The following is a 111,052-nucleotide window of genomic DNA, read 5'->3' on the forward strand; positions in this document are numbered from 1 at the left end:
CTAGCGTCGGCTACCGGTCCCGGTCGCGCACGCGGCCGCGGAGGGCCTTGGTCGAGGCCCGCTCCTTCTTCGCCTTGAGCCGTCGCTCCTTCGACCCACGCGAGGGTCGCGTCGGTCGACGCGGTGGGGGAGGAGGGGCGAGCGCTTCCCGCAGCAGGTCCGCAAGCCGCTCGCGTGCGGCCACGCGGTTGCGGTGCTGCGAGCGGTGCTCGGAGGCGGCGATCGACACCCGCCCGTCGGGCCACCGTCGCAGGGCACGGGCGCGCTGGGTGTCGGTGAGCGCCCCCGAGGCGGCGACGTCGTACTCCAGCTCCACGCGCGAGTCGGTCGTGTTGACGGACTGACCGCCCGGGCCCGCGGACTTCGAGAACCGCTCGACCAGCTCGGCCGCAGGCACCACCAGACCCTCGGGCAGGCCGGGTCCGGCCGGGACATGGAGGTCGCGCACGCCTCCATTGTGGACGTCTAGGGTTCGTGGCATGACCACACGCTGGGGAATCGCCGCGACGGGCGGGATGGCCGCCGCCTTCGCCTCCGACCTGGCCCACCTTCCGGACGCCGAGGTCGCCTTCGTCGGCAGCCGCTCGGCGGAGGCCGCCCGTGGCTTCGCCACGCGCTTCGGCGGCGCGGACTGCGGCGCGGGGACGTACGCCGACCTGGTCGAGGCGGGTCGCCGGGGGGAGGTCGACGTGGTCTACGTCGCGACCCCCCACCCGCAGCACCACGCGCTCGCCCTCGCCGCGATCGGGGCCGGGACGCCGCTGCTCGTCGAGAAGGCTTTCACTGCGACCCTGGCAGGAGCCGAGGAGGTGGTCGCCGCCGCCCGCGACGCCGGCGTCTTCTGCATGGAGGCGATGTGGACCCGCTTCCAGCCCGCGGTCGCGCACGCCCGTGCCCTGGTCGACGCGGGCGAGATCGGGGAGCTCCTGCTCGTCCAGGCCGACTTCGGCGCGCAGCGCGACTACGACCCGACCAGCCGGCTCTTCGACCTCGCGCTCGGCGGCGGGTCGGTGCTCGACCTCGGCGTCTACACCGTCTCGCTCGCGCAGCACCTCCTCGGGCGCCCCGACCGGGTCACGGCCACCGGCACGACCTACCCCAACGGCGCCGACCGGTCGGCGGCGATCCAGTTCGCGTACGCCGACGGGCGGGCCGCGTCGCTGACCTGCACCCTCGCGAGCCAGACACCCGGCCGCGCGATCCTGGTGGGCACCCAGGGATCGCTCGAGCTCGTGCCGCCCTTCTACCACCCCACCCGGGTGGTCGTGCGCCGCAACGGGCAGGAGCCGCAGGAGGTCGAGCTGCCACCCACCGGTCGCGGGTACGCCCACCAGGCCGAGGAGGTCCAGCGCTGCCTGGCCGCCGGCCTCACCGAGAGCCCGGTGATGCCGCTGTCCGACACCCTCGACGTGATGTGGGTGCTGGAGGAGGCGCTCGGGCAGCTCGGCATCACCATGGCCGAGGCCCCGCTGCACGGCTGACGCAGGTGCGTTCCTAGCGCCCGCGCCTACGCCACTCGATGGCCGGACAGGTGTCCATCACCATCGGCACCCCGGCCGCCGTCGTACGGGCGAAGGCGTCCTGGTCGACGACGCCGAGCTGGAACCAGACGCCCTTGGCGCCGATCGCGACCGCCTGGTCGGCGAACTCCCCGGCGGCCTCGGAGCGGCGGAACACGTCGACGACGTCCACGGGGAACGGCACCTCGGCGAGTGAGGCGTACCCCTGCTCGCCGAGCACCGCGGGTGCGCCCGGGTCGGCGAAGACCGGGTGGATCGGCACGATCCGCTTGCCGCGGGACTGGAGCAGGGACGCGATCGAGTACGCCGTACGGCCGGGGTCGCCGGACAGGCCCACCACGGCCCAGGTCCCGAGGTCGTCCAGCATCCGCTCGACGGTGCCGGGGTCCTGCCAGTCGTTGCTCACGGTCGTCATGCGGCCCACGGTAGTCAGGGGAGGGGAGCGAGCCCGGCACGGGAATACCCCATGGGGTATTGGTGCTGTACTCGGTGAGGCGGCCGCCGACCGGTCGCCCGAGCCAACCGGGAGGAGCCACCCATGAGCACCGTCGACCTGACCACTGCCGACTTCGAGACCACCATCGCCGACAACGAGATCGTGATCGTCGACTTCTGGGCGTCCTGGTGCGGCCCGTGCCGCCAGTTCGCCCCCGTCTTCGCAGCCGCCTCGGAACAGCACTCCGACATCGTGTTCGCCAAGGTGGACACCGAGGCCGAGCAGGCGCTCGCCGCGGCCGCCCGGATCACCTCGATCCCGACCCTGATGGCCTTCAAGGACGGCGTGCTCGTCTTCTCGCAGCCGGGCGCGCTGCCGGCCGCGGCCCTCGAGGAGCTGATCACGGCGGTCCGCGGTCTCGACGTCGAGGCCGCGCTCCGCGAAGCGGCGGTCAGCGAGCGCCAGGGCGCCTGACGCCACGGCTGCGCCTCGCGGGGTGGCCAGCGCCACACGGCTGGCCACTCCTCCGAGAAGCTTGGACGTCCTAGAATCCGGGCCATGAGCGAGTTCCCCCTCTACGCCCTGTCCGAGGAGCACCAGGCCATCCGCGAGGCGGTCCGCGCGGTCGCCGACGCCAAGATCGCGCCGTTCGCCGCGGCCGTCGACGAGGAGGCGCGCTACCCGCACGAGGCTGCCGAGGCGCTGCTCGCGTCCGACTTCCACGCCCCGCACGTGCCGGAGGCGTACGGCGGTGCCGGCGCGGACGCGCTCGCCACCGTCCTCGTGATCGAGGAGGTCGCCCGCGCGTGCGTGTCGTCCTCGCTGATCCCCGCGGTCAACAAGCTCGGCTCGCTGCCGGTGCAGATCGCGGGCTCCGAGGAGCTCAAGCAGACCTACCTGACCAAGCTCGCCAAGGGCGAGGGCGGTTTCTCCTACTGCCTCTCCGAGCCGGACGCCGGCTCCGACGCGGGTGGCATGAAGACCCGGGCGGTCCGCGACGGTGACGAGTGGGTGCTCGACGGCGTGAAGCGCTGGATCACCAACGCCGGCGAGTCGGAGTTCTACACGGTCATGGCCGTCACCGACGCCGAGAAGAAGACCCGCGGCGGCATCTCCGCCTTCGTGGTCGAGAAGTCCGACGAGGGTGTCTCCTTCGGCGCCCCGGAGAAGAAGCTCGGCATCAAGGGCTCGCCGACCCGCGAGGTCTACCTCGACAAGGTCCGCATCCCCGCCTCCCGCATGATCGGCGAGGAGGGCAGCGGCTTCACCACCGCGATGAAGACCCTCGACCACACCCGCGTCACCATCGCCGCACAGGCCGTGGGCGTCGCGCAGGGAGCGCTCGACTACGCCCTGGAGTACGCCAAGGAGCGCCAGCAGTTCGGGAAGTCGATCGCGGACTTCCAGGGCATGCAGTTCATGCTCGCCGACATGGGCATGAAGGTCGAGGCCGCCCGCCAGATGACGTACGCCGCCGCAGGTCGCTCCGAGCGCGGCGACGACGACCTCACCTTCTTCGGTGCGGCTGCCAAGTGCTTCGCCTCCGATGTCGCGATGGAGGTCACCGTCAACGCCGTGCAGGTGCTCGGCGGCTACGGCTTCACCCGCGACTACCCGGTCGAGCGGATGATGCGCGACGCCAAGATCACCCAGATCTACGAGGGCACCAACCAGGTCCAGCGCATCGTGATGGCGCGCCAGCTCCTTGCAGGGGTTCAGTCACAGCTCTGACCTGCGGGTTTGCGGTCCAAAGCGGCGAATCCTGTGGCCATGGTGCCAGACAGGCGCGACGTGACAATGGCCGAGTTCGGCATCTTCAAGCACCGAGACGCACCCGTCCGCACGGTCTGTGTGTCGCTTGTGTGACACGTCCGCGACCGTGATCCTGCTCGACGACGAGCACGAGCGCCGGCCGGCCGCCGTTCCGGCGGATCGGCATGTGAGGACGGCAACTGGGTACGGTGTTGCTGATGCGCACGCACGCGACGTTGCTCTTGAAGCCAGCCCACGGATGGCTGGTTGCCTGCGTGATGGCCTCGCTCTTCGTCCTGATGGGAGCCTCCGGCGATGACGTGTTCGCGCGCCATGTCGGCATGTCGGTCTCCGCGTCCCCGACGTCCGGCGCCGCCCCTGGAGCCGACAGCCTGACCGTGCCGACGGACCCCTGGCTGGCCGCCGGCGAGGTTCTGACCGTCCGGCCTGACCACAGCAGCGACGACCGCGGCACTGCCGCTCACACGCTTCACCTGCTCGGCGCCTGCTTGGCGATCTTGTGCGCCGCTGCGGTGCTTCTGCATCGCCGCGGATGGTGGCCCGGGTCAACACACGCGACTGCAGCACTGTCACCGCGGCTGACGTTTCCCGCCTCCTGGCTCGCGCGCGTGCTCAGGGGCCCTCCGCCCCGAGATCCGCCTCGCTTCTCTCCGGTGATCCGGACCTGAGGGCTGGTGCGTTCGCCTGCGCCACGGCTTGGCCGTGACGCGACTACGCACACCCGTACAGCAGGTCCACACCAACGAGAGACGGAGAGAAGACAATGTCCAGCACGATCACCGAGATGATGAAGACCTACCCCGCCGAGATCAACGCCGACCGCGAGCTCCTGGCACAGTGCGTGGCCGCGTGCGTGGAGTGCGCCCAGACGTGCACTGCGTGCGCCGATGCGTGCCTGAGCGAGGAGATGGTCGCCGAGCTGACCAAGTGCATCCGCACGAACGCCGACTGCGCCGACATCTGCGAGACCACCGGACGGGTGCTGTCACGCCACACCGGCTACGACGCGAACATCACCCGGGCGGTGCTCCAGGCGTGCGCGCAGGCGTGCAAGTCCTGCGCCGAGGAGTGCGAGCAGCACGCCGAGATGCACGAGCACTGCCGCATCTGCGCCGAGGCGTGCCGCCGCTGCGAGGACGCCTGCAACCGCGTCCTGGCCGCCATCGGCTGAGAACCGACCGCACCGGCGGATGACCGGCCCCGCGGGGCCGGTCATCCGTGCCGCCGCGCACGCAAGCGCGGACCACAGACTGGAAGGACCGACGACCACCATGACTCAGCACGAGCAGAACGACCAGCGCCAGGACCAGCACGAGGACAACAGCTCCAGCGGCAACAGCCCAGACCACGACGGCCGGCACGAGGCGAAGATGTACCTGCGTTTCGGCCTGATGATCGCGACGTCGACCCTCGTGATGTTCGCCCTCACCTACACCAACGCCTTCAGCGCCGACCATGTCCGCTTCAGCGAGGAGCGCCTCTACATGGCGCTGCTCATGGGCGCGGCGATGGCGCTCATCATGCTGGCCTTCATGTGGGGGATGATGTATCGCAACCGCACGGTGAACGTCGCCATCGTCGTGGGAGCGCTCGTCCTCGGTGGCACGGCGCTCTACCTGTCCCGCTCCCAGGCGCTCGTCGACGACGAGAGCTACATGAAGGCGATGATCCCGCACCACTCCATCGCCATCCTGACCAGCGAGAGGGCCGGAATCGAGGACGTCCGGGTGCGCGAGCTGGCCGACGGCATCACGGCCGCGCAGCGCAAGGAGATCAAGGAGATGGACTGGCTGGTCCAGGACATCGAGGAGAACGGCCCGGCCACGACGTCGGAGGAGGCCGAGCAGCGACCGGTCCCGAACTTCGAGGGCACGGCCACGGGTCAGCGGGACGCTTGGCGCGCCGCGCAGACACTTCTGCGTGCGCTTCTCGCTCTCCCGTTGGTCGGCAACGTGGCCCGCTGATCTCTCGGCGTCTGGAGGCCTGACCGGGGGCCACAACTCTTCGGTCAGGCCTCCACCACCCGGCGCGGGCGCATGTCTGTTACGAACGGACCAGCCTGGTGATGGCGCTCATCGCCTCATCCACCCCCGGCTGACTGTCGTCACGAGGGTTCAAGGTCGCGTGCGCGACGCAGCGGCGCATGTGCTCGTCGAGCAGAGTCAACGCGACGCTCTGCAACGCCCGGGTCGCAGCAGCCACCTGGGTGAGGACGTCGATGCAGGACGCGTCGGAGTCGACCATGCGCTCCAGCCCCCGGACCTGGCCCTCGATCTTGTGCAACCGGATGAGCACGGCCCGCTCGTCGGTGATGCACCGTGGCTCGGCGTTCATCGCGTTCATCGCGTTCATCGCCTACTTCTTCGCCGTTGATGGACTGCCGGGCCGTGGCCCGCACCCCATTCCTGATGGTCGTCGCGGTGGGCGCTGCGACCGCAGCGACCTGCACCTCCACCGTGCGACACGTCACCCATCGGAAAGGGCGAGGAACTGTGAAGATCCGTTGAAGACTGCGGCGTGGGCCGTAGGGCGCTCGGCTAGACGCCGGCGGGAAGACGAACGGTGAACGTAGCGCCCTGTCCGTTTCCGGCGCTGGTGGCGGAGATGCCGCCGCCGTGCGCCTCGACGAGTGCCTTCGCGATGGCCAGGCCGATGCCGGAACCTCCCTGGCGCCGGTCCCGGCCGGTGTCGGCGCGGTAGAAGCGGTCGAACAGGTGCGCCAGGTGTTCGGTCGCGACGCCCTCGCCCGTGTCGGCGACCCGGTACTCGACCCACTCTCCAACGCGACGGCACGTCAACATGACTGTCCCGCTCGCGGGCGTGTGGCGCAGCGCGTTGTCGAGCAGATTGCCGAGCACCTGGCCGAGGCGGTCGGCGTCCACGCTCACCTGGCCCGCGTCGTCCAGGTCGGCGACCAGGCGCACACCCTTGGCGGTGAACCGATCACGGGCGGCTTCGGCGGCCGTGCGTGCCAGCGCAGCGGCGTCCACTGGGGCTGGGCTGACGTGCGTGGCTTCCTCGGCGCGGGACAGGGCGGTCATGTCCTCGGCGAGTCGTCGGAGCCGGCCGGTGGAGCCGCGGACCACAGCCAACGTGTTCTCGTCGAGCGGCCGGATGCCGTCCTCGACGGCCTCGAGGTGCGCGTCGATGGTGGCCAGCGGGGTGCGCATCTCGTGTGCCAGGTCGGCCAGCATCTGTCGTCTGGTCTGCTCAGTGGCCGCCAGCCTCTCCGCCAGCCGGTTGTAGCTGAGCGCCAGCGTCGTGAACTCCTCACCCAGGCCCGGGTCGGCGACCCGGGCGCCGTAGGTACCGGTCGCGATCTGCGACGCGGCGGCGGCGACGGCGTCGATCGATCGCTGCACCCGACGGCTGAAGTACCACGACACGGCCAGCGCGGCGAGCACCGAGGCCACCAGCGCCAACCCGATGGACACCAGCAGCGCCGACGCGAACGCCTCCTCCAGGTGGCCGGTCTCCTCGACCGTGTGGTCGTCCCCGGCCCGCTCGAGGTGGTTGGCGAAGATCGTGGGTCCGACCAGGGAGGCCACCAGCCACGTGGTGAGCGCACCGGCCACCAGGACGAGCGCCTGCGCGACCAGCAGCCGGGCCGCAAACCGAGCCCGCGTGCGGCGCGGGTGCGACGGTGGGGTGATCGGAGCGTCGTTCACTGCCCCGCGCCCATCCGGTAGCCGACACCGCGAACCGTGCGCACGAACCGGCCCTCGACGGGGCCGTCGCCGAGCTTGCGGCGCAGGTGCCCGACATGCACGTCGACCAGGTGCTCGTCACCCACCCACGACGGCCCCCAGACGGCCTCGATGAGCTGATGGCGGCTGAACGCCATCCGAGGGTGTTCGGACAAGGTGGCGAGCAGGTCGAACTCGGTGCGCGTCAACGCCACCGTCTCGCCGTCCAGCCACACGTCGCGACCGACCGGGTCCACCGCCAGCGTCCCGAACCGTCGCGCCCCTTCCAGCGCGCCCAGCCCAGGGGGCCCGGCGGGCGCGGCGGACGGCTTCCCGGTTGCTCGCGGACGGCGGAACATCGTCTGGACTCGAGCCATCAACTCGCGCGGACTGAACGGCTTGGTCATGTAGTCGTCGGCGCCGACCGACAGGCCGATGAGGGTGTCCACCTCGTCGCTGCGGGCGGTGAGCATCACGACGTAGGCGTCTGAGAACGTACGGAGCTGCCGGCAGACCTCGACTCCGTCCAGGCCGGGCAGGCCCAGGTCGAGGACGACCACGTCCGGGTCGACTCCGCGGGCGGTTGCGACCGCGTCCAGGCCGTCGTGGACGACTGAGACCTCGAAACCGTCGTGCTCGAGGTAGCTGCCCAGCAGCTCGGCCAGCTTCTGCTCGTCCTCGACGACCATCGCCCGGAGCCCCGACGGCGGCCGCCGGCTGGCGACGGGCGCAGCCGGGGAGGCGCCGTCCTCACCGCCGTGTTCTGCCATACCGCCCATCGTGGCAGCCCGGCGTCCGCGAGGTGGGGGGTAGCGGACGTGGCGGACGCATCTTCAGCGAACCTTCACACGATCGCGACCGGGGCGCGGTGGTCTTCCGTGCACAGTGGGAGTCAGGAACGAGCCGAGGAGCTGAGGACGATGATGGGTTGGTACCACGACGGCACCGGGTGGGGCGGGTGGCTGGTGATGGCCCTCGCGATGGTCGCGTTCTGGGCGCTCGTCGTCCTGGCAGTCGTCGCGTTGTTCCGAGGAGCCACGCAGGGACGGCAGCCGGCCTCGCTCCAGGACCCGATGGACATTCTCGACCAGCGGTTCGCGCGCGGGGAGATCGACGAGGACGAGTACCACGCCCGGGCCGCGGTCCTGCGTACGTCGGTGCGTTGACCGGTCGAACGCCGGAGAGCCTGCAGACGATGAAGACCGGCGACCGCGCGGGCCCCGACCCCACGTCGACCTCCGAGCGCCGGCCGCGGCCCCGCATCCAGCGTGTACTGGGGAGCGCCTGGAACGCCGTGACGGCCGCCATCGGGGCCGTGATGGGGCTGCTGCCCCACGTGCTCCATCACGCGGGGCTGCTGGGCGGTGCGGTGTTGGTGAGCGGCGCGACCGGAAACGTGCTGTTCGCCGTGCTTGGCATCGTGTTCTCTCTTCCGCTCCTATGTCGGCTGTATCGACGCTTCGGCACCTGGAAGGCACCAGCGGTGGCGCTGGGCGTCTTCGCGCTCATGTTCTCCCTCTCCGCGTTCGTCGTCGGCCCCGCCATCAGCGGCGACGAGCCCGACCCCGGCCCGGTCCCGGTGCAGACGCCCACACCGTCCGACCACGGCAGTCATCACGAGTGAGCCGGGCGCCCAGCGGCGGCTAAGTGGGGTCCGGCGCAGCGCAGCCTCCCGCGTCCACGGCGGTCCTGTGGCCGTCAGGCGGTGGCGCGTCAGGCCAGCGCGCCCGCGCGCAGGGCCTCGCGAAGGTCGTCGCGTGCTGGCACTCCGGCCAGAGCCGTGTCGGACCGGTACATCCGGCACGCCACCGACGCGACGGCGCCAGGTTCACTGAACGGGTCCTGACCGTTGAAGAGGAATGTCGGCGACCCGATGAACCCACGCGTCTGCGCTTGCTCCTCGGACTGGATGACCGTCGTCCTCACCGAAGCCACTACGCCCAGGTCGGTGAGCGCAGCGCAGATCAGGTCGTAGGCCACGGCCTCGTTCGGGCAGTTCGGTACAACCAGCAGCTCCACGTCCATGGCCACCACCATGCCAGCCGGACGGTGGCACGCAGTCAACCGGCACACACGCGAGCACCCACCGCTGGGTCCGCCCGACCGTTCTCGGGATGGAGATCTTCAACGAACCTTCACACCAGCCCGGCGCTCACCTTCACTCGCCCGCATCACGCTGGAAGGGAGCCTGAGGACGCGGCTCAGAAGAGCGTTGGAGGACATCATGAGCACCCGTCGGAGCATCAACATCACCCCCGCCGAGCGGGCGGCCCGCATCGTCCTGGGCGGCGCGGCCACCGCGGCCGGCCTGCTGCTGCTGGCCGGAGCCGGCTCGGTCCTGGCGGTCGCCCTCGAGCTGCTGCTGGTGGTTGCCGGGCTCGACCTGGTCATCACCGGCGCGCTCGGGCACTGCCCGCTGTACGCACGCCTGGGCCACGTGCCCGCATCGGTGAAAGGACGGACGTCATGACAACGCCCCGCTGGATGGACCACCACCCTCACCACGACCCACAGCCGTGGCCGTACGAAGCCCCGTACTCACCATTCGCCAACCAGAAGGCCTCCGAGCCCGTCACGGACGCTCAGCTCCCGGCACAAGAGCCCAACGCCGGCCACAGCGGGCACGGCGGGCACGGGCTGATGATGCTCGTCTGCTGCATCCCCATGATCCTGCTAGCCGTTGCGCTCGTCGCGACCGGTGTCGCGGGTTCCGGCGCCATCGTCGGCGCCCTGCTGTGCACCGCCATGATGGCCGTGATGATGCTCGCCATGCCCGGCGGCCACGACCACAAGTAGCCGCGACGGCCACCGCAGTCGCAGGGCGAGGACGTGAGCTGAGATGAGCACCCGCACCCGCAGCAGCGGTTCCGTGCCGGTCACCCGGCGGCTGCTCGCCGCCCGGCCGGTGCGCACGGGCGCCGGCGCGGTCGGAATCGGGATGGCGCTGATGCTGATGCTGCTGCTCTCCGGGCTCTGGGCCGGTGTGCAGGACCGGGTCACGACCTACGACGACCACCTCGGCGCCGACCTGGTCGTCGTACCGCCCGACACCGCCAACCTGTTCGCCGACCCCGGGGTCCTGCCCGGACCCACCGTCGAGGCGGTCGCGGACGTCACCGGAGTCGACCAGGCCGCCTCGCTGCGCACCATGTACCTCATCCTCGAGCTGCCCCACGGCAAGGCCGCCGTCGCGGCCGTCGCCAGCGACCCCTCCAGCACGCTCGGCGGCCCGTGGTCGTTCACCCGCGGCGCAGCCCCCCGAGCGATCGACGAGGTCGCCGTGGATGCGCTCTTCGCTGACCAGCACGACCTGGACCTCGGTTCCCGGCTGCCCATGCTCGGCCACCCGATGCGTGTCGTCGGGCTCACCGACGACACCGCCCTGTTCATGACACCCCTGGTCTTCACCACCACCGAGGCGATGAACCAGATGCTGCGCAGCCCGGACACGACCGGGTCCGTCCTCGTCACGACCTCCGACCCGGCCGCCACCTCGCAGGCACTGGGTCAGGCTGGCTACACCGTCCGCACACCCGCCCAGCTGCACGCTGCGTCACTGACGCAGGCCACCAAGATCTACGGGTCCCCGGTCCGGCTGATGGTCGGCGTCGCGTTCATCGCCGGCACCCTCATCGTGGCCTTGGTCGCCTACACGCGTGTCGTCGAGCAGCAACGAGACCTCGGGGTCCTCAAGGCGCTCGGCGCGACCCCCGCGCGGATCCGACGCATCGCGGTGACCCAGACCGTCACCCTGACCGGCCTCGGTGCCATCGCTGCCGTCGCCTTGTTCCTGCTCGCCCGCACCGTCCTGGCCTGGTGGCGTCCCGCGTTCCCCGTCGAGCTCACCCCCGCAACGCTCGCCCAAGCCGCTCTCGCGGCCGCGGCGATGAGCGTGCTCGCCGCCTGGTTACCCGCACACCGCCTCGCCCGCATGGACGCCGCCTCCGCGTTCCGGAGCCAGCCATGACCATTCGCCCGCGCTACCTCCCCGCGCCGGCGCCCGGCGTGCCGGTGGGACGCCGGCTGCTGTTCGTCGAACGGCGCCGGGCCACTCTCACTGTCCTCGGTGTCGCCACGTCGCTGCTGCTGGTCCTGGTCCTCGGTGGCATCTTCGCTGGAGCGGTCGAACAGGTCACCCGCTACATCCGCACGTCGCCGGCCGACATCTTCATCTCCCAGGCAGGGGTGCGCACCATGCACATGAGCGCATCCGCCCTGCCGCCCGAGACCGTCTCGGCTGCTGCGGCCGTGCCCGGCATTGCCTGGGCCGCCCCCATCGGGTTCGCGTCCGGCTCGATCGCCGGACCCAAGGGACGACAGCTCACCTACCTCATCGGCTACGACACCGACACCGGCCGCGGAGGCGCCCGCCTCGTCGACGGCCGCACACCAGGTCCCGGTGAGGCGATTCTCGACGAGGAGGCGGCCGAGCAGCTGGGAGTCAGCCTCGGCGGTCGCGTGACCGTGATGGGCACCCCTCTGCGAGTGGTCGGGCTCTCCGCCGGCGGCACCAGCATCACCAACACCACCACCTTCGTGGACAGGGCCGAGTTCGCGCGCATCCACTCCGACCAGACGTCCTACGTCCTGGTCCGCGCTGACGACGACCGCGTCCCGGCGGCCGTCGCCGCGCGGCTGCGGACGGCGCTGCCGGAGGCGACCGTGCAGACCCGCGAGGAGTTCGCTGCCTCCGAGGCGCGCGTCGTGACCGACATGAGCGCCGACCTGCTCCGCCTCATGTCGACCATCGGGCTGCTCATCGCGTTGGCCGTCATCGCGCTCGGCCTCATGGGGGCCACGTTGTCCAGGGTGCGGGACTTCGCCGTCCTGAAGGCGCTGGGCTCGACCACCCGCCGACTCTTCGGCGCCGTGGTCGTGCAGGTGCTGTGGACCATCACCCTGGCCGTGGGGGTCGCCGTCGCGGCAGCGCTCGTCCTGGCCTGGCTCATCCCGCTCGCCGCTCCCACCGTCCAGATCGTCGTGACCGTTCCCGCCGCCGCTCGCACCACCGCCCTGGCCCTCCTCGTCGGCCTGGCCGCCGCAGTGTGGCCGCTGCGCCGGATCGCCTCGGTCGATGCCGCTACCGCGTTCAGGGAGACCCGATGAACACCGCCCGCACTCATCGCCCCGCGCCGACCGACGCCACCCGCCCAGCGGCGACGCCCGGCACCGAGGCGGCGAACATCGCGCCCCTGCGAGTGCGGGGGCTCACCAAGACGTACGGCGCCGGGGCCACCGAGGTCCGCGCGGTCGACGCCGTGGACCTCGACGTCCGCGCCGGCGAGGTCCTGCTCGTGATGGGGCCCAGCGGGTCCGGCAAGACGACGCTGCTGCTGATGCTGGGCGCACTGCTGCGACCCACCACCGGCTCGATACTGGTCACCGACCGGGCCGGCGTGAGCATCGACATCGCCACCGCTGCCGAACGAGCCCTGCCCGCCCTGCGCGCCCACTCCTTCGGGTTCATCTTCCAGGACTACGCCTTGCTCGACGCGCTCACCGCCACCGAGAACATCGCCGTCGCCGCCAACATCGCCGGCCTCACCGGGGCGCCCGCCCACGCCCGCGCCGCCGAGCTGCTCGAACGAGTCGGGCTCACCCACCGCGCCACCGCCCGACCCTCACAGATGTCAGGAGGCGAGCAGCAGCGCGTCGCCCTGGCCCGCGCGCTGGCCAACGACCCGCCCGTCCTGCTCGCTGACGAACCCACTGCGAACCTCGACGCGTCCCGCGGCCGCGACCTCGCACGGCTGCTGCGCACCCTCGCCGACGAGGACCACCGCTCGGTCGTCATCGTCAGCCACGACGAACGCCTGCGCGAAGTCGCCGACCGCGTCCTGTGGATGGAGGACGGCGCGTTCCGCGAGGTCGCCGCCATGGTCATCGACCCCGTCTGCGGGATGGCCGTCGAGCCGACCGGGCCCAGCCTCGAACGGCTCGGACGCACCGTGTGGTTCTGCTCCGACGGGTGCCGACGCGAGTACGCCGACGACCCCGACCACTTCGCCCCACCTCGCCCAGCCGTCGTCGAACCAGGGGTTGCGGACATACCCCCAGGGGGTATCATCTAGTCATGAGCAGCCACCAGCACCACGTCACCGCTCAGAGCGGAGCGGTCAAGGACCCCGTGTGCGGCATGGACGTCGACCCCGCCACGACCGAGCACCTCGTCGAGCACGAAGGCGTCACCCACCACTTCTGCTCCGAGCACTGCCGGTCCCGGTTCCTCGCGGACCCGGAGGCGTTCATCCACGCGTCCAGCAGCGCCCCCGGCAGCGCACCCAGCCAGCCGGCTCCGGCCGCATCCGGTGCCGAGGTGGTCGAGTACACGTGCCCGATGCACCCCGAGATCCGGCAGGACGGGCCGGGCACCTGCCCGATCTGCGGCATGGCCCTCGAACCCGTGATGGTCACCGCTGACGCGGGGCCCTCCGAGGAGCTGCGCGACATGACTCGCCGGTTCTGGATCGGCGTGGCCCTGTCCATCCCGGTCCTCATCCTCGGCATGGGCCGAGACCTCGTCCCGTGGCTGCACGACAACGTCTCCGCGACCGCGTCGACGTGGATTCAGCTTGCCCTCGCCACCCCGGTGGTGCTGTGGGCCGGCTGGCCGTTCTTCGTCCGCGGCTGGGCATCGGTGCGAACCCGGAACCTGAACATGTTCACGCTCATCGCGATGGGCACCGGCGTCGCCTGGCTGTTCAGCGTCGTCGCCACCGTCGCGCCCGGCATCTTCCCCGACGCCTTCCGCACTGACGGCGCCGTCGACGTGTACTTCGAGGCAGCCGCCGTCATCACCACCCTCGTACTGCTCGGCCAGGTCCTCGAGCTCCGCGCCCGCGAGGCGACCTCGGGTGCCATCAAGGCGCTCCTCGACCTCTCCCCGAAGACCGCCCGCCGCATCCGCGACGACGGCACCGACGAGGAGGTCACCCTTGACCAGGTCCAGCTCGGCGACCTCCTGCGCGTGCGCCCCGGCGAGAAGGTCCCCGTCGACGGTCTCGTCGAGGACGGGAACTCCGCCGTCGACGAGTCGCTGGTCACCGGCGAGTCGATGCCGGTGACGAAGCATGCCGGCGACAACGCCATCGGCGGCACCCTCAACCAGACCGGCGCGTTGCTGGTGCGCGCCACCGCGGTGGGCCGCGACACGATGCTGGCCCGCATCGTCAACATGGTCGCCGAGGCGCAACGCTCCCGAGCCCCCATCCAGCGCACCGTCGACCGGGTCTCCGCGGTGTTCGTGCCCACCGTCATCGGCATCGCCGTGCTCGCGTTCGTCGTCTGGGCCCTCGTCGGACCCGACCCGCAGCTGGCGCACGCCCTCGTGGTCGCGGTGAGCGTCCTGATCATCGCCTGCCCGTGTGCCCTCGGCCTGGCCACACCCATGTCCATCATGGTCGGCGTCGGCCGCGGCGCCCAGATGGGTGTCCTCATCAAGAACGCCGAAGCGCTCGAGCGGATGGAGAAGGTCAACACCGTCGTCGTCGACAAGACCGGTACCCTCACCGAAGGCAAGCCCGCCGTCACCGCCATCCACCCCGCCACCGGCCACGACGCCCACGAGCTGCTGCGGCTCGCAGCCGCCGTGGAGAACGCCTCCGAGCACCCCCTGGCCCGCGCCATCGTCGAGAAGGCCCAGGCCCAGTCGAGCGGCAGGCTGCCTGAGGTGGCTGACTTCGACGCGCCCGCCGGCAAGGGCGTCCTCGGCACCGTCGAAGGCCGCCGGGTGCTCATCGGCACGACCGGGTTCCTCACCAGCCAGGGCGTTGACCCGGCAGAGCTGGCTGGGCCGGCGGACGAGCTGCGCCGCAGCGGCGCCACGGCCGTCCTCGTCGCCATCGACGGGCAGCCGGCGGGCGTCATCGGCATCGCCGACCAGGTCAAGGACACCACCCCCGCCGCCTTGGCTGCGCTCCGCAAGGAGGGCATCGAGGTCATCATGCTCACCGGCGACAACCAGGTCACCGCGCAGGCCGTCGCCGCCGACCTCGGCATCGACCGCGTCGAGGCTGAGGTGCTGCCCGACCACAAGGCAGACGTCGTCAACCGCCTGCGCGCCGAAGGCCGCGTCGTCGCGTTCGCCGGCGACGGAGTCAACGACGCCCCCGCCCTCGCGGCCGCCGACGTGGGCCTGGCCATGGGGACCGGCACCGACGTCGCCATCGAGTCCGCCGGTGTCACCCTCCTCCGCGGCGACCTCAACGGCATCGCCCACGCCCGCCAGCTCTCCCACGCCGTCATGTCGAACGTCCGCAGGGGCCTCTTCCTCGCCTTCGCGTACAACACCGCGGGCATCCCCATCGCGGCCGGCGTCCTCTACCCCGTGTTCGGGTGGCTGCTGTCCCCGGTCATCGCCGCGGCCGCCATGGCGCTGTCGTCGGTCAGCGTCATCATCAACGCCCTGCGGCTCCGCACCCAGCGGCTCGGCTGACCGCGCCGTCCGTAGCATCGAACCCGATGAGCCCCGCGCCCACGACCACCGCCGCCGACACCCGCAGACCCGTGCGGGTGCCGGCAGCTGCGCGCGTCAGCGGCCCTGCTGCGCTGGCAGCAATCGTCGTGGCCCTCGTTGTCGGCATCCTCGGCATGCACGCCCTCACCAGCCACGGCACCACCGTCGCGCCAGGGGCTGCCACCGGCACGGCGGCGCCGGGCCACGCCACGGAGATGATGGCCAGCACCTCCCACGACGCCCACGCCCACGCCGCGGAACACGCCACAGGGACCACAGCCGTCCCCACCGGGGCCGACGGGGGCTCGGGTCCGGGACACGACATGGCGGGCATGGCCATGCTGTGCGCCGTCATGCTCGCCGGCGCGGCGCTCACCCTGCTCGTCCTGCTGGCCGTCGGCGTACGGCGGCCGCTGCTGCCGGCTTCGTTCGCACCCGCCGCCGTACGCGCCCGGGTCCTGACGTGGGTGTGCGGCACTGGCCCACCGCCCGTGTGGCAGTTCTCCGTCATCAGGTGCTGACAGGCAGGTAGCCCGCCGACCCAGCACGGTCCCTGCTGCGCCTGAACCTTGTCGCGCCTGGATCACGTCTGCCCCAGCGGTGCGCACCCGACCTGCCTGACCCTTGATGACCTCGAACAGGAGAACCACCTCATGCGCTACCCCCGACCCGCCGCGCTCGTGCGCCGTCCCACCGTGCTGCTCGGCAGCCTGACCCTCGGCCTCGTCCTCACGCTGACTGCGTGTGGCAACGATGACGAACCGGTCGGCGACGCGTCCTCGCAGGTGTCCGAGACCGAGCACAACGACGCCGACGTCGCGTTCGCGACCGACATGATCCAGCACCACGCCCAGGCACTCTCGATGGTGGACCTGACCGTCGACCGCACCCTCGACCCCGAGGTGCAGCAGCTCGCCGACGACATCCGCGCGGCACAGGGCCCCGAGATCGAGACGATGAGCGACTGGCTCCAGGACTGGGACGAAGAGGTCCCCGAGACGATGCGCGACCACGCGAGCGCCGGCCACGACATGGAGGGGATGGGTGACTCCATGGAGGGCATGGACTCCGACATGCCCGGCATGATGTCGGGCGAGGACTTCGACGAGCTCGAGAACACCTCCGACGCCGAGTTCCAGGACATGTGGCTCGAGATGATGGTCGAGCACCACGAAGGTGCCGTCGAGATGGCCCAGGAGCAGCAGGAGAACGGGCAGTACAAGCCCGCGGTCGACCTCGCCGGTGACGTGGTGGCCACCCAGACGGCCGAGATCGAGACGATGAAGTCTTTGCTCGGCTCCTGACGAACCGAGCCGCATCGACCTCACCCCGCCCGACCGCCCCCGCCGCAACCGGAGTGTCATGTTCGACCACCTGCAACGCCGAATGACCGCAACCGTCCTCGCCGTAGGAGCCGCCGCTCTCGTCCTGGCCGGCTGCGGCAGCGACGACAGTCCGTCCCCGGTGGGGGCGCCGAACGCGGCCGAGGACACGGCCCTGGGCCACGTGCACGGCCTCGGCGTCGACCCAGGCGACGGCACGCTCTACGTGGCCTCCCACTTCGGCGTCTTCCGCATCGGCGAGGACGGGACGCGCGAACGGGTCGCCGACCGGTGGCAGGACACCATGGGTTTCGCGGTGGTAGGTCCTGGTCACTTCCTCGGGTCCGGCCATCCCGACCTGCGTGAACGACTCCCGGCCAGTCTCGGCCTGATCGAGTCCACCGACGGCGCCGAGACGTGGAAGCCCGTGTCGTTGCTGGGAAAGGCGGACCTCCACGCCATCGAGGCGGTCGGGGACCGGATCTACGCCTATGACTCGGTCAGCGGGTCACTCCTGACGACCACCGACCGCAAGAACTGGACCACTCTCAGCACGCAACCGCTCCACGACCTCGCCGCCAACCCCGACGACCCCGACGCCGTCTACGCCACCACCGACCGAGGCGTCCTCGTCCGGTCCACCGACGGGCAGGAGCCCCGCCCAGTAGCCGGGGCGCCGACGCTCACGGCCATCGACTGGCAGCCCGACGGACCGCTCGTCGGGATCGCCGCCGACGGTACCGTCATGACCAGCCAGGACAGCGAGCAGTGGCAGGAGGCAGGACGCCTCGACGGACTGGTCGAGGCGCTCGACGCCGTCGACGGCCGATGGCACGCGGCCACCGCGACGGGCGTGTACGAGTCCACTGACGACGGTGAGACCTGGCAGCGGGTGGTCGGCCAGTGACCGTCCGCCCAGACCCACCCATCCGGAAGAAGAACCCATGAGCGCACTGCCCGAACCGAACGACTCCTCCTCGCACGAGAGGTCGGCGCCGTCCTACACCGGCATGCCGCGTTGGGTTAAGTGGTTCGTCGTCCTCGCCGTGGTGCTGGGGATCGTCCTGATCGTCGGCGCCGCCCTGGCGGGCGGAGAGCACGGCCCCGGCCGACACACCTCCCAGGTGCTGCCGAGCGATCCGGCGCAGGCCGCAGCCGGCGTGCGATGACGGCGTCTGCCCGAGTACGCAAGGCAGGGCTGACCCTCCACGTCGCGTCGTCGGTCGGCTGGCTCGGCGCCGTGCTCGTCTACCTGGGGCTCGGCGCGGCGGCGGTGACCAGTGACGACACGGTGCTGGTCGCCGCGGTGTACCTGGCCATGGACCGGACCGCCTGGACCGTGCTGGTGCCGCTCGCCGTGGCCGCGCTCGTCACGGGCGTCGCCCAGGCACTCATCTCCTCGTGGGGGCTCTGGCGGCACTACTGGGTCATCGTGAAGCTCGTCATCACCACCGTCGCCACAGCCGTGCTGCTGCTCTACACCCGAACTCTGTCGGGGTTCGCCGAGGTCGCGGGGGACACCCCGCTCAGCGCCGCAGACGTGGCCCTGCTTCGCAGTCCGTCGGTGATCGTGCACTCGGCCGGCGCGCTCGTGCTCCTCGCCACTGCGACCGTGCTGGCCACCTACAAGCCGGTGGGGCTCACCCGGCACGGCCAGCGGCACCGACACACCGCCCGGGGCGCCCGAGCGACCGGGTGACGCCTCGGCACCGGCGCCACCCGTCATCGAGGTCGACCCGCGTAGGGCGCTCAGCCGGTGTACTCGAAGATCCAGAGCCCGTAGTCGCGGTCACTCGCGGCGACGTACTCCGTGCCGTCCTGCTCGAAGACCTGCACGCCCCAGAAGTTGCTGCCCGCGTCGGCGATGTAGTGCCCCTTCTCGACGATCTTGTCGTCCTTGATCTCCGCCACGCGGAACCCGCCCGAGTAGTAGGAGAAGTAGAGACGTTCGGGATGCGCCTGCGAGGTGGCCACCTCGTGCACCGAGAGGTCACCGAAGCCCCGTGCGTACGCCGGGTCGTGCGCCTCGGGGATCGCGTAGGTGTCCAGCTCGGTCATCTTCCCGCCCTGGTTGCGGAACAAGTGGACGTAGCCCCAACCGTCGAAGTAGGACGAGAAGGTGAGCGTGTCGCCGACGGCGCCCACGGGGATGGGCGCCAGCTGCGAGCCGTCCCCGGCGAGGCACGCGGCGTCGTCGTACTGGCCCTCGACGCCGAAGATGGCGTAGCCCTGCTGCCGTGGGGCGACGCCGAATGTCGGGATGTCACCGTCGACGCTCATGCCGAGCGTCTGGTTGCAGGCGTCCGAGGCCGTCCGGTTGAAGATCAGCACGGCGGCGTATCCGCCTGCCGCGATCACGTTGGCGACCTTCTCGGTGAAGGCGCACACGCCTCGCTCGACGACCGCGATCTGGGTTCCGTCCCCGGCCGGGACGGCTGGGTCACCGGCACAGGCCCGGCCGGCGAACTTCGCCTGCCCGGTGATGGTCTGACCCTCGGCGAGCGGCGTGGTGTCGCTGCCCTGGCCGGCGACCAGGTCGGTGCCGTCGGTGACGTTGCGCGCCAGGAGGGCGTAGGGAGCGAAGTCCTCGTCGGCGCCGATGACGTAGTCGTTGTCGGCGGTGAGCTCGGCCTGGTGCCCGTTGCCCTCGGGCGGCACGGTGAACCCGCTCTCGAGTGCCTCGGGGTCGGGGTTGGTGAAGTCGGTGTCACCCAGGTAGACCGGGTCGTGGACGTCGGTCACGTCCACCTTCACGTAGCCGGCGTCCCAGTAGGACAGCAGCATGACCTGGCGGCCCCCGATCCTCTTCACGACCATGTCGTGGAGGAAGACCTCGACCAGGTTGCTGGGCGCGGCCTGCTTGATCTGCGGGAACTCCTCATCGAGGTCGTACTCCGCGGTGAGGAACGGCTTCTTCGGGTTGGTGATGTCGACGATGTCGACGTCCTTGCCCTCCTCGTTGTCGACCATGACGGCGTAGGCGCGGTCGCCGGCGTCCCATGCGAAGACACTGTGGATCTCGTTGGCCGCCTTCTTGCCCTGGCCGTTGACCGTGAAGTCGCCGATGCCCTCGGCCAGCGGTGTCGGGGCCTTCGGGTTGGTCACGTCGTAGATGTTCATGCCGCCGAAGCCGGCGTTCTCGTCGCACTTCTCGTTGTTGGACACGAGGAGGTCACCGGTGAAGGCGCGGGTGTCGACCGACAGGGCCTGGATCCCCTCGCCGGGATAGCTGCCGTGCTTGGCGCCGATGAAGGCGACCTCCTTCGGCTTGTCCACGTCCGAGATGTCCACGACGTGCACGCCGTTGTACTTGCACGTCACGACGCCCCAGGCCGCGAGGTAGGCGTGGTCCTCGTGGACGCCGACGTCGGCGATCTTCTCCGGGACGACGTTCTTGAGCCGAAGCTTGCTGACGACGTCGATGTTGCCGGTGGAGCTCGCTGGCAGGTGTCCTCTGGTGTCCCCGTGCTGGTGTGCGTCGCGTGGTCCGTCGGAGTGGGGGAGGCCCCCGTCCGACTCCGGCTCCGGGTGCGCGGACGCGATGCCGCTGACCGCGGTGACGAGAGCCGCTGCCAGCATGATCCGGGTCAGGTTGCGTCGAAGATGTGCTCGCATGGGGTCCTCCGGTGCCAGCCGGGGCGGCGCGGGTCGCCGGCGCGATGCGGCTGCTCAGCTCTCGACGTTAGGACTCCGTCCGCGTGCACACCTAGACCCCAATTGGGGTACGTCCCTCCAGGGGCGTCCATCCGCCAGAACCGTCCCCGCGAGCGGCCGAGCTGCTCAGTCAGGGATGATGTGCTGCCACGGGCGTGACAGCTCGAACCGGCGACCGCTGATCTCGGTCACGTCGACCTCGACGACGTTCCACTTCTCGGTCGCGACCCACGGCCTGAGCGGGAGGTTCTCGGCGCGGTGCTCCTCGTCCTCCTCGAGCTGGCGGGCGCGGCCGCGCATGACCACGCTCGTCGCGTGCTCGTCGACGATCTCGTCGACCTCGAACGCCACGTCGGGGTTCATCACGACGCCGAGCAGCTTGGACCCTTCGGCGGTGCGGAACAGCAGCGAGCGCCGGCCGGTGGCCGGGTCGTGGTCGACGGCGTAGTTGACCGGGGCGATGTGCACCTCGTCGGCGAGGTGGTGTGCCAGCCTGCCGAACTCGCGGCGGCGCAGGAACTCCCAGCACTCCTCGGTGCTCATGCGGGTGATCGGCTCGTCCATGCACAGAACGTACGGCGGCCCGCTGGTCGTCGGCAGGGCCGTTGGACCCCTCCGGGACGGGCCCTCCTCACCTGCCGCCCGCACGCGGGAGGGCAGACGCTGGGGTCATGGACACCGTGCACCCCATCCTGGTCGCCTACGACGGGTCGCCCGACGCCGAGCTCGCGCTCCGCTGGGCCGGCGAGGAGGCCCGCGCCACGGGAGCGGGGCTCCGCGTCGTGGTCGTCGACGACGTCGTCACCTCGCCCTGGGGCCTGGCCGTCGCCCACCACGGCGAGGAGGTCCTCGCCGGCGCCGGGGCAGCCCTCTCCGACGTGGTGCCCGACGCGGTCCTCGAGACCCGGGTGGGCCACGTCATGGAGGAGCTGCTGCGCGCGTCGGAGTCCGCCTCGATGGTGGTCGTCGGGAGTCGCGGCCACGGGCGCACGGAGGATCTCCTCATCGGGTCGGTGAGCCAGCACCTCGCCCGCCACGCCACCTGCCCGGTGGCTGTCGTACGTCCCGCGCACACCGCCGGCTCGAGGCGCATCGTGGTCGGCATCGACGGCTCGAAGGCCAGCTCGAAGGCCCTGGAGTACGCCTGCATGCGGGCCGAGCGGACGGGCGAGTCGGTTACCGCGATCCACGCGTGGCACGACCACGTCCCGTCCACCGACGTGTGGAGCAGCGAGCCGCGCGTGATCGACTCGCTGCCGCACCGGCAGGTCCTGCTCGCCGAGAGCGTCGCAGGCGTACGCACGGACCACCCCGACCTCGTGCTCGAGCAGGAGGCCGTCCCGGTCGCGCCGGTGCGCTGCCTGGCCGACGCGTCGCGCAGCGCCTCGCTGCTGGTGGTGGGCTCGCACGGGCTCGGCTTCTTCGGGGGCCTCCTGCTGGGCTCGGTCAGCCAGGGCGTGCTGCAGCGCGCGGAGTGCCCGGTCGTCGTGGTGCGCTGAGACCGACCGCGGACCGGCTACCAGCCGTGCGAGCGGCGGCGGTAGTCGGTGTGGCCGGCGGACGGGTGGTGGGCCCTGTGGTGCGTCCCACCGTGACGTCGCATCCGGAACCACATCAGCGGGAACACCAGCAGCCAGAACGGCGCCTCGGTGAGGATGCTGAGGACGACGAGGACCGCGATGACCGGCAGGAGCGGCAGGCGGAAGCGCGAGCCGGCCGGTCGCGGCGTACGCGCCGGGGTGCGACTCGGCTGCGGTGCCTGGATCCGGGGCAGGTCGTTGAAGAGCAGCGCGAGGTCGGCGCGGGTGCGGGCGGTCCAGATGGCGTCGAGCCGCTCGTCGTACTCCTCGTGCTCGAGGCGCCCGTCGGCGTAGTGCATCGCGAGGTCGGCCATCGCACGCTCACGGTCGCTGTCCGCGATCCGCATGCGTGGGTCCGGCAGGCTCATCGCTCGCCGTCCCGTCCGTCCGCGAGGATGCCGTAGAGCCGGCGGCGGGTGTCGACCAGCGCGTCGAGGGCGGCCTTCTTCTGCTGGTCCGAGCCCTGCGTCGCGAGCTGCCACACGGCGCTGACGACCTGGCCGATCTCGCTCTTGATGTCGGCCTGCCCGGACGGCTGGTCGGCCACCGGCTGCTCGGTGCGGGCGAAGGGCGCCCACACGGCGGCGAGGTCATCGGTGTTGTCCTCGGCCCAGGCGACGCCGGTGTCCGTCAGCCGGATCGTGCGGCGGCCGCGCTCGTCGTCGGACTCCACGAGGCCCTCGTCCTGGAGCTGCTGGATCGTCGGGTAGACCGACCCGGGGGAGGGGCGCCACTCCCCGTGGCTGAGCTCGGCGATCTCCTGGATCACCTGGTAGCCGTTGATCGGCTCGTCGGCCTGACGGGCGCGGTGCAGCACGTCGATGATCGCGGTGCGCACGTCGCCGCGACGCACCCGCGGCCCGCGCTGCTGGGGCCGCTGCGGGGAGGTGGCGAAGCCGAAGATCTCACCGAGCCACGGCGGCGGGCCGCTCGCCCGGCGGCCGCGGACGCCGCCGCTCGAGAACGCCTGGCTCCAGCCGCTCCAGTCGGGGTTGCCGCTCGGGCGGCGGTAGTCGCGTTCGCCGCGCTCGTTGCTCTCGTCGTCGTTGCCGGGCCAGTCGGCGCCGGGCCAGTGGTGTCCCATGGTGGTGCTCCCTCGGATCGTGCGGTGATGGCTGAACGCTCGTGATGTATCGCAGACCTATCGGTGACCTATCGCGATATATCGTGAGCGTACGCCGACGAAACCCGACGGACAAGGGACTTCTCCCCGGTCCGTCGGGCTGGTCCGTCGGGCTGGTCCGGTCAGCCGCGGGCGCGGCCGGTGGGCGTGCAGGCCCGCTTGGGGACGGTCTCGTCGTCGATGATCGCCCGGAACAGTGCCGGCGCCCGGTCGGGGTCGGCGATGATCCGGTTGGGGTCGCTGGGGGCGGGCAGGTTGGGCATGGTGCACGTCTGGCTGTCGCCGGTCATCGCGAGGGCGAAGCGACCCATGTCGACCGGGTTCATCTCCTCGTCGACGCGGATCGCGCCCGACGCGGCGTCGTTGATCCGCCAGTAGCGCACCGGGTTGAGGAAGGTCCACGGCGAGAGCGCCTCGTCGCCGACCGCGCTGATCACCTCGCGCTGGCGCGCGACCCGGTCGAGGTCGCTGAGCGCGGTGACGTAGCGCGATCGGGAGTAGCCCAGGGCGGTGAGGCCGTCGACCTCCTGGCAGCCCTTCTTGATGTCGAGGCGTGCCCGCGGGTCCTTCATGTCCTGCTTGGGGCAGATCTCCACCCCGCCGAAGGCGTCGACGGTGTTGATCACGCTGCCGAAGCCGAGCTCGACGTAGTGGTCGATGTGGATGCCGGTCAGCGCCTCCACCCGCTGGACCAGCAGGGGCGCTCCGCCGCCCGCGAAGGCGGCGTTGATCATCTGCGTGCCGCCGTCCGGGACCTCGACGAGGGTGTCGCGGGGGATCGACATCATGGTGCGGCCACCGGAGCCGGTGTGCAGGACGATGATCGTGTCGGTGTTGGTGCCGCCGCGCTCGGGCGTGTCGAGCACCTTGCGCTGCTCGTCGGTGAGGTCGTCGGCCTTGTCGGAGCCGACGATGAGGTAGTTGGTGCCGGGCTGGTCGTCGGGCCTGTCGCCCGACGGCGCCGCGTCGACCTTGTCGACCTTCGCCCAGTGGTAGAGCGGCACGCCGGCGAGGTAGACGAGGACCAGGATGAGCAGCAGAGGGATGAGCCCGAGCCGGAACCGAGGGCGCCAGCGCCGCTTCTTCGGCCGCGGCGGCGGGGCGGCAGGGGCCGTACGCCCGGTGCCGGGCGGCTGCCCGCCGGACCCGCGCGCCTCGCGACGGGCCACCGGCATCACCCGGGTCTCGTCGGGTCGCCCGGCTCCCTGCGCCTGCTGCGCCTCGACCCTCTGGGTGGCGTCGCTCGGCGGCGTCTGCGACTTGCTCCCGTAGAGCCAGTCGTACTCCGGCGTTCCCTTCTCGGGCATCCCGGAGCCCTGCGGACGATCAGTCATGACCGATGACGCTACCGTGCCGCGCATGACCGAGCGCAGCGAGGGAATCACGGCGCGTCCCACGTCCTACAGCCGCGTGAGCCTGGGGATCATGGCGCACGCGAGCGAGGCGAACCTGCTGGGCAACGTCCACGGCGGCGAGATCATGAAGCTCGCCGACTCCACGGCGGGGGCGGTCGCGCACCGGCACAGCGGCGGCCCGGCGGTCACCGCCGCGATGGACGAGATGACCTTCCTCGCGCCCGTCCACGTCGGCGACATCATCAAGACCTACGCCCAGGTCAACTGGGCCGGCACGTCCTCGATGGAGATCGGCGTACGGGTCGAGGCACAGCCCTGGGGCAACGCCGGCGACGAGCCGGTCCACGTCGCCAGCGCCTACTTCGTCTTCGTGGCCATCGACGACGAGGGCCACCCGCGGCCGGTGCCGCCGCTGGAGACCGAGACGGCGGGAGACGTACGCCGCCGGCGCGAGGCGGAGATCCGGCGGGCGCACCGGTTGGCGCGCAAGGCCGAGATCGACCAGGGCCGCGAGGGGTAGCCCACCCGCATGCCTCGGCGCGTCGCGCCCGGGTGTGACGGGTGTGACTGGTGATACTGGGCGGGCTGACTTCCCCCAGCAAGAAAGGCCCCTGATGCCGCCCGTCCCGCCCCCCGGGTCGCCCCAGACGCGGTTCTCCGCGCTCGACCGCGCCCAGCGCGTCCGGTTCCGCCGCGCGGTGACGCTCATGCTGATGACGCTCGTCCTCCCAGGGTCCGCCCAGCTCGTCTCGGGTCGTCGCCGGGTGGGCCGCATCGCGCTGTGGACCTGGCTCACGCTGGTCGTCGTCGGCGTGCTCGCCGTCGCGGTGTCGTACGTCTGGAACGGCGTGGCCTTCTGGGCCGGGACCAACACCGCCCTCCTCCAGGCGCTGCGCTTGGGCCTGATGGCGCTCGCCGTCGGGTGGGCGTACCTCTTCGTCGACGCCTGGCGCCTCGGCCAGCCGCTGACCCTGCAGCGACAGCACCGCCTGGCCGTCGTCGGCGTCAACGGCTTCCTGTGCTTCAGCGTCGCCGGTGCGCTGCTCTTCGGCGCGCACCTCGTCGGTGTGCAGCGCGACTTCATGATCACGATGTTCGGCAACGGCTCGGCGGTCGACGCCAGCCAGGGGCGCTACAACGTGCTGCTGATGGGTGGCGACTCCGGAGCCGGACGCTGGGGCCTGCGCCCGGACTCGATGACGGTGGCCAGCATCGACGCCGAGACCGGCAGGACCGTGCTCATCTCGCTGCCGCGCAACATGCAGAACTTCCCCTTCGCCGAGGGATCGGTGATGGACGAGCAGTTCCCCGACGGGTTCGACGAGGAGGGGATGTACCTCAACGGCCTCGCCACGTGGGCGCTCGACCACGCCGAGCTCTTCAAGGGCTCGAAGAACCCCGGTGTGGACGCGACCGTCCAGGGCGTCGAGGGCATCACCGGCCTCGACATCAACTACTGGGCGATGGTCAACCTCGAGGGGTTCAAGGACCTCGTCGACGCCGTCGGCGGCGTGGAGCTCAACGTGCGCCAGCCGATCCCCGTCGGCCTCCCGCACGAGAAGACCTTCCACTACATCGAGCCCGGCGTCCGTACGTTGGGCGGGCACGACACCCTCTGGTTCGCCCGTGCCCGTGAGGGCTCCGACGACTACTCGCGCATGGCGCGGCAGAAGTGCGTGATGAGCGCGATGCTCCAGCAGGTCAGCCCGCAGGTCGCGCTGCGCAACTTCGAGGAGATCGCCGGCGCCAGCTCGGCCATGGTCTCCACCGACGTCCCGCGCGGCGAGGTCGACCGCTTCGTCGACCTCGCGCTGAAGGCCAGGAGCCAGAAGATCGCGACCCTGTCGCTCGTGCCGCCGATGATCAACACGGCGAACCCCGACATCGAGCTCGTCCACGCCAAGGTCGCGGCCGCGATCGCCAAGGCCGAGGGCCGCAAGCCCGAGGCGCCAGCGGGCACCGTCGAGGCTGCGCCCGAGCCGGCCGCCGAGGCCCCCGCGGGCGGCGACGCCGACGGCAGCGGCGAGAGCGCCGCCCCGCAGGACGGCGGCACCTCCACGCCGGCCGCCCCGACCACGCCCGAGGCGCCTCCCGCCGTCACCGGCGGCTCGCTGGGCTCGCTGTCCACCGGCTATGCCGCCAACCAGTCGGAGGACCTGGGCGCGGTTTGCTGAGCGTCGACCGCTCGCCCCTAGTGTGTACGCCGTGACCACCGGACCCCTGCCTCGCATCGTCGCGGTCGTGGTCACCTTCAACCGCCTCCCGCTGCTGCAGAAGCTGGTCGCGCGGCTCGGCGAGATCGACGGTCTCGCCGAGGTGCTCGTGGTCGACAACGCATCGTCCGACGGCACGGGGGAGTGGCTCGCCGCTCGCCCGACCACCGGTGAGATCCCCCTGTCCGGTCGCACGCTGACCACCAACCGCGGCGGCGCCGGCGGCTTCCACGACGGCCTCGCCTGGGCCATCGACCGCGAGGCCGACCTGGTCTGGCTGATGGACGACGACGGCCTGCCCGACGTCGACTGCCTCGACCGGCTGCTCCTCGAGACCGACAACCTCGACTTCTGGGGCCCGCTCGTCGTCGACGAGGCCGACCCCGACCGGCTGGTCTTCCCGATCCGCCTGCCCGGCGGTACCCGGGTCGTGCACGCGGTCGACGACGTGCGCCGCGCCGCCCGCCGGGACCGGATCGACGGGATCGTCATCCCCTTCAACGGCGTGCTCGTCACCAAGGAGCTGGTCGACCGCATCGGGCTGCCCCGCGAGGAGTTCTTCATCTGGGGCGACGACCACGAGTACCGCCTCCGCGCCGAGGAGGCGGGCGCCCGCGTCGCGACCGTCGTCACCGCGACTGTGCGGCACCCCAGCGTGGGCAACCTCGGGACGCCGATGATGTTCGGCCGCACCACCTACAACGACTCGCCCAGCGACCTCAAGCACTACTGCATGGCCCGCAACAACCTGGTCAACCTCCGCGACTACCGCGGCCCGCTCCACGCCCTCGCCTTCGTGGTGAAGACCGCCTGGTTCTACACCTTCACCCGGCCCAGCCTGTCGCGGCTGCGGCTCAGCGTGGGCGCCATGCGCGCGGGCATCGCCGGCGACTTCGACGGCCACCGGAGGTTCCTGTCGTGAGGCACGAGACGGTCGCCATCGTCGTCGTGACCCACGACCGCGCCGACCTGCTGGCGGGCATGCTCGACGGCATCGCCGCCCAGACCCGCCGCCCCGACGCGGTGATCGTCGTCGACAACGCCAGCACCGACCACACCGGCGAGGTGCTGGCCGCGCGCACCGACCTGCCCCTCCACGTGATCACGCAGGACAACCTCGGGGGTGCCGGCGGCTTCCACCGCGGCGTGCGGGCGGCGTACGACGCGGGCTGGGACCGCGTGTGGCTGATGGACGACGACGTGGTGCCCGCCCCCGACTGCCTCGCCACCCTCATGGCCGTCGACGAGGACTGCCTCATCGCGGTCCGCGAGGACCGCTCCGGCGCCCTCGTCGAGAAGGCCGCCATCGACTTCGACCTGCGCAACCCGCTCGCGATCCGCCCCAAGCGGTCGACGGTCGACACGGTGTACGCCGACCGCGCGTCGATGCCGGAGCTCGTCGAGGTGCACAACGTCGCCTTCGAGGGCTTCATGGCCCGCCGCAGCGTGGTCGAGGAGATCGGCTTCCCCGACCCGGCCTTCTTCATCTTCTACGACGACGCCGAGTACGCCGTGCGCGCCCGCCGCGCCGGTCGCCGCATCCTCGCCGTGCGCGACGCGGTCCTGGTGCGCCAGCTCGACTTCAACCAGCAGCACGACCTGTCCGGCTGGAAGGGCTTCTACATGTACCGCAACCTCTTCGTGGTGCACCTGCGCCACGGGGAGAACCTGCTGGTGCGGCTCAAGCCCTGGCTGATCACGCTCGTCGTCGTCCTCCTCAGCCCCCTGCGCGGCGGCCGTGCCGAGGCGCGCAACGTGATCCGCGCCATGGCCTCGGCGCGGGGCATGCGCCGCCTGACCGACGCAGCCCGCCCCCCTCGATAGACTCACCCAGCGTTTCTCACCCAAGGAGTTCATCCCTTGTCCCAGGGCCACACCCACGACACCGGCCAGCTTCCCGACCTCGTCATCGTCGGCGCCGGCCTCTTCGGCCTCACCATCGCCGAGCGGTGCGCCGAGGAGCTCGGTCTCCGCGTGCTCATCCTCGAGCGTCGCCACCACCTCGGTGGCAACGCCTACAGCGAGCGCGACCCCGAGACCAACGTGGAGGTGCACAAGTACGGCGCGCACCTCTTCCACACCTCCAACGAGCGCGTCTGGGAGTACGCCAACCGGTTCACGTCGTTCACCGACTACAAGCACCGGGTCTTCGGCAAGTACCAGGGGCAGGTCTACTCGCTGCCGATGAACCTCGCGCTCATCAACCAGTTCTTCGGCAAGTCGCACACCCCCGACGAGGCTCGCGCGCTGATCGCCGAGCAGTCGAGCGAGATCGCCACCGAGGACGCCTCCAACCTCGAGGAGAAGGCGATCAGCCTGATCGGCCGGCCGCTCTACGAGGCGTTCATCAAGGGCTACACCGCCAAGCAGTGGCAGACCGACCCCACCGAGCTGAGCGCGGACATCATCACCCGCCTCCCCGTGCGCTACACCTTCCAGAACGGCTGGTTCAGCGACACCTACGAGGGACTGCCGGTCGACGGCTACACCGCGTGGCTGACCAAGATGGCCGACCACCCCAACATCGAGGTCCGCCTCGAGACCGACTTCTTCGCCGTGGCGGACGACTACAAGGGCAAGGTCCCGATCGTCTACACCGGTCCCGTCGACGAGTACTTCGGCAACTCCGAGGGCCGCCTGTCGTGGCGCACCGTCGACCTCGAGGAGAGCGTCGTCGACACCGACGACTTCCAGGGCACCGGCGTGGTCAACTACAACGACCAGGACGTGCCCTACACCCGGATCATCGAGTTCAAGCACTTCCACCCCGAGCGGGAGAAGACCCACCTGCCCGGCAAGAGCGTCATCGTCCACGAGTACAGCCGGTTCGCCGAGGAGGGCGACGAGCCCTACTACCCGGTCAACACCGCCGACGACCGCGCCAAGCTGCTGAAGTACCGCGAGCTGGCCAAGTCCGAGCCGATGGTGCTCTTCGGCGGGCGCCTGGGCACCTACAAGTACCTCGACATGCACATGGCCATCGGGTCGGCACTGTCGATGTACGACAACAAGCTCAAGCCGCACTTCACCGAGGGCGCCGAGCTCACCAGCGGAGGCATCGAGGCATGACCGAGACCACCCAGACCACCGTGACCCGGCTGCTCCAGCGGCAGATCCTGCCGATCGACCGCGACACCGACGTCTTCCCCCTCTACGTCGACCTGGAGGAGGCCCGGCTCGACACCGACCGGCACGACGTCGGTGGCGACAAGGCCGCCAAGGACCTCAACAACGCGGCGATCCGCCAGTCGACCTCCACGGGCAAGAAGCTGCACCCCGACCAGATCGAGTCCCGCACCGCGCTGCGGCTCCAGCCCTCGCAGCTGCTGTCGTTCGGCACCTACTTCAACGCCTTCCCGGCCTCCTACTGGCGTCGCCACACCATCGTCACCGACGTCGAGCTGACCGTGCGGATCTCGGGTGCCGGCTCGATGGTCACGGTCTACAAGTCGATGGCCCGCGGCCACTCCCAGCGCGTCGACGCCGCCACGGTCGAGGGCGACGCGGGGGAGTTCACCTTCTCGCTCCCGCTCAAGCCGTTCGTCGACGGCGGGTGGTACTGGTACGACGTCGTCGCCGGCGACCACGGCGCGACGGTCGAGGGCGCGGAGTGGACCGCCCAGGTGCCCGCCGACCGGGCCGAGCACGGCACCGTCGACGTCTGCATCACCACGATGCTGCCCGACATGAGCGCCCAGCTCCTCGGCCAGCTCGGTGCCGCCGAGGAGCTCCAGCCCTACCTCGACACCGTCATGGTGATGGACCAGGGCAAGGACAAGGTCACCGACAGCGACTACTTCCCGGCTGCGAAGGCCGGCCTCGGCGACAAGCTGCGGGTCATCGTGCAGGGCAACCTCGGCGGCTCCGGTGGCTATGCCCGCGGCCAGCTCGAGAGCGTGCGCAAGGGCACCGCGACGTACGCCATGATGATGGACGACGACGTCGTCTGCGAGCCCGAGGGCATCATCCGCGCCGTCACCTTCGGCGACCTGGCCAAGCGCCCGACCATCGTCGGCGGCCACATGTTCAACCTCTACAGCCGCGCCCAGCTGCACTCCTTCGGCGAGATCGTCCAGCCGTGGCGCTTCTGGTGGCAGACCCGGCTGGACGGCTACAGCCAGTGGGACTTCGCCGCGCGCAACCTGCGCTCGTCGCGCTGGCTGCACAAGCGGGCCGACGTCGACTTCAACGGCTGGTTCATGTGCCTGATCCCGCGGGTCGTCCTCGAGGAGGTCGGACTGTCCCTGCCCGTCTTCATCAAGTGGGACGACTCCGAGTTCGGCCTGCGCGCCAAGCAGGCGGGCTACCCGACGGTGTCCTTCCCGGGCGCCGCGGTGTGGCACGTGCCGTGGACCGACAAGAACGACGGCGTCGACTGGCAGTCCTACTTCCACCACCGCAACCGCATCATCGCGGCCCTGCTGCACTCGCCCTACGAGCGCGGCGGCCGGATGGTGCGCGAGAGCCTCAACCACCAGGTCAAGCACCTCGCGTCGCTCCAGTACTCCACCGCGGAGCTGCGCCACCTCGCGATGGAGGACGTGCTGCGCGGGCCGCACGCCCTGCACGGCGAGCTCGCCACGAAGCTCGCGGAGATCAACTCCTTCCGCAAGCAGTTCTCCGACGCCCAGCTGCACCCCGACCGCGACGAGCTCCCGCCCGTACGTCGCAAGAAGCCGCCCAAGAAGGGCAAGTCCGACATCGAGATCCCCGGACGGAAGGCGACCCTCGTGGCCGCTGCCCTGGCGCCGCTGCGCCAGCTGCGCCCGGTCCGCCCGATGTCCCAGGAGTTCCCCGAGGCTGAGCTCCCTGCGATGGACGCGGGCTGGTACAACCTCGTGAAGTACGACTCGGCCGTCGTGTCCATGAACGACGGCTCCTCGGTGGCGCTCTACAAGCGCGACCCCGCGCTCTACCGCGACCTGCTCAAGCGCACCGTCGACATCCACCGACGCTTCCACCGCGAGTGGCCGCAGCTCGCGCAGCAGTACCGCGACGCGCTGGGGGAGATCACCTCGCCCGAGGCGTGGGAAAAGACCTTCGCGCCGTGGATGGACGCGCCGGACAGTGCCGCCGACGAGCGGGAGGACGGGTGAGCCAGACCGGCGACGCCCGCCCGGTCGAGGTGCGCCACGACCTGGCGCACGTCCCGCTGGCGCCCCCCTCGCGCACGTCCGGCGTGCTCGAGGTGTTCCGGCGCCGCTACCTGCTGCGGCTCATGGTGCGGCGCGAGATCCAGGCCCGCTACGCCGGCACGGCGTTCGGCCTGCTCTGGTCCTACATCAACCCGTTGACGCGGTTCCTGACCTTCTACTTCGTCTTCGGCCTGCTGCTGGGGCGAGGCCTGGGCCTGGAGAACTTCGCGATCCACCTGTTCGCCGGGATGGTGCTGGTCAACTACTTCACCGAGACGGTCACCTCCGGGACCCGCTCCCTGCTCTCCAACAAGGGAGTCATCGGCAAGATGGCCCTGCCTCGGGAGATGTTCCCCGTGGCGTCCATGCTCGTCTCGCTGTGGCACGCGGTGCCGCAGTTCATCATCCTGGTCATCGCCTGCCTGGTCACCGGCTGGTGGGGCGACGGCCCCCTGTGGGTGCCCGACGCCGTCGGCATGGGGGCGGCGCTGCTCGGCCTGATGCTGATGATGGTCTACGGCACGGCGTTCGGCCTGATGTTCTCGTGCGTCAACGTGATCTTCCGCGACTTCCAGCGCATCGTTCAGACGTTCATCAACATGGTGCCGTTCACGGCGCCGATGATGTACCCCTTCCACATCGTCGCCGACGGGACGCGCATCCCGAGCTCGTGGCTCAGCGTCTACCTCGCCAACCCCGTCGCCGAGGCGGTGATGCTCATCCAGCGCGGCTTCTGGTACCCCACGTGTGCGCCCGACTGCGCGGTGGACCCGGCGACCGGTGCAGCGCTGCCCGAGTTCGCCAGCGACCTCTACCCGCGCGGCTTCGTCATGCTCGGCATCGGGCTGGTGCTGCTGGTCCTGGGCCAGTGGGTCTTCGCCCGCCTCGAGAAGACCGTCCCGGAGCGCCTCTGATGGCCGCCTCGACCACCACCGCCTCGGCCACGACCTCGATCGTCGTCGACAACGTCTCCAAGACGTTCCGCTACCAGGCGCACCCGACGCTCAAGAAGGTGCTGCAGAACCGCCTGCGCGGCCAGAGCACTAGTGAGACCTTCAAGGCGCTCGACGGCGTCTCCTTCCAGGTCGAGCAGGGCGAGTCCATCGGCCTGATGGGCCTCAACGGCTCGGGCAAGTCCACCCTCCTCAAGCTCGTGAGCGGCGTGATGCGGCCCGACCAGGGCCAGGTGCTCACCCGCGGGCGGATCTCCGGCCTGATCGCGACGGGTGCCGGGTTCCACAACGAGCTCACCGGCCGCGACAACATCTACATGAACGCCGCGATGCTCGGGATGTCCAAGGAGGAGACGGACGCCAAGTTCGACGACATCGCCGCCTTCGCCGACGTCGGGCGCTTCCTCGACACCCCGGTCGGCAACTACTCCTCGGGCATGTTCGCGCGCCTCGGCTTCTCCGTGGCCGTGCACGTCGACTGCGACATCTTCATCGCCGACGAGGTCCTGGCGGTGGGAGACCGGCCCTTCAAGCGCAAGTGCCTCAAGCGCATGAAGCAGATCCGCGAGTCCGGGATCACGATGTTCTACGTCAGCCACTCGGCCGGCTCGGTCAAGCGCATGTGCGACCGGGCGATCGTCCTCGAGAAGGGTCGCGTCGGCTTCGACGGCGACGTCGACGAGGCCATCAAGTTCCTCCACTACGACGGCGACGACGAGGAGCCGGACGGCGAGGAGCTCGAGGAGGACGAGCGCGACGACGCGCTCGCCAACGACATCTAGCGCCCCACCGCACCTGCCCCCGAGCGGTGCGTGAGACATGTTCTGGCTGCTCAGAACGTGTCTCACGCACCGCTCGACCGCATTTCGTGCCAGAATCAGTCAAAATTACACCGATGTAACGGCGTGTCGAGTGGAAATTACAACGTTGTAGTTACTCAGAACCTCTTCCGTGACTGGTGTGACTGGTGTGAACTTCTGCCTTGTGTGACCTTCCCCCACACAGGAACAGAGATTTCTCATGCGACCTCTCCAGGCCCGTCTCGTCACCCTCTGCCAGCAGGTGCTGGCCCTGGGTGTCGTCCTCGTCGTCCTCACCCCGGCCTCCGGCGTGGTGTCCCTCGACATCGTCCGCGAGACGCCCGGTCAGGGCTCCGGGACCGGCGCTGCCCCCGCCGAGCTGATGTCGGCCACCGTGCCCACCGCCCCCGTGACGCCCACCGTGACCGAGGTGCCCCTGACCGGTGCCGCCGGCGGCTTCGCCGGGCTCCGGGGCCGTACGGTCGCCGACGGCGCCACCTCCGCGCGTGTGGTGAGCAAGCCGCAGGAGGTCACCGACTTCTCCGCCGTGGGTGTCACCTGGCAGGGCGGCGAGGAGCTAGAGGAGGACCAGATCTCGCTGCGCGTCCGCACCCGCACGGGCGAGGAGTGGAGCGCGTGGGAGGACCTCGAGTACCACGACGAGCACGCCCCGGACCCCGACAGCGTCGAGGGCGCGAACGCCCGACCCGGCACCGAGCCGACCTTCGTCGGTGAGGTCGACGAGGTCCAGGTCGAGGCCAGCACCGACGGCGTCGTGCTGCCCGACGACCTCTCCCTCGCCCTCGTCGACCCCGGCTCGGCGAAGCAGAGCGAGACCGAGGCCCCGGCCGACCAGTCCTCGGGCCAGTCCACCGGCCAGTCCACCGGCGACCCCAGCGCGTCGTACGACGACGACTTCGCCCAGCAGGACGGCACGGACGCCGCGGAGGAGGGCATCACGCTCCAGTCCGCCACGGTCGCCACGAGCCAGAAAACCGCCGCCCAGCCCACGATCTTCTCCCGGGCCCAGTGGGGCGCCGACGAGAGCATCCGCAACAAGGGCGCCCTGCGCTACGGCTCGATCAGCGGCGGCTTCGTCCACCACACGGTCAACGCCAACGACTACTCCGAGGCCCAGGTGCCGGCGATCCTGCGCAGCATCTACGCCTACCACGTGAAGTCCCGCGGCTGGAGCGACATCGGCTACAACTTCCTCGTCGACCGGTTCGGCCGGATCTGGGAGGGCCGCTACGGCGGCATCGACCGCCCCGTCGTCGGCGCGCACACGCTCAACTACAACGACTACTCGTTCGCGATGTCGGCCATCGGCAACTTCGACGTGGTGCAGCCGACGGACGTGATGCTGCGCGCCTACGGCTCGCTGTTCGCGTGGAAGCTCTCGCTGCATGGGGTCAACCCGGCCTCCACCTCGCAGAAGATCGGCAGCCGCACCTTCGCGGCCATCAACGGCCACCGTGACGCCGGTTCCACGGCCTGCCCGGGCAAGTACCTCTACGCCCAGCTGCCGACGATCCGGACGTACGCCTCGACGGCTGCCCCGACCGTCCCTACCGGGCCGACGCCGATCGCGGTGTCCGCGCCCAACCCGCAGAACAACCTCGACGCCTCGCCCTACCCGGACCTCGTCGTCCGGCGGGCCGCCGACGGGCGAGGCCTGGTCCTGCCGACCGGCGGCCTCACCTCGTTCCAGAAGCGCCTCGTCGTCGGCAAGAGCGGCTGGGACAAGCGTGCGGACGTGCTGGTCTCGCCCGACCTCACCGGCGACGGCCTGGCGGACCTGGTGACCGCCGACAAGTCCGGTGTGGTCAGGGTCCGGGCCGGCAAGGGCAACGGCAAGTTCGGGGCCACGGCCCGCAAGATGTCGCTGCGCGGCTACTCGCTCATCACCGCGGCCGGCGACGTCGACGGCGACGGGCGCAACGACCTCGTCGCCCGCTTCAAGGGCCGGCTCACCGTCCTGCTCGCGACCGGCAAGGGTGGGTTCTCCCGCAAGGTCACCCGCAAGGGCTACAGCGGCTACCGCCAGATCGTCGGGGCCGGGGACGTCAACGGCGACGGCCGGGCCGACCTGCTGCTGCGCACCAAGAACCGCGCGTTCCTCCAGACCGGCTACGGCACGGGCCGCTTCGCCCCGCCCCAGCGCCTGGCGGGCAGGTGGAGCACGTTCAACCGGATGGTCGCGGGCGACTTCAACGGCGACGCCCGCTCCGACATCGTGGTCCGCAACTCCGCCGGCAAGATGATGCTGCTGCCCGGTCGCGGCGACGGGACGTACGGCGCGGCGCTCGGGCCGGCCACGAACCTCAAGTCGATGCGGTGGATCACCGGCGCCAACCTGGTCGGTGGCGCGGGTGCGGACCTCATCGGCGTCGCGGGCAAGCAGCTCGTCGTCGTCGCGAACCGTGACACCTTCGAGCTCGGCTCGCCGATCGACACCGGCGTCTCCTTCGGCGGCATGGACCGCATCCTCAACGCCGGTGACGTCGACCGCGACGGCTTCGGGGACGTCCTGACCCGCGACACCGCTGGCAAGCTGTGGCTCTTCTCCGGCAACGGCACCGGCGCCCTCGCGCCCGGCCGGGTGATCGGCAGCGGCTGGAGCGCCGTCTCGGGCCTCACCGCGGTGGGGGACGTGACCGCTGACGGCCTGCCGGACCTGATCGGCACGACCGCGGGCCGGCTGACCGTCTGGACGGGCAACGGCACCGGCTTCGCCGACCCGGTCCCGGTCAAGGGCGGGGTGTCCTCGCCGGCCGGGCTCCCCTCGGACCTGTCGGGCTTCGACTGGGTCCTCGGGGTGCAGGACATGACGCTCAAGGGCAAGGGCGACTACATCGTGCGCGACCGCGCCAGCGGGGTGGCGTACGTCTACACCGGCCGCAAGAAGGGCGTGTCGAGCCCGCGGGTGCTCGGCGAGGGACTGGGGGCGTTCGACCTGGCCGGGTGACCGGCGAGGACAAGCTCGCGATCAGGCCCGGGCAGTCGCCCGCTCGGCGTCGTAGACGCCGTCGAGGCGAGCCGGGTCGGGATTGCGGACAAGGACCAGCGAGCCGCCTCGTCCGAGGGGTTCGGTGAAGGTGGCCATTCCTGGTGGGGAAGCCGGGTCGGCCACCGACAGAAGACGGCCGCCGTCGGTGAGAGAGCTCCCGACGGCGGCCGTCAGGTCGTTGCTCCACAACCGGGCCTGGGTCAGGTCATCGGTGGCGAGGTCGTCGTCGGTGGGCGGGTCCCAGGCCGTGAAGCCGTCGGGCTGGGACCAGATCTCGACGCCGACGTCGAGCACGCCGGCCGGCAGCGGCTCGGCGAACCGCACGCCCAGCGGGCGCAGGCTGCAGGCGAGCACGGGGACCGTCGCGGCGCGCGGCGCCCACCGGTCCAGGCCGTCGGGGCCGCACACCACGGCGTCCGGCTCGTCCGACGTGGTGACGCGCAGGCCGACGGTCCAGGCGGCGCCGAGGAACACGGGCGAGAGCCAGTGCGGGGGCAGGTCGACGCGCAGCGACATGCCGCGTTCGAGGTCGACGACGTCGGTGAGCAGCCCGGACGCCTTGGCCACCCAGTTGGCGTAGGTCGTCACCGACAGCTCGACCCGCTCGTCGGTGGCGTGGTCGTAGAACGTGAGCAGCGGCCGACCGGGGTCCCGCCGCAGCTGGGCGGCGAGCACCTGGGAGAAGGTGCTCATCGGCGGGCTCCCAAGGACTCGGGCTGCCGGATCAGACGGCGTTGGGCTCGGGGGAGTCCATGTAGGGGTAGTCCTCCATGAACTGCTCCAGGGCCGCGCCGCTGATGTCGGAGCAGTACTGCCAGACGCCGACCTGCTTGGACGGGTCGGTCTCGCCCACGCCGCCGAGCGACCAGTGGGTCAAGGCGACGTGCTGGCCGTCGGGGAAGGCCTTGCCGTCCTCGGAGGTCCACGGCACGGCCTTGAACTTGTCGCGCAGGTTGTCGGTGCCCTGGAGCTTGGAGGCGATGCCGCGCAGCACGTCCATCTTGTCGGCGTCGTCGGCGATGGTCTCGTCGTACCAGAGGATCGTGAAGCCGTGCTCGAGGTTGTGCACGAGCTCGCCGAGCTCGGGACGGTCGGACTCGCTGTAGAGCTTGCGGTCCATGCTGTCCCACATATTCCAGTGCTGGCCGAAGGCCGGCGGGGCTTCGGGATAGCTCAGCGGGGTGCCGACCTCGACGTGGTCCTGGCTGCCCTCGGCGGACTTGGTGGTGACGTCCTGGCAGGCCGATGCCTTCGCGCCGATGTCGCTGAGCGAGTCGGAGGCGTAGGCCCGCAGGTCCCACCAGTCCTTGATCGGCTGGAACGCAGCCGCTCCCACGATGAGCACGGCGACGAGGACGCTCGCGCCCACGATCGCCATGCCGCGCCGGTTCTCGCGCTTGGACTGCTGGGAGCGGATGGAGTCGATGACCGCCTGACGGTCGGTCTTTGCCTGCTTGGCCACGGTGCTCGGTGTCTCTCGGTCGAGTGCTGGGAGGTCTGCGCTGGCAGAGTCTACGTAGTCGCGGGTGACACGACCCACACGACGTCGTCCTTCACGCCTGCGGCCGGTCCCGCTCCCAGTCCTCGAGCCGCCAGCCGTGCGCGAAGCAGACGGCCGCCGCCGCGGTCCGGTCCGCGGCGTCGGGCAGTCGGCGCAGCGCCGCGGACAGCTCCTCGGCGTCCGCCTTCTCGCCGAACGGCGCCCGGTCCGCCTCGTCCCCGACCAGGGCGCGTACGACGGCCTCCCGGGCGCCCCAGCCGAACAGGTCGCCACCCTCGGCGCGTACGAGGGACGCTGCGCCGGGCCCGTCGTCGCCCGGCGGCAGCACCAGGTCGGCGCGCCCGCGCACGACCGCGACCGGGCGTCCGCCGAGCTTGCCCTGGACGAGCTCGGCGGCCCCGGCGATCTCGTCGGCGACCGCGGGGAGGGTCACGACGAGGGGGTTGCCGTGCGGGTCGGAGCGACCGGCGAAGTCCTCGGCCACCATCAGGCCGGCCGCGCCGATCGCGATGTCGGTCTGGCCCTCGCGCCAGGCACGTCCGGAGGTGTCGGTGACGACCACGGCCACGTTGGTGCCGGTGCGGTCGTGGACCGCGCGGCGCAGACCCCGGGCCGAGGCGTCCGGGTCGAGGGGGAGCAGCACGACCGACCCGGCCGCGACGTTGGAGGCATCGACCCCGGCGGCGGCCATGGTGAGGCCGAGGCGGTTGCGCACGATGCGGGTCGCGCCGCGGCGCGCGACGACGCGCTCGGTCTCCTCGTCGATCGCGGCCTCGCGGTCGCCGACCCGGGTGCGGCCCTCGGCCTTGCTGACCACCTTGCTGGTCACGCACACCACGTCGCCGTCGGCGAGGTCGGCCCCGCGGCCGAGCGCGGTGATCACCAGGGCGGCGAGGTCGTCGCCCGCCGCCACCTCGGGGATCCCGTCGGGCGCCCACGCCTCGAGCCGCGTCACGCGGAGGCGCCCGCTGCGAGGGAGACCGCCGCAGCGGCCATCGCCGCGGTGGCGTCGGGCCCGTCCATCATCAGCGGGACGGCAGCGGCGCGCAGGCCGGCCGCCTCCAGCGCCGGCACCTGGTCGGCGTCGCGCTCGTCGACGAGCCAGGCGTCGAGCACCCCGCCGGACGAACGCGCGCCGTAGTGGGTCCCGACCGCGCCGGCGCCGACCTCGACGCCGATGCTGGCCAGCACCTGGGCCGCCATGCCGTGGACGTGCGAGCCGCCGACGATGGGGGAGAGGCCGACGACGGGTGCCGGCGTGGACCGCACGGCGTCACGGACGCCGGGCACGCCGAGGATGGTGCCGACGGAGACGACAGGGTTCGACGGCGGCACGACCACGAGGTCCGCGTCGGTGATCGCCTCCAGCACCCCCGGCGCAGGCACGGCGGCGTCCTGCCCGACGACGACCACGGCCTCCGCGGGCACCGCGGCCCGCAGCCGCACCCAGTACTCCTGGAAGTGCACGACCCGGCGCCCGCTCGGGCTGTCGGGGTCCGCGATGGCGACGTGAGTCTCGACCCGGTCGTCGGTCATCGGGAGCAGCCGTACGCCGGGCTGCCACCGGCGGCACAGCGCCTCGGTGACCTGGGAGAGGGTGAAGCCGGCCTCGAGCATCTGGGTGCGCACGAGGTGGGTGGCGATGTCGCGGTCGCCGAGCCCGAACCACGTCGGCTCCACGCCGTACGCCTCGAGCTCGGTCTTGGCGCTCCACGTCTCGTCGCGGCGCCCCCACCCCCGCTCGACGTCGATGCCGTCGCCGAGGGTGTACATCACGGTGTCGAGGTCGGGGCAGACCTTCAACCCGTGGATCCACCAGTCGTCGGCGGTGTTGGCCACCACGGTGACCTCGGTGTCGGCGGAGGCGCCCGGCACCGCGCCTGTGCGCAGGCCGTGGAGAAGGCCCTGGATGAAGCGGGCCCCGCCCACCCCTCCGGAGAGGACGGTGATACGGCGGAGCGTGAGCGTCGATGATGGCATAGGAACAGCCTGCCGGAAGCGGAACGGCCATATCAGATCCGGGCTTGACTTCGTGGGTACGACAGGCATGTAATTCCCACAGTGTCGTTAGGTTGAACGCGTGTCGTTCAGTTCTGAAAAACCAGGGTCGAAAGGGCGTCAGCCATGAGAGCAGAACTGTTTCTCCTCGAGCCTGAGGGCGAGGAATTCGGTTGGCAGGACCGCGCCCTGTGCGCGCAGACGGACCCGGAGGCGTTCTTCCCCGAGAAGGGCGGCTCCACCAGGGAGGCCAAGAAGGTCTGCCTGACGTGCGAGGTCCGCGACGACTGCCTCGAGTACGCACTGATGAACGACGAGCGCTTCGGCATCTGGGGCGGTCTCTCCGAGCGGGAGCGCCGCAAGCTCAAGAAGCGCGCGGTCTGAGGTTTCCCGCAGTCCTCCAGCTCCGATTCGGCGGTTTCACGGAGCGCGGAGCCCCTCGCTAGGGTGCTCCGGTGACCGTCACAGCGCTTCTCGTCAGTCATGACGGGGCGCGATGGCTCCCAGCCGTCCTGACCGGTCTGATCGGGCAGACCCTCCCGGTGGACCGCGTCGTGGCCGTCGACACCACGAGCCGCGACGACAGTGTCGAGCTGATCCGCGACGCGCTCGCCGGCCCTCTGGGCGACCGGCTCGAGCTGGCCGTGGTGTCGGGCTCGACCAATTATCCGGCGGCCGTCCGCCACGGCCTCGGGCTCGCGCCCACCCCGGCGGGTGAGGCCGGCGACGACGAGTGGATCTGGCTGCTGCACGACGACAGCAACCCCGATCCCACGGCCCTCGCCGAGCTGCTCGCCGCGGCCGAGGACGACCCCGGCGTCGCCATCCTCGGACCCAAGCTGCGCGAGTGGCCCTCGCTGCGCCGGCTGCTGGAGGTCGGCCTGACGATCACCGGCACCGGGCACCGCGAGACCGGTCTGGAGCGCGGCGAGTACGACCAGGGCCAGCACGACGTCGTGCGCGAGGTCCTGGCCGTCAACACCGCCGGCATGCTCGTGCGCCGCCGGGTGCTGGAGTCGCTCGGCGGCCTCGACGAGGAGCTGCCGATCTTCGGCAACGACATCGACTTCGGCTGGCGCGCCGCGCTGGCCGGGCACCGCACGCTGGTGGTGCCACAGGCCGTCGTCTTCCACGCCGAGGCGGCCCACCGCGGCACCCGGCGTACGCCCCTGACCGGGCGGCACACGCACTACCAGGAGCGGCGCGCGGCCCTGTTCACGTCACTGGCCAACGTGTCCGCGCGCGGCTTCGTGTGGCAGTACGTCCGGCTCTTCCTCGGCTCGCTGCTGCGCGTCGTCGGCTTCCTGGCCGTGCGCTCGGTGGGCGAGGCGCTCGACGAGCTCGCCGCCGCGCTCTCGGTGCACGGCCGGCCGCGCCAGCTGCTCGCCGCCCGGCGCGAGCGAGCCCGGCGCCGCGGGGACGAGCCGCCACGGCACGACTCCGTACGCCGGCTGCTGGCGCCCGCGTGGCTGCCCTACCGCCACGGCCTCGACTTCGTCACCGACCTCGCCTCCGCGGCGACCAGCCAGGCCGCCGACGTCGCGGAGCGGCGCCGGCTCGCACAGGAGGCCGACGCGGGTCCGGCGGCGGTGCGTGAGCAGCGCCGCGGCCCGGGCGCCTCGTCGGAGGACGACGACGAGGAGGCCTACCTCACCGACACCGGCATCGTGGCCCGCTTCTTCACCAACCCCGTCGCCGTCGTGATCGCGCTCTTCGGCGTGCTGGCGCTGCTCGCCGGGCGCGAGGCGTTCGGGTCGATCACGGGCGGCGCGCTGTCGCCGGTGCCCGCCGCTGCGGGCGACTGGTGGCGGCTGCACCTCGCCACGTGGCACCCGCTGGGCAGCGGCACCGACGTGCCGGCGCCCGCCTACGTCCTGCCCTTCGCGCTCGCCGCGACGTTCCTGCTCGGCAACACCGGTGCCGTGGTGTCCGGGCTCATGCTGCTCGCGGTGCCCGTCGCCGCGTGGGGAGCCTGGCGGTTGCTCAAGGTCGTCGGCCGACTCGTGGACCCGCTCGGCCTGCCGCGCTGGCTCCTCGTGTGGGGTGCCCTCACCTACGCCCTCGTCCCGGTGACGTCCGGCGCGTGGGCGGAGGGACGCTTCGGCACGGTCGCGGTGGCCGCGCTCCTGCCGTGGGCCGCCCACGCCGCGCTGGGCTTCGTCGACCCCGACCGTGACCGGCGCTGGCGCGCGGCCTGGCGTACGGCCCTGCTGCTCGCCCTCGGCGCGGCCTTCGTGCCGGGCCTCTGGCTCTTCGCCCTGCTGGCCACCGCCGTCGTGCTCGGCGCGGCCGCCGTCATCGCGCCCCGGTTGCTGCGCGAGCGCGACAGCTGGGGACCGCCGGTGGTCGCGGTCGCCGCGACCCCGTTGCTCCTCGCCCCCTGGCTGCTGCCGCTGCTCACCACCGGCTCGGCGGCCGGGCTGCTGCTGGAGGCGGGTCGGCTCACCGTCGACGAGGTCACCTTCGAGGGCCTGGTGACCGGCCGGCTCAACGACCTCGGCGCGCCGTGGTGGCTCGGGCTGGTGCTCGGCCTGCTCGCCCTCGCCGCGCTGCTCCCGCGACGTACGCGCGTCCCCGTCGTGATCTGCTGGCTGGTCGCGCTGGCCGCCGCGGTCGTCTCGGGCGCGCTGTCGCACCTGACCATCGACCTGCCCGCGGTCACCACCCGTCCCAGCCTGGGGTTGTTCGTGGTGATCCTGCAGGGCACTGCGGTGGTGGCGGTCGTGCTGGGGGCCGACACCTACCTCCGCCGCCTGGCCGACCACCACCCGTGGTGGCAGCGTGGGGTGGCCACCACGCTCGCCGTGGTCGCCGCGGCGGTGCCGGTCGGCGGCCTCGGCTGGTGGCTCACCACCCCGGACAACGCGATGACGCGCGACGTCGACCAGACGGTCCCGGTCTACATGCAGCAGAGCTCGCTGCTCGGTCAGGAGCACGGCGTGCTGGTGCTCGGCGGGTCCGTCGACGACGGCATCACCTACCGGATCCGCCGCGACGACGGCACGACCGTGGGGGAGGACGAGATCCTGACCCTCGCCGACGAGGACGCCGAGCTCACCGACGAGGTGCGCGCCCTGGTGTCCTCGCCCACGCCCGCCGTCGTGGCGGCGCTGGGCGCGCGCGGCGTCGAGTACGTCGTGCTCGGCTCGCCTGCCGACGGCCGGATCTCGTCGCTCCTCGACGCGACCTCCGGCCTCGAGCAGGCCAGTGCCGAGGACCGCAGCACGCGCGCGTGGCGGGTCGACCGGCCGCTCGACCCGTCGGCCGTGGACGGCCCCGGCTCGTGGTGGCGCTCGGCGCTCCTGGTCGTGCAGGGCCTGGCCGTCGCGGTCGCCCTCGTGCTCGCCGCGCCGACGGTGCGACAGCGTCGGGAGGGAGGACGCGATGACTGAGCCTGATCCCACCACAGGGGGTGGCCGCCGGCGGGTCGCCGAGACGACCCGCGGCCGTCCCTCGCCCCTCACGATCCTCGCCGTCGTGATCCCGCTGCTCACGGTGGCCGCCCTCGCCGTGGTCCGTCCGGCCGACGAGTCGCCGACCACCCGCGCTGCGTCCGACGCGCCGCTGGACCGGGCGACCGCGGTCTGCCCGGCCCGCCTGCCGGGCGCGGACGAGGTCCGCTTCGGCAGCAGCTCCCTCTCCTCCGGCGAGCTTGCGCTGCGCGTGGGTCGCGAGGAGGAGACCGAGGCGCTGGTGGACGGCGTCGCCACGCGCACCGAGCGCCAGTACGTCGTGGTGGGCGCCAGCGGGGAGACCGCCCCCGGCCTGGTCGTGTCCCGCTCCGGTGCCGGGTCCGCGCTCGGGTGCGACAGCCCGGCGCCCGAGCGGTGGTTCACCGGGGTCGGTGCCTCGGCCGAGCACGCGTCGACCCTCACCCTCGTCAACCCCGACAAGGGTCCTGCCGTCGCCGACGTCACCGTGTGGGACGGCAGGGGGGTCGTCGACGTGCCGGCCCTGCGAGGGGTGCGGGTGCCCGGCGGTCGCTCCACGTCCTACGACCTGGCGACCGTCGTCCCCAACCGGGACGCCCTCGCCGTACGCGTCACCGTCACCCGTGGCCGGCTGGCCTCCACCGTTGTCGACGTGGTCGATCCCGTGGGCCGCGACTCCCCGGTGCGCGAGTGGTTGCCGGCCCAGGCGGCGCCCGCCACCACGTCCTACGTCGCCGGAGTCGGCACGTCTGCTGCCGACCGCGTGCTCACCGTCGCCAACCCCGGCGACAGCGAGGTCCGGGTGGCGCTCAAGCTGGCGAGCGAGGAGAGCGAGTTCGCCCCGGCCGGGGTCGAGGAGGTCACCGTCGCGCCCGGGTCGGTCCGCGAGGTCGACCTCAGCGGCGTGCTGCGCGGACCGGCGCTGCAGGGCGTGCAGGCGCTGCGGCTGGAGTCGACCGGTCCGGTGACCGCCTCGTTGCGCACGCGCACCGCCACCGACCTCGCGCTGTCGGCAGCCGGATCCTCCGTCACGGAGGAGGCGGCCGTCGCCCTCCCCGACGGCTCCAAGCGGCTCGTCCTCGTCGGTGCCGACGCTCCTGGTGTGGTGACGCTGCGGGCGTGGGACGCCGACGGAAGCCCGGTGGTGCGCGAGCGGCGCGTCGAGATCGACCCCGCGACCGCGTCCCGGCTGCGGTTGCCCGACGACGCGGTGCTCGCCGTGGTCGGCGTCGAGCGGACGGGGGTGGTCACCGCCCTCGAGGTCACCGACCGCGGACTGTCCGTCCTCCCGCTCGCGCAGCTGGAGACGACCAGCCAGGTGCCCGACGTACGTCCGGCGGAGCGTTAGCACCCCACGTCGGGCCGGTCACGGCTCGTCGCCGTACCTCTCGTCGACCTGCCCGGGCGTGAGGTTGAGCAGCTCGGCGAGCTGCTCCACGACCACGGTGTGCACCAGCGCCTCGAGCTCGTCGCGGGTGGTGGAGCGGTGCTCGATCGGGCGGCGGAAGATCACCAGCCGGGTCGGCTCCTGCCCCTTGCCGCGCACGAGCGACGACAGGGGCACGGTCTCGTCGCCCCAGTCGTCGGGCAGCATCGGCGTGTCCTCGACGGCGTACTCGACCAGGCCGAGGTGGCGCTGCCACTTCTCGTCGAGGGGCGTCACGACGTCGAGCACGAGCTGGTCGAACCGCTGCCGTGCGGTCCGCAGGGCGGGGGTGCCGGGATCCACCGGCAACACGCCCGGACCGCGCATTCCCCGGCCGCGCCGGTCACGCGTCCTCGGCCTCACGTCGTCCACGCCGCGAGCCTAAACGCCCCGCGTGCGTGCGCCCGGTAGCGTCGGCGTCGTGAGCCTTGCCCGTCGTTGTTCGCGGACGGCGTGTGGCCGTCCTGCGGTCAACACGCTGACCTACGTCTACGCCGACCAGACCGCCGTCCTCGGCCCGCTGGCGACGTACGCGGAGCCGCACGCCTACGACCTGTGCGAGACGCACAGCGAGCGGCTGTCCGCGCCGCGCGGCTGGGAGGTGCTCCGGCTGGCCCCGGACCCGAAGGCGCAGGGCCCGAGCAGCGACGACCTGCTCGCGCTCGCCGACGCGGTGCGCGAGGCGGGCCGCCCGGCGCCGACCCCGGTGCCCCTGCACTCCGCCGACGACTCCACCCGCGGCGCCAAGCGCGGCCACCTGCGGGTGCTCACGCCCACTGACTGAAGCCCGCGTCCACCCCCTAGGATCATCGGCGTGAACATCGACCAGCAGCTGCTGAGCATCATCGTCTGCCCGGCCTGCCACGGCGAGCTGTCGCCGGCCACGACCGGCGGCGCCGAGGAGCTCGTGTGCCAGGGGTGCGGCAACGCCTATCCCGTCCGCGACGACATCCCCGTGCTGCTCGTCGACGAGGCCCGCAAGCCCGACTGAGCACGGCCGGGACAGACCGAGGACAGAACTGAGGCACTGGCGTGGCGACGTGGTTCGACGAGGCCCGACTGGACGACCCCGGCGTGCTGGAGACGGTCGACCTCCGGCTGCGCACGCTGGCCGAGAGCGGCGCGCGGGTGCGGCGCGAGGCCCACGAGGCGGCCACCGCGACCGCCGAGCTGATCGCCGAGGCACGTGACGGTGAGCGCCCGCGTGCCGTGATCGCCGCCGGGCCGGACTCGCGGCTGCTGCGTGCGGTGCTCGAGCCGTGGTGCCCGGTGCCGTTCGTCGCCTGGCCCAACCCGGGGCTGCCGGGCTGGGCGGGCTCGCTGGACCTGGTCGTGATGCTCGCGCCCGAGGGCAACGACCACGGGTCCGCGTCCGCGGTCGCGGAGGCCGTACGCCGCGGCGCGCAGGTCGTCGTCGCGTGCCCCGAGCGGTCGCTGGTCGGCGAGCACGCCGCCGGGCGACACGTGACTGTCTTGCCGACCGTCACCGGCGACCAGCTCGCCACGGCCGTGGTGATGCTCGACTACCTCGCCCACGTGCACCTCGGCCCGCGCGCGGACGCCGAGTCTGTGGCCCTGTCGCTCGACGAGGTGGCCACCAGCTGCTCGCCGCACCGCGACCTCGCGGTCAACCCGGCCAAGATGCTCGCCATCGCGATGGCCGACACCAACCCGCTCGTGTGGGGCGGCTCGGTCCTGGCCGCCCGCGCCGCCCGCCGCCTGGCCGAGTCACTGCGTCGCACGAGCGGGCGCTCCGCCATCGCCGGCGACGCCGAGCACCTGCTGCCCGTGATCGAGGCGACCAAGCCGCACGACGTCTTCGCGGACCCGTTCGCCGACGAGGCCGGCGACCTCCGCCCCCTCCTGCTCGTCCTCGACGACCGCTCCGACGACCCCGTCGTGCGCGAGCAGGCCGGGGAGCTGAAGGCCGCGGCCGCGCGCCACGGCGTACGGGTGGAGACGCTCGAGACTGACGCCGACGACGAGGTCGCGCGCTACGCGTCCCTGCTGCTCACCGGCACGTACGCCGCGGAGTACCTCCGGATCGGGCTCGTCGAGGACTGAGCGGCGCCGGCACGGGCTGGTGCGATCAGGGGCGGGCCAGCCGCATCCCGAACACCAGGGCGTCCGTGCCGTGGACGTGTGCCGTCCGCTCGAGCTGCATCCCGAGGTTGCGGGCTACCCCCTGCGACGGCAGGTTGTCGGGCCGGATGATCGCCACCAGGTGCTCGATCCCGTGAGCGGCAGCGCAGTCGCGCACCGCCCGGGCCGCCTCGGTCGCGTGGCCGCGGCGGCGTGCATGCGGCAGCAGGTGGTAGCCGACCTCCACGTGCGGCGTGCCCTCGATGTCCTGCACCGTGAGGCCGCAGTCGCCGACGAGCTCGCCGTCGCGGGTCTCCACGACCCAGAGGCCGAAGTCGTGCTCGGCGTAGTTGCGCTCCTGCCACTCGATCCAGCGGATCGCGTCGTCGCGGGTGCTGGGTGGGCGGTCGCCCCGCATGGGGTCGAACGCGATGAGGAGGTCCGTGATCGCGTCGAGGTCGTCGGCGACCATCGGCCGGAACCGCAGTCGCTCGGTGGGCTCGGGCAGCACCGGGTCAGGCTACGGGGCGCGTGCCCGCGGGTGGCTCCTGGTCGACGTCGGCCCACACCTCGACGAGCTCGGCGAGCAGGTCGTCCCTGACGGTGGCGAAGCTCGCGACGACGAACTCGAGAGCCTCGCCATCGCCGCCGGTGCCGATCACCCTGGCCCGGAGGACCCCGCGGTCGCCGTCGGCGACGAGGTCCTCGACGTGCATGCGCTGGAAGCCCGGGTAGTCGGCGTTGAGCCGGACCCAGGCGTCACGGTCGAACACCTCGCCGGTGTGCACGAGCCTGCACGTGAAGTCGTCGTGGAGGAGGTCCGACAGTCGATCCCAGTCGTGGGCGTCGATGACCGTGGCGAGGCGGGCGAGCAGGGTGGCGGCGTCCATGGGGTCAGTGTGCTGCGGGGGACCGACAGTCAGGTCTCGAGGCAGAACTCGTTGCCCTCGGGGTCGGCCATCACCACGAGCTCGTCGCCGCGCGCGACGACGGTTGCGCCCAGGCGCAGCAGCCGGTCGCACTCGGCATCGAGGTCTCCCGGGGCCCGGAGGTCGAAGTGCTGCCGGTTCTTGGCGACCTTCGGCTCGGGCACCCGCTGGAACCAGAGGCTCGGTCCACCCCACCCCGCAGGCTCGACCCAGGCGCGGTCCGGAGTGCTGTCCTCGTCGACGTTCGAGCCGAGGGCACCCGCCCAGAACGCGGCGACCGTCAGCGGGTCCCGGCAGTCGAACGTCACCGACTTCACGAAGGAGGGCACGGGACGACCGTACGGCAGGACGAAGTGTCCGGCCGTGAGCCGCGTGACGAGGGCCGCTCACCGTCCTCCGGTAGCGGAGATTGCACTGCGGGCCGGCGCGGACGCGCCTTCGGCCCCGCTGTCAGGGTGACGGCGGGGTGTGGGGCGGGGTCATCGTCGGCGGGGTTGCGGGATGCCGGGCGAATCGGGTGGTTCGAGGTCGGTGGTGCCGGTGTGGTCGCGTCGGTAGCGGTGGCCGTGGGGTGAGGTCCACTCGAACACCCCGTTCTCGACCATCGCGTAGCGCCAGGCGGAGTGGGTCTTGAGACGGTGGTGGAACCGGCACAGGCAGGCGAGGTTGTCGGTCCGTGTCGGGCCGGGTTGGGTTCTGCCCTCGGCCTCGGCGTCGGGGTCGTATGGGATGACATGGTCGACGTCGCAGCGTCGGGCCGGTCTGGTGCACAAGGGGAAGACACATGTGCGATCGCGGAGCTGGACTTGCTCACGGATGTCGGCGGGGACCTTGTAGCCCTGCGCTGTCAGCTGGGCGTTGAGGTCGATGACGGGCTTGATCGTCACCTTCGTCCGGGAGTCAGAGCACCACGACTTGATCTGGTCGAGCAGCACGAGGCGCTGACCGTTCTCCATCCGTCCGGTGGGCCCGAACACCGTCTGCTCGCCGACCACCGATGCGTCGAAGTGGGCGTGGATGATGACCTCACGGGCGGCGGGGAGGTCCGGCTGCTCGGCGTCGGCGGGGGCGTCGGCTTCGGCGTTGGTGTCGGGGGTTGAGGGGCGAGCCTCGACACCACCGTCCGGGGCTGCACCGTCCTGGGCTGCTTCGTCCTGGAAGGCGAGGTCGAGCGCAGTCTGCGTACGCGCGAGCTCACCGAGGGCCTTGGCCCGACGTGCGTTGAGCGGCAGCTCGGACCCGAGGGCCTTCTGGACCGCTGCGTGGTGGGCGACGGCGCGGTCGAGGTCGAGGGCGTCGGCGATGTCGAGGTCGGCTTCCAGGTGCAGGGTGCCGGCGTAGTGGACGTCGTCCTTGTTGACGGTGACGTGACGGGGGTCGACGTGCTGCCACCCGTCCTCGGGGTCCGCGGTGGGGTCGGCGGTGGCGAGGTCGTACCGCTTGATGGTCTCGGCGACGAGCCGGTCGAGCTGCGCGGACCCGATGCGTCCGGCGACGGCGGCGACCTGGGAGTCGACGAACCCCACCGCCTCACGAGTCAGGGCGGGTGAGGAGTGGATGGTGGTGTCCGCGACGACACGGGCACGCCACGCCGGAACCAGGCCGGTGTGGACCTGGTCCCACAGTCGGGGGAGGCGGTGACGCAGCTCGAGGGCGTGGCCGATGAGCTTCTTCGCCGCCGTGGTCGAGATCCCGAGGGTGGTGCCGAGCTCGGCGACGCAGAACTCCGCCACCAAGGGTGCGCCTTCGCCGGCGATGGGCTCCTCGTGCTCACACCCCGGCACGGTGAACGAGGCGGCGTCGTGGATCGACTCCGGCGGGTGCAGGTCAGCCCATCGAGTGGCCAGCCTCAGCTGGCGGGCGGCCTCGGCGTTCTCGAGCTCGCGGGAAGCCTTGATCGAGGCGAGCAGCTCGGAGGCCGAGAGGTCGTCTGCGACCTCTCGTGCCTCGGCTGTCCGTCCGTCGATCATGTGCTCGAGTTTAGTCGTCGGGTCCGACAGTGGCCGTGGCTGAGATGCTGCTGGCCAGCGACATCGGGAGCGGGTGCGAGGCTTGCTGCGTTCGCCCCTGACCGCCGAGCAGTCGGACCCGGCCTAACCTCCCGTCATGCCCGGTCGCCGCAGCGTCCTCCGCCCCATGCGCGAGCAGGACGTGCCCGCCGTGGTCGCCATCCAGGAGCCCGCGGCGGTCGCGGGCCTGCCGGAGGTCTTCCCCCAGGACCGTTACCCGTTCCCTCGCGAGGCGATCGCGACCCGCTGGCGGGACGAGGTGGCCGACCCCGAGGTCGAGTGCTTCGTCATCGACGAGGCGGGGAGGGTCGCGGGGTTCGCGGCACTTCAGGGCGGGGAGGTGCTGCACTTCGGCACCGCGCTGGACACGTGGGGGAGCGGGCTGGCCACGGCAGCCCACGACGAGCTCGTCGAGCGCCTGCGTGCACGCGGCGTCGTACGGCCCGAGCTCTCCGTCTACACCGGGAACGCGCGAGGGCGACGCTTCTGGGAGAAGCGCGGGTGGCGTCCGACCGGAGAGGTGCTCCGCGGCTCGTACCCGCCGTACGCCGAGATGCTGGTCTACGAGCTGCCGACCTGACGCCCTCCGGTCGCCACCAGGTCCAGCACCTCGCTCGTGGGGCGTACGTCGCCGTAGGAGCGGTACACGACGTGAAGCGTGGCGTTGTGGTCGCGATCCCGCATCGCCGCGCACGCATCCGCCACCAGGATCACTCGCATGCCGCAGGTGCTCGCGTCCCGGACGGTGTGCTCCACGCAGACGTTGGTGACGGTGCCGGTCACGAGCAGGGTGTCGATCTCGCGAGCGGCGAGCAGCGCAGGCAGCTCCGAGGAACCCGGGAACCAGGCGCTACGAGCGGTCTTCTCGGCGACCAGGTCATGGGGGTGCACCGCGAGCCCGCCGTCCAGTCGAGACCTCGGAGGACCCTCGCCTCCCGATCGCGCGTACCGCTCAGCCACCTCGTCGCCGAAGAACTCCCGGTCCTTCGGGGTCGGCGGCGAGTACGTCGGAACCACCCACGCGACTGTGCCCCCGGCGCTGCGGAGCGCCGCCGCGAGCTCATTGACCCGCGGGACGATCCCGCGGACGTAGGCCGACTCACGCACGAAGAAGGGCACCACGTCGACGACGACGAGGGCCGTGCGTCCCGGGTCGAGTCGTTCGAAGGCGTGCCGCCGCCCACGCCGTGCCTCGTGCCGCTCGTACTCCCGGTCCTCGATGAACCAGTCGTGGTCGGCGGTGGGCTCCGCGAGGTCGTCCGACACGGTGGGCAGTCTGCCAGCGCAGTGTCGTGCTCGGGATCGAAGCGCGTACGGCGCGCCGATAGGCTTCAGCCCGACCCGACCCCACGACCCGAAGGACCGATCATGGCCGGCGGACTGTTCGCCCTCCTCGACGACGTCGCCGCACTCGCGCGCATCGCCGCAGCCAGTGTGGACGACGTCGGCGCCGCCGCCGGGCGCGCCAGCATGAAGGCGGCGGGCGTGGTGGTCGACGACACGGCCGTCACCCCGCAGTACCTCCACGGGTCCCCCGCCGCGCGCGAGCTGCCGATCATCAAGAAGATCGCCATCGGCTCCCTGCGCAACAAGCTGCTCTTCATCCTGCCCGCCGCGGTGCTCCTGGGACAGTTCCTCCCGGAGCTGCTGCCGGTGATCCTGATCTTCGGTGGCGGCTTCCTCGCCTACGAGGGCGCGCACAAGGTGTGGGAGAAGGTCCGGGGTCACGAGCCGGTGGCCGAGGAGGCCGAGGAAGAGCTCACCAGCACGGGGGAGCTGAGCCCCGAGCACGAGGCGAAGACGGTCGCGGGCGCCATCCGCACCGACTTCATCCTGAGCGCCGAGATCATGGTCATCGCGCTCAAGGAGGTCGTCAGCTCCGACCCCGACGCCAGCATCTGGATGCGCGCGATCGTCCTGGCCGCGGTCGCCGTGCTGATCACGGTCCTCGTCTACGGCGTCGTCGCCCTCATCGTGAAGATGGACGACGTCGGCCTCCACCTCGCGGAGAAGCCCTCCAAGGGCTCGCAACGCATCGGACTCGCCCTCGTCTCCGCGATGCCGCGCCTGCTCACCGCGATCTCCCTCATCGGCACGCTGGCCATGCTCTGGGTCGGCGGCCACATCTTCCTGGTCAGCCTCTACGAGATCGGCGGGCACGACGGCCTGCTCGAGGGCACCGCCTTCGGCGACGTCCTGTACGCGCCGTACGACCTGGTCCACCACTGGGAGGTGGCCGTCCACGACGCCGTCGGCGGGACGCTCGGCGCCCTGCTCGGCTGGGTGCTGAACACCATGCTCTCCGGCCTCGTCGGCCTCGTGGTCGGCGGGCTCGTGCTGGCCGTGCTGCACGCCTTCGGGATCGGCGGCGGCCACGGCGGGGGGCACGGCTCCGGCCACGACGAGGCCCACGACCCGGGCCACGACGAGGGGCCCCACGAGGGCCACGACGAGACGGCCTCCGGCGACGCTGCCGAGGATTCTCCGAATCGCTGAGGGCGGTCCTACCCTTTTCTGGTCCGCGCGGGAGATCCCGACGATGCACAGATGTGCGGCGCAGACGCCCTCCTCGATGCCAGGAGACAACTGATGGACCACAAGGTCGCTGACCTCACCCTTGCCGCGTACGGCCGCAAGGAGATCGAGCTCGCCGAGCACGAGATGCCCGGCCTGATGGCCATGCGCGAGCGCTACGGCAAGGACCAGCCCCTCAAGGGGGCGCGGATCGCCGGCTCGCTGCACATGACGATCCAGACCGCCGTGCTGATCGAGACCCTCGCGGCCCTCGGTGCGGACATCCGCTGGGCCACCTGCAACATCTTCTCCACCCAGGACCACGCCGCGGCCGCGGTCGTCGTCGGCCCCCCGTCGAAGGGCGGCACGCCCGAGGACCCGCGCGGCATCCCCGTCTTCGCCTGGAAGGGCGAGACCCTCGCCGAGTACTGGGACGAGGCCGAGAAGGTCTTCGACTTCCCCGCCGAGGACGGCGAGGTGGGCGGCCCCAACATGCTGCTCGACGACGGCGGCGACATCACGATGCTGCTGCACCTCGGTGTCGAGTACGAGAAGGCGGGCGCCGTCCCGTCGCAGGACTCCACCGACAACGAGGAGTTCAAGGAGGTGCTGCGCGTCCTGGCCCGCTCGCTCGAGGCCGACCCGCAGCGCTGGACGAAGCGCGCCCCCCTCGTCAAGGGCGTCTCCGAGGAGACCACGACCGGCGTGCTGCGCCTCTATGAGCGCTTCAAGGAGGGCACCCTCCTCTTCCCGGCGATCAACGTCAACGACTCGGTCACCAAGTCCAAGTTCGACAACAAGTACGGCTGCCGCCACTCGCTGATCGACGGCATCAACCGCGCCACCGACGTCATGATCGGCGGCAAGGTCGCGGTCGTGTGCGGCTACGGCGACGTCGGCAAGGGCTCCGCTGAGTCGCTGCGCGGCCAGGGCGCGCGCGTCATCGTCACCGAGATCGACCCCATCTGCGCGCTGCAGGCAGCGATGGACGGCTTCGAGGTCAAGCGCCTCGAGTCGGTCGTCGAGACCGCCGACATCTTCATCACCACGACCGGCAACTTCGACATCATCACGGTCGAGCACTTCCACAAGATGAAGCACCAGGCGATCGTCGGGAACATCGGCCACTTCGACAACGAGATCAACATGGCCGGTCTCGCGAGGATCCCCGGCATCGTCAAGGACGAGATCAAGCCGCAGGTCCACCAGTGGATCTTCCCCGGCGAGGACGGCAAGCCCGGCAAGAAGATCATCGTGCTGTCCGAGGGCCGCCTGCTCAACCTGGGCAACGCCACCGGCCACCCGTCGTTCGTGATGTCCAACTCCTTCACCAACCAGGTGCTGGCGCAGATCGAGCTCTTCTCCAAGGCCGACGACTACGAGCTCGGCGTGCACGTGCTGCCCAAGCACCTCGACGAGGAGGTCGCGCGGCTGCACCTCGACGCCCTCGGTGTCGAGCTGACCGAGCTGACCAAGCAGCAGGCCGCCTACCTCGGCGTGCCGGTCGAGGGCCCGTACAAGTCCGACCACTACCGCTACTGAGCGCGCGACGCGGTTCCCACGTAGCGCCACCCGGTCATGGCGCCAGCCCTAGACTGGCGCCATGACCGACCTTGCCGAGCCCGCTCGCGGCAGCGTGCTCGTCGTCGACGACGACGCCTCCCTCGCGGAGATGCTCTCCATCGTCCTGCGCCAGGAGGGGTTCGACAGCCGCATCGTCGGTCGCGGTGACGTGGCGCTCGACGCGTTCCGCGACTACCGGCCCGACCTCGTCCTCCTCGACCTGATGCTTCCGGGCAAGGACGGCATCGACGTCTGCAAGGAGATCCGCGCGGAGTCCGGCGTCCCGATCGTGATGCTGACCGCCAAGGGCGACACCGTCGACGTCGTCGTCGGCCTCGAGTCCGGGGCCGACGACTACATCGTCAAGCCCTTCAAGCCCAAGGAGCTCATCGCCCGGGTCCGCGCCCGCGTACGTCGCAACGACGTCACGCAGGACGAGGGCCTCACCATCGGCGACGTCTCCATCGACGTCGCCGGCCACTCGGTGACCCGCGACGGCGAGCCGATCAACCTGACCCCGCTCGAGTTCGACCTGCTCGTCTGCCTGGCCCGCAAGCCGTGGCAGGTCTTCACCCGCGAGGTGCTGCTCGAGCAGGTCTGGGGCTACCGCCACAGCGCCGACACCCGCCTGGTCAACGTGCACGTCCAGCGCCTGCGCTCCAAGGTCGAGCACGACCCGGAGAACCCCGAGGTCGTGGTGACCGTGCGCGGCGTGGGCTACAGGGCCGGCAAGTCCTAGGAGTCCCCGGGTGAGCATCCGCGACCGGCTCCCACCGGCGCTGCGGCGCGGGCCCGCCTTCTGGCGGCGCTCTGTGCAGGCGCGCGTCGTCGTCAGCACCGTGCTGCTCTCCGCCGCGGTCGTGGGCATCGTCGGCTGGTTCCTCATCCAGCAGACCCGCGACGGCCTCCTCGACAACCGGGTCGCCGCCGTCGTGCAGGAGGCCGAGGGGGAGACCGAGGCCGCGCGCACGGACCTCGCGGCGGCCTCGGGCCTCGACGTCGACGAGTCCGCGCAGCAGCAGGCCCTCGTGGAGCCCATCCAGGCCCGCGGCGCCACCCGCGGCTTCGCCGTCGTGCTGTCCCCGCCGGTCGGCGAGGGACTCCGCCTCGCCGACGGCGGCGCCAAGTTCACCGAGGGTCTCGACCTCTCCAGCGTGCCGGAGACGCTCGAGGACCGCTTCGACTCGCTGTCCGCGACGGCGTGGACCTACACCGACATCCGTACGACGCGCGACATCGAGGGCCTGCCCGAGGGGCCCGGCATCGTGGTGGGCAGCCAGGTCCGGCTCCCCGCCGACGACAAGACCTACACGCTCTACTACCTCTACCCGCTGGCGGAGCAGCAGGAGACCCTCGCGCTCGTCTCGCGCGCGATGCTCATCGCCGGGGTGCCGCTGCTGCTGCTCATCGCGGGCCTCACCTGGCTGGTCACCCGCCAGGTCGTGACGCCGATCCGGATGGCCCGCCGCGTCGCCGAGCGCCTCGCCGCCGGGCAGCTGCAAGAACGCCTGCGCGTCACCGGCGAGGACGACCTGGCCCGGCTCGCCACGTCGTTCAACCAGATGGCCTCCAACCTGCAGAAGCAGATCCGGCAGCTCGAGGAGCTCAGCCGGCTGCAGCGCCGCTTCGTCTCCGACGTGTCCCACGAGCTGCGCACGCCCATCACGACCGTCCGGATGGCCAGCGACGTCATCCACGACGCCAAGCCGTTCCTCGACCCGGTGACCGGCCGGGCGGCCGAGCTGCTCCAGAAGGAGCTCGACCGCTTCGAGACGCTGCTGGCCGACCTCCTGGAGATCAGCCGCTTCGACGCGGGTGCCGCGGTGCTCGAGACCGAGGACGTCGACCTCGTCGACGTCGCCCGCCGGGTGGTCGACATGACGTCGGTGCTCGCGGCCCAGCGCGACACTCGCGTCGTCCTGCACGATCCCGGGTACGCGTGCGTGGCGGAGGCCGACGTACGCCGCGTCGAGCGCATCGTGCGCAACCTGGTCACCAACGCCATCGACCACGCCGAGAGCCACGACGTCGAGGTCTTCGTCGGCGCCGACCGGCAGTCGGCCGCCATCGCGGTGCGCGACCACGGCGTGGGGCTCGGGCCGGGGGAGTCGGCCATGGTGTTCAACCGGTTCTGGCGGGCCGACCCGGCCCGCGCGCGCACCAGCGGCGGCACCGGCCTCGGCCTCTCCATCTCTCTGGAGGACACCCACCTGCACGGCGGCTGGCTCCAGGCGTGGGGCCGTCCCGGGGAGGGCGCGCAGTTCCGCCTGACGCTGCCGCGCCACCTCGGCACCCAGCTGCGGCACTCGCCGCTGCCGCTGGTGCCCACCGACGCCCGGGAGACGGCATGAGGCGGGGGGCTGCGCGCACCGCCGGCGTGCTGGTCGCCGCGGCGCTGCTCGCCGGCTGCGTCCGCATGCCGACGTCCGGCCCGGTCGTCGAGTCCGAGGTCACGACCGGTGCCGAGGACGTCCCCGGCATCTCCTTCGACCCGCGTCCCCCGCAGGAGGGCGAGCCGGCCGCCGACATCGTGGCCGGCTTCTTCGAGGCGATGAAGGCCACGCCCGTCCGCACGACCGTCGCCCGCCAGTTCCTGTCCCGCGAGGCGGCCGAGTCGTGGACGCCCGAGCAGCAGATCCTCACCTACGCCGAGCTGGGCGACGCCTCGACCGGCATCTTCGTGCGGGTGCCGCTGACCGACGTCAACACCTACGACGCCCGGGGCGCGTGGCAGCGCACGGACGCCGGCGCCCAGCTGTCGCTCCGGCTGGTGCAGGAGGACGGCGAGTGGCGCATCGACGAGCTCCCCGACGCCCTGATCGTCCCCGACTCGTGGTTCGACGACTGGTACGAGCGGGCCGCGCTCTACTACTTCGACCCGACCTCGCAGGTGCTCGTCCCCGAGCCGGTCTTCGTCCCGCGCGGTGAGCAGTACGCCTCGTCGCTGGTGCGCGGCCTGCTGGCGCCCCCGGGCGAGGACTCGCTCGACGTCGTCCGCAGCTACTTCCCGCCCGGGACCACCCCCGGCCTCTCGGTGCCCATCGAGTCGGGCATCGCCCGGGTGGCCCTGTCCGGCGACCCGGACGCGGTCGACGACGAGACGGCCGAGCGGATGCTCACGCAGCTGGTGTGGACCCTCGGCCAGGAGCCGCGGATCAGCGCCGTCGAGCTCAGCGTCGGCGACCGTACGTTCACCGGCCCCGGCGGACTGGCACCGGTCAACCTCAGCTTCGGGGCGGCCTACGACCCCAACGGCGACCGCGCGAGCACCGACCTCTTCGCCCTCGAGGAGGACCGCCTCGTCACCGGACGCGTCGGGGACCTCGGTCCCACCAGCGGGCCGTTCGGCGAGCCCGGCTACGGCCTGCGCTCGATCGGCGTGAACCTCCCGGGAACGAGGGTCGCGGCAGTCTCCGCCACTGGCACGGACCTCCTCCTGGCTGCCACCGAGGCCCCGACGGGCGAGGTGACCACGCCCGTGGTCGGGGCCGTCGACCTCGCCGCCCCGCACTGGGACCACCGCGACCGGATCTGGGTGCTCGACCGGGGCGCCGGACGGGCGCGGGTGGTCCAGGTCGCCGACGGCGTGGCCGCCGAGGTCGTGGTCCCGGGCCTCACCGGTCGCCGCGTGACCGAGCTGATCGTCTCGCGCGACGGCAGCCGGCTGGTGGCCGTGGTCCGGGGGGCGAAGGCCGACCGGGTGGTGTCGGTCCGGGTGCGCCACGACGCGGCCGGGACCGTCCTGGGATTCACCCCGCCCCGCACGCTCCCGCTCCCCACCGAGGACACCGTCCGCATCCGCGACGTCGCCTGGCGGTCGCCGACGACCGTGTCGGTGCTCAGCGACATCAACGAGGACTTCTCCCAGGTGCGCACGATCTCGGTCGACGGGGCGCCCGGAGGGATCTCCACCAGTGGCACGACGAGCCTGCGCGGCCGCGTCCGTACGCTCGTCTCGACGCCCGCCGACGGTGAGGTCTACGCACTCGCCGGCCGCACGGCCGTCAGCCTGACCCGGCCCGAGCGCCTGGTGCCCGACCTGCCGGCGGGCCTCACGTCCCTCACCTACGTGGGCTGATCCACAGGCCGGGTTCCGGCCGTTGCGCCCGTACGTCACCGCCTGCTGGCATGGGTGCGTGCTCGACGAGGCCCTGGACCTGTTCCTCGGCAGCCGGTGCGTGGGCTGCGACCTGCCCGGCCGGATGCTGTGCCCGGCGTGCCGGGGCGGGCTCTCGCGCACCCCGCGGGTCGCGTGGCCCTCGCCCGTGCCCGCGGGGCTGGTGACGCCGTGGGTGGCGGAGTCGTACGACGGCGCGGTGCGGGCGCTCGTGGTCGGCCACAAGGACCGCGGGCAGTGGGGGCACCGCCGGGTGCTGGGCGCCCTCCTGGCCGACGCCGTGCGCGGCGCGGTGGCGGACCTCGCGCCGGACGTGCCGCTGCTGCTGGTGCCCGTGCCGTCGCGACCGGGTGCCGGGCGCCGCCGCGGCTACGAGGCCACCGCCGCGCTCGTGCGCACGGCCGCTCGCGCCCTGCGCCGGGAGCGCCCCGTCGTGCTCGCGCCGATCCTGGCCTCGCGTGGCGCGGCCGACCAGGCGGGGCTCGACGCGGGGGATCGGGCGGCCAACATGGCCGGCTCGATGCACTGTCCCTCCGCCGCCCTGGCGCGTGCGGGCCGACGTCGACGCGCGGCGTACGTCGTGGTGTGCGACGACGTGGTCACCACCGGTTCCACGGCCCGCGAGGCCCAGCGCGCGCTCGAGGCAGTGGGCCTGCCACCCGTCGCGATCGCGGCCGTCGCGGCCACCCGCAGGCGTGCCGCACAGGGACGGGGACCGAGGGGTGACCCCACAGTTGGCCCGGGGGCCGGGAGGGGCTAGCGTCTTGTCATGGAGTCCGCCCGGGTCCGTGGTTGCGTCTCGGAGAGGACTGCGCGCAGCACCGTCAGGTGCCTCGTCAAGTCCGACCCGCGGCAAGCCGATGCCAGTCGCAGGCGAAACGGTCCACGTAATCACACGGGAGCCCCCAGCCCGCGGAGCCCCTTCGGGGGGTCCACGGGGGGCGGAGCCCCCCGTGTGAGATCACGGTGCGGCTTAGAAGTAAGTCCTGCCCCGTCGCCGACACCAGATGTGTCGGATGCCGGGAGAAGGCCAGTAGTGACGGAGAAGTTGCGAACGCTTCAGCAGGCGGTTGTGGGGTCGAAGACCAGGTCGGCCGGGCGGGCTCCATCCCACCCTGCCCCGGCGGGTGTGCCGCCGCGGCGAAATGGAGGGGTGCGGACCGTTCGCTAGTTGAGGAGGTTCACATGGAGGTTGTGGTCACGGGACGGCACTGCGAGGTGTCCGACCGGTTCCGCGAGCACGTGTCCGAGAAGCTCACCCGTCTGGAGAAGCACGATCACCGCATCATGCGCGTCCAGGTGGAGGTGGAGCTCGAGAAGAATCCTCGCCAGCACGACCGGTCCACCAAGGTGGAGCTGACCGCGTTCTCCAAGGGCCCGGTGATCCGTGCCGAGGCGGCGGCCGAGGACAAGATGGGCGCGCTCGACCTCGCCCTCGACAAGATGCAGGCCCAGATGCGTCGCGCCGCCGACCGGCGTCGGGTGCACAAGGGCCGCGCGGCGGTGTCCGTGGGGGAGGCCCTCGCCGGCATGCCCACCGTGGACGACTCCGCGCAGGACGAGGAGGAGACCGACGTCATCGAGCACAAGGTCGGCCCGATCACCGTCACGGGTGACGGACCGCTGGTCGTGCGCGAGAAGTCCCACCACGCCACCCCCATGACGCTCGACCAGGCGCTCTACGAGATGGAGCTGGTCGGGCACGACTTCTACCTCTTCGTCGACAAGGAGAGCGAGCGACCGGCGGTGGTCTACCGCCGCCGCGGCTACGACTACGGCGTGATCTCGCTCGACGTCGGCTGAGTGCCCTCTACGCCCCGGTCGCGCGCGCATGTAATGATGCGCGCGTGACCGAGGCACACAGCAGCGAACCCGTCCGCGTCCTGGTTGTCGACGACCAGGAGCTGTTCCGTCGAGGGCTGATCATGCTGCTCAGCGGCGACACCGACATCGAGGTGGTCGGCGAGGCGGCCGACGGGATCACCGCCACGGAGCTCGCCACCACGACCGCGCCCGACGTCATCCTCCTCGACGTCCGGATGCCGCGCCGCACGGGAGTCGAGGCCTGCCGCGCCATCAAGGAGGCCGTCCCGGCCACCAAGATCATCATGCTCACCGTCTCCGACGAGGAGGCGGACCTCTACGAGTCGGTCAAGAACGGCGCGGCCGGCTACCTCCTCAAGGACTCCTCGATCGAGGAGGTCGCCCAGGCGATCCGGGTGGTCAACGAGGGCCAGTCCCTGATCAGCCCGTCGATGGCGGTCAAGCTGATCGACGAGTTCAAGCAGATGTCCAAGCCTGAGCGTGAGCAGGGCCCGGCCCTGCGGCTGACCGAGCGCGAGCTCGAGGTGCTGCGGATGGTGGCCAAGGGGCTCAACAACCGTGAGGTCGCCAAGGAGCTCTTCATCTCCGAGAACACGGTCAAGAACCACGTCCGCAACATCCTGGAGAAGCTCCAGCTGCACTCCCGCATGGAGGCCGTCATGTACGCCATGCGCGAGAAGTTGTTGGACCTCCCGTAGGACCGAGGCACGAGGTCCTGCGCAGGGCCAACAAGGTCGAGTGGCCCCACGTCCGAGCTCGCGAGGACGTGACGGGCTGTATCGAGACCCAGTCAGCCGACCGGCCACCTCAGCCACGGTGTCGGTCCGCTCTGCTTGAGTGCTGCTCGTGACCGAGCAGCTCACCAGGCTCCAGGCCCGCCGCATCGCGTTGGCCGCCCAGGGCTTCACCGACCGTGCGCACGCGACGCCCTCGCTGAAGACCCTCGACCGCACGGTCGCGCGCACCGGCGTGCTCCAGGTCGACTCCGTCAACGTCCTCCAGCGTGCCCACTACATGCCGCTCTACTCGCGCATGGGCCCCTACGACGTCGACCTCCTGCGGCGAGCGACCGCGTCGACCGGACGACGCGAGCGCACCCTCGTCGAGTACTGGGCCCACGTGCAGGCGCTCATGCCCGTCGACCTGTGGCCCCTGATGCGGCACCGGATGGAGCACTACCGCGCCGAGCGCGGCAAGTGGGGCTTCACCGCCGACCCGACGCTCGAGCCACGGGTGCGCGACGCCGTCCGCGACCGCGGGCCGGTCACGGCCCGCGACCTCGAGCAGGACCTCAGCGCCGGACCCCGCTCCCGGGAGAACTGGGGCTGGAACTGGTCGGAGGCCCGCAAGGTGCTCGACTACCTCTACCTCGTCGGCGACGTCGCCATCGCCGGGCGCAACAACCAGTTCGAGGTCGTCTACGACCTCCCCGAGCGGGTGCTGCCGGCGGCGGTCCTGGCCGCGCCGACGCCCACGCCCCAGGAGGCGGTGACCGAGCTCGTACGCCGTGCAGCGCGCTCGCACGGCGTGGCGAGCCTGGCCTGCCTGGCCGACTACTACCGGTTGCGCCTCCAGCCCGCTCCGGGAGTGGCGAGCGCGAAGCTCGCCGTCGAGGAGCTCGTCGAGGCCGGCGAGATCGTCCCGGTCACCGTGCAGGGCTGGAAGCGCCAGGCCTACCTCCACCGCGACGCCCGGCTGCCGCGACGGGTGGCGGCACGCACGCTGCTCAGCCCCTTCGACCCCGTGGTGTGGGAGCGCGCCCGCGCCGAGGCGCTGTTCGACTTCTTCTACCGCATCGAGATCTACGTCCCCCAGGAGAAGCGGCTCCACGGCTACTACGTGCTGCCCTTCCTGCTGGGCGACCGTCTCGTGGCGCGGGTCGACCTCAAGGCCGACCGCGCCACGAGTCGGCTGCTGGTCCCGGGAGCCTTCGCGGAGACGGGCGCTCCGCCGGAGACGGCCGACGAGCTGGCCGTCGAGCTGCGCCGGCTGGCCGGTTGGCTCGGCCTGGACGACGTCTCCGTCGGCGTCAAGGGCGACCTGTCGACGGCATTGGGTGCTGCGTTGGCGCGGTAGGTACAGTTACCACTCGTGCCTGCCATCATCGACAAGCTCCTCCGCATCGGCGAGGGCAAGATCATCCGTGAGCTCGAAGCCGTCTCCAAGGCCGTCAACGCCATCGAGGACGACTTCGTCAAGATGACCGACGACGAGCTCCGCGGGATGACCGCCGAGTTCCGCGAGCGGCTCGCCAACGGGGAGACCCTCGACGACGTCATGCCCGAGGCGTTCGCCACGGTGCGCGAGGCGAGCAAGCGCGTGCTCGGCATGCGCCCCTTCGACGTGCAGGTGATGGGCGCCGCCGCGCTCCACCTCGGCAACATCGCCGAGATGAAGACCGGTGAGGGCAAGACCCTCGTCGCGGTGCTGCCGTCCTACCTCAACGCCCTCGAGGGCAAGGGCGTGCACGTCGTCACCGTCAACGACTACCTCGCGAAGTTCCAGTCCGAGCAGATGGGCCGCGTCCACCACTTCCTCGGCCTGACCACCGGCGTGATCCTGCCGTCGATGCGCCCGGCGGAGCGGCGCGAGGCGTACGCCTGCGACATCACCTACGGCACCAACAACGAGCTCGGCTTCGACTACCTGCGCGACAACATGGCCGACTCGGTCGCGGAGTGCGTGCAGCGCGGCCACAACTTCGCCATCGTCGACGAGGTCGACTCGATCCTCATCGACGAGGCCCGAACCCCGCTCATCATCAGCGGTCCGACCCAGGACGAGGTCAAGTGGTACGCCGAGTTCGCCACGATCACGCGGACCCTGGTCAGGGACACCGACTACGAGGTCGATGAGAAGAAGCGCACGATCTCGGTGCTCGAGCCGGGCATCACCAGGGTCGAGGACCACCTCGGCATCGAGAACCTCTACGACTCGGTCAACACCCCGCTGATCTCCTTCCTCAACAACTCCATCAAGGCCAAGGAGCTGTTCCGCAAGGACAAGGAGTACGTCGTCATGGACGGCGAGGTGCTCATCGTCGACGAGCACACCGGCCGCATCCTCGCCGGTCGTCGCTACAACGACGGCCTGCACCAGGCGATCGAGGCCAAGGAGGGCGTGACCGTCCGCGAGGAGTACCAGACCCTCGCCACGATCACCCTCCAGAACTACTTCCGCCTCTACGACAAGCTGTCCGGCATGACCGGTACGGCCATGACCGAGGCCTCGGAGTTCGACAAGATCTACAGCCTCGGCGTGGTCCCGATCCCGACCAACCGGCCGATGCAGCGCGTCGACAACGTCGACCTCGTCTACCGGACCGAGGAGGCCAAGTACGACGCGGTCGCCGACGACATCGCCGAGCGCCACGAGAAGGGCCAGCCGATCCTCATCGGCACCGTGTCGGTCGAGAAGTCCGAGTACCTCTCCAACCTGCTCAAGAAGCGCGGCATCCCGCACACCGTCCTCAATGCCAAGCAGCACGCCGACGAGGCCAAGGTCGTCGCGCTCGCCGGCCACAAGGGCGCGGTCACCGTCGCCACCAACATGGCCGGTCGAGGCACCGACATCATGCTCGGCGGCTCGGTCGACTTCCTCGCCGACCAGGAGCTGCGCAAGCAGGGCCTCGACCCGGTCGAGGCGCCGGAGGAGTACGACGCCGCCTGGCCGGCGATGGTCGAGCGCATCAAGGCGCAGGTCGCGGCCGAGCACGACGAGGTCCGCGAGCTCGGCGGCCTCTACGTCGTCGGAACCGAGCGCCACGAGTCGCGCCGCATCGACAACCAGCTGCGCGGTCGCTCCGGCCGTCAGGGCGACCCGGGTGAGTCCCGGTTCTACCTGTCGCTGCAGGACGAGATGATGCGCCTGTTCAAGTCGGAGTGGGTCGACCGCATCCTCACGGTCCTCAAGGTCCCGGACGACGTGCCGATCGACGCCAAGCGGGTCAGCAACGCCATCGCCGGCGCCCAGGCCAACATCGAGTCGCAGAACTTCGAGTCGCGCAAGAACGTCCTCAAGTACGACGACGTGATGAGCCGGCAGCGCGAGGTCATCTACGCCGAGCGCCGCCGCGTGCTCGAGGGCGCCGACCTCGGCGAGCAGATCCGCGGCTTCATCGACGACGTCATCACCGGCTACGTCCGCGGGGCCACCGAGGGCTACGCCGAGGACTGGGACCTCGACGCGCTCTTCACCGCGCTCGGCCAGCTCTACCCGGTCGGGCTCACCAAGGAGGGCGTCATCAAGGCCGCCGGCGGCCTCGAGGGCCTGACCCGCGAGCAGCTCATCGAGGACCTGCAGAAGGACGTCCAGGAGGCGTACGACCGCCGCGAGGACGAGATGGGCGAGGAGGTCCAGCGCGAGCTCGAGCGCCGCGTCGTCCTCTCGGTGCTCGACCGCAAGTGGCGCGAGCACCTCTACGAGATGGACTACCTCCGCGAGGGCATCTACCTCCGCGCCTACTCCCAGCGCGACCCGCTCGTGGAGTACCAGCGCGAGGGCTTCGACATGTTCGCCGCGATGATGGACGGCATCAAGGAGGAGTCGGTCGGCTTCCTGTTCAACCTCCAGGTGGAGGTCGAGGAGGACGACGCGGAGGGCGAGCAGGCCGAGGAGGTCATGGCCGTCGCCGCGCCGCAGGTGTCCGCCGCGACCCCGCAGATCGACTTCGCCCAGGCGCAGGCGCACGCACCGACCATCCGGGCCAAGGGCCTCGACCGTCCGAACCGGCCGCAGAACCTGTCCTACAGCGCTCCCTCCGAGGACGGCGAGGCCGAGGTGACCGCCGCTCCGGAGTCCGAGGACGACCCGTTCGCGGGTGTCGGTCGCAACTCGCTGTGCCCCTGCGGCTCCGGTCAGAAGTTCAAGCGGTGCCACGGTGCCCCCGGCGGTGCCACCGGTCGAGCCACCCTGGGTGGCTGAGCCGCAGCCGGCTCAGCCGATCTTCAGGGCGACGCACTGCCAGCGGTCGCGCACGATCTCGAAGCGTGCGGCGACCGCGCGGGAGCGCCTGCCGTAGCGCACGTGCGCGCTGGCCTCGACCGCGTCGCTGCGGATGAGGGCGGTGCGTACGCCGACCACGACCGGGCGCGCCGGGTTGGGACCGCGCACCTGGCCCGACGCCGAGCCGACGGCGGCGGCCACCGTGCGTGCCCGCGCGGTGAGCTCCTCGTAGACCACGGGGACGGCGTGACGGAGCACCTGGCTGACCGGGCGGTCCCCGGCGGCGATCTCGACGACCGCCTGCAGGAACCGGCCGACGAAGGCGTCGACGTGCTCGCGGGCGGAGAGCTCCAGGGCGACCAGGTCGCTGGTGCGCGCGCTGCGCAGGCGTGGTCGCGGGGGAGCCGTACGAGGCGTCAGGTCGAGTGCGAGCGACCCCTGGACGCTGGCCATGGGGGCCCGCGGTCGCAGGAGGACGACGTCGGCCTCGGCGGTGTCGGGTGTGCTCATCATCGTGCTCCGTCCTCGTCGGTGTGCGTGCCCGGCAGGCGCAGCGCCTGCCCGGGGTGGATCAGGTCGGGATCGGCGCCGACCACGTCACGGTTGGCGGCCCAGATCGCTCGCCAGCGGAGATCGACGTCGTCGCCGTCGGCGGGATGGGCCTGTGCGATCGACCAGAGCGAGTCGCCGGGGCGCACGACGTAGCGCTCGCCGCCCCCGGCGTCGCGGTGCGACACCGTCGCAGCCCGGGCGCGCGGCTCGGGGGACCGGGTGACGGGGGCGACGGCGCGCTCCGGGAGGGACAGCCCGACCAGGTGGTCGGCGTCGCCGCGGCCGCCGTCGGCATGCGCGGGGACCGTCGCCCCCACGACGACAGCCGCACCGCAGGCCAGCACCACCAGCCGGCGGGTCGCTCCGGCACCGGTCGGGGTCGCCCCCGCCAGCACCTGCGCCACCGTGGCCGAGGTGACCAGCCAGAGCCACCCCAGCGCCACGGCCAGGACCGTCGCGCATCCGGCGACGAGCGCGTCGGCGACCGCGTCACCCGACGGTGCGCCGGCGGCGGCTCGCCACGCGGCGGGCACCGTACGCCCGGCCGTCAGCGCGGCGACCGTCACGGCCAGCCAGACCGCCAACGGTCGAACGCACCGCGTCTTCATCCCCCGAGACATCCGCATCCTTTCGTTTGCGTGTGTTTGCGTCATTCAACGAAGGTTTGATGGAGATGTCAAAGTTTTCTCCACAGACCGACGCAACCCATGGCCCGCCACCCACGTCTCCACTGGCGAAAGGGGGCCGCCGATGCCCAGCACGTCGCGCCAGGCCACGTGGGCCGCAGCCGCTCTCGCGGCCGCGGTTGTTGCCGCGGTCGCCGGGGTGGTCGCCGCCACGTCCGCGCCCACCACGGCACCGACCACGTCCGCACCCACCACGTCCGCACCCACCACGTCCGCACCCACCACGTCCGCACCGACCACGTCCGAGGTCGTGCCGCCGCCGTGGGAGGCCCAGCCAGACCTGGCCGTCGAGGTCGACGGCGCCCTCTGGGTGGGCGGCGAGCAGGTCCCCGGCGAGTGGTGGGGCGTGGAGGGCCGCGGCACGCGGTGGATCGGCGTCCAGCGCGACCGCACCTGGTGGTGGGGCACCGACGCCCGGCCGCGGCGGATGGAGGGCGAGGTCGACCAGGGTCCGGCCATCTCCGCGAACGGCCGCTACCTGGCGTACGTCGTGGGCGGGGGGCGCGAGTGGACCCTGGTCGGCGTGGACACCGAGGCGGGAGGCCACGCGATGGCGACGGTCGGGCTGCCGCAGCAGAGGATGAGCCCGGCACCCCGCGCGGTGGCGGTGACCGACGACGGGCTCGTCGTCGTGGGAGGGCCCAGGTTCCAGTGGGTCTGGCGCCCGCTGGGCGACGGCACGACCGTCGACCTCGCCCGGACCGCGCCGGGGCAGACCGTCGTCGGCAGCACCGACGCGGGGCTGGTCGTCAACGAGGGGGAGTACGACCGGACGGACGGGGCGCAGGGCGCCCCGCACCTCGCCCGGGTCACCGAGGACGGCACGCTGCGGCGGCTGGGCCCGGTGCCGACCCACGACGCGCTGGAGGCCGGCGAGCAGTGGCTGGCCTACGCGCTCCCCGGCACCCTCGGCGGGGAGGCCTTGGGTCCTGACGAGCTGCAGGTGCAGCGGCTGGACGGCTCGGACGCAGGGGTGGTCGCCGCGCCGGACGGCTGGCGCTTCCATCCTGTGGACATGCGGTGGGAGACCGCCGACGAGCTGCTCGTGGTGCTGGTGGCGCAGGACGGTGACGAGGCGCTGGCACGTTGCCGACCCGGCCGGACGACGTGCGTGCGGGTCGACGTGCCTGACTAGGCTCGCGGGCATGTCCTGGGAGCACGAGCTGTTCGCGCTGTTCGACGACCTCGAGGGGCAGGCGGCCGCTGCCTGGGAGGCCGAACGGGAGGCCGAGCTGGCCGACCGGGCGCGCACCGAGTACGCCGCCGTCACCCTCGCCGGGCGGTTCATGGCCACGCGAGGGCAGGACGTGGTGCTCGACCTCCCGCACGTGGGCCGTGTGGAGGGCCGGCTCGACCGCGTCGGGCCCGGCTGGTGCCTGCTCAGCGGTCGAGGCCAGGACTGGATCGTGCCGCTGCGCGCGGTCACCTGCGTACGCGGTGCGAGCGACCGTGCCGTGCCTGAGGTGGCCTGGTCGCCGATCGACCGGCTCGGGCTCGGAGCAGCGCTGCGGCGGCTGGCGGACGCGGAGGCGCGCTGCCTGCTGCACCTCGTCGACGGCACCCGCCACGAGGCGTACGTCGTGCGGGTCGGCGCTGACTTCGTGGAGTGTCGCGCGGGCGGGGGAGGGGACAGCCTCCTCGTGCCCTACGACGGACTGGTCGCGGTCCAGAGCCGCGACGACTGAGCGGTCAGGTCGCCTCGACGTCGTAGGGCGGGACCTGACCCTCGGGGAGGGAGGCCTTCCGTGCGGCCTTGGCCTGCTCGCGGTCGACCTCGGCCATCGCCTCGGTGATGTGCTTGCGCACGATCGAGCGTGGGTCGAGGTCGCGGAGCTGGAGGTCGGAGTACTCCGGGCCGAGCTCGTTGCGCAGCTCGTCCCGCGCGTTGTGGGCCAGGCCGCGGGCCCGGTGGAGCAGCTGGGCGGCCTGGCGGGCGAGGTCGGGCAGCCTGTCGGGGCCGAGCACGACGACGGCCACCAGGGCGATCACGGCCAGCTCGAGGAGCCCGACGTCGAACATGCCTCAGAACCTACTGCCTCGTGGCGATTCCGCGATCAGAACTTGCTGGAGGGGGTGAGGCCGAGCTGCATGCCGGCCAGCCCGCGGCCCCGGCCCGACAGGGCCTCCGCGATCCGGGTGAGCTCCCGGGCCGCCGGGGCGGCCGGGTCGGCCTCGACGATCGGCTTGCCGACGTCGCCGCCCTCGCGCAGCGAGATGTCCAGCGGGACCTTGGCCAGGACCGGCACGTCGTAGCCGAACCGCTCGGACAGCGTGCGCGCGACGCGCTCGCCGCCGCCGGTGCCGAAGATCTCGAGCCGGTGGTCGTCCTCGGCGGGGCAGTGGGGGCAGGGGAGGTAGCTCATGTTCTCCACGACGCCGACGACGCGCTGGTGCATCATCGAGGCCATCGTGCCGGCGCGCTCGGCGACCTCCGCGGCCGCCTCCTGCGGCGTGGTGACGACGATGACCTCGGCGCTGGGCAGGTGCTGGCCGAGCGAGATCGCCACGTCGCCGGTGCCGGGCGGGAGGTCGAGCAGGAGGGCGTCGAGGTCGCCCCAGTAGACGTCGGCGAGCATCTGGACGAGCGCCCGGTCGAGCATCGGGCCGCGCCAGGCGACGACCTGGTCGCGCCGCGGCTTGAGCATTCCGATCGAGATCACCGAGACGCCGCTCGGGGTCGGCACGGGCATGATCAGGTCGTCGACCTGGGTGGGACGGGTGTCGGCGACGCCGAGCATCGCGGGCACCGAGTGGCCGTAGATGTCGGCGTCGACGACGCCGACCTTGAGGCCCTGCCCGGCGAGCGCGAGGGCGAGGTTGACCGTCACCGACGACTTGCCCACGCCACCCTTGCCGCTGGCGATCGCGTAGACCTTGGTCAGCGAGCCGGGCTGGGCGAAGGGGATCTCGCGCTGGGCGCGGCCGTTGTTGAGGATCTCCTTGAGTCCGGCGCGCTGCTCGGCGGTCATCACGCCGAGGGTGAGGTCGACCGAGGCGACGCCCGGGACCTTCGTGACGGCCGCGGTGACGTCGCGGTTGATGGTGTCCTTGAGCGGGCAGCCGGCCACCGTGAGCAGCACGTGGACCGCGACGGAGCCGTCCTCGGCCACCTCGACCGAGTCGACCATCCCCAGCTCCGTGATCGGGCGCTTGATCTCCGGGTCGTCGACGGTCGCCAGGGCGTCCATGACCTGCTGCTGCGTGGGGGTGCTCATGATGGAGAAGTCTACGAGCCGCCCCGCGACGTCATGGTCCCGGCTCGTCCTCCGGGCCGCGGCGGGACAGGTCCTCGATGTCGCCCATCAGGCCGCGCAGCTCGGAACGGAGGAAGTCGCGGGTGGCGACCTCGCCGACCGCCATCCGCAGCGACGCGACCTCGCGGGCCAGGAACTCCATGTCGGCGTGGGCGCGCGCGTTGGCCTGCCGGTCCTGCTCGGCGATGACCTTGTCGCGCTGTTCCTGGCGGTTCTGGGCGAGCAGGATCAGCGGCGCGGCGTACGACGCCTGGAGGCTGAGCATCAGCGTGAGGAAGATGAAGGGGAACTCGTCGAAGCGCAGGTCGGCCGGCGCCAGCGTGTTCCACACCATCCAGGCGATGACGAAGAGCGTCATCCACATCAGGAACCGGGCCGTGCCCATGAACCGGGCGAACTGCTCGGCGAAGGAGCCGAACGCGTCGGAGTCGTAGGCCGGTCGCCGTACGAGCGAGCGGCGGGTGTCGCGCGGGGTGTCCAGGCGCGGCCGGCGGCTCTCGCTCATCCGGCCCTCCCGGCGCTCGGTCCGCCATTGATCCGGCCTGGCCGCGGAGCACGGTCGCGCCAGCCCTCGGGGAGCATGTGGTCGAGCAGGTCGTCGACCGTGACGGCGCCGAGCAGCCGGCCGTCGTCGTCGACGACCGGGGCCGCCACCAGGTTGTAGGTCGCGAGGTGGGCGGCGACCTCGTCCATGGAGGCGTCGGGGCGCAGCGGGTCCATCGACTCGTCGAGCGCGGCCGCGACGAGGGTCGACGGGGGCTCGCGCAGCAGCCGCTGGATGTGGGCGGCGCCCAGCAGCCGGCCGGTGGGGGTCTCCAGCGGCTGGCGGCACACGTAGACCAGCGCGGCGAGGGACGGGGTGAGCTCGGGGTTCCGCACGTGGGCCAGCGCATCGGCGATCGTGGCGTCGGGGGAGAGGATGACCGGCTCGGGGGTCATCATGGCGCCCGCGGTGTTGTCCTCGTAGGACATCAGCCGCCGGACGTCCTCGGCCTCGTCGGGCTCCATGAGGCCCAGCAGGGTGGCGGCCGTCTCCGGGTTGAGGTCGGCGATGAGGTCGGCCGCGTCGTCGGCCGACATCTCCTCCAGGACGTCGGCCGCGCGCTCGGAGTCGAGGTGCTCGAGGATCTCGACCTGGTCCTCGTCGGGCAGCTCCTCCAGCACGTCGGCCAGGCGCTCGTCGTCGAGCGCGGCGACGACGGCCGTACGCCGCTCCGGCGGGAGGTCGTGGATCATGTTGGCCGCGTCGGCGGGGCGCATGTCGTTGAGCGCGGCGATGAGGTGCGTGGCTCCCTGCATCGGCTCGTGCCGGGTCAGGCCGGTGACGTCGCGCCACTCCACGACGTGGGTCTGGCCGCGTCGCCGGAAACCCTTGCTCGGCTCCTGGATCGCCACCCGGGACAGCACCCAGTCGCGGTTGCGCGCCTGCTCCATCGCCACGTCGTAGACCACGCCGGTGACGCCACCCTCCTTGGCGGAGTCCTTGATGGTCACCGTGCGGTCGAGCATCTGGCCCATCACCAGCGTCTCGGTCGAGCGCTGCACGAACCGGCGCATGTTGAGCAGGCCGGTGGTGTGGACCTGGCCGCTGTCGATGTTGGTGATCCGGGTCATCGGCACGAAGATCCGGCGGCGCCCGAAGACCTCCGCGACCATGCCGAGGACGCGCGGCTGGCTCGTCTCGGTGCGGATCGCGACGACCAGGTCGCGGACCTTGGCCACCTGGTCGCCCTGGGGGTCGAAGATCGGCAGCCCGACGAGCCGGGCCACGAAGACGCGGGTCGGGGTGGTGCTCACGCCGCAACGTTAGCGTGCCGGTAGCCTCGGGGAGCACGTCCGAACCGCGTCGGCGCCCGGACGTCTGGTGTACTCTGTCGTCGCACGAGTCACTTCTGTCACATCGACCGGGTCGTGCCGACGCGTCCACGACGCGTTGGGGGGCGCGGTCGAGTCACCTCGACGCCGCCACTTCCCCGACGACTGTGAGGCCCGCATGTCCGGCACCACCGCCCCTTCGCGCCCGTCCCGCCCCTCCCCGAGCGGGCTGCGCCGGGTGTGCGCCGTCGGCGTGACGCTCGCCGCCGCCCTCGTCCTCGCCCCGGCCGCGCCCGACGCGACCGTCGGCGCCGCCGAGGCCGCCCCGGCAGCCGCTCCGGTCGCGGCCCGGGCCGCCGAGACGGCCCAGACCACCCCGGCCACGTCGTTCCGGGTGGCGAACTTCAACATCCTCGGACACGACCACACCGCGCCCGGCGGCAACCGCAAGGGCTGGGACTCGGGCACCGTACGCATGGACCGGGTCGTGACGCTGCTGAAGGACAAGGGACCCGACGTGGTCGGCTTCCAGGAGTTCCAGCCGCCGCAGGCCACCCGCTTCCAGGAGCTGATGGGCACCTCGTGGCAGACCTACCCGGGCCTCAACAACCCGGCCGGGCCGTCGGTCAACTCGATCGGCTGGAGCACCGCGGTGTGGACGCTCGTCGAGGCCCGCACCATCCCGATCCCCTACTTCGACGGCGTGCCCAGCCGGATGCCGGCCGTGCTGCTGGAGAACAACGGCACGGGCCGTCGCGTGTGGTTCTTCAACACCCACAACCCGGCCGACACCCGCGGCCCGGCCCAGCAGTGGCGCAACACCGGCTTCGCGATGGAGGTCGCGCTCGCCAACGAGCTGCGCGCGGCCTACCCCGGCGTGCCGTTCATCTCGCTCGGCGACAAGAACGAGCGCGGCAGCGACTACTACTGCGCGGTGGCTCCCGGGGCCGACATGTGGTCCGCGAGCGGCGGCTACGTCGACGGTGCGACCTGCCAGCCGCCGACCGACGGTGCGATCGACTGGATCATGGGCACCAAGGACGTCTACTTCAACAGCTACACCCGCGTGTGGAACGACTTCGTCTCCAAGACCAGCGACCACCCGCTCTACTACGCCAACGCCGTCGTCCCGGCCTCGAGGCCGGTCGGCGTCGACCACGTGGTGGTCGTCGCGGTCCCCGGCCTGACCTCGACGGTGGTGCGCGGCTCCAGCGCGCCCGGTGAGGCGGCGCGGATGCGCGCCAACGGTGCGTCGACGACCAACGCCCGCACGGTCACCGAGAGCACCGAGGCCGACGCCAACCTGTTCTCGCTGCTCAGCGGCCGGCGGGTCTTCCCCAAGCGGGGCGGCCACGGCGTGGGCTCCGAGAAGTCGCTGCCCGGCACCGTGCACAGCTCGGCGGGCCAGTACGTCTCCAGCTTCTTCGACCTCGCCCACAACCTGTCGAACCGCACGATGTTCGTGTCCAGCCGCCAGGCGACCCAGCTCGTCCTGCGCAGCTACAACCGCAAGACCGGCGGCAAGGACCCCTACGGCGTCGACGACGGGACCGCGAAGATCGACACGTTCAAGATCAAGAAGGACGACTCCACCGCGGTCGGCCAGTGGCGCGACAAGATCGCCAAGCGGCCCGCCCGCCTGAGCGTGATCGAGCTGTCCGGCGTCCTCGACGAGGGCCTCGACGGCGGCTTCCGCGGCCCGGCCTACCAGAAGGCCGTCCGCAAGGCCTTCCAGCGCGTCGCGGCGATCCGGCGCAGCATCTCCAAGCAGCCGGAGATGGCGGGCCGTACGCTCCTCGTGGTCACCGGCACCGGCGGTGCGCAGAAGGCCAAGGGGTCCTCGCGCACCTGGGCGCAGAGCTACCGCGTGCCGATGTGGGTGACGGGTCCCGGCGTCCCGGCCGACAGCGACCTCTACACGCTGAACCCGGCGTTCTCCTCGCCCGGCAAGCAGCAGGTGGGCTACTCCGGTGCCCAGCCGATCCGCGTGGGTGACCTCACCAACCTGGTGACCCGCACCCTGGGCCTGCCGCCGGTGCCCGGGTCGTCGATGGACCCCGAGCAGCGCTTCCAGGTCTTCGACCCGCTCCTGGTGCCCGGCTCCTGATCGCCACCTCCTGATCGGCACGACCTGACCGATCGGTTGGTGCGGGGAGCGGGCGCCCGGTTAGGCTGGCCCCCTCCCGAGCCGCCCATGCCCAGACACGGGCCCGTGAAGCCGTCCGCCCGCGGCCGTCGGCTCACCTCCCGCAGAAGGTGGCCGTGAAGCACAAGCACCCCTCGACCACGAGCGGCCCGCGTCGGCCGCGCGTGGAGCTGTGGGCGCCTGCGCTGGTGCTGGTCGTGATCGCGGCCGTCGTGTGGGCGTCGTTCTTCTCCGACGCCGCCGTCCAGGACACCGCGAGCGACCGGGCGGGCGAGGCCCGACAGGCGGAGGCAGCGGCGACGGACACCGAGGGCGATCCGGACGCAGGGGAGGGCGGAGGCTCCAGGGGAGGCTCCCGGGGCTCGTCCGGCGAGGGCGCGGAGCCCCAGCACGCGGAGCCCGAGGAGCTCGAGGAGTCCGTACGCCGCTTCCGCGCCGCGCAACGCAAGCTCGCCGCCCGCGTCTCCCAGCAGCTCGCCCGCCGCACCCAGCCCTTCGAGTTCCGGGTGGCCACCTACAACGTTCTCGGCGACTCCCACACCGGCCCCGGCGGCAACAAGCCCGGGTTCCCGGACGGCGGCCCGCGCATGGACATGACGATCGCGGACCTGCGTGCCAACGGCATCGACGTGGTCGGCTTCCAGGAGTTCGAGCAGAGCCAGTTCGCCATGTTCTCCTCCCGTGCCGGTGAGTACTCGCTCTACCCGGGGATGTCGCTGGGCAACAAGTCGGTCCGGTTCAACATCGCCTACCGCTCCAGCGTGTGGCGCCTCGTCGAGGGACGGTCCCTCTCGATCCCCTACGCCGGCGGCAACCGCATCGCGATGCCGGTGGTGCTGCTGGAGTCGATCAGCACCGGACGCAAGGCGTGGTTCGCCAACTTCCACAACCCCGCCGACACCCCGAGCCTCGGCAACAACGCCCGCTGGCGCGCCGAGGCGGCCAGCATCGAGATCTCCTACCTGACCGAGCTCCACCAGTCGACCGGGTACCCGGTCATCGCCACCGGCGACTACAACGAGCGCGAGGAGATCTTCTGCCGGTTCACCGCGGGCGGGGTCTTCACCGCCGCCGCCGGCGGGAGCTCCGCGGGCGGCTGCGCACCGCCGCCGCAGATGCAGGTCGACTGGATCTTCGGCTCGACCGGTGTCGCCTTCGCCGGCTACGCCGTCACGGACACCGGCGTGGCCTCCGACCACGCGATGGTGCATTCCACCGCCACCCTGACCGGGGACGAGTAGCCGCCGCGGCCGGGCCCGGGCTGCTCGTTATACTCCGCCGCGTGAGGTCCCTGAGCCAGTTGCGGCGTCCCGGCGCGCTGGACGTCCTCGAGATCGACGCCACCGGCCTCCTGGTCGGGGCCAGCCGCGAGCGTCTGGTCGACGTCGCCTTCGACGGCCGGCGCATCTGGTCGTTCTGGCTGCTGCGCGACGGCGAGCAGGGTGACGACGGCGTACGCCTGCGCTGGCCCAAGCCGCTGCGCCCGTTCCTCGACGGGGTCGCCGAGGTGACGCTGACCGACCCGGGCACCGACACCGTGCTGTTCTCGCGGACCGTGCAGTTCGGCCAGCGACCCGACCGGATCGACGTCGTCAACGCCGCCGGACGTCCCCTGGCGCTCGACAAGTCGCTCAAGCTCGTGGAGACCTTCGACACCCGCGACGCGGCCCAGGTCGAGCCGCTCCTCGACGCCATCGACGAGGTCCTGCGTGCGCTGCGCCAGGTCGGCCTCGACGCCTTCCTCGCCTACGGCACCGCGCTCGGCGCGATCCGCGACGGCGGCCTCATCGGCCACGACAGCGACGCCGACCTCGGCTACGTCAGCACCTACGACCACCCGGTCGACGTCATCCGCGAGTCCTTCCGCATCCAGCGTGCGCTCACCGACATGGGCTACCGCGTCACCCGCTACTCCGCCATCGCGCTGAAGGTGCACGTCGAGGAGAGCGACGGCCTCGACCGTGGCCTCGACGTGTTCGGCGGCTTCATGCGCGACGGCAACCTCTACCTCATGGGCGAGATCGCCGTCCCCTTCCAGCGCGACTGGATCTACCCCCTCGGCACTGCGTCGCTCGAGGGTCGCGAGTTCCCGGTGCCGGCCAACGCCGACAAGTTCCTCACCGCGACCTACGGCCCCCACTGGCGCGTGCCCGACCCGGCCTACAAGTTCACCACCCCCGCCAGCACCATCGAGCTGTTCAACGGCTGGTTCCGCGGGATGCGTACGGGTCGCGCGGGCTGGCACGGCTACCACAAGCGCACCGCGCACCAGCAGCCCACCGTGTCCACCGTGGCGCGGCAGGTCGCGGAGCGGCACCCGGACCTCGCGACCTACGTCGACATCGGGTGCGGTCGCGGCGCCGACGTCGCCTGGTTCGCCGACCGTGGCGTCTCCGCGGTCGGGCTGGACTTCCAGCCCTACGCCTACGAGGACGAGGCGCAGCGCAGGGCCGACGACCCGCACGTGACCTTCCAGCTCTTCAACCTCCTCGAGCTGCGACACGTCCTCGCCGTCCCGGCGTGGATCGCCCGGATGCCCGGCCCGCGCGCCGTGGGTTGCGTCCACGTCGTCGAGAGACTCGGCCACCGCGGCCGGATGAACCTGCTCCGTGCCTCGCGGATGGTGCTCGCCGGGACGACCGGCACCCTGCACCTGCAGTTCCTCAGCGAGAAGGGCCGCGACGGCTACGCTCGCCGCACGGGCGCCCGCAAGCCCCTCGACCCCGCGGTCGTCCTCGCCGAGGTGGCGGAGTCCGGCGGCCGGGTGCTCGAGGACGTCCGCACCCGGGTCTCCTCCGACCCGGGGAGCTCGCAGGTGTGCCGCATGATCATCGACTGGAACGCGTGAGGTGGGAGCAGACATGTTCGGACTCGGCAACCGGTGGGCGAACCGGAACGGCGCCGCAGGCGGCGACCTCGAGAAGCGGGTCGCCGCGCTCGAGGCGGCCGTCCAGGAGAACCGCGCCCTCAACGTCCGCCTGGCCGAGCTCACCGACGTGGTGACCGAGCTGCTGCTGCCGGTCGCCGCGCGGGACGAGGAGAGGCTGGAGGAGCTGCTCGGGAAGTACCGCGGGGACTTCTCTTGAGCCCAGGCTCACGGCACACCGGCGGACCGCGGCGGGTGTTCCTCCACATCGGTCTGCCCAAGACCGGGACGACCTACCTCCAGCAGGTCGTGTGGAGCAACCGCGACCGGCTGCGCAAGGCCGGGGTGTTCCTGCCGGGCTTCGGCCACCGTGAGCACCTCTGGGCCGCGCTGGACCTCCAGGAGCGCCCCCGTCTCGCCAAGCGGCACGCGGACGCGCCGGGGGCGTGGCAGCGGCTGGTCGACGAGGGGTCGGCGCAGTCCGGGGACGTGCTGATCACCCACGAGTTCCTCTGCGGGGCGTCCTCAGAGCAGGCTGCACGGGCGATCTCGAGCTTTCCCGACGCCGAGGTGCACCTCGTCGTCACCGCTCGCGACGCCGCCAGCGTGGTGTCCGCCGGCTGGCAGGAGTCGGTCAAGAACGGCGGCACGGTGGACCTCGACGCGGTCATGGCCGGCGCGTCCGCCGGTGGACCGGAGTTCAGCATGCGCACCTGGGACCTCGCGGGCGTGCTCGAGCGCTGGACCCCCGACCTGCCCAGCGAGCGGGTGCACGTGCTCGTGATGCCGGGCGCCGGCGAGGCGAGGGACCTGCACTGGCGCCACTTCGCCGAGGTGCTCGGCCTCGACCCCGACGCGTACGCCGCTCCCGACGACGCGGTCAACCCGGCGTTGGGGATCGTCCAGATCGAGACCCTGCGGCTGGTCAACCAGTACCTGCCGCGCTACTCGGCGCAGGAGCGGGGGGTGTGGATCCGCGGCTACCTCGCCGAGGACCTGCTGGCCCGCCAGCCCCGTGAGCGCGGCGGGATGCCCGAGCAGCACCGCGCCCGCTTCGCCGAGCTGGACCGGGCGGCCGCCGACCTGATCGCCGAGCGCGGGTTCCACGTGCTCGGGGACCTGTCCGGCCTGGCGGGGGAGGAGGCCGTACGGGGCGCGGGGCGCGTGCCCGACACGGTCACCCACGAGGAGCTTCTCGAATCGGCTGCCCGACTCGTCGCTGATATCGTGGCGGACGTCCGCGCGAGCACAGGTGATGTGCCGCCACGCCGTCGGGGGAATCTCTGATCCGGGCGCCGCCGGGTGCCACGTAGGAGTTGTTGTGCGTTCCAAGTCCATTGCCCTTCTCGCTGCCCTCGGGCTGGCCGCCTCGCTGGCCGCGCCGGCCTCGGCCGCCACCGTGTCGGGCGCAGCGCCCGCCACCGGCACGGCCGGCACCACCTTGGTGGAGCCCGCGGCCGCGCTGTCCGTGCGCAAGCCGGGCAAGCCCAACAAGAAGTGGAAGGTCCCCGTCGGGCCGAAGTTCAACAACCCGATGGTCCCCAAGGACCGCTTCGTCATCGAGCGCCACGTCCTGCGGGCGATCCGCAACACGCCCAAGGGCGAGAAGATCACCATCTCCGCCTACTCCCTCGACCGGCAGGTCTTCGCCGACGAGCTGATCCGCGCCAAGCGTCGCGGCGTCAAGGTGCAGGTCCTGCTCAACGACCACCTGGTTCCCAACGCCCAGGTCCGCATCCAGCGCGTGCTCGGCAGGAAGGTCAAGAAGTCCAGCTTCCTGCGTCGCTGCGTGTCGGGCTGCCGGGCCGACGAGAACGAGTACAACAACCTGCACAGCAAGTTCTACCTGTTCAGCCGCACCGGCCGGAACCGCAACGTGGTCATGCTGGGCTCCTACAACATGACCCTCAACGCCGTGCGCTGGCAGTGGAACGACCTCTGGACCACGGTCGGCAAGAAGACGCTCTACAACGAGTTCCAGACGCTCTTCCGCGACATGAAGCCCGACTGGGACAAGCGCCGTGCCACCTACAACTTCTGCGAGAACGGGCGCGACTGCCCCAACGGCGACATGCAGAAGTACCACACCATCGTCTTCCCCAAGTACACGACGCCGACCGACGACGCCGTGCTCGACATCCTCAACAACATCTCGTGCGCCTACACCGACGCGACAGGTGTGCAGCGGCGCACCCAGCTCGCCCTGTCGATGCACACCATGCGCGGCCGGCGCGGCGACTACATCGCCGACAAGCTGCGCGAGCTCTATGCCGCGGGCTGCAACCTGCGCGTCAACTACGGGCTGATGGGCTTCCACACCAAGCAGCGCATCGGCGCGCCCACGGCGCGCGGCCGCGTGCCGCTGCGCTCGACCGGGTTCAACCTCAAGGACGACGTCCCGACCGGTGACCCGGAGATCGACAACATGCCCGAGAACATCGAGCGCTACACGCACCACAAGTACTTCGTGCTGCGCGGCATGTACAAGGGCGTCGACAGCCGCATGGTGTGGACCGGCTCGACCAACTGGTCCAGCCTCGGCACGCCGCAGGACGAGATCCTCTTCGCGATGCACGGCCGCGGGGTGGTCGGCGACTACATGAAGAACTTCAACCTCATGTGGCGCAAGCCCTACAGCCGCGACGCCTACACCACGACCTACTCGGAGTGGAAGATGGTCAACGGCCGTCGCGTCGGCACCGACCCGGTCGTGACGATCGAGCCCGACGGGCTCCGCGGGGCCGGCCCCACCTGGGAGAACGACTGAGCGTCGCGCTCAGCCCTCCTGCTCGCCGGCGTCGTCGGCCGGCAGGAGGGACTCGGCGAGACCGCGCACGGTCTCGAGGTCGGGTCCCTGGAGCACGACGGTGCTCCCCTTGAGGTCGTAGGCCAGCACGGTCGCGCCGTCGTGGTCCCACGCGGACCACGGACCGGTGCCCCAGTCGGAGAGGTCGACGTCGTCGACGGGGGTGAGTCCGGACATCTTCCCGAGGGCCTCGTCGGCGGTGCCGGGCAGCTGGTCGAGGACGACGTCGCCGCTCGGTGCGGTGAACTCCATGTGCCACCACTGGGGGTCGGCCTGGTAGCCGCCGCCGACGGTCGTCCAGCCGTCCGGCAGGACGCTCGGCACCATCGTGATCAGGTTGTCGCTGGTGGCGCGCAGCGCGGCGCGCTCGTACGACTTCTTGACGGCGGGCTCGTCGCCGAAGTCGATCGGCGCCACAGGCGGCGCAGCCGGGGTCTCCGAGGGCGTCTCCGAGCTCGTCTCCGCGGACGGGTCGACGCCCGTGTCGGGGGTGTCGGCGTCATTCCCGCACGCTGCGGCGAGCAGGACGAGGGAGGCTCCGAGGGCTGGTCCGATCGCACGGGTGAGTCGCATGCACTCCACTCTCTCACGCAGCCGACGCCGACCGCGGGTGCCAGAGGCGCGCGTGTGACAACAGTCTCGGACGGCGCCCCTGCCCAGGTGAACGTCCGATAACTAGACTCCGAGCGATCCAGCCGCGAGCGCCCAGGAGCCACCACATGCCCCGCCTCTGCCAGACCGACGGCCTCTCCGAGGACCAGACCGAGATCCTCAAGGCCGTGCGCCAGTTCGTGGACGAGCAGATCATCCCCGTGGCGCAGGAGCTCGAGCACGCCGACGAGTACCCGACCGAGATCATCGAGGGGCTCAAGGAGCTCGGCGTGTTCGGCCTGACGATCCCCGAGGAGTTCGGCGGGCTGGGGGAGTCGCTGCTGACGTACGCGCTGGTGGTCGAGGAGATCGCGCGCGGGTGGATGAGCGTCTCCGGCGTGATCAACACCCACTTCATCGTCGCCTACATGCTCCTCCAGCACGGCACGGAGGAGCAGAAGCAGAAGTACCTCCCGCGGATGGCGACCGGCGAGGTCCGTGGCGCGTTCTCGATGTCCGAGCCCGGGCTGGGCTCCGACGTCTCCGCCGTGAGCACCAAGGCGACCAGGAACGAGGACGGGTCCTACAGCATCACCGGGCAGAAGATGTGGCTGACCAACGGCGCCACCTCCACCCTCGTCGCGGTGCTGACCAAGACCGACGAGGGCGCTGACTCGGTCTACAAGAACATGACGACGTTCCTGGTGGAGAAGGAGGCCGGGTTCGGCGAGACCGCCCAGGGCATCACGGTGCCGGGCAAGATCGACAAGATGGGCTACAAGGGCGTCGAGACGACCGAGCTCATCCTCGAGGGCCACCAGATCTCCGCCGACCAGGTCCTCGGTGGCGAGCCCGGCAAGGGGTTCTTCCAGATGATGGACGGCGTCGAGGTCGGCCGCGTCAACGTCGCCGCGCGTGCGTGCGGCCTGGCGTGGCGTGGGTTCGAGCTCGGCATCGCCTACGCCCAGCAGCGCAAGACCTTCGGCAAGGCCATCGCGGAGCACCAGGCGGTGCTGTTCCGGCTCGCCGAGATGGCCACCAAGGTCGAGGTCGCGCACACGATGATGGTCAAGGCCGCGCGCCTCAAGGACACCGGGCAGCGGATGGACGTCGAGGCCGGGATGGCCAAGATGGTCGCGAGCGAGTACGCCAACGAGGTCGTCGAGGACTCGTTCCGCATCCACGGCGGCTACGGCTACTCCAAGGAGTACGAGGTCGAGCGGCTGATGCGTGAGGTCAAGTTCATGCTCATCGGCGAGGGCACCTCTGACATCCAGAAGATGATCATCGGCCGCAGCCTGCTCAAGGACTACAAGCTGCGGTAGTCGTCACTGTGCCTCCGCGGCGGCGTCGGCGGCTGCCAGCGCCTCGCTGGCGGCCTCCACGACCTCGGGGGACAGGACGTGCTCGATCGCGAGGGCCGAGGCGCCGAGCACCGCTGCCTCGCCGCCGGCGCGTGAGGTGACGATGCGCAGGTGCTCGGTGGCCAGCGGCAGGGAGCGCTGGTAGACCGACTCGCGGATCCCCGCGAGCAGGTGCTCGCCGGCGCCGGCCACCTGACCGCCGATCACCACGACCGACGGGTTGATGAGGTTGACCATCGTGGCGACGACCTCGCCGATGTCGCGTCCGGCCTGGCGTACGACCGCCATCGCCGGCTGGCTGCCCGCGCGCACGAGCTCGACCACGTCGCCACCGGTCTCGGCGCTCTCGCCCTGTGCGCGTACGGCGGCCGCCAGCGCGGGCCCGGCGGCGACGGCCTCGAGGCAGCCGGTGTTGCCGCAGCGGCAGAGGATGTCGTCGGCCCCCGGGACCCGTACGTGCCCGAGGTCGCCCGCGGTGCCCTGGGCGCCGCGCTGCAGGACGCCGCCGGACACGATGCCGGCGCCGATGCCGGTGGCGACCTTGATCAGGACGAGGTCGTCGACGTCGCGCAGGTGCCGGCGACGCTCGCCGAGGGCCATGATGTTGACGTCGTTGTCGACCAGCACCGGGACCGGGTACTGCTCCTGCAGGTAGGCCGGGACGTCGAAGCGGTCCCAGCCGGGCATGATCGGCGGGTTGATGGGTCGTCCGGTGGAGTGCTCCACGGGGCCGGGGAGGCCGATGCCGATCGCGGCGAGGTCCTCGATCGGCCGCTCGCTCGCGGCCACCAGGTCCCTCACCGAGTCGACCACCCACGACAGGACGGCCTCGGGGCCGTCGGCCACCGCGATGCGCGCGTCGGTCTCGCCGAGGATCGATCCGTTGAGGTCGGTCAGCGCGGCACTGGCGTGGGTGGCCCCGATGTCGACGCCGACGACGAGCTTGGCGGTCGGGTTGAGCGCGAAGAGGGCCGGCGGACGGCCGCCGGTGGAGCGGGCGCCGCCGAACGGTGCGACCAGTCCCAGTCGCATCAGGGTGTCGATCCTGGCCGTGATCGTGGAGCGGGCCAGGCCCGTCGCCTCGGCCAGCTGGGCACGGGTCCAGGGCCTTCCGTCACGGAGGAGATCGAAAAGCTCGCCGGTTCGCACGGGCGGAGTCAAGCACATGCACGACTTTGCACGCTAGGCCTAAGACTTTTGAGAGGTGCTCGACAAAAGCCAGTGACACATGCCACAGTTGCGCCGTGCCCCCGAACCACTCCACCGAGCGCTCGCCCGAGAACTCTCCCGAGAACGCACTCGTCGCGACCGCGATGACCAAGAGCTTCTTCGGCAACACCGTGCTGGACGGACTCGACCTGACGCTGCGCGCGGGCGAGGTCCACGGACTCGTCGGCGAGAACGGCGCCGGCAAGTCGACGCTGATGAAGATGCTGGCGGGTGTCTACACCCCCGACAGCGGCACGATCGTCGTCGGCGGCGAGCAGGTCTCGTTCAGCCACCCGGTCCAGGCGCAGCGCGCCGGCGTGTCCACCGTCTTCCAGGAGTTCAACCTGCTCCTCGAGCGCACGATCGCCGAGAACATCTGGCTCGGCCGCGAGCCGCGCCGCCTCGGCCGGGTCGGCCCGGTCGACACCGCGAAGATGCGCCGCGACACCGACGAGCTGCTCTCCGGGCTCGGCGTCGCCGGCCTGAAGGCCGGCATGCTCGTGCGCAGCCTCTCGGTCGCCGAGCAGCAGATCGTCGAGATCGCCAAGGCCGTCAGCTTCGACGCCAAGGTGATCCAGATGGACGAGCCGACCGCAGCCCTCGCCGACCACGAGGTCGAGCTCCTCTACTCGATCATCCAGCGGCTCACCGACCGCGGAGTCGCGATCGTCTACGTCTCGCACCGGCTCAAGGAGATCTTCGACCTCTGCCAGACGATCACGATCCTCAAGGACGGCCAGCACGTCGCGACCCGGCCAGCCGGCGAGCTCTCCGAGGCCGAGCTCGTGCGCCTCATGGTGGGGCGCCCGCTCACCACGTACTTCCCCGAGAAGCCGGTGGACGTCGCGGTCGGCGACGTGCGGCTCGCGCTGGCCGGCGTCGGCAACGGCTACGTCGACGACATCTCGCTCGACGTGCGCGCCGGCGAGATCGTCGGCATCGCCGGGCTCCAGGGCTCCGGCCGCACCGAGCTGCTGGAGACGGTCTTCGGTGTCCACCCCGTCGCGCGCGGCAGCATCACCCTCGACGGCTCCCCGCTGAAGGTCAGCAGCCCGCGCCAGGGCGTACGCGCCCGCCTCGCCTTCATCACCGAGGACCGCAAGGCCAAGGGCCTGGCCCTCAACCAGTCGATCCTCGACAACGCCCTCGGCGTCGTCCGGTCGGTCTTCCCGCGGCGCACCGGCGCGGCGCGCCGGGAGATGCCGGGCGTGCTGTCCGGCCTCGACGTCGCGGCCGCCAGCCTGGCCCAGGAGGTGCAGTTCCTCTCCGGCGGCAACCAGCAGAAGGTCGTGCTCGCCCGGTGGCTGAGCATCGACCCGCTGGTCGTGCTGATGGACGAGCCCACCCGCGGCATCGACGTCGGCGCGAAGCACCGCGTCTACGAGCTGATGCGCGAGCTGACCCGGCACGGCGTCGCGGTGCTGATGGTGTCCAGCGAGCTGCCGGAGGTCATCGGCATGTCCGACCGGATCCTGGTGATGCGTGACGGCACCCTCGCCGGCGAGCTGCCTGCGGGATCGAGCGAGGAGGCCGTGCTGGCCATGGCGACCGGAGCTGCCACGGAAGGGGAAGCGGCATGAACGACACCCGGAGCAGCGCCACCACGGACCGGACCGCCGGGACCCCCGAGTCGGCCGCGGAGCCGCAGGAGTCCGTACGCCGACGGCGCGCCGCGCGCCCGAAGGCCGAGCGCCGGCGCCTCGACTCGACCGCCCTGATCTACCTCGTGCTGGTCGGCGTCGTCGCCACCTCGGCGGTGCTGACCGGGGTCGAGGGCCGCAACTTCTTCAGCCAGGGCAACGTCTGGGCCGTCCTGACGGCGATGAGCGTGCTCGGCCTGATCGCCATCGGCCAGACCCTGGTGATCCTGGTCGGCAGCCTCGACCTGTCGGTGCCCTACGTCGTCAGCCTCGCGACCGTGATCGCGGCCGGCGGCATGAAGGGCCTCGACAGCAACATCCCGGCCGCGGTCGTCAACACCCTGGCGCTGTGCGCCGTGATCGGCCTCGTGATGGGGCTGCTGGTCAGCCTGCTGCACGTGCACGGCTTCATCGCCAGTCTCGGCATCGGCCTGGTCGTGAGCGGCTACCTCGGCACCAACTACCAGGGCAGCCACGGCGCTGCCGCCCCGGACCTGAGGCTGCTGGGCCGCAGCGGCATCGCGGGGTGGATCCCCACCGCGTTCATCATCCTGCTGGTCTGTGCGGTCCTGGTGACGCTCCTGCTCCGCTACACCCGGCTGGGCCACCACGTCTACGCCATCGGTGGCAATCGGGACGTCGCCCGGATGTCCGGCGTGCGGACCGCCGTCCCGGTGGTCGCTGCCCACGTGCTCTGCTCGGTGCTGGCCGGCCTCGCCGCGCTGCTCCTGCTCTCCCGCACCGGTGTGGGCTCCCCGACGATCGGGTCGCAGGGGCGCTACGACCTCCTCTCCATCGCCGCCGTCGTCCTCGGCGGCACCCTGCTCGCCGGCGGCAAGGGCAGCGTCGTGGGCACGATCGGCGGCGTCGCGATCTTCGCCGTCCTCGACAACGTCATGGGCGTGATGCAGGTCAACCCGTTCCTCAAGGACTTCGTCCGCGGCCTGGTGATCGTGCTGGCCGTCGCCGTCTACGCCCGCCGCAGCGTCGTACGCCGCCCACCGCGCTTCGGTGCCTCCAGACCCGTCCTCCCCGTCCCGTCCTCGGCGGGCCCGTCCACGAAGGGGGAGCCGGCATGAGCGCCACCACCTCCGTCAGCAGCTCCGCCAGCAGTGCGGGCCGCACCCTCCCGCTCACCGAGGGCTCGACGGTCCAGCGGGTACTGCGCGCCGCAGTGACTCCCGGCGGGGCGGTCTTCATCCTCGCCGCGATCCTCTTCGTCGCCGTCGTCTCGGCCAACCCGTCCTTCGGCGAGCCGCCGCAGCTGATCCGCTTCATCGGTCGCACCGCGCCGATCGCGATCGCGGCCATGGGCCAGTACTACGTGATCGTCTCGGGCGAGTTCGACCTCTCCATGGGTGCGGTGATCGCCACCCAGGTGGTCATCGCCGGCAACTACATCGGCGACGACGAGGGACGCGTGCTGCCCGCGATCGTGCTGATGCTCGTCATCGGCGCCCTGGTCGGCCTGGTCAACGGCCTCGGCACGACGCTGCTGCGGGTGCCGAGCTTCATCGTCACCCTCGGCACCATGCTGGCCCTGGGCGGACTCGTCCGGTTCCTGACCGGCGGCGCGGCCACCGGCAACCCCGTCGACACGTTCCGCGAGATCGGACGGGGTGGCATCCAGGACGTGCCCGTCGTCGAGGTGCTGCCCTACCCCGTGATCATCCTCGTGCTGATCATGGTCGCCGGTGTGTGGCTCATGCGCTCGCCGTTCGGCCGGACGATCATCGCCACCGGTGACAACCCGGACGCCGCGGCCCTGGCCGGCGCGCACGTGTGGTGGGTCAAGACCCGCGCCTTCATGCTCTCCTCGCTCTCGGCCACCGTCGCCGGCATCCTGCTGGTCGGCTACGCCGGCGTGCACCCCTCGGTCGGGGCCGGCTACGAGTTCCAGGCGATCACCGCCGTCGTGCTCGGCGGCGTGGTCCTCGGCGGCGGACGCGGCTGGCTCCTCTCCGCGGCGGCCGGTGCCTTCGCGCTCGAGCTGCTCTTCTCGTTCCTCAACTTCCAGGAGATCGAATCCACCTGGAGGCCGACGGTGCAGGGCGTGATCATCATCCTCGCCGTCGCCGCTGCCGGCCGCGCCTGGTCCCTCGGCCGGCGACCCTCTCGGACCTCACCACCCGCACCACCTGCTGCACCCGCACCATCACCCACCACTGCCCGCCCGGGCACTGAAACAGGAGATATCTGATGCGCCGAAAGATCCACCGCGCGCCGATGGCCGTGGCCTCGGCCCTGCTGCTCGGGGTGTTCGCCACGTCCTGCAGCACCGAGGACCCGACGGACTCCACCTCGGGGACCGACGAGAGCTCGGAGACCTCGGAGTCCCCGGACGCCTCGGAGGAGAGCCCGGCCGACGAGCAGGAATGGTTCGACCAGGCCGTCTACGACGAGCAGTTCGAGCAGCGCTCGGCGACCTTCGAGGGTGACCCCGAGACCCCGTGGCTGCAGTACATCGACGGTGAGATGACCGACACCGCCGAGTACAAGTCCAACAAGGCGGGCAAGGCGTGCTTCGCCAACGCCTCGATCTCCAACCCGTGGCGCCAGACCGGCTGGATCACCATGAACCAGCAGCTCGAGGCCCTGCAGGAGAAGGGTGTCATCTCCGAGATGGAGACCCGTGACGCCGGCGACGACGACAACACCCAGATCGCCGACATCGACTACTTCATCTCCGAGGGCAACTGCGACGCCTTCATCATCTCGCCCAACTCCACCGCCGCCATGACCGACGCGGTCGAGCGTGCGTGCGAGACCGGCAAGCCCGTCGTGGTCTTCGACCGTGGCGTGGAGACCGACTGCGCCACCACCTTCATCCACCCGATCGGTGGCTTCGCGTGGGGCATCGACACCGCCGAGTTCCTCATCGACAACCTCGAGGAGGGCGACAAGGTCGTCGCGCTGCGCATCCTGCCCGGTGTCGACGTCCTCGAGCAGCGCTGGGCCGCGGCCGAGAAGCTCTTCGAGGAGAACGGCATCGAGGCGGTCGACTTCTTCACCGGTGCCGACCCGACCGAGATCAAGACCTTCATCACCGACGAGCTCAACAAGGGTGAGGTCCAGGGCGTCTGGATGGACGCCGGCGACGGTGCCGTCGCCGCGATCGAGGCCTTCGAGGACTTCGGTGCGGACCTGCCGGTCATGACCGGTGAGGACGAGATGAGCTTCCTGCGCAAGTGGGAGGAGACCGGCCTGAACGGCCTGGCGCCCGTCTACTCCAACTTCCAGTGGCGCACGCCGCTCCTCGCGCTCGAGAAGATCTGGGCCGGCGAGGAGGTCCCGAAGGAGTGGGTCCTGCCGCAGACGCCGATCACCGAGGACGAGCGCGGCGACTTCCTCGAGGCCAACGAGGGCATGCCCGACGGCCACTACGCCAAGTTCGGCGGAGAGGACCTGCCCGGCTACCCCGAGGTGTGGCAGGAGCGCCAGATCCCCTGATCCGGCACTGATCCACCGGTCGGTGGGCCGGGCTCCGCGCCCCCCCCACCGCCGCTCAGTCACCCTTGTGAGAAGCCCCCTACCGAGAAGGACACCGACGGCATGCGAGAGATCGGCGTCAACACGTGGGTCTGGACCTCTCCGCTCACCGACGCGGGCGTGGCCGACCTGCTGCGCCGGATCGCGGGCATGGGCTTCGACGCCGTCGAGCTCCCCCTCGAGAACGCCGGCGACCTCGACGTCGCCGTCGTGGCCGAGGTGCTCGCCGAGACCGGGCTGACGCCCTGCGTCGTCGGGGCGATGGCGCCGGGCCGCGACCTCGTCGACGCGTCCTGCGTGGCCGCCACCCAGGACTACCTCCGCGCCTGCGTCGACTTCGCCGCCGGCATCGGGGCACGCTCGGTGTGCGGACCGTTCTACGCCGCCACCGGTCGCGTGTGGCGGATGGACGCCGAGCAGCGGCAGGCGGCGTACGACGACCTCCGCACCCACCTCGCACCGGTCGTCGACCACGCGCTCGCCCAGGGCGTACGCCTGGGTGTCGAGCCGCTGAACCGCTACGAGACGTCCCTCATCAACACCGTCGACCAGGCCCTCACCGCGCTCGAGCCGCTGCTCGGCGACGGCCTCGGCCTGGCGCTGGACAGCTATCACCTCAACATCGAGGAGCGCTCCAGCGCCGACGCGATCCGCGCGGCCGGGCCGCACCTGGCGCACGTCCAGGTCTGCGGCAGCGACCGTGGCGCGCCGGGCGGCGACCAGAGCGACTGGCCGGCCTTCGTGGCCGCGCTCGACGAGGTCGGCTACGACGGTCCCCTGGTCATCGAGAGCTTCACCGCAGACAACGCCTCCATCGCCACGGCCGCCTCCATCTGGCGGCCGCTGGCACCCACCCAGGACGAGCTCGCCCGAGACGGCTTGTCCTTCCTCCGGTCGCTCGCCTGAGCGACTGCCACCGCAAGTCAGGAGAAGCACGTGACCAGCACACCCAGCGCCTCGGGCGCCGCCGGGTCCCCGGGAGTCGCCGTCATCGGCTACGCCTTCATGGGCAAGGCGCACTCGCACGCTTGGCGCAACGTCGCCGCGCTCCGTCCCGGCGCGCCCGGCGTACGCCAGCAGGTCCTGGTCGGTCGTGACGCGGCCGCTGTCGGTGCCGCGGCCGAGCAGTACGGCTGGGCGGAGACCGCGACCGACTGGCACGAGGTGCTCGAGCGCGACGACATCGACATCGTCGACGTCTGCGTCCCGGGACACCTGCACGCCGAGGTGGCGATCGCGGCACTGGAGGCGGGCAAGCACGTGATCGCCGAGAAGCCGCTCGCCAACACCATGGCCGAGGCCGAGAAGATGGTCGCCACCGCCCGCGCCGCCCGCGAGCGCGGCGTGCACTCGATGGTCGGCTTCAACTACCGGCGCGTGCCCGCGCTGGCGCTCGCGCGCCGGCACGTGGCCGAGGGTCGCATCGGCGACGTGCGCCAGGTGCGCATCTCCTACCTCCAGGACTGGCTCGCCGACGAGGACGCGCCGATGACCTGGCGCCTGCGGCGCGAGCTCGCCGGGTCGGGCGCGCTCGGCGACCTGGCCTCCCACGCCGTCGACCAGGTCCGCTTCCTGCTCGGCCAGGAGGTCACCGAGGTCAACGCACTCACCCACACCTTCGTGCCCCAGCGCACCGGCGCCGCGGGCCCGGAGGACGTGACCGTCGACGACGCCGCGTGGAGCACGATGCGTACGGACGGTGGCGCGGTGGTCAGCCTCGAGGTGACCCGCATGGCGACGGCCCGCAAGAACGCCCTCGGCATCGAGGTCTACGGCAGCACGGGGGCCCTGCGCTTCGACCTCGAGTCGCTCAACCACCTCGACGTCTGCCTCGACGGTGGCGACAGCTTCTCCCGCCGGCTCGTGACCGAGCCCGGCGACCCCTACATCGACGGCTGGTGGCCGCCGGGGCACGTGCTGGGCTGGGACGCGACGTTCACCAACCAGGCCGCCGACTTCCTCACCGCGCTGGCCGCGGGCGAGGAGCCGACGCCGTCCTTCGAGGACGGGCTCGCCGTGCAGCGGGTGCTGGCCGCGATCGAGGCCAGCTCCGCGCAGGGTGGGACATGTACGCGCGTCGACACCGGACTCGGACCAGGAACGGAGCACCTCTGATGGGTCGTCCCTTCACCCTGTTCACCGGCCAGTGGGCCGACCTGCCGCTCGAGGAGGTGGCGCGCCTCGCCGCAGGGTGGGGCTACGACGGCCTCGAGGTCGCCGTCTCCGGCGAGCACCTCGACGCCTGGCGCTGGGAGGACGACGACTACGTCGCCGAGCGCCTCGGCATCCTCGAGAAGCACGGTCTCCAGCTGCACGCCATCTCCAACCACCTCACCGGCCAGGCGATCTGCGACGACCCGATCGACTTCCGCCACCAGGCCATCGTGCGCGAGCGCGTGTGGGGTGACGGCGCCCCCGAGGGCGTGCGTCAGCGCGCGGCCGAGGAGATGAAGCTGACCGCCCGGCTCGCGCAGAAGCTCGGCGTCAAGACGGTGGTCGGGTTCACCGGGTCATCGATCTGGCAGTACGTCGCGATGTTCCCGCCGGTGCCGGCGGAGCGCATCGAGGCCGGCTACCAGGACTTCGCCGACCGCTGGAACCCGATCCTCGACGTCTTCGACGAGTGCGGCGTGCGCTTCGCCCACGAGGTCCACCCCTCCGAGATCGCCTACGACTACTGGACCACCCGACGTGCGCTCGACGCCGTCGACAACCGGCCCGCCTTCGGCATCAACTGGGACCCCAGCCACATGCTGTGGCAGGGCATCGACCCGGTCGCGTTCATCACCGACTTCGCCGACCGGATCTACCACGTCGACTGCAAGGACACCCGGATGCGGATGGGAGGGGGCCGCAACGGCATCCTCTCCTCGCACCTGCCCTGGGACGACCCGCGGCGCGGCTGGACCTTCGTGTCCACCGGCCACGGCGACATCCCGTGGGAGGACTGCTTCCGCACCCTCACCGCGATCGGCTACGACGGCCCGATCTCGGTCGAGTGGGAGGACGCCGGGATGGACCGGCTGCGCGGAGCGCCCGAGGCTCTCGCCCGCCTGCGGGTCCTGGACTTCGACCCGCCGGCCCAGTCGTTCGACGCGGCCTTCAGCAAGCAGTCGGAGGGCTGAGCGAGTCCTAGACTCCCGCACATGGGGGGATTCCGGGCCAAGGACGCCGATCGTGAGCGCTACGTCGACATCATCGAGGCGGCCTACGTCGACGGGCAGCTGGGGGAGCAGGATCGCGAGCTGCGGGTCTCACGGGCGCTGACGGCGGAGACGCTCGGCGAGCTCGAGGGCCTGACCCGCGACCTGCAGAACCGTCCCGCGCCCATGGCTCCCGTCCTGCCGCACGACGAGGCCACCCCCGACGCCGTGCCGCGGGCCGCGAGGATCGCGGTCGGCGGCATGTTCGTCGCGATCACGATCGTCGCGCTGCTCATCTTCGGAATGGTCGGGCTGGCGTTCATGTCCGCGGGCCCGAACGAATCGGCGACGACGGCGGTCGAGACCTGGGGCGAGGACGTCGCCGTCCCACAGGTCGATGAGACCGCACCCTCGTTCGAGATGACGGCACCCGAGGTGCGCCGTTTCCTCCGGGCGTACGAGCGCGAGTTCGGCACGCTCGAGGCGTACGACGTGGGGTTCTACCCGACCCGCATCGGCGTCCAGGTCCCGGTCCGCGGCTCCCGGCCCCGCTTCGAGCGGTGGACCTGGGACGGGGAGTGGACCCAGGACACCGAGGCCGCCGGGGTCAGCGGGTTCAGCGAGGTGGTCGACCTGGGCTCGCTCGACGTGCGCCGGCTCTTCGCCAACATCGCCTCGGCGAAGAAGTCGCTGCGCGTCCAGCGCGGCAGGCTCACGCATGTCCTGTTCCACCAGTGGCAGGGCGAGGCACCGAGCGTGAACATCCACATCGGCAACTCGTTCGGCGAGAGCGGCTACCTGAAGACCACGCCCTCGGGGGACGTGGTGCGGGCGTACCCCTACGACGGGTGATGCATCCCACGTGACCGCGGCCGCCCCGGCGGCCGTCGCTGCGGCACGATGTGCGGCATGAAGACGAACGCCGGCAACTTCTTCGAGGACTTCACGCTCGGGCAGGTCATCGAGCACGCCACCCCGCGCACGGTCACCGAGGGGGACCGGGCGATCTACGGGGCGATCTACCCGACGCGGTTCGCGCTCCCGTCGTCGGCGGAGTTCGCCGCATCGGTCGGCCTCGCGCCGCACCCGGTGGAGGAGCTGATCGGCTTCCACATCGCCTTCGGCAAGACCGTCCCCGACGTCTCCCTCAACGCCGTGGCCAACCTCGGCTACGCCGAGTGCCGCTTCCACGTGCCGGTCGTCCCGGGCGACACGCTGCGCACCCGGTCGGGGGTGATCGGCCTCAAGGAGAACTCCAACGGCCGGACCGGCGTGGTCTGGGTGCGCTCCACCGCGACCAACCAGCGCGGCGAGGTCGCGATCGACTGGGCGCGCTGGGTGATGGTCCACAAGCGCTCGGCCGACTCGCCCGCTCCGGAGACCGTGGTCCCCGACCTCGCCAAGGCCGTCGAGCCGGCCGACCTGGTCGTGCCCGCCGGCCTGGACTTCTCGGCGTACGACGTCGTGGCGGCCGGCTCGCCGCACCTGCTGGGCGACTACGAGGTGGGGGAGCGGATCGACCACGTCGACGGCGTGACCCTCACCGACGCCGAGCACATGATGGCCACGCGGCTGTGGCAGAACACCGCGAAGGTGCACTTCAACACCGACGCCCGGCCCGACGGCCGGCGCCTGGTCTACGGCGGGCACGTCATCTCGCTCGCCCGGGCGCTGTCCTTCAACGGCCTCGCCAACGCCCAGCTCGTCGCCGCGATCAACGCCGGAGCCCACGTCGCCCCCGCCTTCGCCGACGACACCGTCCACGCCTGGTCCGAGGTCCTCGACACGGCCGAGCTCGACGCCCCGGGCGTCGGAGCGCTGCGCCTCAGGCTGGTCGCGACGAAGGGCCGCGACGAGTCGATGACGTTGCGCGGCGAGGACCAGAAGTACGCCGACGGAGTGCTGCTCGACCTCGACTACTGGGCGCTCGTCCCGCGCTGAGCACCGCACGAGCGGTGCGTGGGCCACCCTCCCGACTGTCGGGATGTGGCCTGCTCACCGCCCGCCGGCGAGTCGCCGTACGACACGCCCGAACGCGGTGCGTGAGCCACCGTCCGCCGCGTCCGAAGGTGGCTGGGGCACCGCCGGGGGAGGGGAGGTGCGCGCCCGCAGGTCGTGCGCGATCGCGGTGAGCGCCCCGTCGAGGGAGGTGGTGTCCGCCAGGCCCAGCCTCGACAGCACCACCCGGGAGGCCGCGAGCAGCTCGTCGTCGGTGGCGTCGTCGGGCGTGCGCCCCGCGCGGGGGCCGGCCGGCAGCAGCTCGTCGAGGTCGCCCACCACGTCGTACGCGCTGGCGCGCAGGTGGGCGACGATCGCCTCGGAGCGCTCGCGGACCCAGGCGTGGTGCCGCGCGGGGAGCACGAAGGGCTCCCGCCCGGCGGAGTCGGCCAGTGCCTCTGGCACGAAGGTGCCCTTCACGTGACGGGTCAGGGCCGGCGTACGCCGCGGGCGCGGCACCCGCTCGTTGATCCGCCGCAGCAGCTCGGCCTCGACCAGGCCGAGGGAGTCGTTGGGCCGTCGCGCGTCGGTGTCGAGGCCGGTCACGTCGAGGCCGAGCACCGAGGCGGTTCGCAGCCAGAGCTCGTCGCGCGGAGCCCCGGCGGGGGGTACGACGACGAGGTGGGCGCGCCCGTCCGGGAGCCCGGCGGACCACAGGCCCAGGATCGCCGGCACGTCCTGGTAGCGCCAGAACTTCTGGTCGTCCTCCCCGCGCCGGACGGTGGCGAGAAAACGGCGGTAGGGCTGGCGGGCGCCCATCTTGACCCGCTGCTGCCACGCCGAGGGCAGCACGCGGCCGAGGTCGCGGGCGGTCACGACGACGTGCACCTCGTCGGCCGCGCCGGCCAGGTCGGCCAGCGCGGCGGCCGCGGCGTCGGGCGGGGAGTCGGAGAAGTGCTCGTTGGTGACGAGCGCGTCCCCGGACCACGCGCGGGTCTCCTCGACCAGCCGCCGCCAGGCGTCGCGCTCGCGGTCACCGAGGGTCTCGACGACGGCGGTCATGCCCTTGACGACGGCCGCGGCCGCGAAGTGGTCACGTCGCCTCGCGCCCGGCAGGAGCAGGCCCCGCTCGCGCAGCTCGTCGCGGTGCTGCCACCAGAGGTCCTGGAGGAAGGAGGTGCCGGACTTCGCCGTGCCGACGTGGAGGAACACGCGGCGAGCCATGCCGGTGACCCTACTGGGTGGCGGCAGACTCGTTCCGTGGCCTGGGACCCCGACTTCTTCTACGACACCTACCCGCGGCTGGAGGCCGCCTTCGCGGCGCGCCTCGACGAGAGCCTCGCTCCGCGCGACCCGTCGGTGCTGCTCCAGGTGGTGCGCGAGCTGGGCCTGCGCCCCGACAGCCGGGTCGTCGACGTCGGGTGCGGGGAGGGGGCGTACGCCGTCCGGCTCGCCACGCACTTCGGGCTCCGCGTGCTCGGCATCGATCCGGTCCAGCGCCACCTCGACCGGGCCCGCACGGCGCGGCGCGACCTCGCCCCGGCCATCGCCGAACGACTCGCCTTCGAGCGCGGCACCGCGACCCGCGTGCCAGTGGCCGACGCCTCGCTCGACCTGGTCTGGTGCCGTGACGTGATGGTCCACGTCGACCACCCCGACGACGCGTACGCCGAGTTCGCCCGGGTGCTGCGCCGCGGCGGCCACGTCGTGGCCTACCAGGCGGTGGCGACCGACCTGCTCGCCGTTGAGGAGGCGGACCGGCTCTTCGACGTGATGGGCGTGGTGCCGTCCTCGGCAGACGGTCGCGTGCTGGACGACGCGATCGCCGCCTCCGGGCTCGAGGTGGTCGACACCCTCGACCTCGCCTCGGAGTGGGGCGAGTGGTCGCAGGAGCAGGAGGGTGCCGTCGGTCGCGCGCTGCTCCGCCTGGCGCGGCTGCTCCGCGAGCCGGAGCGCTACCGCGCCGAGTTCGGGGACGCGGCGTACGACGTGATGCTCGGCGACTGCCGGTGGCAGGTCCACCTCATGACGGGGGGCCTGCGCGGCCGCGTCGACGTGCTGCGCCGGCCCTGATACCCCCTCGACCCGGCCCGTCCCGTTTGGCAGGGTGGTCCTCCGACCGTCATCGATCCAGGAGGACCTCATGGCTGATCAGGACCCCAACGCAGACATCAAGGCCAAGATGCGGGAGGCCCTCGATCGCAAGAAGGGCCACGACCACCCGGACGACCGGGCCGACTCGCGCGAGAAGGCCCACGGCTCGGAGGTCAACGACAAGAACGTCGCCAAGCCGATGCACCGCCGCAAGGCGGGCGGCGGCGGCGTCTGAGCCCCCACGTGCCGGCGGCCGGCCCGCCCGCCGGCACGTGGCAGACTCGCGGCATGTCCTCCACCTCGGGTCCTGAGCTCTGGCTGGTCCGCCACGGTGAGACCGAGTGGAGTCGCGACGGCAGGCACACCTCGACCACCGACCTGGCCCTCACCGAGGTCGGGGAGGCCGCGGCGCGCGAGCTCGCCCCGAGGCTGGCCGAGGTCGAGTTCGACCTCGTCCTGACCAGCCCGCGACGGCGCGCGCGGCGTACGGCCGAGCTGGCCGGCTTCTCCGACGCGGAGGTCGACGAGGACCTCGTCGAGTGGGGCTACGGCGACTACGAGGGCGTGACCACCGCCGAGATCCGCGAGACCGTCCCGGGCTGGACGGTGTGGACCCACCCGACCCCGGGCGGCGAGAGCGCCGACGAGGTCTCCGCCCGTCTCGACCGCGTCGTCGCCCGCACCCGCGAGCACGACCGGGCGCTGGTCTTCGCGCACGGCCACTCGCTGCGCGTCCTCACCGCGCGCTGGCTGGAGCAGTCCGCCGCCGAGGGCCGGTTCTTCCGGCTCGACACCTCGACCGTCTCGGTGCTCGGCTTCGAGCGCGAGCACCCGGCCATGCTCCGGTGGAACAGCTGACGTGCGCATCGATCTCCACACCCACTCCTCGGCGAGCGACGGCACCGACACCCCCGGCGACCTGGTGCGCGAGGCCGCCGCGGCCGGGCTCGACGTCGTCGCGCTGACCGACCACGACGCGATGTCGGGCTGGCACGAGGCACAGCAGGTCGCGGACGAGGTCGGGATCACGCTGGTCCCGGGGCTCGAGATCAGCACGCGGTTCCACCACCGGGGCGTGCACCTGCTCGGCTACCTGCCCGACCCGACGCACCCGGCGCTGGTCGAGGAGCTCGACCGCATCCTCGAGGGGCGCACCGCCCGGACCCCCGCGATCGTCGCCGCCCTGCGCGAGCACGGCGTCGACATCAGCGAGGAGGACGTACGCCGGGAGTCGGGCGGGTCGGTCGCCGCCGGGCGCCCCCACGTGGCGGACGCCCTCGTGCGCCGCGGTGTCGTCGCCGACCGGACGGAGGCCTTCGCGACCCTGCTGAGCCCGGGCCAGGCGGGCTACGTCAACCGGTACGCGTCCGCGCTCGAGGACATGATCCCGCTCGTGGCAGCCGCCGGGGGCGTCACCGTCGTGGCCCATCCGTGGGGCCGCGGCAGCCGGTCGGTCCTCGACGCCGAGGCCCTCGCCGGGCTCAAGGACCTCGGGCTCGCCGGGATCGAGGTGGACCACCAGGACCACGCGCCCGCCGCCCGCGCCGAGCTGCGCGCGATCGCCCGCGACCTCGACCTCGTCGTCACCGGCAGCAGCGATCACCACGGCCTCGGCAAGGTCGACCACGACCTCGGCGTGAACACGACCGATCCCGAGCAGTACGAGCGGCTGATGTCGCTGGCGTCGCGTCGTCTCGGTGGTTGAGGTGCGAGCGGACCGCATCCTCGTCTACGGCGTGACCGGCAGCGGCAAGAGCACGGCGGCCCTCGCGATCGGCGCCCGTACGGGTCTGCCCGTCACCCTGGTCGACGAGCTCACGTGGCTGCTGGACTGGGTGCCCGTCGAGGCCTCGGTCCAGCGAGAGATGATCGGCGAGGTCGTGGCGGAGGAGCGCTGGCTGCTCGACTCCTCCTACGGCGACTGGCTGGACTTCGTGCTCCCGCGCACGCAGCTGGTCGTCGGCCTCGACTACCCGCGCTGGCTGTCGCTGTCCCGGCTGGTGCGGCGGACGGTGTCGGGGGCGATCACGAAGGAGCCGCGGTGCAACGGCAACGTCGAGACCTGGCGGGCCATGGTCAGCCGGCGATCGATCATCCGCTGGCACTTCCAGTCGTTCGCCCGCAAGCGGGCCCGGATGCGCGCCTGGGCCGCATCGCCCGACGGGCCGGAGGTGCTGCTCTTCCGTCGGCCGCGGGAGCTGGAGGCGTGGATCGCGAGGCTGGGGGAGTAGGCCCGGACGGCTGGTCGTCCTGGGCGGCCTCATGCGCCAACCGGTGAGTTGGTGCGCCACCTGGTGAGTTGGCGGCGGCGCCCAGAGCTGCTGCACCGACCTCAGCGCCGCACCATCCGCCGCTCCAGCCCGACGTCCTCGGGCTTGGTCGCGCCGTCGAAGCGGAAGCCCTGCCGCTCGTAGAAGGAGATCGCCCGCTCGTTGCCGTCGAGGACCCAGAGGTACGCCGGAGCCGGGCCGAGAGCGGCCTCGCACAACGCGTGCCCGACCCCGGAGCCGTATGCCGACGCGCGGACGTAGAGCGCCATCAGCTCCAGCGGCGGCAGTCCCGCGGCGGCGTCGTCGCGACCGGGGCCGGTGCTCGAGAAGCCCAGCAGCCGACCGTCGTCGGCCCACGCGAGCAGGTTGTCGCTCGAGCCCGCCGCGATGATGCCGCGCCAGCTCTCCACCCGCTCGGCGCGTCGCGCTCGGCGCTCGACGAAGACCGTCTGCGGCATGAGGCCGGCGTACGCCTCCTCCCACACGTCGAGGTGGAGGTCGGTCAGGGCGTCCGCGTCGGACACCTGCGGCGCGGTGATGCGCATGCTCAGCGGCGACCCATCGACTGGGTCAGCCGCAGCACCCGGTTGGGGATCGCGGTCGTCAGCACACGGATCGCCTTGTACTGCATCCCCGGGATCGAGTACGCCCGGCCCTTCGCGAAGTCCTCGAGGGACGTACGGACGAGGAAGTCGACGTCGAGCCACATGAAGCCGTCGCCGCGCTTGACCTGCATGCGCTCGTGGAACTCGGTCTTGGTGAAGCCCGGGCAGAGCGCCATCACCTGCACGCCGCGCGACCCGTACTCCATGTGGGCCCACTCGCTGAAGCTGTTGACCCACGCCTTGGCGGCGGAGTAGGTGCCGCGGGGGAGGAAGGCGGCGACGCTGGAGACGTTGATGATGCCGCCGTGCCCGCGCTCGGCCATCGGGCCGAGGGCGGCGTGGCTCAGCCGCAGCACCGAGGTCACCAGGACCTCCAGCATCGCGGTCTCGTCGTCGGCGGAGTTGTCGAGGAAGCGCTGCTTGAGCCCGAAGCCCGCGTTGTTGACCAGCAGGTCCACCGGCCGCTCGCGGTCGGCCAGGCGCGCCTCGACCGTGGCGAGCTGCGCCCGGTCGGTCAGGTCGGCGACCAGCACCTCGACCTCGACCTGGTGGGCGCGCCGCAGCTCCTCGGCGACCTGCTCGAGGCGGGCGGCGTCGCGGGCGACGAGGACGAGGTCGTCGCCACGGGCGGCGAGCTGGACGGCGTACTCGTGGCCGATGCCGGCGGTCGCGCCGGTGATCAGCGAGGTGGTCTTCGAGGTGGGCATGCGCCCAGCATTTCAGGACACCCGCGGACGATGCGACCCGGTCCTGCACAATGGGGCGCAATGAGCACCAAGAGCCGGGGAGCGGCCCCCGTCACGCTGGCCGTCGCCAACCAGAAGGGCGGGGTCGCCAAGACCACGTCCGTCGCCTCGATCGGTGCCGCGCTGGCCGAGCTCGGGCACCGCGTCCTGCTGGTCGACCTCGACCCCCAGGCCTGTCTGACGTTCTCGCTCGGCATCGACCCCGAGGACCTCGAGATCTCCGTGCACCACGTCCTCACCAAGGGCATCGACGCCGCAGAGGTCATCATCGAGACCGAGGACGGCGTCGACGTGCTGCCGGCCACGATCGAGCTGGCCCGCGCCGAGGCCGACCTGCTGACCCGCACCGGCCGCGAGCACGTCATCAAGGGCGCGCTCGAGCAGCTCGCCGAGGACCTCGGTGACACAGAGGAGGGCCCGTACGACTGGGTGCTGCTCGACTGCCCGCCCTCGCTGGGCGTGCTCACCGTCGCCGCGCTGACCGCCGCGGACGGCGTGCTGGTGCCCCTGCAGTGCGAGACGCTGTCGCACCGCGGCGTCGGGCAGCTGCTCGACACCGTCCACGACGTACGTCGCTTCACCAACCGCGGCCTCGAGGTGTGGGGCGTGCTGCCGACGCTCTACGACGGCCGCACCAACCACGCCCGCACGGTGCTGGAGACGATCAGCGAGACCTACGACCTCGAGGTCGTCGAGCCGCCGATCCCCAAGACCATCAAGTTCGCCGAGGCCCCGGCCGCCGGGCGCTCGATCCTCGCGACCAGCCGCAGCAGCAAGGGCGCCACGGCCTACCGCGAGGTCGCCGCGAACCTCGTCGAGCGGGCCTCCCGCCCCAAGAAGAAGGTGGCGAAGAAGCCCGCTCGCTCGCGGAAGTGAGGGAGGGTCAGCCCTTCGGCGTCTCGACCGAAGCACCGCCGCGCGTACGACGACGGCTGCGGTTGCGGCGACGCGGGGCGTCACCGGCCTTCTCGGCGGACGAGGACGCGGACTCGGAGCGACCCGAGCCTGAGCGGTCCGAGCCCGAGCGGTCCGAGGAGCGACGCTCGCGCGAGCCCTCGCGCGGCGCACGCTCCTTCTTCTCGACCGGGGCGGGGTCGACGATGCGGCCCTTGGTGCCGGCCGGGATGCCCTGGTCGTGGAAGAGGTGCTCGGAGGTCGAGTAGGTCTCCTGCGGGTCCGGGAAGGGCAGGTCGAGGGTCTTGTTGATCATCTTCCAGCGGTGCAGGTCGGCCCAGTCGACGAAGGTGATCGCGATGCCCGAGGCGCCCGCGCGGCCGGTGCGGCCGATGCGGTGGACGTAGGTCTTGTCGTCCTCGGGGCACGTGTAGTTGATGACGTGGGAGACGCCGCGCACGTCGATGCCGCGGGCGGCGACGTCGGTGGCGACGAGGACGCGGATCTTGTCCTCGCGGAACTTCGCCAGCGCCTTCTCGCGGGCGACCTGGGCCATGTCGCCGTGCAGCGGCGAGGCGCTGAACCCGCGCTCGGCGAGGTCGTCGGCGACCCGCTGCGCCTGGCGCTTGGTGCGCGTGAACACGATGATCTTCTCGGCGTCCTCGGCCTGGAGGATCCGGCCGATGATCTCGGGCTTGTCGAGGTCGTGGGCCTGGTAGATGAACTGCGCGGTCGCCGGCACCATCGTGGTGTCGTACGACGACTCGGCGCGGATGTTCATCGGGTGGCGCATGTGGGTGCGGGCCAGCGCGACGATCGCGGACGGCATGGTGGCCGAGAAGAGCATCGTCTGGCGGGTCTCGGGCGTCTTCGAGAGCAGGGTGATGACGTCGGGCAGGAAGCCGAGGTCGAGCATCTCGTCGGCCTCGTCGAGCACGAGGGCGTGCACGTGGGAGAGGTCGAGGGCCCGGCGGTTGGCCAGGTCGATGAGGCGGCCGGGGGTGCCGACGACGATGTCGACGCCCGCGTCGAGGGCCTCGAGCTGCGGCTCGTAGCCCACGCCGCCGTAGACGGTGAGGACGCGCAGGCCCATGTCCTTGCTGGCCAGGCTCAGGTCGCTGGAGACCTGGAGCGCGAGCTCGCGGGTGGGGGCGACGATGAGCGCCTGCGGCTTGCCCTGCGGGAGGTCGGCGTACGCCGGGTTGCTCGGCGCGATCGAGCGCTGCATCACGGGGATGCCGAACGCCAGCGTCTTGCCGGTGCCCGTACGGGCCTGGCCGATGAGGTCGGTGCCGAGCAGGGCGACCGAGAGGGTCATCTCCTGGATGGCGAAGGGGGTGGTGATGCCGGCGCGGTCGAGCGCGTCGCAGATCTCGGGCAGCACGCCCAGTTCACGGAAGGTGGTCACGAAGTGGTGTCGCTCTCTGATGAGTCGGGTTGTCCCACGCGTATGCGGTCAGCCCACTCGCACGCCCTCAGAGGGGGCCAGTGCCGACCGCGCACATACAGGCGGCCGCCTGATGAGTCGGCGGCTCGGTCACCATCATGGTATCGCTACGCTGCGACCATGACGGAATCGCCCGATGAGGACTACCGCCGAGCCGCAGTCGACCTCCTCGGGGCGATCGCCTACGGGGAGCTCTCGGCCTTCGAGCGGCTCGTCGAGGACGCCAAGATGGCGCCCGGCATCGGCGACAAGATCGCCATCGGCGCGATGGCCACCGCGGAGTTCGCCCACCTCGAGAAGCTCGTCGAGCGGCTCGAGCAGCTGGGCGCCGACCCCGCCGAGGCGATGCAGGCCTTCCAGGAGAGCTTCGACGGCTTCCACGCGCACACGGCCCCCTCGGACTACTACGAGGGGCTGATCAAGGCCTACGTCGGCGACGGCCTCGCCGCGGACTTCTACCGGGAGATCGCGGCCTACCTCGACCCCGAGACCCGCGAGGTGATCATCAGCTCGCTGGAGGACACCGGGCAGACGGCGTTCATCGTCGAGCGGGTCCGCGCCGGGATCGCCGAGGACCACCGACTGGGCGGGCGGCTCGCACTGTGGGGCCGCCGCCTGATGGGGGAGGCCCTCACGCAGGCCCAGCGCGTCGCGGGCGACCGCGACTCGCTGACGGCGCTGCTGGCCGGCGGCGTCGACCGGCCCGGGCTGGACCTGGCCGCGCTCGGGCGGATGTTCGCCCGGCTCACCGAGCTGCACGCCGCCCGGATGGCCGAGCTCGGCCTCGACTCCTGAGGTCCGTCAGGTCCTCGGGGTGTGGCGACCGGTGAAGGTCGCCGCGACCACGACCAGGACCGCGGCGACGCCGACCTGCCAGACGTGGCGCCAGAGGTCGAGGCCGCGGCTCGTGTCGTACATGTCGCCGTTGGGGTAGTTGTCGGCGACGCCGAACACCGCGTAGTAGACGTAGCTGCCGACGAACGCGCCGACTATGCCGCACACGACGGTCAGCCACAGCGGGATGTTGTCGCGGTCGCCGGGGGCGATCGCCTTGCCGAGGAATCCGATGACCAGACCGACCGCGATGGTGACGAGGATGGTCCAGAGCAGACCCATGGCTGTCCTTCCGCGCGGGTCAGCGGAAGCCGACGGTGCTGGCGCTCGGGGAGCCCAGCTCGACGTACGCGATCTTGGAGGCCGGCACGACGACCGCGCGACCCTTGGTGTCCTTGAGGTGCAGCACGCCGTTGTCGGCGAGCGCCTCGCCGAGCATCTTCTCGACGTCCTCGGGCGTGCTGTCGGTGTCGAGCACGAGCTCGCGCTGGGCGTGCTGCACGCCGATCTTGACCTCCACGGTGTTGCTCCTCAGCTCAGGGGGTGTACGTCGTGATGAATGATGCCGGGTCAGTGGTCGTCGGTCATCGGGTAGCCCCGGATGCCGCGCCACGCCAGGCCCGCGATCAGGGCCGCGGCGTCGTCCTGCTTGATCCCGCCACCGCCCGCCAGCCAGAACCTCGCGGACACCTGCGCCATTCCCACGAGCGAGACGGCCAGGAGCTCCGAGGCCTCGTCGGGCAGGCCGGTGTCGGTGCGGATCACGTCGGCGATCATCGAGGCGCACTCGGTCGTCACCCGGTCCACCCGCTCGCGCACGTCGGGCTCGCTGGTGAGGTCGGACTCGAAGACCAGCCGGAACGCACCCTCCTCGGACGCGACGTAGCTGTAGAAGACCTGCATCGTCGCCGCCACGCGGTCCTTGTTGTCGTTGGTCGAGGCGAGCGCCTCGCGACAGTTGTCGATGATCAGGTCGCAGGAGGTGTCGAGCAGCGCGAGGTAGAGGTCGAGCTTGCCGGGGAAGTGCTGGTAGAGCACCGGCTTGGACACGCCGGCGCGGTCGGCGATGTCGTCCATCGCGGCTGCGTGGTAGCCCTGGGCGACGAAGACCTCGAGGGCCGACTCGAGCAGCTGCGCGCGGCGCTCGCGGCGCGGCATCCGGCCGCCGCGCGGTCGCGGGTGGCCGCTGTCGGACGCGGTGTCGGTGCTGCCTGCGGTCACGTCGTGCTCCTGTGCTGGGGGTCGTGCGGGCGGTGCTGCTGCCGGAGGGTACTGCCGGGTAGTCACGCCGAGCCTATCGGCAGCCGGACGTACGAGGAGGGACCCCGGCTGTCCCCGGGGCCCCTCCCTGCGTGTCGTGCGGTGATGCCGCCTGCGCCGTCAGGGCAGCTGGTTGGCCACCCGCACCGTCATGCCGGTCGCGTCCTGGCCGACGACCGTGGCGACCACGCCGGCCTCCACCGTCCTCACCGAGGCCTGGGGGAGCGCCTCGTTGTAGTAGTCCGCCGTGTCGTCGAAGGTGGCCACGCCGGGTCGCGCGGCCGCCTCGAGGGTGTGGCTGGACGTCTCGGACACCTGGCGGCTGAGCTTCAGCACGTCAGTGGCCTGCAGGCCGAAGGTCGCGTCGAAGACCTGGATCCGGCTGCGGCCCAACGACCCGTCACTCCACGTCAGCGCCTCGGGGTTCGCGTCGATCGGCAGGGCGTAGGCCGTGCCGGGGTGCTGGCTCGTGTTGTTGTCGGCCACGCTGTGGTCGACCAGCCAGACGAGCAGCCCGTCCTGGTAGGAGAAGTGCTCCACCCAGTTGGGTCGGGTCACGCCCTCGGAGAAGTTGTACGGCCCCGTGCGCAGCGTGTCGTCGTAGTTGACGTAGGACCGGTTCTCCATCAGGTAGTAGCGCGCGCCGGTGGTGGTCGCGGTGCCGTCCGAGGTGGTGAACCCGTCGGCCGCCCAGGCGGACTCGCCGCCCTCGGCGCCCTCGGTGTCGAGGACCTCCTGGCCGGCCTTGGTGACGATCTCGTCGAGGAAGACGCCGGCCTCGTTGACGCCGCCGTCGCTCTTGTAGACGAACCGGAACTCGGTCTCCACGCCGCCGGGGCGGTAGGAGAACCGCTTGGACGTCCAGCCGCGTGACGCACCGTCGAGGGGCTGGCCGATCCTGGTCCACTGGGTGGCGCCGACCGGGCGGTACTCGGCCCACCAGTAGTCGTAGCCGGCCTCGGTGTCGTACCACGCCTGGGCGGTCACGGTCACGCTGCCGGCCGCGGGGACCTGTCGCGCGAGCGTCGCGGTCAGGTCCGACCCGCTGCCGGAGTACCAGGACCTGGCGCCCGCGAAGGGCGTGGTCAGGTCCTTGGTGTCGGTGGAGTCGGGGAGCTTGACCAGCACCGCGTCGTTGGAGGCCGGGTCGCCTGTCGGGCGCAGGGTGTGCTCACCCTCGGTCCCGGCCTCGACGACCTGTGCGTCGAGCCAGCCGAGGAAGAGCTTCTCCTCCGGGCCCATGTCGTTCGGAGTGCCGCCGATGCCCACCTCGAAGCCCTGCGCCTCGTCACCGTGGCCCAGCCACGAACCGCTGGACATCAGGGTCCAGAAGGCGGACCCGTTCTCGCCCCCGGCGGTGTCGTAGAAGTCGGGCAGGCCCAGGTCGTGGGCGTACTCGTGCGCGAAGACGCCGAGGCCGCCGTTCTCCGGCTCGATGGTGTAGTCACCGATCCAGAACTTCGAGCCGCCGATCCGCTTGCCGCCGAGGAGGTTGCCCTCCGGCCCCGCGGAGCCCTGGGTGGTGTAGTCGGCGTACCAGCGGTGCGACCAGATCGCGTCGTCGCCCAGCGTGCCGCCACCGGCCTCCTCGCCCTCCCCGGCGTGGATCGCCTGGAAGTGGTCGATGTAGCCGTCGGGCTCGTTGAAGTCCGAGTCCGCGTCGTGGTCGTAGCGGTCCCACACGTCGAACTGCGTGAGGTAGGCGTCGATCTCGGCGGGCGTCTTGCCGGCGGCGATCTGCTTGTCGTACCAGGCGTTGACGGTGTCGGCGATGTAGGTCCAGTAGCCCTGGGTCTCGTTGGCGTTGTCGCCGTACCAGGCGCCGTTCCTGGGCACCTGCACCCAGTCCTCGGTGGTGACGGTGGGGGAGTACTGGCCGTTGGACTGGTCGAGGTAGTAGTTGCGGAAGGACTCGCCCTCGCCGTTGAACATCTCCTCGTAGTGGGCGACGTCGAAGTCAGCGGTCCACTGGGTGGAGTTGTCGGTGGCCCGGTCGGGCGCGGCGATCTGGTTGTGGAGCGGACCGGCGCCGCGGCCGTAGCGGCCCGAGGACTCCTCGCCGAACTCCGAGAGCACGGTCCACACGCGTGCTTCCTTCTTGTTGTCCACGAACTCCACGGCCTCGCCGTCGGCCAGCGTGACGACGGAGCCGCCGCCGCGTCGCGGCTCGGCCTTCGCCTTGCCGTTGACGATGAGCTCCACCGCCTGCTTGCGCAGCTCGGTCTGCCTGGCGGCGAAGGGGTTGGGCAGGTTGTCCGCGCGGGACGGAGACGCTCCGGTCGCGGACGGCGAACCGTCGGACGGTGCCGCGGTGGCGGGTGACAGCGCTGTGAGACCGAGCGCCAGTACCGCCGATCCGGCCAGCAGGCCGGTCAGGGACTTCTTCACAGGGGATCCTTTGTTCTCGAAGGGTGCGGTGACCCGTCGACGTGACGATGTCTGGTCATTTCGGGCCACCAGCGGGCTACTTCACTTCATCCGCGGCGATATGACAAGGATCTCCTGACGATCTTCCACCCTGCCGGAGGTATTGCGGTGCTGCCGCAGAGCGGGGTCCGCATGGCGGGACGTGGTGCGGACGGCCCCCGGATCGGCGGGAACATGGAGGCAGTCCCGGCGGTTGTGCCGGGACCGAGTCCCACTTCCGGACGAAGCCACGAAGGAGTCACCGTGTCGTTCCCCGCGCTCGTCGAGCCCGCAGCCGAGCTCACCGTCGACGAGGTGCGCCGCTACAGCCGGCACCTGATCATCCCCGACGTCGGCATGAGCGGGCAGAAGAGGCTGAAGAACGCCAAGGTGCTGGTCATCGGTGCCGGCGGCCTGGGCTCGCCCGCCCTGCTCTACCTCGCCGCTGCCGGTGTGGGCACCATCGGCATCGCGGAGTTCGACGAGGTCGACGAGTCCAACCTCCAGCGCCAGATCATCCACGGGATGTCCGACATCGGCCGCTCCAAGGCCGTGTCGGCCAAGGAGTCGATCGCCGAGGTCAACCCCTACGTCGAGGTCGTGGTGCACGACGAGCGCCTCGACAACGACAACGTGATGCAGGTCTTCGAGGGCTACGACCTCATCGTCGACGGCACCGACAACTTCGCCACCCGCTACATGGTCAACGACGCGGCCTACTTCCTGGGCATCCCCTACGTGTGGGGCTCGATCTACCGCTTCGACGGCCAGGCCTCGGTCTTCGCGCCGACGATGGCCGACGACGCGCCGTGCTACCGCTGCCTCTACCCCGAGCCCCCGCCACCGGGCATGGTCCCGAGCTGCGCCGAGGGCGGCGTGCTCGGCGTGCTCTGCGCCAGCATCGGCTCGATCCAGGTCAACGAGGCGATCAAGCTGCTGACCGGCATCGGCGACCCCGCGATCGGCAAGCTCGTCATCTACGACGCGCTCGAGCTCGAGTGGCGCAAGCTCAAGGTCCGCAAGGACCCCAGCTGCGCGCTGTGCGGCGAGAACGCCACCGTCACCGGCCTCATCGACTACGACGCCTTCTGCGGCGCCGTCTCCGACGAGGCCGCCGAGGCGGCCGCCGGCTCGACCATCTCGGTCACCCAGCTCGAGGCGATGCTCAAGGAGCGCGAGGAGGGCACCCGCGACTTCGAGCTCATCGACGTGCGTGAGCCCAACGAGTTCGAGATCAACCAGATCCCGGGCGCCCGGCTCGTCCCCAAGGGCGAGTTCCTCAACGGCAACGCGCTCGGCGACCTGCCCAGCGACAAGCCGATCGTGCTCCACTGCAAGTCGGGCGTCCGCTCGGCCGAGGTGCTCGCGATCGTCAAGGGAGCCGGCTACGCCGACGCCGTCCACGTCGGCGGCGGCGTGGTGGCCTGGGTCAGCCAGATCGACCCGAGCCAGCCGGCGTACTGAGGCTCCGTAAGCAGCCGGGACGCGCGGGTGGTCAGAGAGGACTACCCGCGCGTAACCCGTGTGAGCCATGCCTCGTTGAGGGTGGCATGCGTACTCCCACGAAGCTCCTGACCCTCGCTGCTGCGGGCCTCGTGGCCGCGGCCGCCACCAGCGCCCCCGCGACCGCCGCGCCGAAGAAGCAGGTGCGGACCGCCTGGGCCCCCGCCGACACGGCCACGATCCACCCGGGCGTCCAGATGTACACCGACGGTGCCCAGTGCACCGCCAACTTCGTCTTCACCGACGGAGCGGGTGCGACGTACGTCGGCTACGCCGCGCACTGCGCCGGCACCGGTGAGGCGACCGACACCAACGGCTGCGACGCCGGCTCGCTCCCGCTCGGCACGAAGGTCGACTTCGTCGAGGGCGGCTCCCTCGTCACCGAGGGCGCCCGCGTCGGCGGCGGCACGCTCGTCTACTCCTCCTGGCTCGCGATGCAGCAGCGAGGCGAGACCGACGAGAACGCCTGCGCCTACAACGACTTCGCGCTCGTCAAGGTCGACGCGGCCGACGCCGCCGAGGTCAACCCGTCCATCCCGTTCTGGGGCGGTCCCGTCGCGCTCAACACGACCGGCACCGCCGCGGGCGACACCGTCTACTCCTACGGCAACTCCAGCCTGCGCGCCGGCATCGAGGAGCTCTCGCCCAAGCAGGGCACCAGCGTCGGCACCGAGGGCGAGGGCTGGTCGCACCCGGTCTACACCGTGACGCCCGGCGTCCCGGGTGACTCGGGCTCGGCCTTCCTCGACGCCGAGGGCAACGCGCTCGGCACGCTGTCCACGCTCGCCCTCGCCCCGCTCGCCGGGTCCAACGGTGTCGGCGACCTGGCCCACGAGCTCGCCTATGCCCAGGCCGCCAGCGGCATCGCCGGCCTGCGCCTGGTGCCCGGCACGGAGCCGTTCAGCCCGCTCCTCTGACCACCCGACCCCACCCGACCCCCACAGGCGCCTGACCCCACCAGGCGCGCCCCCCTCGCATGGCGCGACCCGTTCACCTAGGGTCGCGCCATGCGTGCTCTGGGGGACTGGCCGCCGGCTGCGCGTGCCGTCACCGCCGTGGCCGCGACCTGCCTGTTCATGGTGCTGGTCGCCTGGGCCACGCTGCTCGGGCCCGACCAGGTCTTCACCGGGCCGGGGCCGTCACCCGCCACGATCAGCACGACCGAGTCCTGCATCCCCCTGCCGGTGCGGACGAACGCCGACGGCACCACCGAGGTGGTGTACCCCGACGACTACGCGCTGGACAGCGGCTACTGCGACCCGCCCGGGGCCGACGTGCGCGACGAGGCCGAGGACATCGTCCTGCAGAACCCGCCCCCGTTCTGGCTCAAGCTGCTCGTGTGGACGTTCCTCGGGCTGCTGCTCGCCGGCGGCGTGGCGCTGGTGCTGTGGCTGCTGATCGAGGTCGTCCGCCACCTCAGGGCACGCCGTGGCGCGCATGAGGAGCGCCCCGACGTGGAGTTCACCGTCCTCGACGAGCCGGGCCGTGTCGCCGAGCAGGTCGTCCGGGACGCCGTCGAGCAGGACGCGCTGCTGCGTGACGGCGACCCCCGCAACGCGATCGTCGAGACCTGGCACCGCTTCGAGGTCCAGGGCGAGCGTGCGGGCGTGCCGCGGCGCGGGGCGGAGACGTCGTCCGAGTACGCCCTGCGCATCCTCGACCTCGCCGACGCCGACAGCGGCCCGGTGAGCCGGCTCGCCGAGCTCTACCGCGAGGCCCGGTTCTCCGACCACGAGATCACCGAGCAGCACCGGTCGGAGGCGTTCGCCGCGCTGGCGGCCGTCAGGCGCAGCCTCGGGGTGCGGTCGTGAAGGCCTTCCTCGCGCGCTGGCGCGGCCGCGTCGGGGGCGGGGTCGTCCTGGCCGGCATCGGCTACGCGATGGCCGTGTGGCTCGACTTCGACCCCCAACCCCTCCCGTACGCCGTCTGGGCGGTCGTCGTGCTCGCGATGACCTACCTCGTCATCGACACCGTCGACGTCCCTGTCGCGCACTGGCAGCAGAGCCTGCCGCCGAGGTCGGACCGCGTCGACGAGGCCACCTCCGACCTCCGCGTGCTGTCCAGCCACCAGCAGGCCGACCACCCGTCCGAGGCGCTGGGGCACCGGCTCGTGGAGCTCGCGCGCGGCCGCGACCCCGACCTCGCCGCGCAGGTCCAGCACGAGCTCTCCGGCGTCCACCGCATCACCCCTGCCGACATCGACCGCATCCTGACCCGAATCGAGGAAGCCCGTGACCGACGCTGACCCCCGCCCCTCCGCCGGCGCCCCGTCCGCCCCTGTCGCGGTGGCGGAGTTCGCCGAGCGCGTCCTGGACGAGGTGGGCCGTGCCGTCGTCGGCAAGCGCGAGGTGCTGGCGCTGGTGCTCGCCGGGATCCTCGCCAAGGGGCACGTGCTCCTCGAGGACTTCCCGGGGCTCGGGAAGACCCTCGCCGCCCGGTCCTTCGCCGGTGCGCTCGGCCTGGAGTTCGCCCGGGCGCAGTTCACCCCCGACCTGCTGCCGGCCGACCTCACCGGGTCCTACGTCTACGACCAGCGGCGCGCCGAGTTCGACTTCCGGCCGGGGCCGATCTTCGCCGGGCTCCTGCTCGCCGACGAGATCAACCGCACCCCGCCGAAGACGCAGGCGGCGCTGCTCGAGGCGATGCAGGAGGGCCAGGTCACCGTCGAGGGCCAGACCCACCGGCTGCCCAGCCCGTTCCACGTCCTGGCCACCGCCAACCCCGTCGAGTACGAGGGCACCTACCCGCTGCCGGAGGCGCAGCTCGACCGCTTCCTGATGCGCGTCGGCTTCGGCTACCCGTCCGCGGGCGAGGAGTACGACGTGCTCCGGCGGCGCCTCGACCGGCAGCGCGAGGAGGTAGAGATCGTCCAGGTCACCGATGCCTCCGGGCTCGCCGCCGTGCAGGCCGCCGTCGAGCGGGTCGTCGTGGACGAGTCGGTGGCCCGCTACTGCGTGAGCCTGGTCGCGGCGACCCGCGCGCACTCCGACGTGCTGGTCGGCGCCTCGCCGCGCGGCAGCCTCGGGCTGGTGCTCACCGCGCGCGCCTGGGCGGCCATCCGAGGGCGTGACTTCGTGGTCCCCGAGGACGTCAAGGTCGTGGCCCGCGCCGTGCTCGCGCACCGGATCACGATCAAGCCCGACCTCTGGATGACGCAGGCGTCGGGCGTCCGGGTCGTCGACGCCGTGCTGGCCTCGGTCGAGACCCCGCGGACGCTGGAGACGCGGTGACCTCCTGGCGGCCGACACCCGCGCTCGTGCGGGCGTGCCTGCTCGCGCTCGGAGGTGTCACCGGCGGGGTCGTGCTCGGCCAGGAGGTGCTGGTGGTGCTCGCCGCCCCGTTCGTCGTCGGGGCGGCGATGGGCCTGGCCGCCCGACCGCGCACCACGCCCCTGGTCTCGGCGCGCCTCGACCACCACCGGCTGCACGAGGGCCAGGGGTCGACCTCCCGGCTCGACGTCGACGACCTCGCCGGCGTGGAGCACGTCACCCGGGTCGCGGGCGTCGCTCCCCACGTCGCCACCTCGCCACCCAACGGCGCCGTGGGCGCACTGGTCGACGAGGGCCTGCCGACGCTCCGCTTCAGCCCACGGCGCTGGGGTCGCCGCGACCTCGGTTCCGAACGCGTGGCGCTGACCAGCGCCTGGGCGGGGTGGCGCTGGGGACCGCTCGACCTGCCGCGGCACGGCCTCAGCGTGCTGCCGCAGACCGCGCCGTACGACAGCCGTGCCGAGGTGCCGCAACCCGACGGCCTGGTCGGCCGGCACCGCTCGCGGCGGCTGGGCGGCGGCACCGAGTTCGAGGGCATCCGGCCCTTCGCCACCGGCGACCGGCTCAAGCGGATCACCTGGCCGGTGTCGCTGCGCACCGGCGAGCTGCACGTCATCACCACCCGCGCCGAGCAGGACGCCGGCGTGTGGCTCGTGGTCGACGGGCTGCGCGACATCGGCGTCTCGGGCGGGGTCGACGGCGCGGCCAGCACCCTCGACCTCACCGTGCGCGCCGCCGCCGCGCTGGCCGAGCACCACGTCCGCACGGGCGACCGGGTGGGCCTGCTCGTCGTCGCCGCCGACGGCACGCGCGTCCCGCTGGGGGCGGGACCGCGCCACCTGCACCGGCTGCACGGCACCCTCGCGCGGGTG

The 111,052-nt window shown here is 71.6% G+C and carries 115 protein-coding genes (2 of these 115 running past the window's edge); 78 read left to right on the top strand and 37 right to left on the bottom strand.

Annotation, left to right across the window (positions count from 1 at the left end):
* Positions 1-4: the 3' end of a 5-(carboxyamino)imidazole ribonucleotide mutase gene (gene purE, locus AC57BS_RS16205; RefSeq protein ID WP_496412466.1), read on the top strand. Its footprint begins 539 nt before the window's first position; 4 of the gene's 543 nt are visible here — the last part of the coding sequence; its start codon lies beyond the left edge, outside the window; it ends in the stop codon at positions 2-4.
* A gap of 6 nt (positions 5-10) precedes the next feature.
* Here the strand turns inward: purE and arfB are convergent, their stop codons facing one another.
* Positions 11-448 carry an alternative ribosome rescue aminoacyl-tRNA hydrolase ArfB gene (gene arfB / locus AC57BS_RS16210; RefSeq protein WP_496412467.1) on the bottom strand — a complete coding sequence of 146 codons (438 nt, stop codon included), beginning with the start codon at positions 446-448 and terminating at the stop codon, positions 11-13.
* A 31-nt stretch (positions 449-479) separates the two neighbouring features.
* Here arfB and AC57BS_RS16215 point away from each other — a divergent pair, with 31 nt between their 5' ends.
* Positions 480-1,481, top strand: coding sequence for a Gfo/Idh/MocA family protein (locus AC57BS_RS16215; RefSeq protein ID WP_496412468.1), 1,002 nt, complete (start codon positions 480-482; stop codon positions 1,479-1,481).
* Between the two features lie 13 nt (positions 1,482-1,494).
* Here AC57BS_RS16215 and AC57BS_RS16220 read toward each other — a convergent pair whose 3' ends face one another.
* Positions 1,495-1,935 (bottom strand): CoA-binding protein, encoded by a 441-nt coding sequence (locus AC57BS_RS16220; protein WP_496412469.1) that lies wholly within the window; start codon positions 1,933-1,935, stop codon positions 1,495-1,497.
* Positions 1,936-2,058: 123 nt separating this feature from the next.
* On the opposite strand from AC57BS_RS16220, the gene trxA reads away from it, so the two are divergent.
* The 5 genes from trxA to AC57BS_RS16245 all read left to right on the top strand — a co-directional run bounded on the left by trxA (position 2,059) and on the right by AC57BS_RS16245 (position 5,693).
* Positions 2,059-2,430 (top strand): thioredoxin, encoded by a 372-nt coding sequence (gene trxA / locus AC57BS_RS16225; RefSeq protein WP_496412470.1) that lies wholly within the window; start codon positions 2,059-2,061, stop codon positions 2,428-2,430.
* Between the two features lie 84 nt (positions 2,431-2,514).
* Entirely contained in the window at positions 2,515-3,687 is a 1,173-nt protein-coding gene (locus AC57BS_RS16230) for an acyl-CoA dehydrogenase family protein (protein ID WP_496412471.1), read from the top strand.
* Positions 3,688-3,926: 239 nt separating this feature from the next.
* A complete protein-coding gene (locus tag AC57BS_RS16235; protein WP_496412472.1) occupies positions 3,927-4,397 on the top strand; it encodes a hypothetical protein in 471 nt (156 codons plus the stop codon).
* A 95-nt stretch (positions 4,398-4,492) separates the two neighbouring features.
* Positions 4,493-4,900 carry a four-helix bundle copper-binding protein gene (locus AC57BS_RS16240; protein WP_496412473.1) on the top strand — a complete coding sequence of 136 codons (408 nt, stop codon included), beginning with the start codon at positions 4,493-4,495 and terminating at the stop codon, positions 4,898-4,900.
* A gap of 100 nt (positions 4,901-5,000) precedes the next feature.
* Positions 5,001-5,693 (top strand): DUF305 domain-containing protein, encoded by a 693-nt coding sequence (locus tag AC57BS_RS16245; protein ID WP_496412474.1) that lies wholly within the window; start codon positions 5,001-5,003, stop codon positions 5,691-5,693.
* A gap of 79 nt (positions 5,694-5,772) precedes the next feature.
* Here the strand turns inward: AC57BS_RS16245 and AC57BS_RS16250 are convergent, their stop codons facing one another.
* From AC57BS_RS16250 to AC57BS_RS16260, 3 genes are all read right to left on the bottom strand, one after another.
* The gene (locus AC57BS_RS16250; RefSeq protein WP_496412475.1) at positions 5,773-6,081 is read right to left on the bottom strand and encodes a metal-sensitive transcriptional regulator; all 309 of its coding nucleotides are present in this window, start codon (positions 6,079-6,081) and stop codon (positions 5,773-5,775) included.
* Positions 6,082-6,266: 185 nt separating this feature from the next.
* Complete coding sequence (locus tag AC57BS_RS16255; RefSeq protein ID WP_496412476.1) at positions 6,267-7,397, bottom strand: sensor histidine kinase; 1,131 nt, start codon at positions 7,395-7,397, stop codon at positions 6,267-6,269.
* A complete protein-coding gene (locus AC57BS_RS16260; RefSeq protein WP_496412477.1) occupies positions 7,394-8,185 on the bottom strand; it encodes a response regulator in 792 nt (263 codons plus the stop codon). The genes AC57BS_RS16255 and AC57BS_RS16260 overlap by 4 nt, the downstream gene beginning before the upstream one ends.
* A gap of 150 nt (positions 8,186-8,335) precedes the next feature.
* Here AC57BS_RS16260 and AC57BS_RS16265 point away from each other — a divergent pair, with 150 nt between their 5' ends.
* A complete protein-coding gene (locus AC57BS_RS16265) occupies positions 8,336-8,581 on the top strand; it encodes an SHOCT domain-containing protein (protein WP_496412478.1) in 246 nt (81 codons plus the stop codon).
* A 29-nt stretch (positions 8,582-8,610) separates the two neighbouring features.
* Positions 8,611-9,039, top strand: a complete 429-nt coding sequence (locus tag AC57BS_RS16270; RefSeq protein WP_496412479.1) for a hypothetical protein — start codon at positions 8,611-8,613, stop codon at positions 9,037-9,039.
* A gap of 89 nt (positions 9,040-9,128) precedes the next feature.
* Here AC57BS_RS16270 and AC57BS_RS16275 read toward each other — a convergent pair whose 3' ends face one another.
* A complete protein-coding gene (locus tag AC57BS_RS16275; RefSeq protein ID WP_496412480.1) occupies positions 9,129-9,440 on the bottom strand; it encodes a hypothetical protein in 312 nt (103 codons plus the stop codon).
* Positions 9,441-9,639: 199 nt separating this feature from the next.
* On the opposite strand from AC57BS_RS16275, the gene AC57BS_RS16280 reads away from it, so the two are divergent.
* The 11 genes from AC57BS_RS16280 (at position 9,640) to AC57BS_RS16330 (ending at position 18,891) form a co-directional block, all read left to right on the top strand.
* Positions 9,640-9,885: a YgaP-like transmembrane domain gene (locus tag AC57BS_RS16280; protein WP_496412481.1), complete on the top strand. Its 246-nt coding sequence runs from the start codon at positions 9,640-9,642 to the stop codon at positions 9,883-9,885.
* On the top strand, positions 9,882-10,211 hold the full coding sequence (locus AC57BS_RS16285) for a hypothetical protein (protein WP_496412482.1): 330 nt from the start codon (positions 9,882-9,884) through the stop codon (positions 10,209-10,211). The genes AC57BS_RS16280 and AC57BS_RS16285 overlap by 4 nt, the downstream gene beginning before the upstream one ends.
* 43 nt (positions 10,212-10,254) lie before the next feature.
* Positions 10,255-11,382: an ABC transporter permease gene (locus tag AC57BS_RS16290; protein WP_496412483.1), complete on the top strand. Its 1,128-nt coding sequence runs from the start codon at positions 10,255-10,257 to the stop codon at positions 11,380-11,382.
* Complete coding sequence (locus AC57BS_RS16295) at positions 11,379-12,521, top strand: ABC transporter permease (RefSeq protein ID WP_496412484.1); 1,143 nt, start codon at positions 11,379-11,381, stop codon at positions 12,519-12,521. The genes AC57BS_RS16290 and AC57BS_RS16295 overlap by 4 nt, the downstream gene beginning before the upstream one ends.
* Complete coding sequence (locus AC57BS_RS16300; RefSeq protein ID WP_496412485.1) at positions 12,518-13,486, top strand: ATP-binding cassette domain-containing protein; 969 nt, start codon at positions 12,518-12,520, stop codon at positions 13,484-13,486. Before AC57BS_RS16295 ends, AC57BS_RS16300 begins: the two co-directional genes overlap by 4 nt.
* 2 nt (positions 13,487-13,488) lie before the next feature.
* A complete protein-coding gene (locus AC57BS_RS16305; protein WP_496412486.1) occupies positions 13,489-15,849 on the top strand; it encodes a heavy metal translocating P-type ATPase in 2,361 nt (786 codons plus the stop codon).
* Between the two features lie 26 nt (positions 15,850-15,875).
* Positions 15,876-16,391, top strand: a complete 516-nt coding sequence (locus AC57BS_RS16310) for a hypothetical protein (RefSeq protein ID WP_496412487.1) — start codon at positions 15,876-15,878, stop codon at positions 16,389-16,391.
* Between the two features lie 132 nt (positions 16,392-16,523).
* On the top strand, positions 16,524-17,174 hold the full coding sequence (locus AC57BS_RS16315; protein WP_496412488.1) for a DUF305 domain-containing protein: 651 nt from the start codon (positions 16,524-16,526) through the stop codon (positions 17,172-17,174).
* 82 nt (positions 17,175-17,256) lie between these two features.
* The gene (locus tag AC57BS_RS16320) at positions 17,257-18,099 is read left to right on the top strand and encodes a F510_1955 family glycosylhydrolase (protein ID WP_496412489.1); all 843 of its coding nucleotides are present in this window, start codon (positions 17,257-17,259) and stop codon (positions 18,097-18,099) included.
* Positions 18,100-18,136: 37 nt separating this feature from the next.
* Positions 18,137-18,361 (top strand): hypothetical protein, encoded by a 225-nt coding sequence (locus AC57BS_RS16325; RefSeq protein ID WP_496412490.1) that lies wholly within the window; start codon positions 18,137-18,139, stop codon positions 18,359-18,361.
* On the top strand, positions 18,358-18,891 hold the full coding sequence (locus AC57BS_RS16330; RefSeq protein ID WP_496412491.1) for a DUF2269 domain-containing protein: 534 nt from the start codon (positions 18,358-18,360) through the stop codon (positions 18,889-18,891). Before AC57BS_RS16325 ends, AC57BS_RS16330 begins: the two co-directional genes overlap by 4 nt.
* A gap of 50 nt (positions 18,892-18,941) precedes the next feature.
* Here AC57BS_RS16330 and AC57BS_RS16335 read toward each other — a convergent pair whose 3' ends face one another.
* On the bottom strand, positions 18,942-20,807 hold the full coding sequence (locus AC57BS_RS16335; RefSeq protein WP_496412492.1) for a PA domain-containing protein: 1,866 nt from the start codon (positions 20,805-20,807) through the stop codon (positions 18,942-18,944).
* 165 nt (positions 20,808-20,972) lie between these two features.
* Positions 20,973-21,410, bottom strand: coding sequence for a pyridoxamine 5'-phosphate oxidase family protein (locus tag AC57BS_RS16340; RefSeq protein WP_496412493.1), 438 nt, complete (start codon positions 21,408-21,410; stop codon positions 20,973-20,975).
* Positions 21,411-21,517: 107 nt separating this feature from the next.
* Between AC57BS_RS16340 and AC57BS_RS16345 the strand changes: the two genes are divergently transcribed.
* Positions 21,518-22,345 (top strand): universal stress protein, encoded by an 828-nt coding sequence (locus AC57BS_RS16345; protein ID WP_496412494.1) that lies wholly within the window; start codon positions 21,518-21,520, stop codon positions 22,343-22,345.
* 17 nt (positions 22,346-22,362) lie between these two features.
* Here AC57BS_RS16345 and AC57BS_RS16350 read toward each other — a convergent pair whose 3' ends face one another.
* The 3 genes from AC57BS_RS16350 to AC57BS_RS16360 all read right to left on the bottom strand — a co-directional run bounded on the left by AC57BS_RS16350 (position 22,363) and on the right by AC57BS_RS16360 (position 24,883).
* Positions 22,363-22,794 carry a DUF1707 SHOCT-like domain-containing protein gene (locus tag AC57BS_RS16350; RefSeq protein ID WP_496412495.1) on the bottom strand — a complete coding sequence of 144 codons (432 nt, stop codon included), beginning with the start codon at positions 22,792-22,794 and terminating at the stop codon, positions 22,363-22,365.
* Complete coding sequence (locus AC57BS_RS16355; RefSeq protein WP_496412496.1) at positions 22,791-23,510, bottom strand: PadR family transcriptional regulator; 720 nt, start codon at positions 23,508-23,510, stop codon at positions 22,791-22,793. The genes AC57BS_RS16350 and AC57BS_RS16355 overlap by 4 nt, the downstream gene beginning before the upstream one ends.
* A 161-nt stretch (positions 23,511-23,671) precedes the next feature.
* On the bottom strand, positions 23,672-24,883 hold the full coding sequence (locus tag AC57BS_RS16360; RefSeq protein ID WP_496412497.1) for an LCP family protein: 1,212 nt from the start codon (positions 24,881-24,883) through the stop codon (positions 23,672-23,674).
* Positions 24,884-24,908: 25 nt separating this feature from the next.
* Between AC57BS_RS16360 and AC57BS_RS16365 the strand changes: the two genes are divergently transcribed.
* From AC57BS_RS16365 to AC57BS_RS16405, 9 genes are all read left to right on the top strand, one after another.
* On the top strand, positions 24,909-25,424 hold the full coding sequence (locus AC57BS_RS16365; protein ID WP_496412498.1) for an acyl-CoA thioesterase: 516 nt from the start codon (positions 24,909-24,911) through the stop codon (positions 25,422-25,424).
* A 94-nt stretch (positions 25,425-25,518) separates the two neighbouring features.
* On the top strand, positions 25,519-27,078 hold the full coding sequence (locus AC57BS_RS16370) for an LCP family protein (protein ID WP_496412499.1): 1,560 nt from the start codon (positions 25,519-25,521) through the stop codon (positions 27,076-27,078).
* Positions 27,079-27,109: 31 nt separating this feature from the next.
* Positions 27,110-28,039 carry a glycosyltransferase family 2 protein gene (locus tag AC57BS_RS16375; protein WP_496412500.1) on the top strand — a complete coding sequence of 310 codons (930 nt, stop codon included), beginning with the start codon at positions 27,110-27,112 and terminating at the stop codon, positions 28,037-28,039.
* Entirely contained in the window at positions 28,036-28,941 is a 906-nt protein-coding gene (locus AC57BS_RS16380) for a glycosyltransferase family 2 protein (RefSeq protein ID WP_496412501.1), read from the top strand. Before AC57BS_RS16375 ends, AC57BS_RS16380 begins: the two co-directional genes overlap by 4 nt.
* A 36-nt stretch (positions 28,942-28,977) precedes the next feature.
* Positions 28,978-30,186 carry a UDP-galactopyranose mutase gene (gene glf, locus AC57BS_RS16385; protein WP_496412502.1) on the top strand — a complete coding sequence of 403 codons (1,209 nt, stop codon included), beginning with the start codon at positions 28,978-28,980 and terminating at the stop codon, positions 30,184-30,186.
* Complete coding sequence (locus AC57BS_RS16390) at positions 30,183-32,213, top strand: glycosyltransferase (protein WP_496412503.1); 2,031 nt, start codon at positions 30,183-30,185, stop codon at positions 32,211-32,213. The genes glf and AC57BS_RS16390 overlap by 4 nt, the downstream gene beginning before the upstream one ends.
* Entirely contained in the window at positions 32,210-33,166 is a 957-nt protein-coding gene (locus AC57BS_RS16395) for an ABC transporter permease (protein WP_496412504.1), read from the top strand. The genes AC57BS_RS16390 and AC57BS_RS16395 overlap by 4 nt, the downstream gene beginning before the upstream one ends.
* Positions 33,166-33,987, top strand: a complete 822-nt coding sequence (locus tag AC57BS_RS16400; protein WP_496412505.1) for an ABC transporter ATP-binding protein — start codon at positions 33,166-33,168, stop codon at positions 33,985-33,987. The genes AC57BS_RS16395 and AC57BS_RS16400 overlap by 1 nt, the downstream gene beginning before the upstream one ends.
* Positions 33,988-34,225: 238 nt before the next feature.
* Positions 34,226-36,973, top strand: a complete 2,748-nt coding sequence (locus AC57BS_RS16405; protein WP_496412506.1) for an FG-GAP-like repeat-containing protein — start codon at positions 34,226-34,228, stop codon at positions 36,971-36,973.
* A gap of 21 nt (positions 36,974-36,994) precedes the next feature.
* Here the strand turns inward: AC57BS_RS16405 and AC57BS_RS16410 are convergent, their stop codons facing one another.
* From AC57BS_RS16410 to cofD, 4 genes are all read right to left on the bottom strand, one after another.
* On the bottom strand, positions 36,995-37,708 hold the full coding sequence (locus tag AC57BS_RS16410; protein WP_496412507.1) for a TIGR03089 family protein: 714 nt from the start codon (positions 37,706-37,708) through the stop codon (positions 36,995-36,997).
* Positions 37,709-37,739: 31 nt separating this feature from the next.
* A complete protein-coding gene (locus AC57BS_RS16415; RefSeq protein WP_496412508.1) occupies positions 37,740-38,477 on the bottom strand; it encodes a DUF3105 domain-containing protein in 738 nt (245 codons plus the stop codon).
* A gap of 91 nt (positions 38,478-38,568) precedes the next feature.
* Complete coding sequence (gene cofE, locus AC57BS_RS16420) at positions 38,569-39,471, bottom strand: coenzyme F420-0:L-glutamate ligase (protein WP_496412509.1); 903 nt, start codon at positions 39,469-39,471, stop codon at positions 38,569-38,571.
* Positions 39,468-40,496, bottom strand: coding sequence for a 2-phospho-L-lactate transferase (gene cofD / locus AC57BS_RS16425; RefSeq protein ID WP_496412510.1), 1,029 nt, complete (start codon positions 40,494-40,496; stop codon positions 39,468-39,470). Before cofD ends, cofE begins: the two co-directional genes overlap by 4 nt.
* Before the next feature lie 144 nt (positions 40,497-40,640).
* Between cofD and AC57BS_RS16430 the strand changes: the two genes are divergently transcribed.
* From AC57BS_RS16430 to AC57BS_RS16440, 3 genes are all read left to right on the top strand, one after another.
* Positions 40,641-40,898: a WhiB family transcriptional regulator gene (locus tag AC57BS_RS16430; protein WP_056605988.1), complete on the top strand. Its 258-nt coding sequence runs from the start codon at positions 40,641-40,643 to the stop codon at positions 40,896-40,898.
* Positions 40,899-40,969: 71 nt separating this feature from the next.
* Positions 40,970-43,906 carry a glycosyltransferase gene (locus AC57BS_RS16435; protein ID WP_496412511.1) on the top strand — a complete coding sequence of 979 codons (2,937 nt, stop codon included), beginning with the start codon at positions 40,970-40,972 and terminating at the stop codon, positions 43,904-43,906.
* Complete coding sequence (locus tag AC57BS_RS16440) at positions 43,899-45,293, top strand: DUF5719 family protein (protein ID WP_496412512.1); 1,395 nt, start codon at positions 43,899-43,901, stop codon at positions 45,291-45,293. The genes AC57BS_RS16435 and AC57BS_RS16440 overlap by 8 nt, the downstream gene beginning before the upstream one ends.
* 18 nt (positions 45,294-45,311) lie before the next feature.
* On the opposite strand, the gene AC57BS_RS16445 is transcribed toward AC57BS_RS16440, so the two are convergent.
* Entirely contained in the window at positions 45,312-45,743 is a 432-nt protein-coding gene (locus AC57BS_RS16445) for a metallopeptidase family protein (protein ID WP_496412513.1), read from the bottom strand.
* A 49-nt stretch (positions 45,744-45,792) separates the two neighbouring features.
* Between AC57BS_RS16445 and AC57BS_RS16450 the strand changes: the two genes are divergently transcribed.
* From AC57BS_RS16450 to AC57BS_RS16460, 3 genes are read left to right on the top strand one after another with little or no spacing between them, the layout of a single operon-like run.
* A complete protein-coding gene (locus AC57BS_RS16450) occupies positions 45,793-46,155 on the top strand; it encodes a DUF3499 domain-containing protein (protein ID WP_496412514.1) in 363 nt (120 codons plus the stop codon).
* A gap of 30 nt (positions 46,156-46,185) precedes the next feature.
* On the top strand, positions 46,186-46,362 hold the full coding sequence (locus AC57BS_RS16455; protein WP_496412515.1) for a Trm112 family protein: 177 nt from the start codon (positions 46,186-46,188) through the stop codon (positions 46,360-46,362).
* 41 nt (positions 46,363-46,403) lie between these two features.
* Entirely contained in the window at positions 46,404-47,435 is a 1,032-nt protein-coding gene (locus AC57BS_RS16460; protein ID WP_496412516.1) for an SIS domain-containing protein, read from the top strand.
* Between the two features lie 25 nt (positions 47,436-47,460).
* Here AC57BS_RS16460 and AC57BS_RS16465 read toward each other — a convergent pair whose 3' ends face one another.
* From AC57BS_RS16465 to AC57BS_RS16480, 4 genes are all read right to left on the bottom strand, one after another.
* Positions 47,461-47,964, bottom strand: coding sequence for a GNAT family N-acetyltransferase (locus AC57BS_RS16465; RefSeq protein ID WP_496412517.1), 504 nt, complete (start codon positions 47,962-47,964; stop codon positions 47,461-47,463).
* Positions 47,965-47,968: 4 nt separating this feature from the next.
* Positions 47,969-48,343 (bottom strand): nuclear transport factor 2 family protein, encoded by a 375-nt coding sequence (locus AC57BS_RS16470; RefSeq protein ID WP_496412518.1) that lies wholly within the window; start codon positions 48,341-48,343, stop codon positions 47,969-47,971.
* Positions 48,344-48,372: 29 nt separating this feature from the next.
* Entirely contained in the window at positions 48,373-48,711 is a 339-nt protein-coding gene (locus tag AC57BS_RS16475) for a VOC family protein (RefSeq protein WP_496412519.1), read from the bottom strand.
* Between the two features lie 150 nt (positions 48,712-48,861).
* Positions 48,862-50,352: an HNH endonuclease signature motif containing protein gene (locus tag AC57BS_RS16480; protein ID WP_496412520.1), complete on the bottom strand. Its 1,491-nt coding sequence runs from the start codon at positions 50,350-50,352 to the stop codon at positions 48,862-48,864.
* Positions 50,353-50,488: 136 nt separating this feature from the next.
* Here AC57BS_RS16480 and AC57BS_RS16485 point away from each other — a divergent pair, with 136 nt between their 5' ends.
* Positions 50,489-50,971, top strand: coding sequence for a GNAT family N-acetyltransferase (locus tag AC57BS_RS16485; protein WP_496412521.1), 483 nt, complete (start codon positions 50,489-50,491; stop codon positions 50,969-50,971).
* On the opposite strand, the gene AC57BS_RS16490 is transcribed toward AC57BS_RS16485, so the two are convergent.
* Positions 50,953-51,657: a cysteine hydrolase family protein gene (locus AC57BS_RS16490; RefSeq protein ID WP_496412522.1), complete on the bottom strand. Its 705-nt coding sequence runs from the start codon at positions 51,655-51,657 to the stop codon at positions 50,953-50,955. The two genes, AC57BS_RS16485 and AC57BS_RS16490, sit on opposite strands and share 19 nt — an antisense overlap.
* A gap of 102 nt (positions 51,658-51,759) precedes the next feature.
* On the opposite strand from AC57BS_RS16490, the gene AC57BS_RS16495 reads away from it, so the two are divergent.
* The 10 genes from AC57BS_RS16495 (at position 51,760) to secA (ending at position 65,332) form a co-directional block, all read left to right on the top strand.
* Positions 51,760-52,887: a DUF808 domain-containing protein gene (locus AC57BS_RS16495; RefSeq protein ID WP_496412523.1), complete on the top strand. Its 1,128-nt coding sequence runs from the start codon at positions 51,760-51,762 to the stop codon at positions 52,885-52,887.
* Positions 52,888-52,980: 93 nt separating this feature from the next.
* Positions 52,981-54,447 carry an adenosylhomocysteinase gene (gene ahcY / locus AC57BS_RS16500; protein WP_496412524.1) on the top strand — a complete coding sequence of 489 codons (1,467 nt, stop codon included), beginning with the start codon at positions 52,981-52,983 and terminating at the stop codon, positions 54,445-54,447.
* A 61-nt stretch (positions 54,448-54,508) separates the two neighbouring features.
* On the top strand, positions 54,509-55,207 hold the full coding sequence (mtrA, locus tag AC57BS_RS16505; protein ID WP_496412525.1) for an MtrAB system response regulator MtrA: 699 nt from the start codon (positions 54,509-54,511) through the stop codon (positions 55,205-55,207).
* Positions 55,208-55,217: 10 nt separating this feature from the next.
* Positions 55,218-56,819 (top strand): MtrAB system histidine kinase MtrB, encoded by a 1,602-nt coding sequence (gene mtrB / locus AC57BS_RS16510; protein WP_496412526.1) that lies wholly within the window; start codon positions 55,218-55,220, stop codon positions 56,817-56,819.
* Positions 56,816-58,546: an LpqB family beta-propeller domain-containing protein gene (locus tag AC57BS_RS16515; RefSeq protein WP_496412527.1), complete on the top strand. Its 1,731-nt coding sequence runs from the start codon at positions 56,816-56,818 to the stop codon at positions 58,544-58,546. Before mtrB ends, AC57BS_RS16515 begins: the two co-directional genes overlap by 4 nt.
* 58 nt (positions 58,547-58,604) lie before the next feature.
* Positions 58,605-59,345, top strand: a complete 741-nt coding sequence (locus AC57BS_RS16520) for a ComF family protein (protein ID WP_496412528.1) — start codon at positions 58,605-58,607, stop codon at positions 59,343-59,345.
* Between the two features lie 425 nt (positions 59,346-59,770).
* Positions 59,771-60,388 (top strand): ribosome hibernation-promoting factor, HPF/YfiA family, encoded by a 618-nt coding sequence (gene hpf / locus AC57BS_RS16525; protein WP_496412529.1) that lies wholly within the window; start codon positions 59,771-59,773, stop codon positions 60,386-60,388.
* A gap of 44 nt (positions 60,389-60,432) precedes the next feature.
* Positions 60,433-61,107 (top strand): response regulator, encoded by a 675-nt coding sequence (locus tag AC57BS_RS16530; protein WP_496412530.1) that lies wholly within the window; start codon positions 60,433-60,435, stop codon positions 61,105-61,107.
* A gap of 148 nt (positions 61,108-61,255) precedes the next feature.
* Positions 61,256-62,485, top strand: coding sequence for a winged helix-turn-helix domain-containing protein (locus tag AC57BS_RS16535; protein ID WP_496412531.1), 1,230 nt, complete (start codon positions 61,256-61,258; stop codon positions 62,483-62,485).
* A gap of 15 nt (positions 62,486-62,500) precedes the next feature.
* On the top strand, positions 62,501-65,332 hold the full coding sequence (secA, locus tag AC57BS_RS16540) for a preprotein translocase subunit SecA (protein ID WP_496412532.1): 2,832 nt from the start codon (positions 62,501-62,503) through the stop codon (positions 65,330-65,332).
* A 12-nt stretch (positions 65,333-65,344) separates the two neighbouring features.
* Here secA and AC57BS_RS16545 read toward each other — a convergent pair whose 3' ends face one another.
* Entirely contained in the window at positions 65,345-65,866 is a 522-nt protein-coding gene (locus AC57BS_RS16545) for an Rv3235 family protein (protein ID WP_496412533.1), read from the bottom strand.
* The gene (locus AC57BS_RS16550; protein ID WP_496412534.1) at positions 65,863-66,525 is read right to left on the bottom strand and encodes a LysM peptidoglycan-binding domain-containing protein; all 663 of its coding nucleotides are present in this window, start codon (positions 66,523-66,525) and stop codon (positions 65,863-65,865) included. Before AC57BS_RS16550 ends, AC57BS_RS16545 begins: the two co-directional genes overlap by 4 nt.
* 130 nt (positions 66,526-66,655) lie before the next feature.
* Between AC57BS_RS16550 and AC57BS_RS16555 the strand changes: the two genes are divergently transcribed.
* Positions 66,656-67,726, top strand: a complete 1,071-nt coding sequence (locus AC57BS_RS16555; protein WP_496412535.1) for a hypothetical protein — start codon at positions 66,656-66,658, stop codon at positions 67,724-67,726.
* A 10-nt stretch (positions 67,727-67,736) separates the two neighbouring features.
* Positions 67,737-68,276, top strand: coding sequence for a hypothetical protein (locus tag AC57BS_RS16560; RefSeq protein WP_496412536.1), 540 nt, complete (start codon positions 67,737-67,739; stop codon positions 68,274-68,276).
* Positions 68,277-68,280: 4 nt separating this feature from the next.
* Here the strand turns inward: AC57BS_RS16560 and AC57BS_RS16565 are convergent, their stop codons facing one another.
* Genes AC57BS_RS16565 through AC57BS_RS16580 form a run of 4 tightly spaced genes read right to left on the bottom strand, consistent with a single transcriptional unit; the run spans position 68,281 to position 71,642 of the window.
* Positions 68,281-68,610, bottom strand: a complete 330-nt coding sequence (locus AC57BS_RS16565) for a sec-independent translocase (protein WP_496412537.1) — start codon at positions 68,608-68,610, stop codon at positions 68,281-68,283.
* A 35-nt stretch (positions 68,611-68,645) separates the two neighbouring features.
* Complete coding sequence (locus tag AC57BS_RS16570; protein ID WP_496412538.1) at positions 68,646-69,806, bottom strand: Mrp/NBP35 family ATP-binding protein; 1,161 nt, start codon at positions 69,804-69,806, stop codon at positions 68,646-68,648.
* A gap of 31 nt (positions 69,807-69,837) precedes the next feature.
* Positions 69,838-70,350 carry a DUF1003 domain-containing protein gene (locus AC57BS_RS16575; RefSeq protein WP_496412539.1) on the bottom strand — a complete coding sequence of 171 codons (513 nt, stop codon included), beginning with the start codon at positions 70,348-70,350 and terminating at the stop codon, positions 69,838-69,840.
* A complete protein-coding gene (locus AC57BS_RS16580) occupies positions 70,347-71,642 on the bottom strand; it encodes a magnesium transporter MgtE N-terminal domain-containing protein (protein WP_496412540.1) in 1,296 nt (431 codons plus the stop codon). The genes AC57BS_RS16575 and AC57BS_RS16580 overlap by 4 nt, the downstream gene beginning before the upstream one ends.
* A 196-nt stretch (positions 71,643-71,838) precedes the next feature.
* Here AC57BS_RS16580 and AC57BS_RS16585 point away from each other — a divergent pair, with 196 nt between their 5' ends.
* The 6 genes from AC57BS_RS16585 to AC57BS_RS16610 all read left to right on the top strand — a co-directional run bounded on the left by AC57BS_RS16585 (position 71,839) and on the right by AC57BS_RS16610 (position 79,439).
* Positions 71,839-73,767, top strand: a complete 1,929-nt coding sequence (locus tag AC57BS_RS16585) for an endonuclease/exonuclease/phosphatase family protein (RefSeq protein WP_496412541.1) — start codon at positions 71,839-71,841, stop codon at positions 73,765-73,767.
* A gap of 155 nt (positions 73,768-73,922) precedes the next feature.
* A complete protein-coding gene (locus tag AC57BS_RS16590) occupies positions 73,923-75,047 on the top strand; it encodes an endonuclease/exonuclease/phosphatase family protein (RefSeq protein WP_496412542.1) in 1,125 nt (374 codons plus the stop codon).
* 41 nt (positions 75,048-75,088) lie between these two features.
* The gene (locus tag AC57BS_RS16595; protein ID WP_496412543.1) at positions 75,089-76,654 is read left to right on the top strand and encodes a LicD family protein; all 1,566 of its coding nucleotides are present in this window, start codon (positions 75,089-75,091) and stop codon (positions 76,652-76,654) included.
* Between the two features lie 13 nt (positions 76,655-76,667).
* Complete coding sequence (locus tag AC57BS_RS16600; protein ID WP_496412544.1) at positions 76,668-76,892, top strand: DUF6752 domain-containing protein; 225 nt, start codon at positions 76,668-76,670, stop codon at positions 76,890-76,892.
* A gap of 35 nt (positions 76,893-76,927) precedes the next feature.
* Positions 76,928-77,959, top strand: a complete 1,032-nt coding sequence (locus tag AC57BS_RS16605; RefSeq protein ID WP_496412545.1) for a hypothetical protein — start codon at positions 76,928-76,930, stop codon at positions 77,957-77,959.
* A 34-nt stretch (positions 77,960-77,993) separates the two neighbouring features.
* On the top strand, positions 77,994-79,439 hold the full coding sequence (locus tag AC57BS_RS16610) for a phospholipase D-like domain-containing protein (protein ID WP_496412546.1): 1,446 nt from the start codon (positions 77,994-77,996) through the stop codon (positions 79,437-79,439).
* Positions 79,440-79,448: 9 nt separating this feature from the next.
* Here the strand turns inward: AC57BS_RS16610 and AC57BS_RS16615 are convergent, their stop codons facing one another.
* Positions 79,449-80,051 (bottom strand): hypothetical protein, encoded by a 603-nt coding sequence (locus AC57BS_RS16615; protein ID WP_496412547.1) that lies wholly within the window; start codon positions 80,049-80,051, stop codon positions 79,449-79,451.
* Between the two features lie 146 nt (positions 80,052-80,197).
* Between AC57BS_RS16615 and AC57BS_RS16620 the strand changes: the two genes are divergently transcribed.
* Complete coding sequence (locus AC57BS_RS16620) at positions 80,198-81,394, top strand: acyl-CoA dehydrogenase family protein (protein WP_496412548.1); 1,197 nt, start codon at positions 80,198-80,200, stop codon at positions 81,392-81,394.
* Between the two features lie 3 nt (positions 81,395-81,397).
* Here the strand turns inward: AC57BS_RS16620 and AC57BS_RS16625 are convergent, their stop codons facing one another.
* Positions 81,398-82,582 (bottom strand): ROK family transcriptional regulator, encoded by a 1,185-nt coding sequence (locus AC57BS_RS16625; protein ID WP_242498508.1) that lies wholly within the window; start codon positions 82,580-82,582, stop codon positions 81,398-81,400.
* Positions 82,583-82,677: 95 nt separating this feature from the next.
* Between AC57BS_RS16625 and AC57BS_RS16630 the strand changes: the two genes are divergently transcribed.
* The 9 genes from AC57BS_RS16630 (at position 82,678) to AC57BS_RS16670 (ending at position 92,855) form a co-directional block, all read left to right on the top strand.
* Complete coding sequence (locus tag AC57BS_RS16630) at positions 82,678-84,222, top strand: sugar ABC transporter ATP-binding protein (protein ID WP_496412549.1); 1,545 nt, start codon at positions 82,678-82,680, stop codon at positions 84,220-84,222.
* The gene (locus tag AC57BS_RS16635) at positions 84,219-85,361 is read left to right on the top strand and encodes an ABC transporter permease (protein ID WP_496412550.1); all 1,143 of its coding nucleotides are present in this window, start codon (positions 84,219-84,221) and stop codon (positions 85,359-85,361) included. The genes AC57BS_RS16630 and AC57BS_RS16635 overlap by 4 nt, the downstream gene beginning before the upstream one ends.
* Positions 85,358-86,482: an ABC transporter permease gene (locus AC57BS_RS16640; protein ID WP_496412551.1), complete on the top strand. Its 1,125-nt coding sequence runs from the start codon at positions 85,358-85,360 to the stop codon at positions 86,480-86,482. Before AC57BS_RS16635 ends, AC57BS_RS16640 begins: the two co-directional genes overlap by 4 nt.
* Complete coding sequence (locus AC57BS_RS16645) at positions 86,482-87,732, top strand: substrate-binding domain-containing protein (RefSeq protein ID WP_496412552.1); 1,251 nt, start codon at positions 86,482-86,484, stop codon at positions 87,730-87,732. Before AC57BS_RS16640 ends, AC57BS_RS16645 begins: the two co-directional genes overlap by 1 nt.
* Before the next feature lie 102 nt (positions 87,733-87,834).
* Positions 87,835-88,677 (top strand): sugar phosphate isomerase/epimerase family protein, encoded by an 843-nt coding sequence (locus tag AC57BS_RS16650; protein ID WP_496412553.1) that lies wholly within the window; start codon positions 87,835-87,837, stop codon positions 88,675-88,677.
* Positions 88,678-88,707: 30 nt separating this feature from the next.
* Positions 88,708-89,886 carry a Gfo/Idh/MocA family protein gene (locus AC57BS_RS16655; protein WP_496412554.1) on the top strand — a complete coding sequence of 393 codons (1,179 nt, stop codon included), beginning with the start codon at positions 88,708-88,710 and terminating at the stop codon, positions 89,884-89,886.
* Positions 89,886-90,896 (top strand): sugar phosphate isomerase/epimerase family protein, encoded by a 1,011-nt coding sequence (locus AC57BS_RS16660; RefSeq protein WP_496412555.1) that lies wholly within the window; start codon positions 89,886-89,888, stop codon positions 90,894-90,896. The genes AC57BS_RS16655 and AC57BS_RS16660 overlap by 1 nt, the downstream gene beginning before the upstream one ends.
* Before the next feature lie 21 nt (positions 90,897-90,917).
* Entirely contained in the window at positions 90,918-91,766 is an 849-nt protein-coding gene (locus AC57BS_RS16665) for a DUF1707 SHOCT-like domain-containing protein (RefSeq protein WP_496412556.1), read from the top strand.
* Between the two features lie 57 nt (positions 91,767-91,823).
* A complete protein-coding gene (locus tag AC57BS_RS16670) occupies positions 91,824-92,855 on the top strand; it encodes a MaoC family dehydratase (protein WP_496412557.1) in 1,032 nt (343 codons plus the stop codon).
* A 54-nt stretch (positions 92,856-92,909) separates the two neighbouring features.
* Here the strand turns inward: AC57BS_RS16670 and AC57BS_RS16675 are convergent, their stop codons facing one another.
* Entirely contained in the window at positions 92,910-94,076 is a 1,167-nt protein-coding gene (locus tag AC57BS_RS16675) for a hypothetical protein (protein ID WP_496412558.1), read from the bottom strand.
* 36 nt (positions 94,077-94,112) lie between these two features.
* Between AC57BS_RS16675 and AC57BS_RS16680 the strand changes: the two genes are divergently transcribed.
* The 5 genes from AC57BS_RS16680 to AC57BS_RS16700 all read left to right on the top strand — a co-directional run bounded on the left by AC57BS_RS16680 (position 94,113) and on the right by AC57BS_RS16700 (position 97,177).
* Positions 94,113-94,925 carry a class I SAM-dependent methyltransferase gene (locus AC57BS_RS16680; protein ID WP_496412559.1) on the top strand — a complete coding sequence of 271 codons (813 nt, stop codon included), beginning with the start codon at positions 94,113-94,115 and terminating at the stop codon, positions 94,923-94,925.
* A gap of 70 nt (positions 94,926-94,995) precedes the next feature.
* On the top strand, positions 94,996-95,181 hold the full coding sequence (locus AC57BS_RS16685; protein WP_129455506.1) for a DUF5302 domain-containing protein: 186 nt from the start codon (positions 94,996-94,998) through the stop codon (positions 95,179-95,181).
* Positions 95,182-95,234: 53 nt separating this feature from the next.
* A complete protein-coding gene (locus AC57BS_RS16690) occupies positions 95,235-95,804 on the top strand; it encodes a histidine phosphatase family protein (RefSeq protein WP_496412560.1) in 570 nt (189 codons plus the stop codon).
* A 1-nt stretch (position 95,805) separates the two neighbouring features.
* Positions 95,806-96,651: a PHP domain-containing protein gene (locus AC57BS_RS16695; RefSeq protein WP_496412561.1), complete on the top strand. Its 846-nt coding sequence runs from the start codon at positions 95,806-95,808 to the stop codon at positions 96,649-96,651.
* On the top strand, positions 96,644-97,177 hold the full coding sequence (locus tag AC57BS_RS16700; RefSeq protein ID WP_496412562.1) for a P-loop NTPase family protein: 534 nt from the start codon (positions 96,644-96,646) through the stop codon (positions 97,175-97,177). The genes AC57BS_RS16695 and AC57BS_RS16700 overlap by 8 nt, the downstream gene beginning before the upstream one ends.
* A 101-nt stretch (positions 97,178-97,278) precedes the next feature.
* On the opposite strand, the gene AC57BS_RS16705 is transcribed toward AC57BS_RS16700, so the two are convergent.
* Both AC57BS_RS16705 and AC57BS_RS16710 read right to left on the bottom strand, forming a co-directional pair.
* A complete protein-coding gene (locus AC57BS_RS16705) occupies positions 97,279-97,761 on the bottom strand; it encodes a GNAT family N-acetyltransferase (RefSeq protein ID WP_496412563.1) in 483 nt (160 codons plus the stop codon).
* A 2-nt stretch (positions 97,762-97,763) separates the two neighbouring features.
* A complete protein-coding gene (locus AC57BS_RS16710; RefSeq protein ID WP_496412564.1) occupies positions 97,764-98,528 on the bottom strand; it encodes an SDR family NAD(P)-dependent oxidoreductase in 765 nt (254 codons plus the stop codon).
* Positions 98,529-98,588: 60 nt separating this feature from the next.
* On the opposite strand from AC57BS_RS16710, the gene AC57BS_RS16715 reads away from it, so the two are divergent.
* Positions 98,589-99,443 carry a ParA family protein gene (locus AC57BS_RS16715; protein WP_496412565.1) on the top strand — a complete coding sequence of 285 codons (855 nt, stop codon included), beginning with the start codon at positions 98,589-98,591 and terminating at the stop codon, positions 99,441-99,443.
* 7 nt (positions 99,444-99,450) lie between these two features.
* On the opposite strand, the gene AC57BS_RS16720 is transcribed toward AC57BS_RS16715, so the two are convergent.
* Positions 99,451-100,869 (bottom strand): DEAD/DEAH box helicase, encoded by a 1,419-nt coding sequence (locus tag AC57BS_RS16720; RefSeq protein WP_496412566.1) that lies wholly within the window; start codon positions 100,867-100,869, stop codon positions 99,451-99,453.
* Between the two features lie 159 nt (positions 100,870-101,028).
* Between AC57BS_RS16720 and AC57BS_RS16725 the strand changes: the two genes are divergently transcribed.
* The gene (locus AC57BS_RS16725) at positions 101,029-101,703 is read left to right on the top strand and encodes a ferritin-like fold-containing protein (RefSeq protein ID WP_496412567.1); all 675 of its coding nucleotides are present in this window, start codon (positions 101,029-101,031) and stop codon (positions 101,701-101,703) included.
* Between the two features lie 6 nt (positions 101,704-101,709).
* Here the strand turns inward: AC57BS_RS16725 and AC57BS_RS16730 are convergent, their stop codons facing one another.
* The 4 genes from AC57BS_RS16730 to AC57BS_RS16745 form a co-directional block, all read right to left on the bottom strand.
* Positions 101,710-102,024 carry a GlsB/YeaQ/YmgE family stress response membrane protein gene (locus tag AC57BS_RS16730; protein WP_496412568.1) on the bottom strand — a complete coding sequence of 105 codons (315 nt, stop codon included), beginning with the start codon at positions 102,022-102,024 and terminating at the stop codon, positions 101,710-101,712.
* 19 nt (positions 102,025-102,043) lie between these two features.
* Positions 102,044-102,262, bottom strand: a complete 219-nt coding sequence (locus AC57BS_RS16735; protein ID WP_496412569.1) for a DUF3107 domain-containing protein — start codon at positions 102,260-102,262, stop codon at positions 102,044-102,046.
* A gap of 50 nt (positions 102,263-102,312) precedes the next feature.
* Positions 102,313-102,900 carry a TetR/AcrR family transcriptional regulator gene (locus tag AC57BS_RS16740; RefSeq protein ID WP_496412756.1) on the bottom strand — a complete coding sequence of 196 codons (588 nt, stop codon included), beginning with the start codon at positions 102,898-102,900 and terminating at the stop codon, positions 102,313-102,315.
* Between the two features lie 222 nt (positions 102,901-103,122).
* On the bottom strand, positions 103,123-105,390 hold the full coding sequence (locus AC57BS_RS16745; protein WP_496412570.1) for an immune inhibitor A domain-containing protein: 2,268 nt from the start codon (positions 105,388-105,390) through the stop codon (positions 103,123-103,125).
* A 282-nt stretch (positions 105,391-105,672) separates the two neighbouring features.
* On the opposite strand from AC57BS_RS16745, the gene moeZ reads away from it, so the two are divergent.
* The 6 genes from moeZ to AC57BS_RS16775 form a co-directional block, all read left to right on the top strand.
* Complete coding sequence (gene moeZ, locus AC57BS_RS16750; protein ID WP_496412571.1) at positions 105,673-106,872, top strand: adenylyltransferase/sulfurtransferase MoeZ; 1,200 nt, start codon at positions 105,673-105,675, stop codon at positions 106,870-106,872.
* Between the two features lie 86 nt (positions 106,873-106,958).
* Positions 106,959-107,828: a hypothetical protein gene (locus AC57BS_RS16755; protein ID WP_496412572.1), complete on the top strand. Its 870-nt coding sequence runs from the start codon at positions 106,959-106,961 to the stop codon at positions 107,826-107,828.
* Between the two features lie 90 nt (positions 107,829-107,918).
* Positions 107,919-108,722 (top strand): DUF4129 domain-containing protein, encoded by an 804-nt coding sequence (locus AC57BS_RS16760; RefSeq protein ID WP_496412573.1) that lies wholly within the window; start codon positions 107,919-107,921, stop codon positions 108,720-108,722.
* On the top strand, positions 108,719-109,156 hold the full coding sequence (locus AC57BS_RS16765; protein ID WP_496412574.1) for a hypothetical protein: 438 nt from the start codon (positions 108,719-108,721) through the stop codon (positions 109,154-109,156). The genes AC57BS_RS16760 and AC57BS_RS16765 overlap by 4 nt, the downstream gene beginning before the upstream one ends.
* A complete protein-coding gene (locus tag AC57BS_RS16770) occupies positions 109,143-110,141 on the top strand; it encodes an AAA family ATPase (RefSeq protein ID WP_496412575.1) in 999 nt (332 codons plus the stop codon). The genes AC57BS_RS16765 and AC57BS_RS16770 overlap by 14 nt, the downstream gene beginning before the upstream one ends.
* Positions 110,138-111,052, top strand: partial view of a DUF58 domain-containing protein gene (locus AC57BS_RS16775; RefSeq protein WP_496412576.1) — the 5' portion only. It continues 360 nt past the right edge of the window; the window shows 915 of its 1,275 coding nt (coding positions 1-915); its start codon is at positions 110,138-110,140; its stop codon lies off the right edge, out of view. Before AC57BS_RS16770 ends, AC57BS_RS16775 begins: the two co-directional genes overlap by 4 nt.

The organism is Nocardioides sp. BGA-UO-ETr-FS32, from assembly GCF_059567905.1.

What these genes read in the sequence shown, in the direction of transcription:
- AC57BS_RS16725 (WP_496412567.1), top strand. Translation starts at nt 101,029, where the DNA reads ATGACGGAATCGCCCGATGAGGACTACCGCCGAGCCGCAGTCGACCTC.
- AC57BS_RS16495 (WP_496412523.1), top strand. Translation starts at nt 51,760, where the DNA reads ATGGCCGGCGGACTGTTCGCCCTCCTCGACGACGTCGCCGCACTCGCG.
- AC57BS_RS16670 (WP_496412557.1), top strand. Translation starts at nt 91,824, where the DNA reads ATGAAGACGAACGCCGGCAACTTCTTCGAGGACTTCACGCTCGGGCAG.
- AC57BS_RS16740 (WP_496412756.1), bottom strand. Translation starts at nt 102,900, where the DNA reads ATGCCGCGCCGCGAGCGCCGCGCGCAGCTGCTCGAGTCGGCCCTCGAG.
- AC57BS_RS16265 (WP_496412478.1), top strand. Translation starts at nt 8,336, where the DNA reads ATGATGGGTTGGTACCACGACGGCACCGGGTGGGGCGGGTGGCTGGTG.
- AC57BS_RS16310 (WP_496412487.1), top strand. Translation starts at nt 15,876, where the DNA reads ATGAGCCCCGCGCCCACGACCACCGCCGCCGACACCCGCAGACCCGTG.
- AC57BS_RS16645 (WP_496412552.1), top strand. Translation starts at nt 86,482, where the DNA reads ATGCGCCGAAAGATCCACCGCGCGCCGATGGCCGTGGCCTCGGCCCTG.
- AC57BS_RS16550 (WP_496412534.1), bottom strand. Translation starts at nt 66,525, where the DNA reads ATGTCTCGGGGGATGAAGACGCGGTGCGTTCGACCGTTGGCGGTCTGG.
- AC57BS_RS16250 (WP_496412475.1), bottom strand. Translation starts at nt 6,081, where the DNA reads ATGAACGCGATGAACGCGATGAACGCCGAGCCACGGTGCATCACCGAC.
- AC57BS_RS16410 (WP_496412507.1), bottom strand. Translation starts at nt 37,708, where the DNA reads ATGAGCACCTTCTCCCAGGTGCTCGCCGCCCAGCTGCGGCGGGACCCC.
- AC57BS_RS16335 (WP_496412492.1), bottom strand. Translation starts at nt 20,807, where the DNA reads ATGCGAGCACATCTTCGACGCAACCTGACCCGGATCATGCTGGCAGCG.
- AC57BS_RS16360 (WP_496412497.1), bottom strand. Translation starts at nt 24,883, where the DNA reads ATGACTGATCGTCCGCAGGGCTCCGGGATGCCCGAGAAGGGAACGCCG.
- AC57BS_RS16760 (WP_496412573.1), top strand. Translation starts at nt 107,919, where the DNA reads ATGCGTGCTCTGGGGGACTGGCCGCCGGCTGCGCGTGCCGTCACCGCC.
- AC57BS_RS16665 (WP_496412556.1), top strand. Translation starts at nt 90,918, where the DNA reads ATGGGGGGATTCCGGGCCAAGGACGCCGATCGTGAGCGCTACGTCGAC.
- AC57BS_RS16330 (WP_496412491.1), top strand. Translation starts at nt 18,358, where the DNA reads ATGACGGCGTCTGCCCGAGTACGCAAGGCAGGGCTGACCCTCCACGTC.
- ahcY (WP_496412524.1), top strand. Translation starts at nt 52,981, where the DNA reads ATGGACCACAAGGTCGCTGACCTCACCCTTGCCGCGTACGGCCGCAAG.
- AC57BS_RS16690 (WP_496412560.1), top strand. Translation starts at nt 95,235, where the DNA reads ATGTCCTCCACCTCGGGTCCTGAGCTCTGGCTGGTCCGCCACGGTGAG.
- AC57BS_RS16270 (WP_496412479.1), top strand. Translation starts at nt 8,611, where the DNA reads ATGAAGACCGGCGACCGCGCGGGCCCCGACCCCACGTCGACCTCCGAG.
- AC57BS_RS16705 (WP_496412563.1), bottom strand. Translation starts at nt 97,761, where the DNA reads ATGCGCATCACCGCGCCGCAGGTGTCCGACGCGGACGCCCTGACCGAC.
- AC57BS_RS16365 (WP_496412498.1), top strand. Translation starts at nt 24,909, where the DNA reads ATGACCGAGCGCAGCGAGGGAATCACGGCGCGTCCCACGTCCTACAGC.
- cofD (WP_496412510.1), bottom strand. Translation starts at nt 40,496, where the DNA reads ATGCCATCATCGACGCTCACGCTCCGCCGTATCACCGTCCTCTCCGGA.
- AC57BS_RS16370 (WP_496412499.1), top strand. Translation starts at nt 25,519, where the DNA reads ATGCCGCCCGTCCCGCCCCCCGGGTCGCCCCAGACGCGGTTCTCCGCG.
- AC57BS_RS16405 (WP_496412506.1), top strand. Translation starts at nt 34,226, where the DNA reads ATGCGACCTCTCCAGGCCCGTCTCGTCACCCTCTGCCAGCAGGTGCTG.
- AC57BS_RS16290 (WP_496412483.1), top strand. Translation starts at nt 10,255, where the DNA reads ATGAGCACCCGCACCCGCAGCAGCGGTTCCGTGCCGGTCACCCGGCGG.
- AC57BS_RS16570 (WP_496412538.1), bottom strand. Translation starts at nt 69,806, where the DNA reads ATGAGCACCCCCACGCAGCAGCAGGTCATGGACGCCCTGGCGACCGTC.
- AC57BS_RS16400 (WP_496412505.1), top strand. Translation starts at nt 33,166, where the DNA reads ATGGCCGCCTCGACCACCACCGCCTCGGCCACGACCTCGATCGTCGTC.
- AC57BS_RS16355 (WP_496412496.1), bottom strand. Translation starts at nt 23,510, where the DNA reads ATGGGACACCACTGGCCCGGCGCCGACTGGCCCGGCAACGACGACGAG.
- AC57BS_RS16315 (WP_496412488.1), top strand. Translation starts at nt 16,524, where the DNA reads ATGCGCTACCCCCGACCCGCCGCGCTCGTGCGCCGTCCCACCGTGCTG.
- AC57BS_RS16260 (WP_496412477.1), bottom strand. Translation starts at nt 8,185, where the DNA reads ATGGCAGAACACGGCGGTGAGGACGGCGCCTCCCCGGCTGCGCCCGTC.
- AC57BS_RS16350 (WP_496412495.1), bottom strand. Translation starts at nt 22,794, where the DNA reads ATGAGCCTGCCGGACCCACGCATGCGGATCGCGGACAGCGACCGTGAG.
- hpf (WP_496412529.1), top strand. Translation starts at nt 59,771, where the DNA reads ATGGAGGTTGTGGTCACGGGACGGCACTGCGAGGTGTCCGACCGGTTC.
- mtrA (WP_496412525.1), top strand. Translation starts at nt 54,509, where the DNA reads ATGACCGACCTTGCCGAGCCCGCTCGCGGCAGCGTGCTCGTCGTCGAC.
- AC57BS_RS16565 (WP_496412537.1), bottom strand. Translation starts at nt 68,610, where the DNA reads ATGTTCGACGTCGGGCTCCTCGAGCTGGCCGTGATCGCCCTGGTGGCC.
- AC57BS_RS16485 (WP_496412521.1), top strand. Translation starts at nt 50,489, where the DNA reads ATGCCCGGTCGCCGCAGCGTCCTCCGCCCCATGCGCGAGCAGGACGTG.
- AC57BS_RS16635 (WP_496412550.1), top strand. Translation starts at nt 84,219, where the DNA reads ATGAACGACACCCGGAGCAGCGCCACCACGGACCGGACCGCCGGGACC.
- trxA (WP_496412470.1), top strand. Translation starts at nt 2,059, where the DNA reads ATGAGCACCGTCGACCTGACCACTGCCGACTTCGAGACCACCATCGCC.
- AC57BS_RS16340 (WP_496412493.1), bottom strand. Translation starts at nt 21,410, where the DNA reads ATGGACGAGCCGATCACCCGCATGAGCACCGAGGAGTGCTGGGAGTTC.
- AC57BS_RS16430 (WP_056605988.1), top strand. Translation starts at nt 40,641, where the DNA reads ATGAGAGCAGAACTGTTTCTCCTCGAGCCTGAGGGCGAGGAATTCGGT.
- AC57BS_RS16275 (WP_496412480.1), bottom strand. Translation starts at nt 9,440, where the DNA reads ATGGACGTGGAGCTGCTGGTTGTACCGAACTGCCCGAACGAGGCCGTG.
- AC57BS_RS16515 (WP_496412527.1), top strand. Translation starts at nt 56,816, where the DNA reads ATGAGGCGGGGGGCTGCGCGCACCGCCGGCGTGCTGGTCGCCGCGGCG.
- AC57BS_RS16685 (WP_129455506.1), top strand. Translation starts at nt 94,996, where the DNA reads ATGGCTGATCAGGACCCCAACGCAGACATCAAGGCCAAGATGCGGGAG.
- AC57BS_RS16555 (WP_496412535.1), top strand. Translation starts at nt 66,656, where the DNA reads ATGCCCAGCACGTCGCGCCAGGCCACGTGGGCCGCAGCCGCTCTCGCG.
- AC57BS_RS16295 (WP_496412484.1), top strand. Translation starts at nt 11,379, where the DNA reads ATGACCATTCGCCCGCGCTACCTCCCCGCGCCGGCGCCCGGCGTGCCG.
- AC57BS_RS16675 (WP_496412558.1), bottom strand. Translation starts at nt 94,076, where the DNA reads ATGGCTCGCCGCGTGTTCCTCCACGTCGGCACGGCGAAGTCCGGCACC.
- AC57BS_RS16545 (WP_496412533.1), bottom strand. Translation starts at nt 65,866, where the DNA reads ATGATGAGCACACCCGACACCGCCGAGGCCGACGTCGTCCTCCTGCGA.
- AC57BS_RS16615 (WP_496412547.1), bottom strand. Translation starts at nt 80,051, where the DNA reads ATGCGACTCACCCGTGCGATCGGACCAGCCCTCGGAGCCTCCCTCGTC.
- AC57BS_RS16575 (WP_496412539.1), bottom strand. Translation starts at nt 70,350, where the DNA reads ATGAGCGAGAGCCGCCGGCCGCGCCTGGACACCCCGCGCGACACCCGC.
- AC57BS_RS16560 (WP_496412536.1), top strand. Translation starts at nt 67,737, where the DNA reads ATGTCCTGGGAGCACGAGCTGTTCGCGCTGTTCGACGACCTCGAGGGG.
- AC57BS_RS16220 (WP_496412469.1), bottom strand. Translation starts at nt 1,935, where the DNA reads ATGACGACCGTGAGCAACGACTGGCAGGACCCCGGCACCGTCGAGCGG.
- AC57BS_RS16320 (WP_496412489.1), top strand. Translation starts at nt 17,257, where the DNA reads ATGACCGCAACCGTCCTCGCCGTAGGAGCCGCCGCTCTCGTCCTGGCC.
- AC57BS_RS16345 (WP_496412494.1), top strand. Translation starts at nt 21,518, where the DNA reads ATGGACACCGTGCACCCCATCCTGGTCGCCTACGACGGGTCGCCCGAC.
- AC57BS_RS16390 (WP_496412503.1), top strand. Translation starts at nt 30,183, where the DNA reads ATGACCGAGACCACCCAGACCACCGTGACCCGGCTGCTCCAGCGGCAG.
- AC57BS_RS16440 (WP_496412512.1), top strand. Translation starts at nt 43,899, where the DNA reads ATGACTGAGCCTGATCCCACCACAGGGGGTGGCCGCCGGCGGGTCGCC.
- AC57BS_RS16245 (WP_496412474.1), top strand. Translation starts at nt 5,001, where the DNA reads ATGACTCAGCACGAGCAGAACGACCAGCGCCAGGACCAGCACGAGGAC.
- AC57BS_RS16240 (WP_496412473.1), top strand. Translation starts at nt 4,493, where the DNA reads ATGTCCAGCACGATCACCGAGATGATGAAGACCTACCCCGCCGAGATC.
- AC57BS_RS16585 (WP_496412541.1), top strand. Translation starts at nt 71,839, where the DNA reads ATGTCCGGCACCACCGCCCCTTCGCGCCCGTCCCGCCCCTCCCCGAGC.
- AC57BS_RS16470 (WP_496412518.1), bottom strand. Translation starts at nt 48,343, where the DNA reads ATGGACGCCGCCACCCTGCTCGCCCGCCTCGCCACGGTCATCGACGCC.
- AC57BS_RS16300 (WP_496412485.1), top strand. Translation starts at nt 12,518, where the DNA reads ATGAACACCGCCCGCACTCATCGCCCCGCGCCGACCGACGCCACCCGC.
- AC57BS_RS16715 (WP_496412565.1), top strand. Translation starts at nt 98,589, where the DNA reads ATGAGCACCAAGAGCCGGGGAGCGGCCCCCGTCACGCTGGCCGTCGCC.
- AC57BS_RS16730 (WP_496412568.1), bottom strand. Translation starts at nt 102,024, where the DNA reads ATGGGTCTGCTCTGGACCATCCTCGTCACCATCGCGGTCGGTCTGGTC.
- AC57BS_RS16710 (WP_496412564.1), bottom strand. Translation starts at nt 98,528, where the DNA reads ATGCCCACCTCGAAGACCACCTCGCTGATCACCGGCGCGACCGCCGGC.
- AC57BS_RS16230 (WP_496412471.1), top strand. Translation starts at nt 2,515, where the DNA reads ATGAGCGAGTTCCCCCTCTACGCCCTGTCCGAGGAGCACCAGGCCATC.
- AC57BS_RS16325 (WP_496412490.1), top strand. Translation starts at nt 18,137, where the DNA reads ATGAGCGCACTGCCCGAACCGAACGACTCCTCCTCGCACGAGAGGTCG.
- AC57BS_RS16235 (WP_496412472.1), top strand. Translation starts at nt 3,927, where the DNA reads ATGCGCACGCACGCGACGTTGCTCTTGAAGCCAGCCCACGGATGGCTG.
- AC57BS_RS16480 (WP_496412520.1), bottom strand. Translation starts at nt 50,352, where the DNA reads ATGATCGACGGACGGACAGCCGAGGCACGAGAGGTCGCAGACGACCTC.
- AC57BS_RS16620 (WP_496412548.1), top strand. Translation starts at nt 80,198, where the DNA reads ATGCCCCGCCTCTGCCAGACCGACGGCCTCTCCGAGGACCAGACCGAG.
- AC57BS_RS16600 (WP_496412544.1), top strand. Translation starts at nt 76,668, where the DNA reads ATGTTCGGACTCGGCAACCGGTGGGCGAACCGGAACGGCGCCGCAGGC.
- AC57BS_RS16305 (WP_496412486.1), top strand. Translation starts at nt 13,489, where the DNA reads ATGAGCAGCCACCAGCACCACGTCACCGCTCAGAGCGGAGCGGTCAAG.
- AC57BS_RS16285 (WP_496412482.1), top strand. Translation starts at nt 9,882, where the DNA reads ATGACAACGCCCCGCTGGATGGACCACCACCCTCACCACGACCCACAG.
- AC57BS_RS16660 (WP_496412555.1), top strand. Translation starts at nt 89,886, where the DNA reads ATGGGTCGTCCCTTCACCCTGTTCACCGGCCAGTGGGCCGACCTGCCG.
- AC57BS_RS16755 (WP_496412572.1), top strand. Translation starts at nt 106,959, where the DNA reads ATGCGTACTCCCACGAAGCTCCTGACCCTCGCTGCTGCGGGCCTCGTG.
- AC57BS_RS16640 (WP_496412551.1), top strand. Translation starts at nt 85,358, where the DNA reads ATGAGCGCCACCACCTCCGTCAGCAGCTCCGCCAGCAGTGCGGGCCGC.
- AC57BS_RS16650 (WP_496412553.1), top strand. Translation starts at nt 87,835, where the DNA reads ATGCGAGAGATCGGCGTCAACACGTGGGTCTGGACCTCTCCGCTCACC.
- AC57BS_RS16280 (WP_496412481.1), top strand. Translation starts at nt 9,640, where the DNA reads ATGAGCACCCGTCGGAGCATCAACATCACCCCCGCCGAGCGGGCGGCC.
- AC57BS_RS16215 (WP_496412468.1), top strand. Translation starts at nt 480, where the DNA reads ATGACCACACGCTGGGGAATCGCCGCGACGGGCGGGATGGCCGCCGCC.